Here is a 113,902-nt window from a genome sequence, read left to right as displayed (position 1 = left end):
CCAAGGGTGCAGACATGGTACGAACGAACGAAGGCGAAAACAAGGCGAAAAACAGGGTTGGTCAAAAAAACGCGACCGGGCAGGCGCCGGTCGCGCTCGTGGAAGCGGCGGGTCCGTTCAGTGCACCGGATGCGGCGCCACGTCGTCCTCGTCGGGAGGGGCCAGCGGGCCCACGGCGGCCTCCACGGCCTCGAGAATGGCGCACGAGCGGACCAGCTCACGCATCCTGGTATGGTCGGGGTAGAGAGGGCGGTCGATCTCCAGGAAGTCGACGTGCTTGCGGATGACCTCGCGCGCCGCCCGAGATCCCTTACCGGGCGTGAACTCGCGCAGGTCCAGCGCCTGGGCCGCGGCCATGAACTCGATGCCCAGCACGCCGAAGGCGTTCTCCAGGATCTGCTTGTTCTTGATGGCGGTGTTCATGCCCATGGAGACGAAATCCTCCTGGTCGGCGGCGGCGGGGATCGACAGGGTGGCCGCGGGCGCCGAGAGGATCCGTTGCTCGGTGATCATCATGTCGGCGGTGTACTGCGAGAGCATCAGCCCCGAGAACATGCCCGCGCCCCGGGTCAGGAAGGCCGGCAGGCCCACCGACAGTGCCGGGTGCAACAGGCGGTTCAGGCGACGCTCGCTCAGCACCGACACCATGGTGATGGCGCAGCCGGCGCCCTCCATGGGCAGTGAGACCGGCGTGCCCTGGAAATTGGCGCCGGTGAGGGTCTCGTTCTCCTCGGGGAAGAAGATGGGGTTGTCGCCCACGCCGTTGAGCTCGGTCTCCACCTGGCTGCGGGCCCAACGCACCGCGTCGTGGGCGGCGCCGATCACCTGGGGGCTCGAGCGCATGGAATAGGCGTCCTGCACCTTGACGTCGATCTTGCCGGTGGCCAGGTCGCTGCCGTCGATGCACTGGCGGATGGCGGCGGCGGAGCGCACGGCGCCGCGGAAGCCGCGCACCTGGTGCAGGCGCTCGTCGTAGGGCTTGAGGTTGGCGAGCAGCGCCTCCAGCGACATGGCGCAGGCGATCTCGGCCTGACGCAGCCAGCGGTCCATGTCGTGGAGGTGGATGGCGCTCATGGCGGTCAGCAGGTTGCTGCCGTTGATGGTGGCCAGACCATCGCGGGCCTGGAGACCGGGCACCGGGATGCTGGCCCGGTCCAGGGCCTCCTTGCCGGGCAGGAGCTCGTCCTGGTAGTAGGCCTGACCCTCGCCCATCATCAGCAGCGCGATCTGGGACATGGGGGCCAGGTCGCCGCACGCGCCCACCGATCCCTTCTGGCAGACGAATGGCGTGACGCCCTTGTTGAGCATCTCGATCAGGGTGAGCGTGATCTCGGGACGGCAGCCGCTGTGCCCATGGGCATGGACGTTCACCCGGCCGGCCATGGCGCCGCGGACGTATTCGACGGGCGCCGGTTCGCCGATGCCAGCGGCGTGGTTGTAGATCAGGTATTTCTGGAAGTCGCGAGTCTGGTCCTCGTCCAGGACCACGTTCACCAGCTCGCCGATCCCGGTGTTGACCCCGTACATGATCTCCTTCTGCTCGATCTTTCGCTCGAGCAGCGCGCGGCAGGCCTTGATGCGTTCGAGGGCCTGGGGGGCGAGCTGGACCTTCTCGCCGTGGCGGGCGATGCGCACCAGCTTCTCACAGGTCAGTCCGGATCCGTCGAGAACGATGGTCATGTTCGGGTCTCCCTTGCGCAGCATCGAGGCGGGCCGGACCTGGCGCCGGGCGTGAGGCGCTCGCCGCGGAGTCCGGGGACGATCCCCTCCAATATGGGGGACGCGGAGGGGACTTTCCAGCCGGCGATTCAGCGATTAAACTGGCTCCAGCCCTACCGGCCAACGCACGGACCTCTGCACGGGAACAGCATGACCATCGCCGCGAACATCACGAACGGCCCCGAGGCCGACCGCCTGGAGCCGCGGACCAGGTCGGCCGGACACGAAGTCTGGCGCTATCTGGGCCTCCTGTTCGTCGTCGTCATCCTCGCCTGGTTGGCGCGACAGCACTTCGGGGCGGTGCGCGCCTGGCTTGACGGGCTGGGCCCCCTGGCGCCTCTGGGTTTCCTTGCCGTGCATGCCCTGCTCATCCCCGTGGGCTTCCCTGTCTCGGTTTTGGGACTCCTGGCCGGAGCCAGCTTCGGCATCGTTCCGGCCACCGCGCTGCTGACCCTGGCGGGCCTGGTGTCGGGCACCATCATGTACTGGCTGGGGCGGGGAATCCTCTCCCGGAAGGTCCGCGCCCACGCCGCCCGTCGACCGCGCCTGCAGCGATTCCTGGCGCTGGCGGAGGCGGACAGCGTGCGCCTCATGATCCTGCTCCGGCTCAGCCCCCTGCACTTCGGGCTGCTCTGTTACTTGCTGGGCGCGGGCCGTGCGCGCTTCGTCCCCTATCTGCTGACCACGGCCTGCGTGGCCCCGAGCGCACTCCTGCAGGCCTATCTGGGCCACACGGCCAGGGTCGTGGGGGAGGTGGCGCTGCAGGGCGCCCCGACGTCACCTTGGCAACTGGCGCTCATGGGTGTGGGCCTGGTGGCCGTCATCGTGCTGAGCGTTCTGCTGGGCCGCATCACCCGGCGCGCCCTGGCCACCTCACCATCGCCATCTCCGGCGCGGGAAGGATCCGCATGACCGACCGCAGCGACAAGATCATTCCGTTCCCAGGCCAGCCGGCCACCGGTGCGCTGGTTCTGAAGGTCGAGCTGGTGCTGGCCCCCTACCCGATCTGGCGGCGTCTGCGCATCGGCGACCGCGCCACCTTCTGGGACCTGCACGTGGCCATCCAGGACGCCATGGGCTGGAGCCACCGCCACCGGCACCTGTTCAGCGCCGACCATCCCGTCAGCGGCGAGCGGCTCCGCCTGGGCATCCCCGAACAGGAGAGCTTCCATGGCCGGCAGGCGGTTTTGCCTGGCTGGGTCCTGCAGGTCGGTGACGTGGCGCGCCCCGACCACCCGCCCTTCCTCTACACCTACCACCTGGGCGAGGAATGGCAGCACGAGGTGAGCCTGGAGGCGGTGGAGGCGCCACCGGTGACCGGTGCCCTCCCGGAATGCCTCGATGGAGCCGGGCTCTGCCCTCCCGAGGGCCTGGGCGGGCCGGCGGCCTTCCGGCAGCTCTTCGAGTCCGGTAGCCTCCCCGACGAGTTCGATCCCGATGATTTCGCGGTGGCGGATGTGGTTTTTTGCGATCCGGGCCTGCTCTGGCGCGACCGTTTCAGCGAGGAATGACCAGCCGTGGCGCTCAGCGGCGGCGCCTCGGCGGCCGCCGGGGAGGTCGTCGCGCAGCCCGTCGCTGGCGTCCCCGCCGCGCATCCGTGGGCGCCGTATTGGCTTGAGGCGTTCCTGGGTCCAGTTCGGGCGGAGCGCCATGACCGATGGCCTGGACCAGCTCGGGGAGGCTGCCCAGGACCGGTTTCAGGTCCTCGCACCAGCGGACCAGGGTCTCGGCGGTGAGCGGCAGGTCGCCGACCAGGCCCAGGAGTTCGGCCGCCGGCGGCTCCAGATCCAGCTTGGGATAGGTCCAGATGCCCAGTCCCCAGTGGCGCACCAGCAGGTCGGAGAGGGCGATCAGGCGGGCGCCGGGATCGGCCGCCGGATCATGATGATGGACGATGGCCGCCACCAGATGTCCCGGCAGCGACCAGGTCAGGGCCACCGCGCCCGACACCAGCGCATGATCGCGTCCCGTGACCTGCCGTTCCTCGGCGAGGGTGACATGCCGCGGTCCCGTCGTCCGCGGCAACATTCGATCCATCAGCAGCTTGCCGACGTCGTGGAGCAGCCCGGCGACGAACGCGCTCTCCGCGTCCAGTGGGGAGCGGGGCCCCAGGAGGTTGGCGAGGCCACGGCAGGCCGAGCCGGTCGCCAGGCTGTGCAGCCAGAAACCGTGCCCCGGATAGCGGTAGCAGCTCAGGCGGTGCTGGAGCAGATCCCGGGTGGCCACCGCATAGACCAGCCGGGAGATGGCGGAGAGTCCCATGACCACGCAGGCCTCGGTCACCGACGCCACCGGCCGCGACAGCTTGAAGAAGCCGCTGTTGGCCTGGCGCAGAACCCAGCCCTGGAGCACGGGATCGCGCTGCAGGGCCCGGGCCAGATCTTCCGCGCGGGCGGTGTCGCGATCGGCGTCGCGCAGGAAGCCCTCGATGACCTGGGAGAGGCGCGGTAGGTCGGCGATCTCCGGCGCCAGTTCGCGCGCGAGCTCGGCGACCGACGTTGGCGGCGTGATGGTGTCTGGAGTCATGGTTAGCTCCCGGGAGGGGTTCGCCTTCAAGGTCGGCCGGATCTCCCTGGACTTGAGGCCGTCGCGACCAGCTCTTGTTTCTCGCCGCCCGAGCGGGGACAATGGCCGCGGGTGTCGCCCGGGCACCGGAAAGGAATGCGTGGTCCATGACAGGGCTGATGGTGATCGCCTTGCTGGTGGGCGGGATGCTGCTGGCGCTCCTCGGGTTCATGCTCCGCGGCTACTGGTGGCGACGCACCCAGCAACGGCGGATGGTGGGCGACCTCGCCGGCCTGCAGCTGCCGTTGATGATGGTGGAATTCCCCAGTCGCCGCATCCATTTCTCGCCGATCCTGCTGGCGGAACTCGGTCTCGATCCCGAGGCTAGCTACCAGGTCGAGGAGGTGATCGCGTCCCATGTGCTTGAGACCGACCACGCGCGCTTGCGCGACCTCGTGCACGCCATCCGGACCGGTCGCCATGTCTATCGCGAGGCGGAGTTCGCTGTGCGCTATGGCGACGGCCGCTGGCATCAGGTCGAGGTGCAGGCCTTCCGCCTGGGGACCTGTGGGCTACGGACCGGCGTGCTCGCCGCCACGCTCATCGACCGCACCCGCACCCACGAGATCGAGGAGGAGCGCGACCGCCTCTTCAACCTCTCCATCGACCTGCTCGCCGTGGGGGACCTGAGCGGCCGCCTGCTCCAGGTCAACCCGGCCTGGGTCCGGGTCCTGCGCTGGTCCCGGGACGACATCATGGACCGATCGTTCACCGACCTCGTCCATCCCGGCGATCGCGACCAGGCGCAGCAGGCGCTCCGCCAGCTGCGCGAGGGCTCACCGGTGCGCGAACTCGAGCTGCGCACGCTCTGCCGCGACGGCACCCATCGCTGGCTCTCCTGGAGCTCGTTCCCCTTCACGGCGCGGGGCAGCGTGTTCACCGTGGCCCGGGACATCACCGACCGGCGGGCCGCCGAGGAGCAGCTCCGCCGCTACCAGCACCGCCTGCAGCAGCTCGCCAGCCAGCTGGCCACCGTGGAGGAGCGCCAGAACCGGCGCCTCGCCGAGATCCTCCACGATACCCTGGCCCAGGACCTCTTCGCCGCCCGTGCCAAGGCCGACCTGCTCAAGTACCCGGACCGTCTGGAGGATCCCGAGGCGGTACGGCAGGAGGTTTCCGACATCATCGCCCACGCCACCGAGCTCACGCGCACTCTGACCTTCGAGCTTTTCCCGCCGGCGCTCTACGAGGTCGGACTCGACGCCGCCCTGGAATGGCTCTGCCGCAGCTTCCGCAAGACCCGCGGCCTGGCCTGCGACTTCGCCTGTCCCAACGAACCCCAGGACCTGGTCCTGGACCTGCGGACTCTGCTCTACCAGGGTACGCGCGAGCTGCTGGGCAACGTCTACAAGCACGCCGAGGCCAGCCGCGCCGAGGTCGTGCTTCGCTACGAGGACGGCCAGGTCGTACTCCAGGTTGACGACGATGGTTGTGGGTTCGATCTTGCCGACCTGGATGTCGAACAGATGGACAACCAGACCCCACGAGGGTTCGGGCTCTTCAATATCCGCGAGCGCCTGGGCCAGCTATCCGGACAGCTCAGCATCGAGACCTCGCCCCTGGGCGGCGGCCGGGTGACCATCACCTTGCCGCACGGCGCGGGCCAGGACTGACAGGCAGGCCATGGGCGAGTTCTTCGCGCTACTCACCGCGGCCTTCTGGGCCGGTGCGGTCATCCTCTTCAAGCGCTCGGGTGAAACCGCGCCGCCGCTGGCGCTCAACTTCTACCGGGTGGTGGTCTCCGGCTTCCTGCTGCTGATCACCATGCTGGTGCTGGGCATGCCGCCCTGGCGCGACGCCCCCGTCCGGGATTACGCCCTGCTCGCGTTGAGCGGGATCGTGGCCATCGCCCTGGCCGACACCCTCTTCCACGCCTCGCTGAACCGGGTGGGGGCGGGCATCACCGCCATCGTGGATTGCCTCTACTCGCCACTGGTGGCGCTGTTCGCCTACCTGATCCTGGGGGAGACCCTCACCCTCATCGATCAGGTGGGCATGATGCTGGTGGTGTCGGGGGTCCTGGTGACGGCCCAGGGCGCGCCGCCGCCTGGGTCCACGCGGCGAACCCTCGGCGTGGGGATCGTGCTGGGTGCGCTGGGCATGGTGGCCCTGACCTTCGGCATCGTCATCGCCATCCCGGTGCTCGAGCGCCAGCCAGTGGTCTGGGCCACGGGGATGCGCCAGTTCGCGGCGCTGGCCGTCCTCGCGCCCACGATCCTGCTTTCGGGCCGCTCCCGCGACCTCCTGTCGATCTTCAACCTCTCGCGACCCACGCTGCGCTACGCTCTGCCAGGCACCGTGCTGGGCAGCTACCTCGCCCTCATGTGCTGGATCGCCGGCATGAAGTTCACCGCGGCCGGCAGCGCGGCCATCCTCAACCAGACCTCCACCATCTACATCATCCTGCTGGCCCGGTTGTTCCTGCGGGAACCCCTGACTCGACGCCGGTTGCTGGCCTGCCTGCTGGCGCTGTCCGGGACCCTCTGCGTCGTCCTCGGCTAGATTCGGTCCGTGGGATGCCAGACCGAGCCCGGGCTGGGTCGTCCTGTCCGCGTTCATGTTAAAGATTTGCCAATGACTTGATTTTCTTGAAACATGCGTTATATAACGTTCGTTCTATTCGAGGCTCTGCCTGGAGGTTTGCGATTTCATGGCCCGAAAGACGACTTATACGCGGGATGACGTGGTCGCTGCGGCGCTGCTCGTCCTCGAACGGGACGGTGTCGGGGCCATCACCGCGCGGCGCGTGGCCGACGCCATGAATGCGTCCACGGCGCCGGTCTACAGCAACTATGCCAACATGGAGGAATTGATCGGGGCGGTGCTGGAGCAGGCGACGGACATGATCCTGGCCTACGGTCGTCGCCCCTGGACCGAGGATCTGTTCCTGAACATGGGGGTGGGTTTCCTTCACTTCGCCTTCGACCATCCGGAGCTTTTCCGGGCGCTGTTCCTGGGCTGCGGCCAGCCGCGGCAGCGGGAGCCCTACTTGGTCCGGGCCATGCTGAAGGATCTCGACCGCCACCCCGTACTCGGCGACCTGCCCGCGGATCACAAGCAAGAACTGCTCTTCCAGGCGAGCATCTACACCCTGGGCGTGGCCACCACCGTGGTCAACGGCACCTGGGACGACCCCGATCTGGATCTCGCCGTGTCCTGGCTCCGTTCGGTGGGGGGATTGCTGGTGCGGGCCGCTCTGCAATCGGCCGGCTTGCCCATGCCTCCGGAGATGGAACACCAGCTCGGCGAGTTCGTGGTGCCCTGGCGACAGTGCCCGGGCTATACCGATCAGGAGGATGGGCATGAGGACTGAGCGACACTGGACACCACGACACCCTGCGGCCTGCTGCCTGACGGTCCTGCTGCTGGCCGGCTTGCCAGGCAGCGCGCCGGCCCAGGTCACCGGGGACGAACCCATGCTGCCGGTCTTCACGCCGGTCGCTCCCCTGGGGCCGACGGTGACCGCGCGGCCCGGCGCCCTCGAGGTGCTCGACCTGACCACCTGCCTCGCGATGGCGCTCACGAGCAACGACAGCCTGCAGGCCGAGCGCGAACGGCGGCGCGAGCTGGACGGCCAGAAGTACCAGGCCGTGTCCACGGGGCTGCCATCGCTGGATCTGGTGGGCGACTGGACCCGCCGGCGGGACCCCAGCTTCGCGCTCGACCCCACCTTCGGCGGTGGCGGCGATAGCGGACTGGGCGCGCCCGCCGGTTCGCCCGACTGGTTCAACGACTGGCTCGCGGGCTTCGGTTCGTTCATCCCGGCGGCCGAGGACATCCCTGCCAGCACCTACTGGTCGACGCGGTTCAACCTGAACTGGGAGCTGAATCCGCTGAAGATCATGGGTGCCGTCGGCGCGGCCAACCTGGGGATCGAGCGGCAGGACCTCTTGATCTCGGCCGCCGAGCACGCCACGGCCGAGAGCGTGGTCGGCGCCTACTACGCCATCATCATGATGGCCGAGGCGGTCAACGCCGTGGAGGCCCAGTACGCCAACCAGCGCGAGTTGCTCTCCATCACCAAGATGCGTTACGAACTCGGCTTCGCCACCCGCCTCGACACGCTCCAGGCAGCCGTGGCGCTGGCCAACATCGAGCCCGATCTGAGGAACTATCGCCAGCGCGTGGCCAACGCCGGGGCGCGCCTCAACGCGATCATGGGCCGCAGTCCCGCCGACCCCTTGACCATCGCCAACAGCGAACTGATCGAGGACGATCCCCTGCAGCGCGACGTGGCGCTCCAGCTCGCCCTGAACCGGCCGGATCTCACGGCCATCGAGCGCTACGTGGGCATCCTCGATCGTCAGAAGCAGACCCAGGTGGCGGACCATCGCCCGTACCTCTCCATGTTCGGCAGCTACGGCTGGATCGGCACCGAGTTCGACAGCCAGTGGGACAAGGGACACGACACCTGGTCCGCCGCGGTGGCGCTCAACGTGCCCATCTTCAACGGCCTGCTGACCAAGGGGCTGGTGGACGAGACCAAGGCCAAGATCCGCCGGACCGAGACCGAATTGATCGGTTACCGCAAACAGGCCCAGGTCCAGGTGCTCGAGGTTCTCAACGGTCTGGAGACCGCCCGGGCGAACCTACGCGCCGCGCGCCTGAACCTGGAGCAGGCCGAGGAGGCGCTGGAGGAGAGCCTGCTGATGTACCAGTTCGGCAAGGCCAACTACCTGACCGTCCTGGATGCCGAGACAAACCACCTCAATGCTCGACGCAATCTCCTGGAGGCGCGCTATCAGGTCCTGACCCTGACCGCGAGTCTCAAGCGCGCCGTCGGCCATTCGCCCATCACGCCCCTGGCCGAGATTCCCGGCCTGGTGGCGGCCAATCGCTAGAGGGAGCAAGACCATGAACCGCAGTCCCAATCTCAGCAATCTCCTCTCCCTGGTGGTCGTGTCAGGTATCCTGGTCCTGACTGGTTGCCAGACCGGCGGCGAGGATGGGCCGGCCCAGGAAGTGGCCCGCAACGTGCGCGTCATGCCGCTCGAGACCGGGGCGGTGACCGAGTACCTCGAGATCGCCGGCCCGGTGTTGCCGGTCCGGGGCACCGACATCAGCGCCGAGGAATCGGGCACCGTCCAGGTGATCGATCGGGACAAGGGCGCCCAGGTCACGAGCGGCGCGCCGCTGGTGACCCTGGACCGGCGCCTGCTCGCCGCCGACCTGGCCTCGGCCGAGGCCAACCTCAAGCTTCAGGAATACAATCACGAGAAGACCCGGCAGCTCTTCGACGCGGCCAAGATCAGCCGTCTCGAGCTGCTGCAGGCCGAGGCGTCGTTCGCACAGGCGCGCAGTCTGCGCGACATCGCCCGGACCCGGCATGACCGCGCCCAGGTCCGGGCTCCCTTCGCCGGGATCGTGGCGGACCGGTTCGTGGAGCCGGGACAGCTCGTGGCCCCGGGCATGATCGTGGCCCGGGTGATCGACCCCTACGTGCTTGAGCTCGAGGGCTCGCTCACCGAGGGCGAGGTGACCTGGGTGCACGAAGGGCTGGCCGCCGAGGTCGTGCTCGAAGGCGTGGCCAAGCCGGTGGAAGGCGTGGTGGCCTGGGTCGGATTCGAGGCCAGCACGCTCAACGGCAAGTTCCCGGTGGAGATCCACATCCAGAACCCCGACCTGCAGCTCCGCAGCGGTGTCATCGGCCGGGCGCGCCTGGCCAAGCGGGTGACTGATTCGCTGGTGGTGATTCCCCGCGACGCCGTCATGCCGGGAGCGGGCGTGGATCAGGTCTTCGTGGTCGAGGGCGACCGTGCCCAGCGCCGCACGGTGGAACTGGGGCCGGCCCAGGGGCTCATGGTGGCGGTGCGCCGGGGCCTTGTGGCCGGCGACCTGCTCGTGGTACGCGGACAGCGTGACCTGCGCGACGGCAGCCTGGTGGCGGTCACCGAGCGCGTGGCCTATGGCGACGGCACGGACGACAGCGATCCCGACGTGATCCGCTCGCAGAGCGCCGACACCCGGGTCTCGGCGGAGGTGGCTCGATGAAGATCACCTCCGGCGCCATCCGGAAATATCCCATGATCTTCGCCTTCATGGCGGTGATCGCGGTCATGGGCTTCGATTCCTACATCGGTCTGCCGCGCGAGTCGGCGCCCGACGTGAAGATCCCCTTCGTGATGGTGATCGCGCCCTATGCCGGCACCGCGCCTGCGGACATGGAGAACCTGGTCACCCGCAAGCTCGAGCGCGAGCTCAAGGGCCTGCCCGACCTGAAGGAGATGACCAGCAACAGCTTCTACGGCATGTCCAGCGTGACGCTGGAGTTCACCAGCGATGTCGACATGAGCGATGCGCTGCAGAAAGTGCGCGACAACGTCGAGCTGGCCAAACCCGAGCTGCCCGCCGAAACCCGCGAGGACCTGCTGATCATGGAGCTCAGCTCGAGCGACTGGCCCATCATGCAGGTCAACCTCTCGGGTGATTACGGCCTGTTCCAGCTCAAGAAGACCGGGGAGGACCTGCAGGAGGTGCTCGAGCAGATCCAGGGCGTGCTGTCGGTGGATCTGCTGGGCGGCATCGAGAACGAGGTCCAGGTCCTGGTGGACCCCGAACGGCTCGACTTCTACGGACTGGGCCTGGTCGACGTCCAGGACGCCGTGGCGCTCCAGAACCTGACCATTCCCGGCGGCAAGCTCTCGCTCGGACAGTACGACTACCAGGTGCGGGTCCCCGGCGAGGTGGACGACCCCGCCAAGATCCTCGACTTCGTGGTCAATCCCGGAGAGCCGACGCCGGTCTACATCCGCGACGTGGCCACCGTGGAGTTCGGCATCAAGGATCGCGAGACCATCTCGCGGGTGGGCGGCCGCGACGCCGTGACGCTACAGATCAAGAAGCGCTCCGGCGAGAACATCATCGACATCGCCGACGAGGTGCGCGCCACCATCGAGCGCCTCCGGCCCACCTTTCCCGAGGGGACCGAGATCAGCATCGTGGGGGACCAGTCCGAAGAGATCCAGACCATGGTCCACGAGCTGGAGAACAACATCATCAGCGGCCTGATCCTCGTGGTCGCGGTGCTCTTCCTGTTCCTCGGCTTCACCAACTCGCTCTTCGTGGGCGTGGCCATCCCGTTCTCCATGCTGATCAGCTTCATCGTGCTGAGGGCGTTCGGCATCACCCTGAACATGGTGGTGCTCTTCAGCCTGATCCTGGCGCTGGGCATGCTCGTCGACAACGCCATCGTGATCGTCGAGAACATCTTCCGGCACCGCGGCAAGGACAAGTCCCAGGACGACGCGGCCCGCGACGGCGCGCACCAGGTCTCGGCCGCGGTGATCGCCTCGACCCTGACCACGATCTGCGCCTTCGGACCTCTGGTCCTGTGGCCCGGGATCATGGGCGAGTTCATGAAGTACCTGCCCATCACGCTGATCATCACCCTGGCCTCGTCACTGCTCGTGGCGCTGGTCTTCAATCCGGTGTTCTGCGCGCGGTTCATGAAGGAGCCCAAGCCCGGCGGCGGCAGCACCCGGCTGGGCGACTGGCTGATGAACGCCGGCCTGGAGAGCTACCGGCCCACCCTCGGCTGGGCGCTGCGGCACAAGGCCGTCACGCTGATCATGATGGTGGTGCTCTTCGTGGTGATGAACGTGCTTTACCTCCGTTTCAACAGCGGTGTCGAGCTCTTCCCCGACATCGACCCCAACGTGGCGCAGGTCGTCGTGGAAGGTCCGAGCGGCACCCGCATCGAGCTGACCGACGCCTACACCCGCGCCGTGGAGGAACAGGTGGCCGGGATCGGCGACCTGGTGGCCTACTCGGCGTCGGTGGGCGTGACCACCAGCGGCATGGGCACCGGCGAGAGCGCCCCCTCCAACAACGCCATCGTGATGATGGAATTCGTGGACAAGATCGAAAGGTCTCGTTCGTCGAACGCGGCGCTCGACGACCTGCGCGAACGGCTGGCGGATTTCACCGGTGCCACCATCACCGTGGAGAAGCGCGAGGAGGGGCCGCCCACCGGCAAGCCCGTGAACATCGAGATCGCTGGCGATGACTTCGACATGCTGGGCTCGCTTGCCGAGCAGATCCGCGAACGCATCCGCGGGCTGCCCGGCCTGATCAACATCAGCGACAACTACGACCACGACCTGCCCGAGATCGAGGTGCGGCCCGACGTGGAGAAGGCCGCGCGCTACGGCCTACGCACCTGGGACATCGCCGGCACCATCCGCACCGCGCTGCACGGCAGCGAGACCGCCAAGTACCGCGTCGGCGAGGACGAGTACGACATCACCGTGCGCTACAAGGAGCGCTTCCGGCGCAAGGTGGAGGATCTCGAGGACGCCACCATCTTCTACGAGGGTGAGGCGATCCCGGTGTCGGCGTTCGCCCAGCCAACCTTCAAGACCGCGCTGGCGGCGATCAGCCGCATCGACGGCCAGCGTGTGGTCACCGTGTCGGCCGATGTCGGCCCGGGCTACAACGGGAACGCCCTGCTGGCCAAGGTCCAGGACGAGCTGCGGGACTTCGCCGTCCCGCCCGGCTACACGCTGGCCTACACCGGCGAGAGCGAGGACCAGGAGGAGGCGCAGGTCTTCCTCAGCGACGCCTTCGCCGTGGCGCTCATGCTGATCCTGCTGGTCCTGATCTCGCAGTTCGCGTCGGTGACCCAGCCCCTGATCATCATCTTCAGCGTGGTGCTCTCGCTGATCGGCGTCTTCGCCGGACTGCTGATCACGCGCACGCCCTTCGGCATCATCATGACCGGCGTGGGGGTGATCTCGCTGGCGGGCATCGTGGTCAACAACGCCATCGTGCTGCTCGACTACATGAACCAGCTGCGCCAGCGGGGCATGGGCCTGGAGGAGGCCATTGTCCACGCGGGCACCACGCGGTTCCGTCCGGTGGTCCTCACCGCGGTGACCACCATCCTCGGTCTGATTCCCCTGACGACCGGCTTCTCGCTGGATTTCGGCAAGCTCTTCGACGGCCAGCTGGACCGCTTCGTGGTCATCGGCAGCGAATCGTCCCAGTGGTGGGGCCCCATGGGCGTGGCGGTGATCTGGGGCCTGGCGGTGGCCACCTTCCTGACGCTGATCGTGGTGCCGGTGATGTACGCGTCGCTGGAGAACACCAAGGCGGCGGTGTCGCGGAAGGTCGCGAGCATCAAGACCGGTTGAGGACTCGTGCCGCTGACGGAGAGAGGCCCCGGCCGGAGTGGTCGGGGCCTCTCTCCGTCGGTGGTGGTGCCTACTTCACCAGGGTCGCCGCCCGGGTGTACTGCAGGCCGGCCGCGCGCAGCCGGTAGAAGTAGGTGCCCGAGGCCACGCGCCGACCGTTGCGGTCGGTGCCGTCCCAGCGGACCTCGGTGGTGCCGGCGGGGCAGGTGCCGTCGACCAGCGTGCGGACCAGGTGGCCGCGGGCGTCGATGATCACGAGCTCGGCGTGGTCGGCATGGGCGAGGGCGAAGCTGAACGTGGTGCTCGGGTTGAAGGGGTTGGGATAGTTGGCGGCGAGGGTGGCCGCCGCCCCCGGCAAGCTGGCCACGCCGGTGGTGGGATCGCCGTGGCGGAACCGATGCACCGCCGCCGGCGCCACCCGGGGCGAGGTTTCGCTGCGGCCGCTCAGATCAGTGGCGAGGAGGTAGTACTCGCAGGTGTCGGCCGCCGCCGGCGCCGGGATGGCGGCCGTGAATTCATGGGGCGTGCCGGTGGCGGCCAGGGCGACGCTCTGCCAGGCGCCGAGTGAGCCGTGTCGGTAGAACAGCGTGGTCGCGTCCAGGGCCTCGCCGCTGTGCGCCCGGATATGGGCGGTGATGTCCACCGGCGCCAGGGGCTGGTCCTCGATCACGGGCACGTGCTGCACCCGGAGCATGCCGGCGTCCATGACGCCCTTGCTGCGGCAGTGCAGCGCGTCGTCGGAGAGGAAGCCGCTGTAGTAGTAGCCGCGCACGTCGTAGCCGGGCGCCGCCTCGCGGTAGACCTGCAGCGCTTCCTCGTCGTAGGCGCTGTTGCCGAAGTGCGGCACGTAGATGCAGTCGTTGAGGATCAGGCTGTTGGTGTAACTGGCCGGGCTGCTGCCGCCGATGTTGTAGCAGTAGACCCGGAAGACGCGGTAGTTGCGCCCGGTGGAGGCCTGGAGGCTGGCCAGCAGGGTGGCCCGCTGGTTCAGCGTCTCGTAGGTCCAGTGCGACGACCAGACATCCTTGACCAGCACCGTCTCCTCGTCGAGCCACTTGGCCCAGGTGTCGATGTGGTGGATCCCACCCGATTCGATGTAATCCAGGACCTGGTAGTTCGCGACCCCGTAATAGTCGAGCATCAGCTGGTCCACCGCGGCCTCGTTCATGCCGTTGTGGGCCTGGGCCTCGGCGTAGACCAGCCGGGTGGAGGCCGAGATGTGCGCGCCGTCGGTCATGTAGTTGCCGCCGGTGTGGTACATGTCGTGGCTGTGCACCGGCAGGCCGAGCTGCTGCGCCAGGTAGACCGGGATCAGGTTGTCGTTGGGGCGGTAGGGCCGGTTGTAGGTGTGGTCGATGATGGCGATGTCGCCCTGGCCGTCGAACACGAACCAGGGGCCGTAGTCGCGGGTCCAGATCGAGTCGTTGTTGCGCACCACGAACTCGACCTGATCCATGTCGACCCCGTTGGCCGAGAGATTGTTCTGGGCCGTGGACTGGTAGCCCGCCGAGACGACCACGTAGAGCGTGACGTCGTCGTCGAAATCGCGGAGCAGGTTGTAGGGCAGGCCCAGGGGGTAGCGGATCAGGACGCCCGTGCAGGGCTCCCACTCGGCGCAGTTGCGCACCGGTGCCAGCGGGGGCGGGTCGCTCCGCTCGAGGGGCGCCGGGACCAGCTCGGGGTGGGCGAGCAGGAACGCGCGCTCGCTGACGGTCTCGTGGCGGGGCAGGAGCAGTTCGAGGCCGTCCACATCCCATTCCTGCGACTCGGTCTCGAGTCCGGGCATGGGGTCGGCCAGGCCGATGCTGGCGACGAGGGCGAAGAGGCAGACGATGAGCACGGGCTGCGGGCGCATGGGATCTCCTCGTGAAGCCGCAGGGCGGCAGGGGTCCGGACAAGTTGCGAAAGATCATTATATCACGACCAGGGTGGCTTCTGGAATCCGCCGTATCATGAAATTCGGTTTTCGCTAAAGTCCCAGGCCGGCCGGCCGATGAAAAGAGGGGAGGTTCTGACCATGACCCTCGGTGTCCTCCACACGGCCCTCCGGGGCCTGCAGCAGAACCAGCGGCGTTTCGACCGGGCGGCGGACGACGTGGTGCGCAGCACCCTGGAGGCCCCCAGGGAGGGGGCGCCGGATCTTCTCGACGCCGGTGTCCGGCTCCTGAACGCCCGCAGGGGCCTGGAGGCCTGCCTCGTGGCCGCGCGCAGCGGCGACGATCTCCTTGGCACCATCATCGACGTCCTGGCCTGAATCCAGTTCGCTCCAGGCTTGGCCCCGACGCCGGCTCCGGTTACCATGCCGGAGATCCGGCCCCGCGGGGCCTCGACGCCAAGCCAGCAGGAGGATCGCCGTGACCACGGTGCCCGTGATCTTCGAGGACCACACCTTGACCGGATTCCGCCCCCTGGCCTGGAGCCTGCCGGTCTGCGAACTGCGCTGCGGCCTGCTCAATCTGCGCGAGCGACTGGCCCATGTCGCCGGCCAAGAACCGGTGCTGCTGGTCAGGAGCTTGCTGGCCGGACTGGCGGCGGACGGCGGCTATCGGGTCGGCGTGGTGGAAGTGCCGCCGGAGCAGCGGGTCCTGCTGATTTCCGGACGCCTGGGTGCGCGCTGGGATCTGCTCGTCGATCTCTGGCGTGCGGCCGCCGCCGGCGGCGACCTGGCCTGGCGGGACGATGAGGGCTGGCTGGCCCTGACGGTGCCGGCCGCGGGTGCTCCCGACACGCTGCAGTCATGGCAGCGATGGGAAGCCGCGGCTGCGGCCGCGGGCTGCTGGCAGCGTCCCGACCTTTCCGTGCCGGCCTGGAACCCGCCCGGCGCCGGGGAAGGGCAGCCCATCACCGGCGCCTGGCGACGCCTGTGGGAACTGGTGCCGGCCACCGCCACCGCCATCGCGCAGGACCTGGTCCGCCTGGAAGGCCGCCTGCCCGCACGGCGGATCTGGGGCGCCGTGGCCGCCGAGGCCGATCCGTCCTGGGCTCGCCCCGTGTCGCTGCAGCCCTGGACCGGGGGCGATCTGTCATTGCGCGGGGAACAGCCGCTGCTCGTGGGACCCGGCTGCGACCTGGCGCCCGGCGTGGCCGTGGACACCTCGGCCGGGCCCGTGGTGCTGGGCAGCGGGGTGCGGGTCCTGCCGCACAGCTACCTCGAAGGGCCGCTTTTCGTGGGCAGCGAGAGCCTGATCAAGGCCGGCGCCACCATCTACGGCGAGACCTCGCTGGGGGCGGTCAACAAGGTGGCCGGCGAGATCGGCGAGAGCACCTTCCTCGATTTCAGTAACAAGCAACACGCAGGCTTCGTGGGCCACGCCTACCTCGGTAGCTGGTGCAACCTCGGGGCTCTCACCACCAACAGCGATCTGAAGAACACCTACGGGACCATCCGGGTCGATCTGGGCGGCGGCGCCGAGGATTCCGGGCTGCGGTTCGTCGGGCTGATGATGGGGGAGCACTGCAAGACCGCCATCGGCACCCTCTTCAATACCGGGACAACCGTGGGCTTCGCCAGCAATGTGTTCGGCAGCGGTTTCCCGGCCAAGTGCATGCCGTGTTTCACCTGGGGAGACGGCCGCCAGTCCGAGCGCATGGATGAGGCGCGAGCCCTGGCCATCGCCGCCACGGTCATGCAGCGCCGCGGCTGCCGACTCACCCCGGGGCACGAGGCGCTCTTCCACCAACTCGGCGGCTGATCCGGGGCACCCTGCCCGTTCAACGGGCGGGGACCGTGCAACCTGCCCGAACCCGTGGCCACCACAGCCGGAATCATCCCGCGTCCCATCTCCGGGGCGGATCTCTCAATTAGCAATCATAGAACGAGTTACATCAGCCGTGATGTGGAATTGCCGGCCGTGGAGCCGTCTGGCCCGAAGGTTGATGTTGTATGCTCAAAATGTTTCCTCGGTCGCTCGGGATTGGCTGTTCGACCTTCTGCATGTCGGCTCCTGCAGGAGTTTCTCGGATGAGCCACGCGGCGATACCTGGGAAACATTTTTTTATGCAAACCCCTGTATCCATTGCAGTTGACACGGCCCGCAAGACATGCTAGCTTGAAACTAGCTCACGAGATACACCCATCGTGGGCGCTCAACCTGAGCCTGGGGAGCCGAGAGCCATGACCAAGGCGGAGCTGGTCGAGATGATCGCCGGCGAGACCGGTATCAGCAAGAAGGACACGGGGGTCATCGTGAACATGATCCTGGAGAACATCGGCCGGGCCCTGGTCAGCAGCGACAAGGTCGAGTTGCGAGGGTTCGGGAGCTTCAAGGTCAAGCAGCGGCGATCGCGGCAGGCCCGCAACCCGCGGACCGGCGACTCGGTGGAGGTGCCGGCCAAGCGGGTCCCGTACTTCAAGGCCTCCAACGAACTGAAGGCGCGCCTGAACGATGGGGATGACGCCTGATCGCGCGGGGGTTGTGTTTTCCGCTTCCCGGCACTAGATTTGGCCGTCGCACAAAAGAGGAATGACCTGGCCCTGCAGGATGCGGACGTGCCGCGATCCGTCCTGGGCCGAGACTTTGATGCTGGAAAGGTGGAGTGTCCCATGCCCAATGGACGCAAGCGCAAGCGCAAGAAGATCGCGACGCACAAGCGGAAGAAGCGTCTGCGCAAGAACCGGCACAAGAAGAAGTAGGTGATCCGGGGCCGGCCTGCAGCGCCGGCCCCGGTCCTATCCGGACCGCGAAGGAGCGTGCCCATGGTCGATCACGGAGAACGTCGTCGCTCGCAACGGGTGGACGCCAGGTTGCGCATGCAACTTTATCTCGACCAGGTCGATGGCCAGGAGTCGGCTGCCCGGCTCGAGACCATCAACATCTCCACGTCCGGTGTCTACTTCCGTTCCGACCACTACCTGGCGCCCATGACCAAGCTGGCCATGGGGCTCGAGCTCTCCGTGCCGGGAGCCGCCGGGCAGGATACCGACCTGGCCCTGGTGCAATGCCAGGGCCTGGTGGTGCGCACCCAGCCCGAGGAGGAACTCCCCGAAGGCGGGGAGTACGAGGTCGCGGTGTTCTTCACCTGGATCGAGCCCGATGGCCAGGGCATCCTGGAAGAGCACATCAACATGCTCGTGGCCGGATCCTGATTCTCCTACAGCGCGAGGCGCCGCGGCCGATGTGCGGAACGACGTCCCGGTGACAGCGTGTCTCCGGGAGATCGGAGCTGCATGCCGACCCATGACCTGGCCTTGACCGCACTGCCGTTGCCCATCGTGATCAGTGATCGCGAGGGTCGCCTCGTGTCCTGGTCGGACGAACTGGTGGCGTTGCTGGGGCCGGCGGTGACCGCGGTGTCCGCGCCGGGCCTGGCGGCGATCTTGACCACCATGGGCGTGGCGGACGCCGACCATCTCCTGGAGGAGTCGCTGGCCACGCGGCAAGACCTGGTCCTGCGCCTGGGCGGTGGCGAGCGCCGGGTCGGTCTGCGCAGCACCCGACTCGACGCGGGTCAGACCCTGCATCTCTTCCTCGAGGGACCCGATCCGGCCGCGGCCGACGCCGAGCGGGCCCAGTTCCAGTCGCTCATCGCCCACGACCTGCGCCAGCCCCTGGCCGTGATCCAGGGCTATGCCGGGCTCCTGGCCACCGGAACGCCGGGACCGCTGAACGACACCCAGCGCGAGTTCCTCGGGGGAATCGATGCCAAGATCGGTGAGGTCACTCGCCTGCTCGACGACTTTCTCGACCTGAGCCGCCTCGAGGCCGGGGCGCTGGTTCTGCATCCCCAGGAAACCCGCCTCGACGAACTCGTGGCCCGTGTGCTGGGGGACAACCAGTCGCCGGCCAGGGCCCGGCGGTTGCGGCTGGAGAGCGTGGTCGAGCCCCGGCAGCTCTCGGTGAGGGCCGATCCCCTGCGCCTGCGGCAGATCCTCGACAACCTGGTGAGCAACGCCGTGAAGTACAACCGGGACGGAGGGTGGGTCCGTGTGGAAGCCCGGGCGAGCGAGCGGACCGTGCGCCTGACCGTGGCCGATGGCGGGCCCGGCCTGGACCACGGCGACGCCGGAGACCTCTTCGCTCCCTTCGCCCGGGGGCACGCCACCTCGGGAGAGCCGGGGACAGGCCTTGGGCTGGTGGTGGTGAAGCGGCTGGTGGAACTGCATGGCGGGAAGATCGCGGTAGAGAGCAGCCCCGGGGTGGGGTCGCGCTTCGTGGTGGAACTGCCGCGAACGTCCACCGGGGACCGGGGCGGGCCCTGATCGAAGTGGCCTGCCTGGCCGTCAGATAATCACCCACCCTTGCGTGAGCTCTGGACAGCGGCCAGACGGCCGGCCTGGCAAGGCCGCGTCGCCCCGTGTTGTCATCGGTTTCCGCTAATCCCCAAAAACCCTACAAGACAGTCACTTGTGAGCGCAGATTCGTGTTCGACGTGAAGTGCGTCGTGGCCGCTATGCCGACGCCCCTCCGGCATGGGTATTGCGGTTAGACCGGAGCGAAGTGTCTCCGTGTCCCGTGTCCGGAGGAGGACCGGCATGCTGCGAACCCTGCAGACCGCCAAGCAGGCCATGCATCTCGATCAGGCCCGCATCGATACGCTGGCCAACAACCTGGCCAATGTCGCCACCACCGGTTTCCGCCAGGTGCTCAACCGGGTGACCGAGGTGGGCAGCGGCGAGGGCGACAAACCCGGCGCCGATGGTCTGCCGCAACTCGAGGCCAACCAGAAACCCGGACGCGACGGGAGCTGGCCGATCGCCCGTGCCCTGCAGATGGGGCAGGCGCTGGATGTGCGCGGCGGAGCCCTGCGGGACACCGGTCGCGATACCCACGCGGCGCTGGCCGGACGCGGCTTCTTCGTGGTCCGCGACCAGGAAGGCGGCGAGTTCTTCACCCGCGACGGGGCGTTCCGCCTGGACGACACGGGCCAGCTGGTCTCCTCGTCCGGCATGGCGGTGCAGGGCACCGGGGGCCCCATCAACGCCGGCGGCGGACGGATCGCCTTCGAGGATGACGGCACGGTGACGGTGGACGGTGCGGTGCGCGGACGGCTCCGCGTGGTGGATTTCGCCAGTCCGGAGAAGCTCCAGCACCGGGGCGACAGCTTGCTCGTGGCCACGGAGGACCTGGCGCCCACTGACGTGCCGAAGAACGAGGTCGAGTTGCGCCAGGGGTACCTGGAGGACAGCAACGTGGATCCGGTGCAGACGCTGGTGGACATGATCGCGGCCCAGCGCGCCTTCGAGATCGAATCGAAGGTGCTGCAGGCCAACGACGAGATGCTCGGCAAGAGCGTCAACACGCTGGGTCGCAATACCTAGTCGAAACGGGGTGATGACCGATGATGCGAGCCATGGGAACGGCGGCCTCGGGCATGAAGGCCATGCAGCTGCAGATCGACACGATCTCCAACAACCTGGCCAATGTGAACACCACCGGCTACAAGAAGAGCAGCATGGAGTTCCAGGACCTGCTTTACGAGCAGGTGGTGCCGGGCGGCCAGGTGCGGTCCGACGGCCTGGTGGCGCCGACCCGCGTCGAGGTGGGGCACGGCGTGAAGATGGTTTCGACCAGTCGCGACTTCGGCCAGGGCACCGTGGTCTCCACCAGCAATCCTCTCGATCTGATGATCGAGGGCGACGGCTTCTACCAGCTGCGCCTGCCCGACGGAAACCTCGCCTACACCCGCGACGGCAGCTTCAAGATGGATGGCGAGCGGAACATCGTCACCGCTCTGGGCTACCGGCTCGAGCCGGCGATCCAGGTGCCGGCCGACGCCACCGAGATCTCCGTGGCCCGCGACGGTACGGTGAGCGTGCGCCTGGCCGGCGACAGCGCCAACGTCCAGGAGATCGGACAGATCGAGCTGGTCCGCTTCCCCAACGCGGGCGGCCTGATCGCGCGCGGCAGCAACATGTTCCTCGAGTCTCCGGCCAGCGGCGCGCCGCTCAATGGCCAGCCGGGACTCGACGGGCTCGGCGAGGTGGCGAGCGGCTACCTCGAGATGAGCAACGTCGAGACGGTGGACGAACTGGTGCGCATGATCACCGCGCAGCGGGCCTACGAACTGAACTCCAAGACCATCACCATGGCCGACCAGATGCTGCAGACGGCCAACAACATCAAGCGCTAGGAGCGTCATGAGTCGTCCCAAGATCCTGCCGTTGATGGTCCTGCTGGCGGCCCTGGCGCTGCCGGCGGCGGCTGTCGGCTGGACTCTGGACCTGGCCGACTCGGTCCGGGTGACCACCGGCACCGCCCGGCTGGCCGACGTGGTGCGCGGCCCGGTCCCCGCCGCGGCCGGCGACCTGGTGGTGGCCGCCGCCGGTCGCCCCGGCACCGCGTGCACCGTGAGCCGCCGCGTGGTGTTGCGGCGCCTGGTCCTGGCCGGACTCGCCGACGGCGTGACGCTGGCCGGCTCGCCCCTGTGTCAGGTCAGTTTCGCGGGGCAGCCGGTGCCGACGAATGAACTGGTGGAGCGTGTGCGCGCCCTCCTGCTGCCCGCCATCCCGCCCCAGCCGGCGGAGGCGCCGCCGGCGTGGCTCGCGCTGGAGATCCCCGATCCCGAATTCTGCAGCACCGGTTCCTGGGACGTGAGCTGGCCGCGCTCGCGACCGCTGTCCCCGGGGCGCAACCTGCTCACCGTGGAACTGGCGGGCGACGGCTTCCGGCGACACCTGTCGGTGGTCGCCGTTCTGCACTGCTACGGCCGGACGGCCCGTCAGGTGCGCCAGGTGGCTCGCGGCCAGAGCCCCGATCCCGACCAGATGCAATGGGAGTGGACCGATCTGGCCACCGCGTCCAGCGACCTGGTGACCACGCCCGAGGCGCTGGAGGGCATGGTGACCACCCGCGATCTGGATCCGGGCGAGTATCTCTCCACGCGCGACCTCGAACCGCGCCCGCTGGTCCTGCGGGGCGAGACCGTGGATCTGCTGGTCCGCCGCGGCTCGGTGGCCGCGGTGGTCCGCGCCGAATGTCGTCAGGACGGCCTGCTCGGCGAGACGGTCAGTGTCCGCAACCAGCTCAATGGACGCCTGGTGGTGGCCCGCGTGGCCGGACCGGGCACCGTGACCATCGGAAGGTAGATCATGCCCAAGCTCTCGCAGATCACCGTCGTGCTGGCCTGTCTGCTGTCAGTGGGCGCGCTGGCCGGAGAACCGCTCATCGACCTGGAGTCGGGTTCGAGCCTGGTGACCAACTTCAAGGCCCGCGGTGTGGGCGACGTGGTGACCATCATCATCACCGAGCAGACCACCGCCGATGCGTCGACCGAGATGACCGCCAATAACAAGACCGAGATCTCCGGCGGTCCCGGGCTCGGGTTCCTGCAGCCGCTGAACATGTGGGGGCTGGACACCGAGAACAAGTACAAGGGCGACGGCTCCACCAGCCGTTCCGGCAAGCTCCAGGGCGAGATCTCGGTGCGCATCACCGAGGTCCTCGCCGACGGGAACTTCCGGCTGGTGGGCACGCGGTCGGTGGACATCAACGGCGACCGTCAGCTCATCGAGATCTCGGGGATCTGTCGTCCGCGCGACATCGCCTCGGACAACACCATCCTCTCGACCTTCATCTCCGACGCCCAGATCGCCTACAGCGGCACCGGCATGGCCCAGGACTCGGCCAACCCGGGCGTGCTGTCGCGCATCGTCAACTGGCTGTTCTAGAGCGGGAGCGAAGCATGACCATCCAGCGCAACATCCTGGTCCTGGCCCTGTTGACGATCCTGTTGCCCGTGGCCGCCGCCGCCGGCGTGGCCTCGCGCATCAAGGACCTGGCCATGGTCGAGGGCACCACGCCGGAGCCGCTGCTGGGCTACGGTCTGATCACCGGCCTGAACGGGACCGGCGACGGCCAGAGTTCCGACTTCACCGTCAACAGCCTCAGCTCCATGCTCGAGCGCCTCGGTGTCACGGTGGATCCCTCGCTGATCCGCCTGAAGAACGTGGCCGCCGTGGTGGTCACCGCCGAGGTCGACCCCACCGCCAGCGAGGGCTCGCGCCTCGACGTGACGGTGGCCAGCGTGGGGGATGCCAGCAGCCTCGAGGGCGGCACCCTGATCATGACGCCGCTGAAGGCGGCCGACGGCACGGTGTGCGTGGTCGCCCAGGGGGCCGTCTCCATCGGCGGTTTCAACATCAAGAGCGGCGCCAACAACAGCTTCCGGAAGAACCACGCCACCGTGGGCACCATCCCCAACGGCGGCACCATCCGCAATCCGCTGACGGGGCACTTCACCCGCGAGGGCGAGATGTCCTGGCTGCTCCACCACGCCGACTTCTCCACCGCCGCGGCGGTGGCCCGCTCGGTGAACGAGACGTTCGGCGAGGGGACCGCGCACGCCGTGGATGCGCACCGCATCGACGTGCGCATTCCCAGCCAGTTCCTCGGCGAGCCCGTTCCCTTCGTGGCCCGCATGGGCGAGCTCTCGGCGGTGAGCGACGCCGTGGCGCGGGTCGTGATCAACGAACGCACCGGCACCATCATCGTGGGCGCCAACGTGGTCCTCAAAGAGGCCGCGGTGGCGCACGGCAACCTCAAGGTCGAGATCAAGACCTACTACGACGTCTCCCAGCCCGCGCCCTTCACCACCGGCGGCAACGCCCAGACCGCCATCGTGCCCGACGTCAACACCCGGGTCTCGGACAACGAAGCGCGCGTGCTGCACGTGCCCGAGTCCAGCACCGTGGCCGACGTGGTGGGTGTGCTCAACGACATCGGGGCCAGCCCCCGCGACATCATCGCCATCCTCGAAGCCCTCAAACGGGCCGGCGCGCTCCAGGCCGAGCTCGTGGTCATGTAGGTGCGACCATGGATCTACCGGGCATCGACACCAGCCTCACGGCGCTGACCAGCGACCGGATCCGCAGCGAGCGGGCGGTGGCCGACCTGCAGGGCCAGGCCCGGCGCGAGGCTGTGGACGGTGAACCGGTGGCCAACGACCTGGAGGGACTGCGCCGCATCGCCGGCCAGTTCGAGGCCCTCTTCTACAACCAGCTCATCAGTTCCATGCGCAGCACCGTGCCCGAGAACCAGTTCTGGGGCCAGGGCAGCGGGACCAAGATCTACGAGCAGCTCCAGGACCAGGCCCTCGCTGACCGGCTCGCCGACAACGGCGGACTGGGTATCTCCGAACTGATCGTGCGCCAGTTCCAGAGCAGCATTCCCGGTGCCGACCAGGACGGCGCGCCGCTGCGCCGGCCGCCGGTGGATCGCGCCCGGGTGCTCGCGGCCTACGACGGACAGCGTTTCCGGCCCGGGGCAGACATTTCCCGAATGGTCCTTCTGCGCCGGAACGCCGAGTCGCTCGGCGGCGCCGCGGCCGACAGCCTCGACCGCTACCAGCACGAACTGATGCAGGCCTCGCGGTCGAGCGGGGTGGATCCGGCGCTGGTCCTGGCGGTGATGGTGCGCGAATCCGGTGGCGACCCCGGCGCCGAGTCGCCACGCGGCGCCCAGGGCCTCATGCAGCTCATGCCGGGAACCGCCGAGGAACTCGGCGTGGTCGATCCTCGTGATGCGGCGGAGAACCTGCGTGGCGGCGCCGAGTACCTGGCCCGCATGCTGAACCGCTATGACGGGGACGTGGACCTGGCGCTCGCAGCCTACAACGCCGGTCCCGGGACGGTCGACCGGGCGGGACGCAGCGTCCCCGATTATGCCGAGACCCGACAATATATCCAGGCTGTCAAGGAACTGGCCCGGCGGCTCGGGGCACAGTTTGGCACGGTTCTGGATACAGGTACCCCTGAATAAGTGGTCCGAGAACCCATGCAGAGGTGAACGCCCATGATCAAGTTCGGCCCGACCACCGCCCAGGACCCGGCAGCGGTGCAGGAACTGCAGAGCGCGCTGACCGAGGAACGCCGGCACTACGAGGAGCTCCTCGCCCTGGCGCATGACCAGGGGTGCCTGATGACCACCCACGACCTCGATGGCCTCGAGGAGAATGCCCGACGGATGACCGCTGGGCTCGCAGCCGCCGATGCGGTGCGGATCCGGCGTGAACGCCTGGCGAGCGACCTCATGAGCCGAGCGGGGGCCACGGTGCCCGGCAGTCTGAGCGCCTGGCTCGAGGGCCAGGATCCGGTGCTGAATGCAAAGCTGATGGGTCCGGTGCAGGCGGTGCGGCGGGCAGCCGGCGAGCTGGCCCGCGCCAACGAGATGAACCGGCGCCTGGCTAGTTTCTGCCTGGATCTGGTCGAGGAGGAGGCGGCGCTCCTGCGCCGATGCCTGCTCGAGGACCCGGCCGGCTGTTACGACAAGGGTGCTCATCCGACCAGCAACGAGCGCAGTGGCGTGCTCGTGCGACAGGCCTGAACAGGAACGGGAGCACGCGATGTCCAGTCTCAGCACCGTGATGGACAACAGCCTGTCGGCCATGTTCATGGCCCAGGCCGGCCTGTCGACCACGTCCCACAACATCGCCAACGCCGACACCCCCGGCTACACCCGCCAGATGAACATGCTGGCGGCCAGGCGTCCCCTGAGCTTCGCGTTCGGGGCCATCGGCCAGGGCGTGGATGTGGTGACCATCCGCCGCTCCCAGGACATGTTCCTTTTGAACACCCTGCGTTCGCAGATGGCCAAGCAGGCCTCGTACGAATCGGTGGACAGCGCGCTCTACGAGATCGAAAACATCCTCGGCTCCATCGACAACGACCACCTGGGCAACGCCCTCAACTCGTTCTTCTCCGCCTGGAGCGATCTGGCCACGCCGCCGGCGGACCCGTCGCTCAAGCAGGAGGTGGTGAGCAAGGCGGTCTCCCTGGTCACCGATTTCCACTCGATCAGCGCCGGTCTCGATGACCTCGCTGCCAACATCGATGCCCAGGTTGAGGAGGAGATCGTCCAGCTCAACGGTCTGCTCGAATCCATCGGCGAGTTGAACGGCCAGATCATGGCGTCCGAGATCAACGGCCAGCCCGCCAACGATCTGCGGGACCAGCGCGACCTGCTGGTGACCGAGCTGTCGGCCATCGCCGCGGTGACCACCGAGGAACGCGACGACGGCAGCCTCGACATCATCCTCAACGGGCGCACCATGGTGACCCGGGATGCGGTCCAGCAGTTCACGACCACCTACCGGGAGACCAGCCAGGGCTATCAGATGACGGTGGTCACCGAGGGCAACTACCACGAGGTCACGCTACCCGAAGGACGCCTCAGCGGGCTCCTCGAGAGCCGTGACACCTACGTCACCGACGTGCGCAACCAGCTCGACGACGTGGCCGGCATGCTCATCGACGCCGTCAACGCCCTGCATGTCCAGGGGCAGACCGGATCCAGCTCGGGACTGCTGTTCTTCAGCGGCGACAGCATGCACACCATCGAGGTGAGCCAGATGCTGATCGACAACCCCGAGATGGTGGCCACCTCGCGCAGCGGCGACGCCGGCGACGCCGACATCGCCCGGGAAATCGCTGACCTGGCCGACAACGCCGCGTTCGGCGAGGACGCCACCGTGAGCGACCGCTACCGCGGGGTGCTCATCGATGTGGCGAGCAAGCGCGCCAGTTTCGAGTTCCTGGTGGACAACCAGGCCAACGCCGTCTCGGCGGTGGAAGCCAAGATCGCCAGCGCCACCGGGGTGAGCCTCGACGAGGAGGCCGCCAACATGGTGCGCTACCAGAATACCTACGCGGCGGCCGCCAGGGTCATCTCCACCATCCAGGAGATGTTCGACACCCTGGTGAACATGGTGTAGCGAGGCGAGGGAGCGGAGCATGCCGATCCGGATCAGCGACAACTATCTGAGCCAGATCCTGGTGGGCGATCTGAACCGCAGCCTGGGCAACATGCTCGAGCTGCAACGCCAGGCGGGCACCATGCAGCGGGTCAACGACTTCGCCGACGACCCCCGCGCCGTCGGAGCGATCCAGCGCTACAACGCCCTGATTGCGAGCAACAACCAGTACCTGCGAAACGTCACCCGCAGCAGCGTCATCGTCGATTCCACCGACTCGGCGCTCCAGGACATGAGCGCGCTCCTCGCCGAGGTGCGCGAGCTGGCCCTGCGCGAATCCAACGCCGTGGCCACCACCGAGTCGCGCCTGACCGCGGTCACCCAGGTCGACAACCTGACCAACCGGCTGCTGGACATCCTCAACACCACGGTGGAGGGGAACTTCATCTTCGGCGGCACGCGCACCGACGCGCCACCCTTCGTCCGCAACGGCAGCACGGTGATCTACCAGGGGAACGACAACGACATCGTCACCCGCACCGGTCCCAACACCTCGCAGGTCCTCAACATCCCCGGCAGCGAGTTCATGGGCTCCATGTCGTCCACCCTGATCGGCGGCGTGGACCTGGCACCGCGACTCTCGCTCACCACACCGCTGAGCGACCTCAACCTGGGCGCTGGCTGGGACGCGGGCAGCATCACCATCCGCGACGGCAACAACGACAGCTGGAACGTGAACCTGGCCGCCGCCACCACCCTGGACGACGTGATCACCGCGATCAACGCCGCCACCGGCGGTGCGGTCACCGCCAGCTTGAGTCCCGACGGCACCGGGTTGCAGCTCACCGGCACGGGACCGGTGGTGGTCGACGAGATCGATGGGGGCCAGACGGCCTCGACCCTGGGGCTGCGCGGGTCCTCGGAAGCCGGCACGCTCATCGGCCGTGACATCCGGGCGGCCTTGGCCGCCGCCACCCTGCTCACCGACATCGCGGCGCTCGACGGCAACCTGCCGCTGGGCACCATCGAGGTCGAGGTCGGCGGCGTGGTGACCAGCATCGACTTCTCCGGCGCCACCACCCTGGGCGACCTGCAGGCCACCTTCAGCGCGGCCATGCCCGGCTATCAGCTCCGGCTCGACAGCTCGGGCCTCTCGGTGGTCGGCGGTTCGACCGAGACGTTCTACGTGCGCAACGCCGGCGCGCCGGACACGGCCTCGTTGCTCGGCATCGAGGGCACCGGCACGCCCGTGCGCATGTTCGGGATCCTCGAGGATCTGCGCACGGCGCTCCTGGCGGACGACCCCGATGCCGTGCGCAACTCGACCATCGAGATCGAGGCCCTCGAGCAGATGATCCAGGCACAGATGATCAAGATGGGCGGCAAGCAGCAGGATCTGGAATGGTCGAGCGCGCTGCTGATGCAGCGCGACGTCCAGCTCCAGGCCAAACTCTCCCTGGAGAAGGACGCCGACGTGGCCCAGGTCTCGTCCGACCTGGCCCAGGCGCAGATGAGTTACCAGAGCAGCCTGCTGGTCACCAGCAAGCTGTTCCAGCAGAACCTGATGATGTACCTGTAGCCGGGGCGCGGGCCCCATCACGAGGAGACGACCATGCCTAGCTTCGAGACCGTGAGGTTCGGGGTCCTGGACTATCAAGATGCGGACGTGATCGAGCTGCCCGAGGGGCTCATCGGCCTGCCGAAGCTGTGCCGCTGGATCCTGCTGGACATGGAACAGGACATGCCCATGCGTTTCCTGCAGTCGCTGGACCGAGCGGATTTCGGAGTGCCCGTCATGCCGCCGGTCTTCTTCTGCGAGGAGTACGAGGTCAAGACGACCACGACCCTGGAGCGCAAGCTCTCGACCGCGCCGGATCCCGAGCTGGTGACCTTGATCATCACCACCGTCCATGCGGGCGGGGAGATGGTCACGGGGAATCTCCGGGCGCCGCTGGTGCTCGACACCGCCACCCGCCGCGGGGCCCAGCTGGCCCTGGATGATGACGCGCTATCGACCCGGCAGGAGATCGATTACTTCAAATTCGGGCTTGCCGTGGCCGGGGAATCCGCAGAGAATGAGAATGGAGAGGTCGCTGCCGCCGCCGCTGCTGAGGAATCCATGCAGACGGTGGCGAACGGTCTCTGAGTAGCATAGCGGTGCTCCAGTGGGGGGCGCCGCCGGCGGACAGGGAGGTCCCGTGCTCATCCTCAGTCGCAAACGCAACGAGAAGATCATGATCGGGGACGACATCTCGATCCTGATCGTCGATATCCGAGGAGATCAGGTCCAGATCGGGATCGATGCGCCCCGATCCATCCCGGTCCACCGCCACGAGATCTACGAGGAGATCAAGAATACCACCCTCGACGCCGCCAATTCCGCGGCCATCGATCTCTCCGCCCTCCGCAAGAAGATGAAGGACAAGCTGCCCGAAGGCGGCGACCAGTCCTGAAGCCTGGGCCGACCAGCCGGTCGGCCTTCGTGTTCCCGCTGCAGACGTGAATGATGAGCACCGGCCGGGGCCGGGTCAGGCCTGACGGTCGAACACGCCCGTGACCACGGACTGGGACGACCGGCCCGACCGGGAGCCGTTGCCGCGCAGGCGGTGGTCGAGGGTGTCGCGGATCAGCCGACTGCGCTCCTGGAGGAGGTGGTCCTGGCGGGAGAGTTCGGCCAGATCGGCCTGGTGGGCGGTGCGCTGCGCCTTCGACATGGCCTTCAGGGCCCGTTCCAGGGCAGCGAGTTGCTGGCCGCGCTGGTCGAGAAGCGCCTGGAACTGATCCACGCGCTCACCATCCAGGGCCGCCATCAGATCCCGGTGGATATCATGCAAACTCTTCAGGATGTGCTGCAAAGTCTTGCCTCAGGCAGAGATAGAGACAAGCTGTGGCTTGTCGTGAGCCTCCGGCGCCTGCTTGTTTCCAGCCTGATTTGCAGGTTCGATGCCAGGTTGGTGCCGCCCTCGCAATTCGCGCTCAGCCGCGCCGGCCGGGATGTTGCTCCAGGCGTTCAGGAGCGGCTCGAGGACCTGCCGGCAGTTCGCGGCGTGGGCGGGATCCTGGTCGAGCTGCATCTGCAGGATCTCGTGGAAGACGTAGTCGTAGAGCGAGGCCAGGTTGGCGGCGATCTCGCCGCCGATGGCGTGGTCGAGCGCGCCACGCAGCTCGGTGACGATGCGCTGGGCCAGCCCCAGGCGGCGCGACATCTCGGGACGGTCCCGACCGGCAATCGCGGCCGCCGCGTCGAAATGCTCCAGCATCTTCTGGTACAACAGGACGATGAGCTTCTCCTTGCCCATGGTCTGCAGGTCGGTCTCGCGGTACGCCCGGATATTCCGGTAGTCGTTCATTGTCGATCCCTTCCGTGCCCGCGTGCCTAGCTGAGGCCGGCGAAGGAGCTGAGGTACTGGCCCTGGGCCTGGAGCAGCGAGACGGCGCTCTCCATGGCCAGGAACTTGCGTTCGAGCGTGGTGCGGTAGTTCTCGATGCTCCGCTCGTAGCGTTCGATGTTGTGGTCGATGTTGTCCATGCGGCGGTCGAGCGAGTCGGTTCCGATCTTGAAGAGTCCGTCGATGCTGTCGGTCAGCTCGTCCACCGCGGCGTCCACCAGGGCGGCCTTGCCGATGTTGCCCTCGCGCTCGATGAACAGATCGCGCACGGCGGCGTAGTTCTCCGCGAGCGCGTCGGCGAACTTGGTCTCGTCGAACTTCAGCGCCTTGGTGCCCTGCTGGCGTTCGATGCCGATCTGGGCCAGCATGGAATAGTCGCCGCCGCCGGACATCACCGCCGACATCAGGTTCTCCATGCGGTTGCCGACGCTGCGCGCGGTGGCGTTGCCCTCGAGCTTGCCGTCGGTGCCCATCTCGTCCTCGAGGTACGTGAACAGCTCGTTGTAGGCGTCGACGAACGCCTTGACCTGCTCCTGGACGCCCTCGACGTCGGTGGAGACCTCGATGTGCACGGTGGTGCCGGGAACCGAGACGGATTCCAGGTCCAGGGTCAGGCCGCTGATCACGCCATCGAGATGGTTGCCGCTGGCGGTGACCGCCATGCCGTCGATGATCAGGCTGGCGTCGGTGGCGGCCTGGGTCTGGGTGAAGGTAGGGGCGGTGCCGTCGGCGAGACCCGAGGCGTCCACGGTAAAGGCGCTGTCGGTGCCGGGCTCGCCGGTCAGCACCAGGTGGTAGCCGCCGGTCTCCGAGCCGTCGAACACGATGCTGGCGTTGACGCCGTCGATCTCGCTGTTGATCCGCTCGGCCAGGTTCTCGAGGCTGGTGTATTCGGTGAGCTCGAGGATCTGGTCCTCGCCGCCGACGTTGAACACCAGGTTGCCGTTACCGACATCAGTCAGCGTGTTGTCATAGCCTTGCGAGACCGATTTCTGGGCCTGGGCCAGGGCGGTGACCTCGATGTCGTAGGTGCCCGGAGCCGCGTCCGAACCGGCCGTCACGGCGATGATGTCCTCGTTGTTGCTAGTGGCCTGCAACGACGCGAACTCGTTGGCCGAATCCAGCGCCTGGGCGGCGGTCTGGAAGGCCTCGAGCCGGGTGCGCAGGTTGCCGAGCGCCGACACCTGGTTCTGGTAGCCCTGCTTCTGGTTCTGCAGGCGGTAGATGGGAATGCGGCGCAGCTCGACGAGCTGCTCCACCAGCGTGCCGGTGTCCATTCCGGTCGCCAACCCACTGAAAGACACGGTACTCATGTTTGCCTCCCCAGGCCCCGGCGCCGTGCGCCGGCTTGCGTGTCAACTGCGACGGTCGATGACCGTACCCAGTAGATCGGCCGGGCGAGGGCTCTGGTTGAGAAGTTTTTCGGGAGGGTACTGCTGGATGACCTTCCCGCTGTCCAGGTCGAGGATCTCGACCACGTAGGATTGATCCTGCTCCTCGAAGCGCAGTCGCGCCTCGCGGTTGCTGCCGGGCAACCGGGCCAGGGTCTGCTGCAGTTCGGCCACCGCGCTCTCCATGTCCTCGAGGGACGGGGAAGGCGAGGTGCTCACCGGGGCGATGTCATGGCTGCGCTGGGCGGGCTCCTCCGAAACCACCGGCACCTTCGGGGCGATCCCCGTCGGTTCAGCTCCGGCCGGCGGCTGAGGGGCGATTCCGCCAGGAATTCCGGTCAAGCTCTTCATGGTTCCGCCTGCACTTGTTGTGATGGGCCCCGCCCGGGGCGGGGCCCATCTGTCCGGTCAACCTACCCCAGGAGGGACAGGGCCAGGCCACTGGTCATGTTGGCCTGAGCCAGCACCGAGACGCCTGCCTGCTGCAGGATCTGGTAGCTGGTCATCTTGCTGGTCTCGCTGGCCACGTCCACGTCGCGGATGCGGCTGTTGGCGGCCGAGAGGTTCTCGGCGGTGTTGTTGATGTTGCGGATCGAGCTCTCCAGGCGGTTCTGGATCGCACCGAAGTCGGCACGGGCCGAGGACACCGACTCGATGGCGGTGTCGATCTGACCCATGGCCGTCCCGGCGTTGGCCGCGGTGTCGATGCCCGCCGCCAGGCCCAGGGCCGCCGCGTCGCGGTCGCTGCTGAGGTCGACGGAGATCGAATCCCAGGTCTGGGTGTCGATGCCCACCTGGATGCTCACCGACGCGCCACCGGTGCCGTCCAGCAGCTTGATGCCGTTGAACTCGGAGCTGTCGCTGATGCGGTCGATCTCCGAGCTCAGCTCGGTGTACTCGGCGTCGAGGTAGCCGCGCTCGGTGTCCGACAGGGTCCCGTTGAGGCTCTGCTCGGCCAGTTCCTTCATGCGCAGCAGGATGCTGCTGACCTCGTCCAGCGCGCCTTCCGCGGTCTGGACCATGGAGATGCCGTCGCTGGCGTTGCGGCTGGCCTGCTCCAGCGCGCGGATGTCGGCCTTCAAGCCCTCGGAGATGGCCAGACCGGCCGCGTCGTCGGCCGCGCGGTTGATGCGCAGGCCGCTGGACAGCTTCTCCATGCTCTTCTGGAACTTGGTGGTGGAGTTGTAGAGGTTCCGCCGGGTGTTGATGGCGGCGATGTTGGTGTTGATGCGGATGCCCATGCTCTTCCTCCTTGAAAGAGTGGTCCAGGCTGGACCTTCGAGAATCACTTCCTCCATGCGCCCGGAATCGGGCTTTCTGGATTCTGCTGGTTTTATCGGCATCATGCGCCACTGACTTGAGGTAAAGTTTTGGTAATTGAAATATAAATTCCTGCCTCGCCGCTCAGATTGGTCTTGATGGCTCAAAAATATACGTTTGGACATTACGCCTTGATGGCATGGGGGATCCCCGGTGTGGTGGCCGTGACGATCGGAAGCCCGGTCCTGGGGGAATGGAAACGGGGCGGATCATGGCATCCGCCCCGGCCAGCCTGGGGAAGGTGGCGTCAGCTCAGCAGGGTCATGGCCAGTCCAGAGGTCATGTTGGCCTGGGCCAGCATGGAGATGCCGGCCTGTTGCAGGATCTGGTAGCTGGTCATGGTGGAGGTCTCGTTCGCCACGTCCACATCGCGGATGCGGCTGTTGGCGGCCGAGAGGTTCTCGCCCTGGTTCTGGATGTTCCGGATCGAGGTCTCGAGCCGGTTCTGCACGGCACCGAAGTCCGAGCGGGCCGAACTCACGGTGTCGATGGCGGCCAGCACCGAGGCCATGGAGGCCGTGGCCGTGGCTTCGTCGACGATGCTGCCGGTCAGGCCCAGGGACGTGGCGTCACGATCGGTGGTGATGTCGATGGCGATGCTGTCCCAGGTCTCGGTCGCAATCCCCACCTGGATGCTCACCGAGGCCGCGGCCGAACCGTCGAGCAGCGCGATGCCGTTGAACTCGGTGCTGTTGGAGATCCGGTCGATCTCGCTGATCAGGGCCTGGTACTCGTTGTCGAGGTAGCCACGCTCCTGGTTGGTGACGGTGCCGTTGAGCGCCTGTTCGGTCAGCTCGCGCATGCGCAGCAGGATGTTGCTGACCTCGTCGAGGGCGCCTTCCGCGGTCTGGACCAGCGAGATGCCGTCACTGGCGTTCCGGCTCGCTTGCTCCAGGGCGCGGATGTCGCTCTTGAGTCCCTCGGAGATGGCAAGCCCCGCGGCGTCGTCGCCAGCGCGGTTGATGCGCAGACCGCTGGACAGCTTCTCCATGGATTTGTTGAAGGCGATGGTCGAATTGTAGAGGTGTCTTCGCGTGTTGATCGACGCGGTATTGGTGTTGATGCGGATGCCCATTGTCTTCCTCCTTGAATGCAAGGGGCCGGGGCTGCTGGGGGCGGGTCAACGGTCAGTCGACCCGCCCCGTCGGGTCAGCTACTGGAGCAGCGACATGGCCAGACCAGAGGTCATGTTGGCCTGGGCCAGCATGGAGACGCCGGCCTGCTGCAGGATCTGGTAGCTGGTCATGGTCGAGGTCTCCGAGGCCACGTCCACGTCGCGGATGCGGCTGTTGGCGGCCGAGAGGTTCTCGCCCTGGTTGTTGATGTTCCGGATCGAGGTCTCGAGCCGGTTCTGGATGGCACCGAAGTCGGAACGCGCCGAGCTCACGGTGTCGATGGCCGTCAGCACCTGCGCCATGGCCGTGGCGGCGTTGGCCGCGGAGTCGACGCTCCCGGTCAGGCCCAGCGCCGTGGCGTCACGGTCGGTGGTGATGTCCACGGCGATGCTGTCCCAGGTCTGGGTATCGATGCCGACCTGGATGCTCACCGCGGCCGTGGCCGACCCGTCCAGGAGGCTGATCCCGTTGAACTCCGTGGAGTTGCTGATCCTGGTGATCTCGTTGAGCAGGTCCTGGAACTCGCTGTCGAGGTAGCCCCGCTCGGTGTCGGTCAGGGTGCCGTTGAGGCTCTGCTCGGTCAGCTCGCGCAGGCGCAGCAGGATGTTGCTGACCTCGTCGAGGGCGCCTTCCGCGGTCTGGACCATGGAGATGCCGTCGCTGGCGTTGCGGCTGGCCTGCTCGAGCGCACGGATGTCGCTCTTCAAGCCTTCGGAGATGGCCAGGCCAGCGGCGTCGTCGCCGGCGCGGTTGATCCGCAGACCACTGGAGAGCTTCTCCATGGACTTGTTGAACGCGATGGTCGAGTTGTACAGGTGACGACGGGTGTTGATGGATGCAACGTTGGTGTTGATACGGATGCCCATGGCATTCCTCCTTGAGATGGGCTCTGGTTGATCCCGAGGACCCGGACGGGTTCCGTTCCGTCATAGGTCGCCGGGGGCGAGACGGCCTTCCTGCCACGGCAGTCGTGCCATCATCGGGGCCACGGCGCTCCCAGAGCTGGAGAGGGCCGCGGCGATCTACTCGCGGCCTAGCCCTGCATCAGGCTCATGGCCAGGCTGGTGGTCATGTTCGCCTGGGCGAGCATGGACACGCCGGCCTGCTGCAGGATCTGCCAGCTGGTCAGGTTGGAGGTCTCCCGGGCCACGTCCACGTCGCGGATGCGGCTGTTGGCGGCCGAGAGGTTCTCCGCCTGGTTGTTGATGTTGCGGATCGAGGTCTCGAGTCGGTTCTGGATGGCACCGAAGCTGGAGCGGGCGCTGCTGACGTTGTCCACCGCGGAAGTGACCTCGTCCATGGCGGTCGCCGCGTTGGCGGCCGTGGAGATGTCGGCGGTCAGGAGCAGGCCGGCGGCCGAATCCAGATCGGCGCTCAGGTCGACCGCGATCTGGTCGTAGGTCGCCGTCCCGATGCCCACCTGGATGGCCACCAGGCCACCCGAGCCGTCCAGCAGCTTCTGGCCGTTGAACTCGGCGGAGTCGGAGATGCGGTCGATCTCGTCCAGGAGGTCCTGGTACTCGTTGTTGAGATAGCCGCGCTCGACGTCGGTCAACGTGCCGTTGAGGCTCTGCTCGGCCAGTTCGCGCAGGCGCAGCAGGATGTTGCTGACCTCGTCGAGGCTGCCCTCGGCCACCTGCACCATGGAGATGCCGTCGCTGGCGTTGCGGCTGGCCTGCTCGAGCGCGCGGATGTCGCTCTTGAGGCCCTCGCTGATGGCCAGGCCGGCGGCGTCGTCGGCCGCGCGGTTGATGCGCAGGCCGCTGGAGAGCTTCTCCATGCTCTTGCCGTACGCGGTGGTGGCGTTGTAGAGGTGCCGGCGGGTGTTGATGGACGCAATATTGGTGTTGATGCGGATGCCCATGCGATTTCCTCCTTGAAAACGCGTTGGGTTCAGCCCCCGCGAGGGAGCTTCGACCGTTGTCGGTCCGGCGCTGGTCGCCATCCTTGGCGCGACGCCGTCGGGTTGTGCAGGGGGTATCGGTCGCTGGGGGGGAGGCCTTGAGCAGGAATTCGAGATCATGTGCGGAGCCCGTGTCGTCACCGCTGCCGGACGTGAGCAGGGGGCGCGCCTGGGCGGGCGCGCCCCCTCGGGCACGGGAATCGAACGTCGGCGCCGGCTAGCCCTGGAGGAGGCTCAGCGCGAGCTGCGAGGTCATGTTGGCCTGCGCGAGGACCGACACGCCGGCCTGCTGCAGGATCTGCAGGCTGGTCATGTTGGATGTCTCGGTGGCCACGTCCACGTCGCGGATGCGGCTGTTGGCGGCGGCCAGGTTCTCCGACGTCATGGAGATGTTGCGGATCGAGGTCTCCAGGCGGTTCTGGGCCGCACCGAAGCCGGCTCTCATCTGACTGATGTTGCCGGTGGCGCTCTCGATGATCCCGATCATCACGCGGGCCCGGTCACCACCCGTCTCGCCGCCGGCCGTGTCGGGCATCAGCGTGGTGAGCGGATCGGTGGGGTCGAGACCGAGGAAGGTCGCGTTCATGGCGTTGCTCAGGTCGATGGACACCGCGCTGGTGGTCACGTCGGTGCCGATGCCCACCTGCACGTCGAGAGTGCCGGCCGAGCCGTCGAGCAGCGCGATGCCGTTGAACTCGGCGGTGGCGCTGATGCGGTCGATCTCGGAGATGAGCTCCTGGAACTCCTGGTCGAGGTAGCTCCGCTCGGAATCGCCCAGGGTCTCCGTGGCGGCCTGCTCGGCGAGTTCCCGCATGCGCAGCAGGATGTTGCTGAGCTCGTCCATGGAGCCTTCCGCCACCTGCACCAGCGAGATTCCGTCGGCCGCGTTGCGTGCCGCCTGGTCCAGCGCCCGGATGTCGCTCTTGAGGCCCTCGCTGATGGCGAGGCCCGCGGCGTCGTCGCCCGAGCGGTTGATCCGCATGCCGCTGGAGAGTTTCTCCATGGACTTGTTGAAGTTGTTGGTGGTGTTGAACAGATGGCGCCTCGCGTTGAGCGATGCCACGTTCGTGTTGATACGCAGACCCATGTTCGATTCCTCCGTGTCTGCCGGTCGCTGCTGGCGACCGTCCAGGTTGCGGCTTGCCCGTGATCGCCGCTGTCCCTTAGTCTGAGGCCTCAGCCCCGCCGGCGTGCAAGATGCCCACCGGCCTCCTCGAGCTTATGCATTTTGCAAGCCAATCGAGGTCATCCATGTCGATTCGCACGGTTCGCCCCGACGAGTACGCTGAGTTCATTGCATTTATCAATGCAGGGATGAGGCCAGAGCCCACGGCGACCAGGGCCGAGGAGGATTTTCCCGTCATCCTCGGGCGTAACAATCTTGCCGGGCTCTGGGGACTGCCCGACGGCCAGGGCTGGGCGGCGGGATTAACCGTTCTCGTCAGGACGTTTACGACCACGGCGGGCCCGCTGCCCGTAGCGGGGATCGGCTCGGTGGTGACCCGTGCCGACCGCCGCGGGGAGGGCCTCAGCAGCCGGATCCAGAACACGGTCCTGGGACATCTCGCCGGCCGCGGTGTGCCGCTCGCGGTGCTCTGGAGCGACCAGCCGGAAATATATGCCGGTCGTGGATTCGGTTCTGCCGGCTGGGAATACCATCTCGATCTCACCGCTGCCGACCTGGACGTTCCGGTACCGCCGGGGGCCGATATCCGACCGTTTCGCGAATCCGACACCACGGCCGTGGCCATGCTCTACGGCGGTCATGCCCTGCGGACGATCCGCGACCCTGGGGACGATCGTCAGCTCTACGCCATGCCAGGAACCCGCGGCCTCATCCTGGCGGCGGGGGGCGACATCCTGGCTTATGCCTTCTGCGGCAAGGGGGAGGACTTTCCGGGCTACGTCACCGAGTGGGGCGGTTCGCCGGCGCACGTGCTGCCCGTGCTCGCCGCCGCCCGGCGTCAGGGCCTCGCCAGCCGGGTCCTGGTGCCGGCCGGCGCCGAGGCGCTGCTCGAGGCGGCTGGCCGTCGCGGCGCCAGCTTCGTTCTGTTACCTTGCGGGTTGTGGGCCGTGCTGCGCAGCGACCTGCTGGCCCGGGCCTGTGGGCCCGCGGCGGGGGATCCCCAGCAGGCGCAGTCCTGGCTCGGGCGGCCTGGTCCCGAGGGAGGGATGCCCGTGGCCGGCTGCTTCCAGGTCGCGGTCTGGGGTTTCGACAGCGTCTGAGCGGCATGATGATCCCTGGGGGGCAGGAATCGCAGTTTTCGCTCAAGGTCTGGCCATGAGCTGCCGATACCTGACCAGGAAGCGGTCGCCCTGGGGGGAATATTCGCCTCCCGGGACGTCCCGAACCTCCGTCTCTTGGATTCCGTCAACTGGTTGGCGGACAAGGCGAAGGTGTCGGTGGCGGACTGCAGCCGGCGGAAGGATCTTGCCGGCGGGTACCGCGATTGCTACGGCAGCGGCAAGGATGCCGCACCGAGCGGTGGTCACACCCGCAGAAGAGGGTCGATCATGACGATGAACAAGATTCCGTCCTCCGTCACCACTGGCTCGACCCAGGTCGAACAGTACCAGCGGCCCCGGGAACAGAAGGGTGATCGTTTCGCAGGTTCGAAGGACCTCGGCACGACGCGCTCAACTCCTGAGACCCAGGATCAGGCGGTTATCTCCGAGAACGCTCGCAAGCTGGCGGACCTGGGCAAGGCGGTCCATACGGGCCGCACCGCGCTGGTCCAGGAACCGGACGTCCGGGCGAACAAGCTGGCTCAGGTCAAGGAGCGGCTGGCGGCTGGTTTCTACCAGTCGGCCGAGGTCCGCGACCAGGTGGCCGGCAGCCTCACCAGCATGTTCCTGCAGAACGATCTCCTCTGATAGACTGAACTAGCAGGCCCATCAGGCGCGGGCGGTGCACGAAGCACCGCCCGCGGTCTTTGCTTGCGCAAGGTGGCAAAAAACTTTACAGTTGTTCCCTGGTCTTCCTTCCTGCTTCCAGGGATGGTGCTCCGAACATGCTCCGTGACGGATCGGTGCAGGCCTCGCCCGAGGTTCTCCTGATTGGCTCCCTGCCGCGGGCCGCTGCCTGGCTACCTGGCTGGCCCTGCCACGTGGGATCGGAGCTGCCTGCGCCGGAGACGTCGCTGCTACCCGGTAGGCTGGTGGTGCTGGACGCCGGTTGGTTGCGGGAACAGGGGCACTGGAACGATTTCGCGGAATGGGTGCAGGCCGTGGCCCGGCGTGGGACCCTGGTGATCCTGGTTCACGATCGGATCGCGGCCGGCGAGCTGGTGCCGCTCTTCCGCCAGGGCCTCTTCGACGCGGTGGCCATGGACGATCCCGACCCGGTCTGGACCCTGGTCCGCGAGCGCGCCATCCAGCGGCTGGCCGCCTGGCGCGAGGGCCAGGCGATCCAGGCCGACCGCGACCTGACCCAGCGACTCCTGCAGGACAACCGACGCCAGCTCCAGGACGAGGCCGCCGCCGAGGCCGTCGCGCTGCTGCAGGCCCAGGCCGAGCTGGAACTGGCCAACCAGCGGCTGAGCACCCACATGGCGCAGGTCTCCCTGCTCTACAAATTCGGGCGCGACCTCAGCCTGGCCAGCAACTGGGACGACACCCTGCGCAACATCCTCAGCAATCTGGCCGAATTCGTGGGCGCGGCCGGCGGCGCCCTGGTCCTGCGCGCCGCGCCGGGCGGCCCGTACGCCCCGCGGCAGACCTACCGCTGGCAGGAGAAGTCGTGGGACAAGGTGCTGCTGCGGATCACCCGTCAGATCGACACCGGCGTGGCCAGCAGCCTGCTCGCGCCGGGCATCTTCCAGGTGGGACGCGGGACCAGCGATGACGGCGGCCGGATCACCGCGCTGCCGCTGGAGCATCAGGGCGTGCGGCTGGGCATGCTGCTCCTCCTATTCGCCGATCCGGACGAGCGCCAGGAGCGGACCGAGGCCCATCTCTCGTTCCTGCAGATGGTGCAGGTGGTCCTGTCCGAGGAGGTGGCGGCGGCCCAGATGCTCGACCGGCTGCGCGACATCGGTGCGTTCAACACACGGGTGCTCGAGACCGTCAGCAGCGCCATCTGGGTCTGCGACGGCTCGGGCCGGTCGATCTTCGTCAACCGGGCGGCCCGCCGGCTCCTGGGACTCGATGCCGGACCGGTCCAGGACGATCCGTCCGCCGCGCTGGCCGTGGGCCGGGGCCGGTTGCTGGATCGACCGCTCACCGGAGGCGCCGAGCTGGATGACCTGCCCGAGGTCTTCCTCGACGGCAAGCTCGAGATCGCCGGCCGTCGCGACCCGCTCTTTCCGACCCTGCTGCGGCGACGCACTTCGTTCGTGGGCGAGGGGACGGTGCGCGATACCGGCGGTCAGGCCATCCCGGTCCGGGTGCAGACCGCACCCATGGCCGGACGCGGGCACGAGGACCGCTGGCTGCTGGTGATCCTCGAGGATCTGCGTGAGACCAAGCGGGCCGAGGCCGCGCGCCGGCACGCCGAGCAACTCGAGGGCCTGGTGGCCATGTCGGCCACCCTGGCGCACGAGATCCGTAATCCGCTCATGGGGCTCAGCGCGCAGGCCGAGCTGCTGGCCGACTCGCTGCCCGCCGACGATTCGCGCCGCGACCGCATCGATCTGATCACCGAGGAGGTCGAGCGGATCAACCGCACCATCACCGACATGCTGCAGTTCGTGCGGCCGTGCGAGCCGCGTCGCGAACCGCTGACGCCAGCGACCCTGGCGCGCGCCTGCCTCGAACTGGCGCGGCCGCGGGCCGAGGCCCGCGAGGTGGAGCTCCGCCTCACGGCACCGCCTGCGCTCGAGATCCTGGCCGATCCGGCGCAGCTCAAGCAGGTCCTGCTCAACCTGTTGCTGAACGCCTGTGACGCGGCGCGGCCCGGCGGCGTGGTCGAGCTGATCATCCGCCCCGATGCCATGCTGGACGTGGCCGATCCCCGGCGCGGCACCACCCGCAGCGTGCCCGGCGTCGAGCTGACCGTGCGGGATGACGGGCCGGGCTTCGGCGAGCTGTCGCCGGAAAAGCTCTTTCAACCTTTCTTCACCACCAAGACCACGGGCACCGGCCTGGGACTCGCCTACAGCCGCAAGGTTGTCGACGCCCACGGCGGTGAGATCCGGGCGGAGCGAGACGGCGGCGCTACCTGCATGCGCGTCCTGCTGCCCCGGGAAGACTTGGCCAGCCGTTCGCTGGCCGGGGAGGCGTCATGAACAAGCGAATCCTGGTCGTTGACGACGAGGCCACCATCCGCATGTCCCTGGTGGAGGCGCTGACGGCGGCCGGCTACGAAGTGGACGATGCCGAGACGGGGGAGGAGGCGCTGGCGCGCTGCCATGCCGACGACTTCGATCTCCTGGTCACCGACCTCAAGCTGCCGGGCATCAGCGGGCTCGAGATCCTGCAGGCGCTGCGCAACCAGAACCGCGCCATCCCGGTGATCCTGATGACGGCCTACGGCGACGTCGACACCGCGGTCTCGGCCATGCGCCTGGGCGCCTACGACTACATCACCAAGCCCTTCAAGCTCGCCGAGATCCGCCAGCAGGTGCGCGGCGCGTTGCGCGCCACGCAGCCCGTCCTGGTCCAGGCCGCGGGCGAGGTGGCCGAGACGCCGCCGCCGGCCGAGGGCCGCGACGGGCAGTACCTGCGCATGATCAAGGCGTGCCCGGGGCTGGCCGAGGTGGCCCGGATCCTCGAGAAGGTGGGTGCCAGCCGGAGCGGCGCCGACACGCCCATCCTGGTCCAGGGCGAATCGGGAAGCGGTAAGGAAATCGTGGCGCGGGCGGTGCATGAGGTCACCGGCGCGCGCGATCGGTTCATGGAGATCAACTGCGCCGCGGTGCCCGAGACCCTGCTCGAGAGCGAGCTGTTCGGGCACGAGAAAGGTGCGTTCACCGACGCCAAGGCCCGCAAGGAGGGGCTCTTCGAGCTGGCTGGCCGCGGCACCATCTTCCTCGACGAGATCGGGGAGATGGGCATCCTGCTGCAGACGCGGCTGTTGAGGGTGCTCGAGAACCGGCGTTTCCGCCGCGTGGGTGGCAAGGAGGATCTCGACATCCACGCACGCATCGTCGCCGCCACCAACCGGAAGCTGGCCGAGGCCATCGAGGAGGGCCTCTTCCGCAACGATCTCTACTACCGGCTCCAGGTGGTGGAGATCCACGTGCCGCCGCTGCGCGAGCGGCCCCAGGATCTCGAGGTCCTGATCAACCACTTCCTGCGCGAGCTCAACCAGAAGCTCGGCCTGAAGTGTGCGCCCATCGACGCCGGCCTGCTCGAACAGCTGCAGAAGTACCCCTGGCCGGGCAATGTCCGTGAGCTGCGCAACGTGCTCAAGCGCATCATGATCCTCGAGGAGCCCCAGCGGCTGTCCGCCGACCACTTCCCCGAGTTCATCCGCACCGGCCAGAATCCGCGTGGCGCCGGCAAGGTCGACGCGGGCTTGAGCCTCATGCCCCTGGCGGAGACCGAGAAGCGGCAGATCCTGTTCACCCTCGAGCAGACCACGAACAACAAGAGCAAGGCCGCGCGCATCCTCGGCATAAGCCGCCAGACCCTGCGCGAGAAGCTGCGGATCTACGAGACCGACGAGGGCCCGGAATCCGCGCTGAAGGCCGACGAGGCCGAGGGCTGATCGTCCGCTGGCCGGCGGCGCGCCCGCGCCGCCGGCCGTTCTGCCACCTGCTTGCCCACAATCTGACCACCGGTGACCGGCAAGTGGTCTTTGCCGGTCTTGGCGCCGCCATGCCGGTCGATCCTCGTGCTCCCCTTCCTGGACGTGCCGTTTCAGGCGTTTCTGCAATCACCTTCTGGAGAATGAGTTACTGAATCCGTGGTCGCTCTGGCCCACGGCCGGATCTGGTCCCTGCACAGGCACGTCCTTTGCGGTGCCTGGCGCCGAAGGACGTGTATTCCTCGGAGCAGGGAAGAAATGACCAACAGATTGCACACCCCGGTAAAGCGGCTCCTGGTCCTGGTCTCGCTGGCGCTCTGGGTCCTGTCGAGCGGCGCGGTCGCGGACGGTCTCGGCGATGTCCAGCGCGACGGCTACCTCGTCTGGCTGCACTCGCTGGAGGAGACCATCGCGCTGCGCCAGGCCGCGGGCCAGCCCGAGCCGGCACGTCTCTATCCGCTGGGGATCCTGGATAACACGGCTCCCGCCGATTCGAGCGCCGAGGCCGATCTGCGCACCGTGGCCAGCGTGCTCGACGAACTCGAGGCACGGCCCCGCCTGCTGCAGGAAGGGGCGGGCCGCACGGCCCTCAGCGCCCTGGTCCGCGCCCGCAACTACCGCCACATCGCCGAGTACGACAGTGCGCTGAGCTGGTACGGCAAGGCTGTCCAGCGCGATGTCGCCGGGGAATTCGCCGCCGAGATCGGCCTCGAGACCATGGCCACCGCGGTGGCGGCCGGGGACTCGCTCGCCGTGGCGCGGCATCTGCTCGATGTGTTCGGCAGCCGCGATCTGGCCGCGCATCAGGACGAACTGGTCCTGGGCTACCGCTTCCTGGTGGCCCGCACCGACTCCACCAACCTCGACCTGCTCGTCCGCGAGGTCGACACCCATCCGGACCTGATCCAGGGACGGATCGCCTTCTGGCAGGGCTTCGCCCAGAGCTGGCTACAGCGCTGGCCGGAGAGCCTGGCGACGCTCCAGGACCTGGTGGCCGGCGGCGGCCTCTCGCACGGCCTCGACGAATCCCAGCGGGCGTGGGTGATGGTGGCGATCCCCGACCTGATGGTCCTGACGGGCGACCAGCAGGCTGCGGCGGACCTCTACCGCGCCGTGGCCGAGAGCAACCTCGGGCCCACCGCCGACTACGCCAGCTGCCAGGCCGCGGTCCTCGACTTCCTCGCCGGTCGCTTCCTCATGGCCGGCACCACCTTCGAGAGACTCTGCAACCAGACCGCCGAACTGCCCTGGCGCGGCTACGCCTGCGACATGGCACTGCTCAGCGACGAGATGGAACGGCTGCGAAGCGAGGGAGAGGACCATGGCGCCGCTGCTGTCTACCAGCGCTGAGATCTCGGCGCGTGAACGGCGCCTGCTGGACCGGCTGCTCGGGCTGTATTCCGAACAGCAGCGGCTCTACGGCGAAGTCCTCGAGCTGTCGCGCCGTCAGCAGGAGATGGTCCGCCAGGGCGTGCCGCTGGGCGAGATCCGCGGCTTGCTGCAGGAGAAGAAGCGCCGTCTCGAGACCATCAACCGGCTGGCCATGACCGAGGACCTCAGCAAGGAACAGTGGCGCCAGGGCCGCCGGGCCTGGAGCGCCAGCGGCCGGGCCAGCCTCCACCGCGCCCTCGAAGCGGTGGGTCAGATCATCGAGGAGATCCTCGCTTGCGAGCAGGAGAATGACCGTGAACTGCTGCACCAGTGCCGATGACATCGTGGTAGCGCCCGCCGCCACGGGCGAGATCATCAGGCCGGCCGGCCTCGGCCGCGATCGCCGCGGCCGTCTGCTCCGCGGCTACCTGCACAAGAGCAGCAACAGCCTCTGCGGCATCAAGGGCTACGCCAGCCTCATCGCCGGCGGTCCCGGCAATTCTGGCCGCACCAGCGCCTGGGCGCGCAAGATCATCGCCGAGGTGGAACGCCTCGAGGACCTCTACCACTCGGTGCGCGACATGGCCTTCCCGGTGCCGGCGCCGGGTCTCGCCTCCGAGGCGCTGCAGACCGTGCTCAGCGATGCGGCCGACGTGGCGGCCGCCCGCCATGTGAATCTGCGTATCGGACCGCTGCCCGTGGCCACGGCGATCCTGCGCCTGCCCGCCGGCGACCTGATGCAGGTGCTCGGCGCGATCCTCGACAACAGCGCCGAGAGCCGTCCCGGCCCGGTGGAGGTCACCCTCTCGCTCGAATACGACCGGGACCGGTTCACGCTGGCGGTGGCCGACGATGGTCCGGGCATGCCGCCGGAACTCCTGTCCCAGGTCCTCGACCCCTTCGTCACCACCCGCGACGGCCACCTCGGCATCGGCCTGGCGCGCGTGGACACCATCATGGACATGCACGGATTGAGCTGGGGCCTGCGGAGCGTGCCGGACGGCGGCACCACCGTGACCCTGGAAGTGGCCGGACCCGCCTGAGGCGGATCCGCAGCAGCCTTTGAAAGGGAACCCGATGGCCAAGAAACCTCGCATCCTCGTGGTCGACGATGAACACACCATGCGCGATTTCCTCACCGCCTCCATGACGGAGAGCTACAAGGTGCGCACCGCCAGCGACGGCCAGGAGGCCATGAGCGAGCTCCGGCGCGAACCCGTGGACCTGGTGCTGTCGGATGTGCGCATGCCCGGGGGAGACGGCCTGACGCTGCTGGCCGAGATCCAGCAGGAGCTGCCCGACCCGCCCATCGTGGTGATGATGACCGCCTTCGGCACCATCAAGGAGGCGGTGGAGGCCACCAAGCGCGGCGCGGTGGACTACCTGACCAAGCCCTTCGGCCTCGATCAGCTCGAGCACACGCTCAAGCGCGCCTTCGAGCTCCGTGAACTGCGCAACGAGAACCAGACCCTGCGGACCACGCTCAAGGCCCAGCGCAAGCAGCATGGCCTGCTCGGGGGCAGCGTGGCCATGGTGCAGCTGCGCGAGAAGATCGAGATGATCGCCGATTCGCGCGGCACGGTCCTGCTGCAGGGGGAGAGCGGTACGGGCAAGGAGGTGGCGGCGCGGGCCATCCACAACGCCGGCTGCCGCCGCGACCATCCCTTCATCCGCCTCAACTGCGCCGCCATCCCCGAGTCGCTCATCGAGGGCGAGCTCTTCGGCCACGAGCGCGGCGCGTTCACCGGTGCGGTGCAGGCGCGCCCGGGCAAGTTCGAGCTGGCCGACGGCGGCACGCTGCTGCTCGACGAGATCAGCGAGATGCCCCTCAGCATGCAGGCCAAGCTGCTGCGGGTGATCCAGGAGCGCGAGTTCATGCGGCTCGGCGCCCGCGAGGCCACCCGCTGCGACGTGCGGATCATCGCCACCAGCAACCGGCATCTGAAGGAGGAGATCCGCGCCGGCAACTTCCGCGAGGACCTCTTCTTCCGGCTCAACGTGATCCCGCTGCGCCTGGTCCCGCTGCGCAACCGCAAGGACGACATCCCGCTGCTCGTGGGACACTTCGTCCGCACCTTCTGCGCCGAGAACAACAAGCCCGTGATGACCGTGAGCGAGAGCGCGCTGCGGAACCTGGTGGCCCACGACTGGCCCGGTAACGTACGCCAGCTGCAGAACGTCATCGAGCGCGCGGTGATCATGAACTCGGGCAGCGAGCTCGACGCGGCGCAGCTCGATCTCCACGACGAGATGAACCACGGCGAGGGACCGGTGGAGCTGAGCGAGGACCTCACCATCCGCGAGATGGAGCAGGAACTGATCTTGCGGAAACTCCAGAGAACGGGCGGAAACCGCACCCAGGCTGCCACGGAACTGGGCATCAGTGTCAGGACATTGCGCAACAAGCTGCATCTGTACAACGAGCAGGGCCTGAGCGTCCCGGGATAGGATCATGATCGCACGCGGCATCTTCGAAAAGGCTCATCTGGGCGATCTCAAGCAGGCGCTCGACGTCTACGCCCGGCGGCACAAGGTCGTGGCCGACAACATCGCCAACGTCGAGACCCAGGGCTACGCGGCCAAGGAGCTCCGTTTCGAGGAATACCTGGCCGACGCCGGGCTGCGGCTGCAGGGAGCCCGCACCAACGCGAACCACCTGCACCTGGGCCGCCGCGATCTGGACTCGGCCCGCAGCGACATCGGCGAGGTGGCCTCGGACTTCGACAACGGGATCAACAACGTGGATATCGACCAGGAAATGACCGATCTGGCCACCAACGACCTCTCGTACCGTCTGGCCACGCGACTGCTGAGCATGAAGTACGCGAACCTGCGTAGCGCCATCCGCGGCCGCAGCGCCTAGCGCGAGGAGGCAAGGGAATGAGCAAGGGACTCTTCGACTCGATCCGCATCAGCGGCAGCGGCCTGGCCGGCCAGCGCGTCAAGATGGACGTGGTGGCGCGCAACCTGGCCAACGCCGAGACCACCCGCACCGCCGACGGCACACCCTACCGGCGCCAGCGCGTGGTCTTCCGCGAGGTGCTCGAGCAGCGGGTCGCGCAGCAGCGTTCGCGCCTGTCCGCCGCCCCGAGCGAGGGCGGTCACGGCCCCGCCCGGACCCATCCCCAGCATCTGGCCGGCATCAACACCTTCACCAACCAGGACCGCGAGGGCGTGACCTCGGCGGTGGCCGCGGCGCCCGATGCCTCGGACTTCCGCGTGGTCTACGACCCCGGTCATCCCGACGCCGACGAGGAGGGCTACGTGCTCATGCCCAACGTCGACGTGATCACCGAGATGGTCGACATGATCACGGCCAGCCGCGCCTACGAGGCCAACGTCTCGGCGGTGCAGGCGGCCAAGGACATGTTCAACCAGGCCCTGAAGATCTAGGAGAGGCGTCACCATGGCCATCGGCGGCGTCCGCAATCTCGGCTCCATCGATCCTCGCCAGGCCTATGCCGGCCAGAGCAAGGCCTCGCCGCGCGCCAGCTTCGGCGAGCAGCTGCAGTCGGCGATCCACGAGGTCGATCAGCTCCAGGCCCAGCGCGACACCATGGTGGAGGACATGGTGCGCGGCGAGCAGATCGAGGTGCACGAGATCATGACCGCAGCCGAGGAAGCCCAGCTGGCCTTCGAGCTCATGCTCGAGGTCCGCAACAAACTCCTCGAATCGTACCAGGAAATCATGCGCATGCAGGTCTAGGCACCAGCCTGAAGGATCGGAGACCACGTGGACGGATTGCGGCAGGCATGGCAAGGCATCAGGGAGCGCTTCGGCGCCATGTCGGTCAACCAGCGACTGGTGCTGGGCATGGTGGCCACGGCCGTGGTGATCTCGGCGGGGGTGTTCAGCCTCATGCTGGGGCACGAGGAGCAGGTTGTCCTCTTCTCCAACCTCTCGCTCGAGGACGCCAACCGTGCCCTCGACGAGCTGAACAAGCGCGACGTGGCGGCCGAGCTGACCAACGGCGGCACCACCATCAAGGTGCCCGCGTCACAGGTGCACCGGCTGCGGGTGGAACTGGCCAGCGAGGGTATTCCCTCCAGCGGCGTGGTGGGCTTCGAGATCTTCGACCAGAACAAGTACGGCATGACCGAGCAGGACTTCGAGGTCCAGCACCTGCGCGCGCTGCAAGGGGAGCTGACCAAGACCATCGAGAACCTGCGGGGCGTTGAGTCGGCGCGCGTGCATCTGGTGATGCCCAAATCCTCGATCTTCCGGGCTCTGGCCAGCGAACCCACCGCCTCGGTGGTGCTCACGCTGAACCGCCAGCGCAGCCTGGGCCAGTCGCAGATCGCCGGGATCCAGAGCCTGGTCGCCGGCAGCGTGGAGAATCTGCACCCCGAAAACGTCACCGTGCTCGACCAGTACGGCCAGGCGCTCTCGGCGAACTATGGCGACGATGCGTACGGCACCAGCGATCGCCAGCTCGAGCTGAAGAAAGAGGTGGAGACCTACCTCTCGGAGAAGGCGCAGAGCCTGCTGAGCGGAGTGCTCGGCGCCGACCGCTCGCTGGTGCGCGTCGATGCGACCCTGAACTTCGAGAAGATCGAAAGCGAACGCACCGTCTTCGATCCCAAGGGATCGGTGGTCCGCTCCGAGGAGCGCAACGAGGCCAACGACCCGCAGAACGGCGGCACCACCGAATCCAGCATGACCAACTACGAGATCAACCAGACGGTGGAGCGCATCGTCGGGGAGACCGGCGGCATCAGCGGGCTCTCGGTGGCCGTGTTCGTCGACGGCACCTACACCACCCCCGAGGGTGGCGGCGATCCCGTCTACGCCCCGCTGCCCCAGGATCAGCTCGACAACATCCAGCGCGTGGTCCAGCGCGCGGTGGGGCTCTCGGCCGAGCGCGGCGATCAGATCGAGGTGGTCAACATCCAATTCCAGGACGGGCTGACGGGTGACGAGACCGGCGGCGGCCTGCCCGGCGGCTGGCTCGAGCTGGTGACCCAGCACGGTGGCCGGGTCCTGATGGCGATCATGCTGGTGTCGCTGGTGCTGACCTTCCGGCGCAGCCTCGCAGCGGCGCTGAGCGAGCTGGCCTCGCTGCGCGGCGGCCCGTCGGGTGCGCCGGGCGCTGCCGGTGGCGGGGGGCAGGGTCAGGCCGCACCGGGCGATGTCGAGCGCTTCGAGGGTTTGCCGGAGATGACCGACCAGATGGTCGAGGATGTGCGCGAGTATGCAGCGGAGAACCCCGAACGGGTGGCCGAGGTCATCCAGTCGTGGGTGTACGAACCTGAACCCAGCTCGGGGCGTTAGGTGGCGACGATGAAGGTCCAGCCCGATTCCAAGAACCTGCGCAAGGCCGCCATCTTCATCATGGCCCTGGGGCCCGAGGCTGGTGGCCATGTCATGGCCTGCCTGCCCGAGTCCATGGTCGAGCAGGTGACGCACGCCATCGCCAACGCCGGGCAGATCCCCCGCGAGGAGAAGCGCCTGGTCCTCGGCGAGTTCATCAACCTCTCGTGCCAGATCTCGGGCATCGGCTTCGGTGGCGAGGAGACGGCCAAGCAGATCCTCGAGGCGGGCTTCGGCACGCATCGGGCCTCCTCGTTGCTGAGCCGCGTCACCAGCTACAGCGAGATCAAGAGCTTCGAGCACCTGCGCACCCTCGACGCGCTGACCGTGGCGAACTACCTCAAGAACGAGCACCCGCAGACCGTGGCCGTGGTGCTCGCCCACATGGATCCGCGCGACAGCGGACCGATCCTCCAGCTCTTGCCGGCCGAACTGCAGGGCGAGGTGGCCTACCGCATGGCCGTGCTCGATTCGCCCAATGCCGAGTCGTTGAAGGTGGTCGAGGAGGTGCTGGCCAGCCAGCTGCAAGGCGAGATGAACGCCAGCCGGGGCAAATACGGCGGGCGCAAGCAGGTGGCCGAGATCCTCAACGAGACCGAGCGCGAGACGTGGCAGGAGATCCTCGACGAGATGCGCGAGATCGATGACGAGGTCGCCAACGAGGTCAACAACCTCATGTTCATCTTCGAGGACATCGTCCTGATGAACGACAAGTACATCCAGGAGATCCTCAAGGAGATCGACGGCAAGGAGCTGACCCTGGCGCTGAAGGGCGCCACGGAGGAGATCCAGGACAAGATCTTCAACAACATGTCCAAGCGTGCCGCCATGGGCATCAAGGAGGACATGGAGTACATGGGTCCGGTCCGCCTGAGCGAGGTGGAGGAGGCCCAGCAGCGCATCGTCGAGGTCGTGCGCAGTCTCGAGGAAGCCGGCACCATCGTCATCGGCAAGGGGGGCAAGGATGCAGAAATGGTGTCCTGAACCGCTCGAGATCGAGGCGAACGCCGGCACCTTCCAGCCGCTGGCCATGGCCACGGGTGTGGCGCCGCAGCATCCGGGCTTCCGCCCCGAGGCCGGATTCGCCGACCCGCGCGGCCTGATGCGTCAGCTCTCGCGCGACGAGCGCACCCTGATCATGGAGCTGCTCGAGCAGGACCTGCGCCGCGAGTACGAGGAGCGCTTCCAGCGCGAGAGCGAGGAGCGCCGGCGCCAGGAGGAGGAGCGGGTCCGGCAGGAAGCAGAGGTCCGGCAACGCTGGCAGGACGAACTCTCGGCCGGCCTGCGCCGCGAGGTCGAGGAGGCCCTGAGCGGGCTGGCTCGCCGCAACGTGGAGATGGCGCTGCTGATGGCCGCGAAGGTGGTCCGTCACGAGGTGGCCACCGACCCCCAGGTGCTGGTGCGCACCCTCGAGACGGTTCTCTACAAGGTGGAGGCCGGCGGCACGCTCTCGGTGACCGTGCAGCCGGACGACGCCGTCTGGTTGAGGGAATCGCCCGAACTCTGCGCCCGTCTGCGCATCGCCGAGATCAAGGAGGACCGGCGCCTGGACCGCGGCGGCTGCCTGGTCAAGGCCGACGATCTGGAATGGGATGCCACCGTGGAGCGCCAGCTCGCCGTGCTGGGCGAGGCCATGACCGAGGCGCTGGCCATCCCGGTCCAGTCGGACGGACCCGCCCCGGAGGAACCGCGTGCTTGAGCTCGCCTGGGATGCGTGCCAACACCAGCTCCAGCGCTGCGATCCCGTGCGCCAGGTCGGCCGGGTGACCGGCATGGTGGGCATGACCATCGAGGTCATGGGGCTCTCGACACCCATGGGCTCGCTCTGCCGCGTGGAGGGCGGCCGCCACCGCCCACCGGTCTTCTGCGAGGCCGTCGGGTTCCGCAACGGCCGGCTGCTGCTCATGCCCTACGGCAACATGCAGGGAACCGCCCCGGGCCAGGCCGTGGTGCCGGTGGCCAGCCAGCTGACCGCGCCCACCGGCGACCGCCTGCTCGGCCGCGTGCTCAACGGGCTGGGTGAACCCATCGACGGTGGCCCGCCCATCAGCCACCTGCCGCGCCGCCGGCTGGGCAATGCCGCCCCGGACGCCTTGAACCGCCAGCGCATCACCCGGCCCCTGGAGACGGGGATCCGGGCCATGGACTCGCTGGTCACGGTGGCCCGCGGCCAGCGCATGGGCATCTTCGCCGGCAGCGGGGTCGGCAAGTCGGTGCTGCTCGGCATGCTGGCGCGCGGTGCCAGCGTCGACGTCAACGTGCTGGCCCTGATCGGCGAACGCGGTCGCGAGGTGCGCGAGTTCCTCGAACGCGACCTCGGTCCCGAGGGGCTGGCGCGCAGCGTGGTGGTGGTGGTCACCAGCGACGAGAGCGCAGTCATGCGCGCCAAGGGTGCCGAGACCGCCATGACCATCGCCGAGAGTTTCCGCGACCAGGACCGCGAGGTCCTGCTGCTGATGGACTCGGTGACGCGCTACGCCATGGCGCTGCGCGAGATCGGCCTGGCCGCCGGCGAACCGCCCACGACCAAGGGCTACCCGCCGTCGGTCTTCGCCGCGTTGCCGCGGCTCTGCGAGCGGGCCGGGTGTAGCGCGATCAACACCATGACCGCGTTCTTCACCGTGCTCATCGAGGGCGACGACATCCACGACCCGGTGGGCGACGCCATGCGGTCGATCCTCGACGGGCACGTCATGCTGAGCCGAGACCTGGCACGCCAGGGCCACTATCCGGCCATCGACATCCTGGGGTCGGTGAGCCGGCTGCGCAACGAGGTCATGGCCGAGTCCGAGCGGCGGCCGGGCGATCGCCTCGTCCGCTGGCTCAAGGCGCTGGAGGACAACCAGGACCTGGTGAGCATCGGCGCCTATGCCCCCGGCTCCGATCCCATCCTCGACCAGGCGCTGGCGGCACGTGACCAGATCCGCAGCTTCCTGACCCAGGACCTGGACCACCGCGCGGACGCTCGTGAGGGCCTCGCGGCCCTGGCGGACCTGGCCGGCGAGGAGGACGCCTGATGTTCCACTTCCGGCTCGAACGGGTCCTGCAGCATCGCCAGCGGATCGTTGAGGCCTGCACCCGCGAACTGGCCGAGGCGCAGGAGCAGCTCGCGCAGGCGCTGTCCGCCGTCGCCGCGGCCGACGACGAGCTGGTGCGCAGTTACCGGGAAGCGGCCCGGGCGCGCGAGGGCGTGGTCACGCCGGAGCACCTGGCGCGACTGACCTCCTGGCACGACGTGCTGGTGCGGCGACGGGACGAACGCCGCGGCGAGGTGGAGGCGGCACGCGCGTTGCAAGAGCGTACCCAGGCCAAGCTCCAGTCGGCCTGGCGCGATCGTGAGGTGCTCGAGCGGCTCAAGGAGAAACAGCGCCAGGAGTGGCTCCTGGAAGAAAGTCGCCGCCAGCGACGGGCGCTCGACGAGATCGGCGCCATTCGGGCGGCCCAGCAGCGGCAGGAAGATTTTGCCGGGTAACCGCCCCTGGCGGGCCCTGGCGCGGCGAGTCCACCGAAAGAGGACGACATGAAGAGCGTGCTGATCATCTCCAGTGTCACCTTCCTGCTGATCTTCGGCGGGATCGCGGCGCTGTCGTTGCAGCTCAGCGGGCAGACGGGTGGGGGCGAGACCGCGCTCGATCCGGCCGACCAGGCTGCCGGCCAGCGCCTGCTGCGCGACGTGAACGCCGAACGGGACCGGCTCCAGCGCGAGCGCGAGTATCTCGCCGGGATGCGCCAATCGCAGGCCGCTCGCGAGGTGCTCATGGGGCAGGTCCACGACCAGCTCCTGCAGACCATCCAGAAGATCGACCAGCGCCAGGACGTCTTCATCGCCGAGCAGGACGCTGCGGCCGACCGCCTGGCGAAGATGTACGAGGCCATGAAGCCCCAGAAGGCGGCCGTGATCCTCTCGGCCCTGGATATGGACGTCACCATCGCCATCCTGGCCCGCATGAAGGAGCGCCAGGCGGCCCGGATCCTGGCGAGCATGGAGGCCGGCCTCGCCGCCCGGATCAGTACGCGACTCAGCCTCAAGGAAGGTGCCTAGATGCAGCTGGATCTGACGGCTCTGCTCGGTTTCGGCAATTCCGGCAATCCCCTGGCCGCCGCCTCGCCCGCGTCGGCCGAGGGATCGGTTCCGGAGACAGGATTGGAGGCGATCTTCGCCTCGTTGCTGGCGGGGGTGCAGCAGAAGACCCTGGTGGAGGCGGGGGATTCTCCACAGCAACCGACGGCCCCGACGGACTCGGGCGTCGAGTCGGCCAACGAACCCGCGACCGAGACGGCGACCGCGCCGGGCGCCATGTCTTCACCGACGGTGGGACCGGACGGCCTGATCCAGGGCCCGACCGGACACGCCGCCGTGGCGATCATGACCGCGGCCCTGCTGCCGATCCAGGTCGAGCGCAGCGGGGACGGTCAACCGCTGGTCGCCGCCACGCCGGACGGTTCCGCGGATCCGGCCATGGAACAGCCTGCGGTCGCGGCGCCCGGGGCCACGACCACGACGCTGGTCGGGATGGCTGCAGACACGACCGGAAAGATCGCCGAGACGGGCACGCACGAAGCAGGCAAGATTCCGCCTCGCCACGGCGGTCAGGACGCTGGGCTGAATCCTGCCAGCACTCGTCCCTTGTCGCCGTCGGCGCCCGGTGGGCGTCCGTCGATGCCGGTGCCAGAGCTGGGCACCACGGCGTCTCAGGCCGCGTCGCCCGATACTCCGACGCCCGAGAACGTAACCTTCGAACTGGGCACCACGGCGGCCCCGAGCACCGAAGCCGACGCCGACGGCAAGACGCCAGGATCCTCCGACGCGCCAGGCGAAGGTGGGGACCGCGACGACCGCAAACCCTCGTTGAGCACGGCGGCCCGGGCCGAGGTGTCCTCGCCCGCCACGGCCGTCGAGCGGCCGGCGGAGGTTCCCGTCAGCCCGTCCGCCGAGGCGGTTCCGGCCCAGGTCAGCGCCGCGACCGGTCCCGATCCGCTGGCGGTCATCGGCCGAGCGGACACGAAGCATCCTGTCGGCGAAGCGGCGACCCGGCCCGCCGACCCTGACCGCATCCAGGCCCAGGTCCTGCGCCAGATCCTCGCCGCCGAGACGCCCTCCGCCGGCGAACAGAAGGTGACGCTACAGCTGAATCCCGAGCACCTGGGCAAGGTGGAAGTGCGTTTGATCGCCAGCGGCGATCGGCTGGAGGTGGTGATCACCGCGGAGAACGCGGACGCGGAGCAGGCGTTGCGCGAGGGGTCGAAGGATCTGCTGCGCGCGTTGAGCGGTCAACAGGCGGCCCGCTGGCAGCATGTCGAGATCAAGGTCGCCGAGCCGGAGGGATCCGGCCCGGACCACGAGGATGTCGAGGACGATGAGGGCGGCCAGGAGGAGCGCCGCGGTCGTCAAGAGCAGCAGCGTCGGCGCCAGCAGGCCCAGCGCTGAGCGAAAGGTTGAACCATGGCAGTGAGCACCGTCACTGACAGCACGACACCCGTGGTCGGCGGCCCGGCCCGCAACTATTCCGAGATCAATCAGATCGATTTCATGAACCTGCTGGTGGCGCAGATCCAGAATCAGGATCCGCTCAGCCCCATGGACAACGCTGAGTTCACCAGCCAGATCACGCAGTTCACCATGCTCGACGAGATCGCCCAGATGGGCGCGAGCCTCGACGAGAGCCTCATCATGGCCCAGTCGCTGAACAACACCGCCATGCTGGCACTGGTGGGGCAGGACATCACCGTCGAGGGCGACGAGATCCACGTCTCGGGGGGCGACGTCACCGGTAGCAAGATCAACTGTTACGAGCCGGGAACCGCCACGGTGACCATCCGCGACGAGGACGGCAACGTGGTGCGCACGTATCACAAGACCGTGGACGTGGGCCTCAACGACGTCAGCTGGGACGGGCTGGGGCCGGACGAGGAGGCGCTCGCCGACGGCGAGTACACGTTCGAGGTCGCGGTGGAGAACGTCGATGGCGAATCCGTCGAGGCCACCGAACTGATGACCGGACCGGTCAGCGGCCTGCGTTACGAGAACGGCATCGCGGTGGTGGAGATCTTCGGCCAGGAATTCTACGTCTCCGATATCTATCAGGTCAGCTAGGAGCCCTTCCCGGCTCCCGGCGGGCCGGTCAAGAAAGACCAGGAGGAACCCCATGTTCAAGTCGCTGTACTCAGGCGTTTCCGGAATGTCCGCCAACATGGCGCAGCTCGACGTCATCGGCAACAACATCGCCAACAGCAACACCACCGGCTTCAAGGCGGGTCGCGTGACCTTCAACGAGATGCTGACCCAGACGATCCAGTCGGCGAGCCGTCCGGTCTCCGGCGGCCTCGGCGGCACCAACCCACAGCAGATCGGGCTGGGCACCCGCGTCGGCAGCATCGACACCAACTTCAACCAGGGGAACTTCCAGACCACTGGCATCAAGACCGACCTGGCCATCCAGGGACCGGGCTTCTTCATGCTCAGCGACGGTCAGAACATGTCGTACACCCGGGCGGGCGTCTTCGGACTCGATGCCGAGAATTACCTGGTCAACCCGAGCACCGGCCTCAAGCTGCAGGGCGTGATGGCCGACGCCGACGGCAACATCGGCACCGGTCCCATCGGCGACCTCTACATCGACCCCGGCGCGGTGGTCCCGGCGCAGGCCTCGAGCACGGTGGAACTCATCGGCAACCTCGACGCCAACAGCGATGCCCAGGGCAGCATCCTCGAGACCGGCGCGCTGCTGGTGGCCGCCCAGGGCACCGATCGCCTGGTCGACCTCAGCGGCGAACGCGACGGCAGCCTGGGCCTGTATGCCGGCGATGTCATCAGCATCAACGGCCTGGTGGGCGGCGCGGACATCGGCACCAGCACCTTCGAGGTGACCAGCGCATCCACGCTCGACGACCTGCTGGCCTGGATGGGTTCGCACGCACCCGGTCTCTCGTTCGCCATGAGCGCCGACCCCACGGTGCCGGGCGCCATCGAGGTCACCAACGGCACGGGCGCCGACGTGACCAACCTATCGCTGTCGGTGGGCGGCCGTACCAACTTCAACGAGAACTTCCTCTTCCCCTCCTCGGTGGCCGCGGGCGCCACGGCCACCACGGCCGATGTCAACGACGGTGCGGGTGAACTGCGCGGCTACGCCGACGCCAGCGACGCCCTCGTAGACATCTACACCGCCCAGGGCAGCCGGCTGGGGCTCGACCTCTCGGGCGGCACCACGAGTCTGTCCATCGGCGGCGACCGCGGCGGTTCCACCGTCACCGACACGATCATGACCGTCGACGCCACCACCACCATGGGCGACCTGCTGAACTCGATCCAGCAGACCTTCTCCATCAACTCCAACCCGGTGGAGATCAACGCCGAGGGCCAGATCGTGGTCCAGGGCGAGGTGGGGACCGCCAGCGCCATCGGTGTCATCAGCATCGAGGAGCTCAACACCGACAACAGCACGGTGCAGTCGGCCTTCAGCTTCAACACCACCCAGCAGGCGCGCGACCAGCGCGACTTCTCGGTCTCGACCATGGTCTACGATTCGCTGGGCGGAAAGCACACCGTGAACTTCAACTTCCAGAAGGTGCCCGGCCAGAACGAGTGGATCTGGGAAGCCGAGATGGAAGGCGGCGAGGAGATCATCGACGGCGGCAGCGGCCGCATGCGGTTCAACGAGAACGGCGCCATCAGCAACTTCTCTTACGACGACGGGGCCGATGGCCTGATCTTCCGGCCGCAGGACGGTAACGAGGAGGGGGCCAGCCTCGTCACCCTGAACATCGACTACGGCGAGATCGGCGGCCTCAACGGCTTGACCCAGTTCGAGGGCACGGGCCAGCTCAAGAGCATGGCCGACGGCTACACCGCGGGCAGCCTGGTCGATTTCGAGATCGACCAAAGCGGTCTGATCGTGGGCCGGTTCAGCAACGACACCATGCGTGATATCGGCCGCATCGGCCTGGTCCAGTTCAACAACCAGGCCGGCCTGGTACGCGAGGCCAACAACACCTACAGCACGAGCGGCAACTCGGGCGACGCCATGGTCATGTTCGCCGGCGACGGCACCGGCGTGACGCTGACCCCGGGCGCGCTCGAGACCAGCAACGTGGACCTGGCCCAGGAGTTCACGCGTCTGGTGGTCGCCCAGCGCTCCTTCCAGGCCAACAGCCGGGTGGTGACCACGGGCGACACGCTGATGCAGGAGCTGGTCAACCTGGTCCGGTAGCTGAGTTTGCAGGTCCGGGCGGCGCTCTGGCCCGCCCGGACCACTCCCGGAGCTAAAGTTTATGATCAAGGTCACGAAACTAAATGGCAGGGAACTGGTGGTGAACGCGGATCTCATCGAGTTCGTGGAGTCCACCCCCGACACCCTGATCAGCCTGACCACCGGCCGCAAGGTCATGGTGCTCGAGGAGCTGAACGAGGTGGTCCAGCGGGCGGTGAGCTACCGCAGCCGCGCCCGCATCTACCCGGTTCCCACCGGCGGGACCGGATCGGTTTTCGAGGGCTGATCAGCGCGGGCGCAAGCCTGACGAGAGGCACCGGACGTGGATATCGCAACAGTCATCGGCATCGTGGCAGCCTTCGGCCTGGTGGTCTGGGGCATCATGCTGGGTGGCAGCCTGAACCAGTTCTGGGATCCGCCATCGGTGGCCATCGTGCTCGGCGGCACCTTCGCGGCGCTGTTGATCAGCTACCCACTGGCCAAGGTCCTGGGCGTGGCCAAGGTCCTCAAGAAGACCCTCTTCGCGGTGCCCCAGGATCCCTCGGCGGTCATCGCCAAGATGGTCCGCTACGCCGAGCGCGCGCGTCGCGAGGGCATGCTGGCACTGGAGGAGGAGTCGGAGGAGGAGCCCGACGACTTCCTGCGCAAGGGCTTGCGGCTCGCCGTCGACGGCACCGATCCCCAGCTGCTCGAGAAGATCCTCGAGACCGACATCGGCCAGATCGAGTCGCGGCACAAGGAGGGCAAGAGCATCCTCGACACCGGCGGCACCTTCGCCCCGGCGTTCGGCATGATCGGCACGCTGATCGGTCTGGTGAACATGCTCGCCGCGCTCGAGGACCCCAGCTCCATCGGCGCGGGCATGGCCACCGCGCTGATCACCACGTTCTACGGCGCGCTCATGGCCAATGCGATCTTCCTGCCCCTGGCCTCCAAGCTCGAGGTCCGCTCGCAGGAGGAGATCCTCGTCAAGGAGATGATCATCGACGGGATCATGGCGATCCAGAGCGGCGACTCGCCCCGCATCGTCGAGGAGAAGCTCAAGAGTTTCCTGTCACCCGTGCAGCGCAAGCTGGTGGACGACAGCAAGCAGCAGGCGGCCTAGGACGCCGCCGGCCGCTGCGTCCCGGGAGCCCTCATGGCCAAGAACAAGCGTCCCGTCATCATCAAAATGGGCCTCGACGGCTGGGTCATGACCTACGGGGACATGATGTCCCTGCTGCTGACCTTCTTCGTGCTCATCGTGAGCTTCTCGTCGATGCAGGAGGCCAAGTTCAAGGACGCCGCCATGTCGCTGCGCAAGGCGCTGGGCGTCATGGTCCAGCCCGAATCGGTCATCGAGTTCAACGACCCCCTGATGCCCAAGTACGAGACCAAGGAGGCCCAGGACTTCCTCTTCGAGGTCCGGGCACTGGAGTCGGCGCTGCTGGACAAGGGGCTCAACGAGGCGGTGGAGATGTCCTTCACCCCCGACGGCGTGCTCTTCCGACTCGAGGCGCCGGTGCTCTTCGCGCCGGGACTGGCCGAGGTCCAGCCCGCGAGCCACGCCGCGTTGGACCTCCTGGCCGGCTTCCTGGTCAAGTTCCCCGGGGAGATCCGGATCGAGGGCCATTCCGACTCGATCCCCATCCGCAGTGGCCGCTTTCCCAGCAACTGGGAACTGTCGGCTGCCCGCTCCGGGGCGGTGGCACGCTTCTTTCAAGGGAGTGGTTTGCCGCCGGAGCGGATCGCGGCCACGGGATACGGCGAACACCGACCGCTGGCCACCAACGATACCGCCGAGGGACGGGCCAAGAACCGACGGGTGGAGATCTTCCTGAAGGTGGACCGGAACCAGCCGGCCGCCGGTGGGAAACCGCTCAGCGGGGCCCTGGACGGATCGCGGACCAGCGCGCCGCGACCGACCCCGGTCACCGACCGGCTCCGGACCCTGCGCAGTGAGCCCTAAGGAGCAGGCATGGCAGAAGAAACCAAGGATCAGGAAGGCGCCGGCGAGGTCAAGAAGCCGGGTCTGCTGGAAAACAAGGTGATCATCCTGGGTGGCGTGGTGGCGCTGCAGCTGCTGCTGGCCGTCGGCCTGACCACCATGGTGATCATGCCCCGGCTGGGTGCCGGACAGGCCGCTTCCGGGGTCGAGAATCCGACTCTCGACAGCCCGGAGCAGGAGATGGGAGTGCTGCTCAGCCTGGGGGAGATCATCGTGACCCTGAAGGGCGATTCGGCCAAGACGCGGTACCTGCGCATCACCGTGGACCTGGAGCTGCAGGATCAGGTGGCCAGCGAAACCGCCGCCGAGCGCCTGCCCGTGCTCCGGGACACCGTGATCATGACGCTCAGCGACCGTTCGGCCGAGGACCTGAACCGGCCCGAGGGTATGAAGGGGCTGCGCGACGAGCTGATGCGACGCCTCAGCGAACGTCTGCCGGGCGACATGTTGCGGCACCTCTACTTTTCCGATCTCGTGATCCAGTAGGCAACTTCTCAGCAACGGCGGGAACGAGACACCGTGACGATCGACACTCTCGACACCACTGCTGACAACGGCCAGGACATCCTGGACGATCTGGATCTGGACGCCGCCCTCGGTGGAGACGCGGGCCTGGATCTGGATCTCGACGCGGTCCTGAACGCCGATCCCGAGGAGGAGTCGCCCGACGGCGTTCGCGCCTACGACTTCAACCAGCCGCACGGGATCTCCAAACGCTTCGAGCAGAATCTCCACAACATCGCCGAGCTCTTCTCCCGCAGCGCCACGGTGAACCTCACCAGCCTGCTGCGCTCCAACGTGGTCATGGAATTCCAGGGCATCCAGCTGCGGTCGTTCGCCGAGTACCGCGAGGCGCTGCCCCGGCCTTCCTGCCTCGCCACCGTGGCCTTGCGACCCCTCAACGGCCTGTCGCTGCTGAACCTGGACATGAGCCTGTGCTTCGTGATTCTCAAGAAGCTCATGGGCGGGCGCGCCGAGAGCGAGGACCGGGTCCGGGCCTTCACCGAGATCGAGCGCGGGATCTTCAGCCATTTCACGAGCCGGTTGACCGATCTGCTGCGCATGGCCGCGACCAAGCTCATCGACTTCGAGCCCGAGGTGGTCGCGCTGGAGAACAACCCCGACTACATCGCCGGCGTCCCTTCGGGCGAGACCCTGGCCTGCCTGCGTTTCCGGCTGCGGCTGGAAGCCGTGGAGGGCCTGCTCGAGCTGGCGCTGCCCTTGACCGGTTTCACACCCGTGCGCGATATCTTCGATCCCGAGGAGAGCGTCGAGGTCCGCTCCAACGACGAGATGCAGCAGGACCGCCGGCAGATCCTGGACATGGTCCAGGCCACCGACAGCGAGCTCGTGGTGCGGATGGGCGAGGTGACCATGAATCTGGACCGGATCCTGGCGCTGAAGGAGGGCGATCTGCTGCACCTGCCCCAGGCGGTGGACAGTCCGCTCACCGTACTCATCGAGGGGCGCGAGGTCTTCCTGGCCGAAGCCGGCCGCATCAACCAGAACCGGGCCGTCAAGCTGGTCCGCAAGATCGACAAGGAGTGACCATGTCCGGCGAGGATCTGAAGGACCTGGAATCCGGAGCCGCTGCCACGACCACGATGGCGAGCGAACCGGCGGAGTCGCCGGTGGGCGCCGATCTGGCGCAGACCCTGGGAGAGACCGCCAACCTCGATCTGCTCATGGACGTGGACATGAAGCTGACCGTGGAGCTGGGCCGGGCTCGGCTCAAGTTCCGCGACGTCCTCAACCTGTCCTCGGGGTCGGTGGTGGAGCTGGCCAAGTTGACCAGCGAGCCCGTGGACATCATGGTCAACGGCGCGCTGCTGGCCACCGGCGAGGTGGTGGTGGTGGAAGACCACTTCGCCATCCGCATCACCAAGCTCCTGAACCGGGTCGAACGGCTCAAGCGGGTGCTCTGATGGACCCCGCACTCTCCGCCGGCGGACCCTCGTTCTGGCAGGCCGGCGCGGCGCTGCTGGCCGTGCTCTCGCTGCTGGTGCTCTGCCTCAAGCTGCTGCAACGGTGGCAGGGGCGGCGCCTGGGCGAGGCCGGGGCCAAGCTGCTCTCGCTGCACAAGCTGGGGCCGAAGCGGGAGCTCCAGGCGCTCCAGGTCGGTGACGAGGTCTACACGCTGTATCGCCAGGAGGGCGCCATGGTGGTGCTCAAGCGCGAGGACCACGCCCACTGGCAGGCGGAACAGCCCCAGCCCGCATCGGCACCGGCGGCCGCCGACCTGGGCCGGCGCCTGCTGGCCCTGGCCGCCAGCGCCGGAGGCCGGGACCGGACCGCATGATCCGAGCCTGACCACGGCTTGGCCGAAGATCGGCCGCTCGCTCCGACACGGAGACGGGCGGCTTTTCTCATGCCAGCATCATGGCCGCTCCGCGTGGGTGCGGGATGTCGTAACGTATTGTCAAACTTCTAATTAACGCTATCACCGTCATTGGTCTTGCCGGAGTCCTGTGGCACGTCCGTTGCGTCTGAGCCTGCCAGGACCCACCCGGTGACCGCCAGGAGGATGCATGCGACGGCTACGATTCCCAGGTTCCTTGTCGCCAGCGAGCACGGTGCTGCTGGTCGGGCTGTTGCTGGCGGGCACCGCCGCGGCCCAGACCGCTCCTGCCGACACCACGGCCGCGGGCAACGCCTTGACGCTCTCGGTGGCCTCGGTGGAGGGAACCCGCGGCCTCGATGCCGCGCTGCGGATCGTCCTCCTGATGACCGTGGTCTCGCTGGCCCCCGCCCTGCTCGTGACCCTCACCAGCTTCACCCGGATCACCATCGTCCTCGGCTTCCTGCGCCAGGCCCTGGGAACCGCCCAGGCCCCGGCCAACCAGGTGATCATCGGCCTGTCGCTCTTCTTGACCCTGGTGATCATGGGGCCGGTCCTGACCCAGATCAACGACACCGCCCTGCAGCCGCTGCTCGCGGGCGAGATCGACGAGAAGATGGCCCTGGCCGCCGCCGAGGCTCCCCTGAAGAGCTTCATGCTCGGACAGACCCGCGAGAAGGACATCGCGCTGTTCCTCGAGCTGACGCAGCAGGAGGCCCCCGACACGCCCGAGGAACTCTCCATGCTGGTGGTGGTGCCGAGCTTCGTGATCAGCGAGCTGAAGACCGCGTTCCAGATGGGCTTCGTGATCTTCATCCCCTTCCTGATCATCGACATGGTGGTGGCCTCGGTCCTGATGTCCATGGGCATGATGATGCTGCCGCCGGTCCTGATCAGCCTTCCCTTCAAGATCTTGCTCTTCGTCCTGGTGGACGGCTGGTGGCTGGTGATCCGGTCGCTGGTCTCGGCCTTCCAGTGAGAAGGAAAGGAATCTCATGACACCCGAAGCCGTGATCGAGATCGGGCAGCAGGCCCTGCGCACGACCCTGCTGGTGGCCGGGCCCATGCTCCTGGCCGGACTGGCCGTGGGCCTGGTGATCTCCATCATCCAGGCCGCCACCCAGGTCAACGAGATGACCATGACCTTCGTACCCAAGATCGTGGCGGTCTTCCTGGTCATGGTGCTCAGCCTGCCCTGGGCCATCGCCCAGCTCACGGGGTTCACCCGGGCCATGTTCGAACGCATCGGCGGGATGTAGCGCGTGGTCCTGGGACTGGACACCAGGCTGGTCCTGGCCACCGCGGTGGTCGCGCTGCGCATGGCCGTCATCCTGGCGCTGATGCCGTTGATGGACCGTCGCTCGGTCCCGCTGCTGTGGCGTCTGGGCGTGGCCTTGCCGCTGGCCTGGGCGGTGGCGCCGGCGGTGGCCGGTCACCTGGAGCTGCCGACAGCCATCGGCTGGCCGCTCCTGGCCATGGAGGCGCTCAACTCGCTGGTGGTCGGCGCGCTACTGACCTTCGCCATGAACCTCGTGTTGACCGCGGTGCGCTACGCCGGCGGCATCGCCGGCATGCAGATCGGCTTCGCCATCGTCAACGCCTACGATCCCCAGACCGACTCGCAGATCTCCATCATCGCCCAGCTGTACTACCTGCTGACCGTCCTGCTGTTCTTCACCCTCGACGTGCACCACCTGATCATCCAGGCGCTGGTGGCGTCGCTGGAGGCGGTGCCGCCGTTCGTCGTCCCCGACTTCACCACCGCCAGCGGAGTCCTGCTGCGCGAGTACAGCCAGGTGTTCCTGCTGGGCTTGCGGCTCTCCGCGCCGGTCGTGGTGGTGCTGATGCTGATCTCGGCGGCCATGGGCGTCATCGTCAAGACCGCGCCCCAGATCCACGTCCTGGTGGTGGGCTTCCCCGTGAAGATCGCCGTGGGCATGATGGTGCTGGGCGGCTCGCTGACCTATTTCCACGCGGTGGTGGCCCGAGCCTTCACCACCACCGGCGATCTGCTGGCCAGGATCCTGGCCGCCATGGCCTAGCTCCCCCGGAGCGCAGCCGAGAGGAGGTGAGACATGGCCGAGGAGACCGCCGGTGAACGCACCGAGAAAGCGACCCCTAGACGGCGCGAGAAAGCGCGCGAAAAGGGACAGGTGGCGCAATCGCAGGAGGTCAACAGCTTCTTCGTGCTGCTGGCCGGCTTCCTGGTGCTGCTGACCATGTCGGGCTATTTCCTCGACATCCTCGGCCGCAACACCACCTACCTGCTGGGTCAGGCGCATTTCCTGGGGCCGAGCAATCTGTTCGGGGTGCGCTACCTGCTGCGAGGCAACGTGGAGGCGTTCGCCTGGGCCCTGGCGCCCCTGGCCGGCCTGGTGCTCATCGCCGGTCTGGCGTCCAACGTCATGCAGGTCGGGCTCAAGCTCACGCCCAGTGCCATGAACTTCCAGTGGAGCCGCCTGAATCCCATCAGCGGCCTGAAGAAACTGGTCCAGAAGCGGACCTTCTTCGACCTCGGCAAGAACCTGCTCAAGATCGGCCTGATCAGCCTGCTCGCCGGTCTCGTGATCCGCAGCCTGTTGCCCAGGATCTACGAGTCCCTGGGCCTGCCGCTGCCCGGGATCCTCGACGTGGCTCGTGGCGGCTACCTCAAGCTCATGGTGGTCCTGCTGGGCTTCATGGCGCTGCTGGCGCTGCTGGACTGGGTCTTCCAGCGGTACCAGTACGAGCAGGAGATCAAGATGTCGCGCCAGGAGATCAAGGAAGAGATGAAGGAGTTCGAGGGCGATCCGCAGATCAAGGCCCGTATCCGCGCCCTGCAGATGGAAGCCTCGCGCCGGCGGATGCTTGCCGACGTGCCCCGCGCCGACGTCGTGATCACCAACCCGACCCACTTCGCGGTGGCGCTCAAGTACGAGGCCAACCGACCGGCGCCGGTGGTCGTGGCCAAGGGCGCCGACCACATCGCCAAGAAGATCCGCGAGGTGGCCCGCGAATCCCGCGTCCCGGTGATCGAGAACAAACCGGTGGCACGCGCCTTGTATGCAGAGGTGGAGGTGGGTCGGATGATCCCCGAGAGCCTGTTCCAGGCCGTGGCCGAAATCCTGGCCTACGTCTATCGACTGAACAAGTCTTAACTGTTGACAGGAGAGTGGGTTGGATCAGGACACGGTCATTAGCAGAGACCTGGTGTTGGCCAACAGCAACATCATGAGCGCCGTGGCCGTGCTGGTCATTCTCTCGCTCATGGTGATCCCTGTCTCACCAATCCTGCTCGACATCCTGATGACCTTCAGCATCGCCATGGGCGTGGTGGTGATGCTGGTCTCGCTCTATCTGAAGGAACCGCTCCAGTTCTCCACATTCCCCTCGCTGCTGCTGGTGCTGACCCTGTTCCGCCTGGCGCTGAACGTGGCCAGCACACGCCTGATCCTCAGCCGCGGCCAGGCGGGGCAGGTGGTCGAGAGCTTCGGCGACTTCGTGGTGGGCGGCAACTACGTCATCGGCGTGATCGTCTTCGTGATCCTGGTGATCGTGAACTTCCTGGTCATCACCAAGGGGTCGACCCGCATCGCCGAGGTGGCGGCCCGGTTCACCCTGGACGCCATGCCCGGCAAGCAGATGGCCATCGACGCCGACCTGAACGCCGGCCTCATCAGCGAGAGCCAGGCCCGGGCGCGGCGCGCCAAGATCTCCAACGAAGCCGAGTTCTTCGGGGCCATGGACGGTGCCAGCAAGTTCGTGCGCGGCGACGCCATCGCCGGCATCATCATCACCCTGATCAACATCGCCGGCGGCTTCCTCATCGGCATGGCCCAGATGGACATGGCGGCCAGCGAGGCTCTGGGGCGCTTCACCATCCTGACCGTCGGCGATGGCCTCGTGAGCCAGGTGCCGACCCTGCTGGTCTCCACCGCCGCGGGCCTGGTGGTCACGCGCAGCAGCGGCGATCTGAATCTGGGCGAAGCGCTCACCATGCAGATCTTCAGCCAGCGCAAGGCCCTCAATATCGCCGCGGCCGCGCTGACCGCCCTGGGACTGATCCCCGGCCTGCCCACTATGCCGTTCCTGCTGCTGGCGGTGGGGACCTTCGTCGGCGGTCGGCTGGTGGGCAAGCGCGTGGACGCGGCCCAGAAGGAGATGGACGAGGAGGAATTGCAGCAGCAGCTGGGTCCCGAGGAACCAGCCGCGCCCACGGGACCGCGCAGCGAAGACCTCTTCATCCTCGACCGGCTCGAGCTGGAGATCGGCTACGGCCTCATCGGCCTGGTGGACGAATCGCGGGGCGGCGACCTGCTGCAGCGGATCGGGAACATCCGGCGCCAGGTGTCGGCCGAGCTGGGCATCTTCATCCATCCGGTCCGGGTGCGCGACAACCTGCAGCTGCAGGCCAACGAGTACGTCATCAAGCTCAAGGGCGTGCCCATCGCGCGGGCGGATCTGCGACCGGGACAGCTCCTGGCCATGAGCACGCGGCCCGATGCCGGAGAGCTGGCGGGCACGGCCACAACCGAACCCGCCTTCAATCTGCCCGCGGTCTGGATCGACGGTGATCGCCGCGCCGAGGCCGAGCGCGAAGGGTACACGGTGGTAGAAGCCCCGGCGGTCCTGGCCACCCATCTCTCGGAGACCATCCGCAGCCACGCCGACGAACTGGTCAGCCGCCAGGACATCCGGGACATGTGCGAATCGGTCCGCGAGTTCGCCCCGGCCCTGATCGAGGAACTCATCCCCGACAAGGTGCCCGTCAACACGCTGCACAACGTGCTGCGGTCGCTGCTCCACGAGCGCGTGCCGGTGCGCGACATCGTGACCATCCTCGAGACCCTGGCCAACTACGCGGGCAGCGGTGCGGGCGCCGACTTCCTCACGACCAAGGTGCGCGAGGCCCTGCACCGCACCATCAGCCAGCTCTACACCGAGACCGATGGCGCCATCCACGTCATCAGCCTGCATCCGGAGGCCGAGCATGTGCTGCTGGATGCCTCGCGTCAGAGCGAGCAGTCGGGCCAGGTGATTCTCGATCCCCGCTTCACCCAGGAATTCATGGGCCGCCTGGATGGGGCCCTGCGCTCGGCTTACGGCACGGGAGCGCCGCCGGTGCTCCTGGTCCCGACGTCGGTGCGCTTCTTCGTCAAACGACTCATCGAACCCTCGTATCCAAACCTGGCCGTCATGGGTTACACGGAGGTCTCGCCCTCCACCCGGATCCAGTCGGCCGGAACGGTGGTGACCAATGGATTCGCGCAGCATGAACACCAGGCCGTCGGCTAAGCCGGCCGCCGTGGTCGAGGCACCGACCCTCAAGGAAGCCCTGCGGCTGGTACGCAGCCGCTACGGCGAGGACGCGCGGGTGATCCGGAGCCGGACCCTGACCAGGCGTCAGCCCGGTGCACTGGGCAAGGAACGGGTGGTGGAGGTCCTGGTCGAGCCGAGCGCGCAGACACGCGGCCGCCCCACCGCCCGGCCCCGGTCGGTCCCCAGCCAGGCCCTGGCCAACGAGATCGCCGCCGAGGTCGAACGGATCGAGGGGCTGGTGCGGCAGATCGCCGTGGACCAGGCCGGGCAGGACCGGGGGCGCCAGCGCCTGCAGGGCAATCCGGTGGCCGAAGCCCTACTCCAGGCCGGCGCCGACCCCGGGGTGGTGGTCCGCCTCTGTGACCGGTGCCTCGCCGAGACCGGGGCCGATACGCGCGACCGCACCGCCCTGGTGGAGTATCTCACGCGCAGCCTGCCCACGGGCCGGGGGGGATGGGCCGAGTTCGCGGGAACCCACGTGTTCCTGGGTTCTCCCGGCGCTGGCCGGACCGAGATGGTCCTGGCCGCAGCGGGCCATCTGGCGGCGTCCGGTCGCCAGGTCCTGGTGCTGAGCATCCTGCCGCGGCACACGGGAGAGGTGCGGCGACTCCAGGCGGAGGCCGCACGCCACGGCTACGACGCGGCGGTGATCCAGAAGCCGCGCCAGCTGGCCACCGCGGCCACCCACCTTGAGCGATACGACGTGGTGCTCATGGACGCCCCCGCCTTCGGCGCCGGCCAGTCCCGCAGCGCCGAGTCGCTCCGCCGCGAGATCACCCAGAATCCCGCGTTCCACCGTCATCTGGTGTTTCCCCTCGATCGCGATCTGCGCGACAGCAAGCGCATCATCGAGCAAGCACGGGCCTGGAATTGCGACTGGCTGGCGCTCAGCCGGGTCGATCAGACCGATCTGCGCGGCAAGATCCTGGATCTCCTGGACCGCCTGCCGCTGCCGGTCTCGCTGGTCGGCGACGCCGAGTGGCCCGAGGGGGCGCCAAGCGTGGCCAGTTCCGGTCTCCTGGCCGACCTGATCCTGGCCGCCGCCCGCACGGGCGCGCGGGCCTGGGCCTAGGGGGTCGGGCATGCAACGGCTGGTCCAGACCATCGCCCTCGGAGTAGCGCTCGTGGCGCTGGCCCTGGCCGTCTGGCGCGACTACACCCCCGAGCTGGCCCTGAAACGGACCATCGTGGCCTACCTCGCCGCCTATTTCCTGAGCGGGGTCATGGTCCTGGCCACACGCCTGGCGTTGCGGGCCAGCAAGGATCCCGAGCCGGAGCCCGAACCCGAGGTCAAGAAGGTGCGCTCGCGCCGGCGTTCGCCCCGGCGCAAGCCGGTCGTCGACGAACCGGTGGAGGCCACCGAACAGGAGACCGCTCAGGACAGCGAACAGCCCGAACCAGCGATTGCTCGCTGATGGCACGGAATCTGCAACTTGCGGGTAAGAAACCACCCGAAAGGCGGAGACAATGAGCGACAAGCCGCAGATCGCGCACGAGGACCTCTGGCAGAACCTGCGCACCGAGGATTGCCAGCGCGCTCGCCAGGAACTGGTCGAGAAGTATGCGCGGATCGTCAAGTACGTGGCCGGGCGCATGGCCATTGGCCTGCCGCACTATGTCGATTTCCACGATCTGGTTTCGGCGGGGTTGCTGGGCCTGATCCAGGCCATCGACAACTTCGACCACCATCGTGGCATCAAGTTCGAGACCTACGCGATTCCGCGCATCCGCGGCGCCATCCTCGACGAACTCCGCAGCCAGGACTGGTTCCCGCGCTCCCTGCGCCGCAAGGCCAAGCAGCTCGAGGAGACCTACGCCACGCTCGAAGCGCGGCTGGGCCGACCGGCCACCGACCAGGAAGTGGCGGACGCCCTGTGCATGGACGTCCGCGAACTCGATGGGATGCTGGGCGAGGTGGCCGTGGCCACGATCATGTCGCTGGATGCCGACGCCTCGGCCGAGGACAGCGAGCAGTCCACCAGCCTGGGCGAGTACTTGCCCGACCCCAAGGCCGAGGACATGGAGCGCACCATCGCCGCCATGGAGATGCGCGAGCTCATCTCCCAGCGCATGGCCGAGTTGCCCGAGAAGGAGCAGCTGGTGCTCGTGCTCTACTACTACGAGGAACTGACGCTCAAGGAGATCGGCGAGATCCTCGACGTGACCGAGAGCCGCGTCTGCCAGATCCACACCAAGGCCATCATGCGCCTCAAGGGCAAGATCCAGCGGCACGAGGGCAAGGAATCCATCGGACGTCTCACGGCGGAGATCCGCCGCCGCCGGCGTCCCGATGCCAGCGAGACCGGCCAGCCCGAGCCGGTGTCCGGCTCCTCCGAGGCGGCCACGGTGGAAACGGTGAACGTGACCGCTTGCCTGGCGCTGGCCCCGCTGGCCACGGCCCTGCTCGCCGCCGTGCTGGGCATGCCCGGGACCTAGGAAGGGACGCAGCTCATGGCCGGCGACGGCGTATCGCTACAGACCAACATCGCCCAGCTGGGCAACGTGGCCAAGTCGCAGGCCCGCAGCCAGCAAGCGGGCGTCACGGGACCCGGCCACGCGGAGAAGACACCGACCGACGACGTCCAGCCGCTGCAGAAGGTGCGCGAGACCGAGAAGGCCGAACAGCAGGGTGTCGATCCCGAACAGAAGCGCGACCAGGACAAGCGCCAGCGCCGGCGCCGTCAACGCCAGGCCGGCGCTGACGACGAGGCCGAAGCGCAGGGCAACGAGGAACAGGACGAGGTCGAGCCCGGACTGGGCGGCCTGGTCGACACCATGGCCTGAGCGCCAGGACGCAGCAGCGAGGAGCAAGCACATGGACACCCAGAACCTCCTGGAACTCGCGCGCGGACAGGGCCTGACCTTCTGGGCCGCCACCGGCGCCATCGCCCTGGGAGCGACGCTCCTGGTGGTCGCACTCACCCAGCATCTACGACACCGCCTTGGCCGCGGCTTGCGCGCGGTCGTGGACTCCACACCCGAAACGGCCGCAACTCCGGTGCCACCGGCGCCTGCGGAAGTCGCCAGGGCCGCCGCGGCCTACGATCAGCCGGCCCGTCCGCCCCTGGCTGCCTTGCCTCTGGCGGGCGAACAGGACGAGTCCTCGCTGGCGCTCCTTTTGCGCCGCTTGCAGACGGCGGGCGACCGCCTGGAAGAAATCGCCGGCGAGGTCCAGGCCGAGCGACGCCAGGGTGTCGAAACAACACTCAAGGACGACCTCCAAACCGTCGAATATGTGTTCAAGGCCTGCGGTCCGTGAGGGACCGTGGCGTGGTGAACCATCATGGTCTGGAGTCTTGAGGGATGGCGACAGCGGAGTTGACGTCGCAGCCGGACCAGGTCGAACGCCCCGAGGGTGACGACCCCCAGCTCAAAAACCTCATCATGACCATCCGGGATCTGCCGGCCATGCCGCATGTGGCCAGCAAGGTCCTCGAGCTGTCGTCCGACCCGGACACCTCGGCCTCGCTGCTGCAGCAGGTCATCGCCGACGATCAGGCCATGACCGCGCGCATCCTGAAGATCGCCAACTCGGCCATGTACGCCTGCAGCCGTCGCATCAAGACCCTCTCCGAGGCCATCGTGATGCTGGGCTTCAACAGCATCCGCTCGCTGGTTGTGACCAGCGCGGCCCGCAACCTCTACAGCAGCGGCGCGGCGCGCATGGGCCTGAAGGAACGGCTGCTCTGGGAGCACAGCATCGGCTGCGCCTTCGCCTGCCGACTCATGGTCCAGAGCCGCAAGCCGGCGCTCACGGAGGAAGCCTTCCTGGCGGGCCTCATGCACGACATCGGCAAGCTGGTCCTGAACCTGCAGCTGCCCGAACAGTTCGAGGAGATCGTCCAGATCGTCTACAACGAGAACCGCGACTTTCACGAGACCGAGCAGGAGATCCTGGGCTTCGACCACGCCCGCGTCGGTGCGCTGCTGGTCAACAAGTGGAAGCTCTCGCCCATGCTCGAGGAAGTGATCGGCCAGCACCACGTACCCGAGAGCCTCACGCTCGACCGACCCCTGTTGCTCTACCTGGATCTCGCCAACCAGATGTGCCAGAAGTACGGCATCGGTTTCCAGGAACAACCTGATCTAGATCTCTGCTCCACGCCGGCCAACGCCATCCTCGGGTTCACGGAATCCGAGTTCGCCGAGGTCGCCCGCAAGCTCCAGCAGACGCTGGAGGTGGAGATGGAGGTATTCATCTAGGAGGACGGCCATGGCCGCCGACGGGTTTTCCATCTCACTGGACCAGCTGTGCGAATCGGTCGACGATCTGCCCACCATCCCCGAGACCCTCAGCCGGATCCTGAGCCTGCTCGAGGACCCCAACAGCGGCGCCCGCGACCTGGCCGAGGTCATCCGTGGGGATGCGCCGCTGGCCAGCAAGATCCTGCGTCTGGCCAACTCGCCTCTCTACCAGAAGCAGCGTCGGATCGGCACCATCCAGGACTGCGTGGCGGTGCTGGGGTATCGCACGGTCCGCCAGGTGGCGCTGTGCGTCTCGGTGATCTCCAGCCTGGGCAAGGAATGCGATCAGCGGGGCAGTTCTCTCGACTACCGCGATCTCTGGCGACACTGCGTGGCCTCCGGCGCGGTGGCCCAGCAGCTGGCCCGCATCTGCGGACACCCGGAGCCCGATGTCATCTTCACCGGCGGCTTGCTGCATGACCTCGGCAAGTTCGTGCTGACCTTGAACCATCCCGTGGGCTATACCGAGCTTCTCCGCTCGAGGTGCCGCAACGAACGGCTGCTCGTGGTGGAGGAGCGCGCGGTCCTGGGTTATGATCACGCCCGAGCGGGCGCCGCCCTGGCCCAGGCCTGGAACTTCCCCGAGCATCTGGTCGATTGCATCGAGCACCATCACGACCCGGACCATGCCGACCGGGACATCGCCCTGGTGGCGCTGGGGAACTACCTCGCCAACCTCCTGGACCCGGTGCCCAGCGACCTGGGTTTCGATGCCATGCTCGTCGATCCATGCGGGCTCTATCGCAGCGCCCAGATCGAGCGCGAGATGGTGGAAGGGCGTCTGGACGAACTGCGTACGGCCATCCTGGCCGCATCCCCGCTGCAGAACCTGGATTAGGCCTGACCTGACAAGGTGGCAGAAAAATGTCTGGCCCGCAGGGTCAGACGTTGTATCATCCCGTGGCCGAGAAACCCGCGCCACGAGGAGCCCGGATGGCCGTCCACGACCTGATCATGTTGAGCCGGCAGGCTGCGCTCTACACTGCGGTCGCCCGCTGGAAACTCCCGGAAACCGAGGTCTATGCGTTCGAGGAGGCCGCGGCGGCGGTGTCCCGGGCCATGGCGGGGTCGGCGGCCGTGGTGGTCTTCGACACCCGTGGTTTTCCGGCCACGCGCGCCACGCTCAACCGCCTGCTCTCGCTCGGCGGAGACACGGATCTGGTGATCCTGGGCCACCGCGAGGAGCTGGCAGACGAGGCCGATGACCGGCCCGAGCGCGGATCGGTGCGCTTCCTGCCGCCGGATGTGCCCATGCCCGAGTTGCAGTCGGTGATCGAGCTGCTGCTGCGCATGCGCCGGGTACGCGAGGAGGGCGGGATCGTGGGCCGCTCGCGAGCGGTCAGCCAGATGATCGCGCTGATCGCCCAGGCGGCGCCCCTCGACGTCAACGTCCTGATCACGGGGGAGAGCGGGACGGGCAAGGAACTGGTGGCCCGCGCCATCCATCGCAACAGCGCGCGCCGCTGGAAGCCCTTCCTGGGACTGAATTGCGGCGCCATCAGCGAGGGGGTGCTCGAGAGCGAACTCTTCGGCCACGTGCGGGGGGCCTTCACCGGCGCCGTGGCCCAGCACGACGGCGTGTTCAAGCAGGCCGATGGCGGCACGCTCTTCCTCGACGAGGTGGGGGAGATGCCGCTGGGCATGCAGACCCGTTTCCTGCGCGCGCTGGAGACCGGCGAGTTCACGCCCGTGGGCGGCAAGGGCATCCTGCGCAGCGACATCCGCCTGGTGGCTGCCACCAATCGCGACCTCGCCCGCGACGTGGAGACCGGACGGTTCCGCCAGGACCTGTACTATCGCCTGCGCGTCATCGTCATCGAGGTGCCGCCGTTGCGGGAGCGAAAAGAGGACATCCTGGTGCTTGCTGAGTACTTCCTGAAGCAGGAGAACCAGGAGTACCGGCTGGCCGTGCGAGGATTCAGCCGCCATGCCAAGCAGCTCCTGCGGCAGCACGACTGGCCCGGCAACGTGCGCGAGCTGCGCAACGTGGTGCGGGCCGCAGCGGTCATGAAGCAGCGCGGTTTGATCGAGGTGGAGGATCTGCCGACGGACATGGGCCCTGGAGGACCAGGGACGTCGCGCTATCTGCCCATGGTCATCGACCAGGTCGGCACCGCCGAGGGACTCGATCCCGGCGTTCTGGCCTCGACCTTGCTGGAGCTGCGCCAGGACATCAAGGAGATCAAGGCGCTGCTCCTCGAGCGGCGGGAGGGCCGCGAGCCCGCTTTCGTGGGTCTCGGCGGCGCCATCCCGGCCGATGGGAGGGTGGTGGAGACCCTGCTGCACGAGGGGGCCTTCGACGCGCAGGATGGCGGCGGGGATCTGCAGAGCGCCGAACGGGCTCTCATCGCCGCATCGCTGCAGGCTACCGGTGGGAACCGACGCAAGGCGGCGGAGCGGCTCGGTATCAGCGAGCGGACCCTGTACCGGAAATTGAAGCGATACGACCTCGGTTGATCGATGGTCCAACCTTGGCTCTAGAGGGACCGTGTTGTATAATCAAAGAGACACCACGAGCTTGTCACCCATGACCTCACCCCTGGTTAGCGAGGCAGACATGCAGGAGAGTCGGATCTGGCGGACACGCCGGAACGCGGTCGTGTGCGTTCTGGCCGTCCTTTTTTGTTTGAGCGCCTTGCCGGCGACCGCGGCCAAGTTCGCTGGAGCGTTCATGGAGAACGGCGGCGGCGCGCGCGCTCTGGGCATGGGCGGCGCCTTCACCGCCGTGGCCAGCGACCCCTCGGCCACCTTCTGGAATCCGGCGGGTCTGGCGCGGATCCAGCACCGCGAGATCCTGATCATGCACTCGGAGCGGTTCGGCGATCTGGTGGACCGGGATTTCGGCGCCTTCGTCATGCCCACTAACTGGTCGCTCCTGGGCGGCGAGAGCGGCGGCTTCGGCATCTCGTTGATCCGCCTGGGCGTGGACAACATCCCGTTCACCGAGCACCTCTTCGACCAGCTCGACACCAACGGTGACGGCGAGGTTGACGACGTGGAGGCCGCCGGGATCCTCGACCCCGAACTGCAGAGCCAGATCAGGCTGAAGAGCGATCAGGAGTTCGCGCTGTTCTTCTCCTACGGCGAGCGCAAGGGCGACTGGCAGCTCGGCGGCAACCTCAAGTTCGTGCGGCAGAGCGTGGGCGATTACTCGAGCCTGGGCATCGGCGCCGACCTGGCCGCGTTGCGGCCTCGGCTCTGGGGCAATCTGGATTTCGGCCTCAAGCTGCAGGACATCACCACCACCTACCTGAGCTGGAGCACGGGCACCAACGAGGTCATCTATCCGGCCGTGGTGCCGGGGCTGGCCTACAACTGGTACCTGCCCGAGGCGAGCATCGACGTGATCCTCGCCACCAGCTTCGAATGCCGGTTCGAGAACCGTGGGGAAGCCGACCAGTGGAGCGGCGGCGCATTCAGCTGCAACAGCCACTGGGGGCTGGAAGTCGGATTCAGCCGCAAGGTCTTCGTGCGCGGCGGGTTCGACAGCGGCTTCGAGAGCAAGCACCTCACCGCCGGCGCCGGCCTCTACCTACATCCGCTGACCGTGGATTACGCCTATGCCGGCGATACTCTCGACATCGACGAGGTGACCCATCGCATCAGCCTCTCGGTGCGCTGGTAAGACCGGTTTCCATGGGCTGACAACGATGAGAGCGGCCGTTCCTCGACGGGAACGGCCGCTCTGTGCCTGGCAGATCCGCTGCGGGCTACGCCGGCGGGCGATAGGCGGCGATGGTCTTGCCCGCTCTCAGCTTCCGCGGATCCTTGATCCCATTGACCTTCTTCAGGTGGGCCACCGAGACGCCGAGCCGGCGCGCGATGGTGCCCAGGGTGTCCCCGGGCCGCACCTGGTAGGTGACCCGCTCGTATCCGGCGGGCGGCACGTAGCGGCCGGCCAGTTCGGCGCGGCGCCGCGCCTGGTCGGAGAGATCCTGTGGCATGGGGATCAGGAGCTGATCGCCGGGGTGCAGCAGCGTGGTCCGACCCATGGCGTTGGCCTCCTGGATCGACCGCACCGAGGTCCCCCAGCGCGCCGCGATATGGCTTAGGGTCTCGCCGCGCTGCACCTCGTGCTTGCGCCAGGTCAGGCGCTTGGCCGCCGGGATCTTGCGCAGCGAGGCGCTGGCCTGGTCGGCGGTGCCCACGGGCACCCGCACCGGAAAGCGCTTGACCCCGGGCGGCGTGGCGCGGCGCAGGAGCGCCGGATTCAGCGCGAGGACCTCGGCTTCGGGCGCACCGGCGCACTCGGCCACCAGGCCCAGGTCGGTGGCATCGTCCACCGAGAGCCATTCCCAGTTCAGGTCGGCGGGCTCGGCCACCGTGAAGCCATAGGCGCCTGGGTCGCTGCCGATCCGGGCGGCCGCGATGTACTTGGGCACGTATTCCACCGTCTGCCGCGGCAGACGGTAGTCCCAGTAATTGTCGTGGCCGTTGGTGCGCAGCTGGCGCCGGACACGTCCCTCGCCCGAGTTGTAAGCCGCCAGCACCAGGGCCCAATCCCCGAATTCCGAGTAGAGATCGCCGAGGTAGCGGGCCGCGGCGCGGGTGGACTTCTCGAGATCGCGCCGCTCATCGATCCACCAGTCGATCTTCAGACCGTAGGCCTTGGCGGTCCCGGGCATGAACTGCCACGGACCAACCGCGCCCACGCTGCTGCGCGCCCGTGTGCTCAGGCCGCTCTCGATCATGGCCAGGTAGATCATCTCCGCGGGCAGCCCCTCCTCGGCGAGGATGGGCGTGATCACCGAGGCCAGACTCGCGCGCCGATCGAGCCAGACCTGGAAGTGCTGGCGGCCGCGCCCGGTGAAGTAATCGACCCAGCGGTCGACCTTGCCGTGCTGGACCTTGAGCAGGTCGGCCTGCAGCGGGGGCAGCACGGTGCCGGTGGCGGGCACCAGGGAGTCGGGGAAGCCGGCGCCGCGCAACCCGAGGTACTCGGCGGTCAGGACCGAATCGGCGCTGGCGGCCTGTCCATGGTAGGCGGTCTGTTCGGCCAGCAATCCGCCCAGCAGTGTGATTCGCCGCTGGATGCTGCGTCGATGCTGGAGATACAGGCTGTCGGCCTCGGCGGGCTCGGGCCCGGTGGTGAGTTCCTGCAGGGTGAAGAGGAGGTCACGGGCCTCGGTGGCCGAGCCCGTGGCCGCCGTGGCCAGTGCCTCGGCGTAGAGCGCTTCCCAGGTTTCGGGAGTGCTCTCGCCGGCCGGAGCCTCCGGCCAGTCCGGAGGCAGGTCCGGCACGGTATCGACCGGGGCCGCGACGAGAACCTGGACCGTTTCCGGTTCCGCAGACGCCATCTGCGCGTCCGTATCGGGAGCAGGGGCCTGGCTGCAGGCCGCCAGGACGAGCATCGACAGCGCGAAAAGCAACAGAGACAGGAGCTTGGGCCAGCCCTGGGCTGGCGTCCGGCGTCGGATTCTGGGGGCGGGCAAGCGAGTCCTCCTTGACACACGTAGATTCTTTAGCCGAGTTTGGTGGCGGCATCCTAGCATGTGCAAACGGTGGACCGCAATTGCCAGCACCGAAGAATCGCTTGAAGTAAGCGAACATAAAGTGTAGCATTATATTAGTAAACGTCAAACAGGGGCCGGTCAGCCAGGACAGGAATGACCACGAACAACGGTATCCAGGAGCTGGTCCAGCAACTCCCGCTCGAGCGGCTGGATACGGCGACACGGCAGTTGGTGGACCGTAGCCTCGCCGCCAGCGATCCCGTTGCGCTGCGTGCCGCGGTGCGCCAGGCGGCCGGGGAGCTCCTGCAGAAGGGGGCGCTGATCAGGGTGGCCGTCGAGGGCGCCACGGGGCTGCGCGGACCGTTGTTCCTGGTCCGGGGTTCCAGCCAGCTGGTGGATCTCACGGCCCTGACCACGGGTCGTCCTGAGCCCGCCCAGGTTCCCGCGCCGAAGCCAGCGCCGCCCACGCCCACCACAATGCCGACGCCGGTCCGTCCATCCGATCAGCTCGCCGCCCTGCTCGAGGCCATGGAACGGGCCCAGGACCTGGCCGTCGGCGATCCGCGAGCCGACGAACCGGCCGTGATGGTCGACAGGATCCTGACCTTGCTGCGCGGCTATGCCGATGGCGTCGAACTCCACGCCCAGCTCGGCTCGGATCGGATCGACGGCGATGCCACCGACGCCCTGCTGCCGAGTCCGGAGCCCGAGAGCATGCCCTTCTGGCTGCGGCATCGGCGGCCCGGTCAGTCGCTCTGGGTGCCCGACATGGGCGAATTGCCTGCGAGCCTGCGGCTGCGTCTCGACGACCGGCCCGATGGCGATCTGGTGACCGCCGTGGTCCCCTTGATCGAACCTGGCGACGGCCACAGCGAGGCCGGTCTGCTCTATGTCTCGGCGCCGCCGGAATGGAACGCCGAGAACCTGCTCGCGGTGGCCCGGCGGCTCTCGGCTTTCGTCTCCCGCCGTTGGCGTTGCCAGCGAGACGTCAACCGCAAGGTTCTCACCGACAGCCTCACCGGGATCCACAACCGGGCCTTCTTCGATAGCCAGTTCCCGCTCGAACTCGAGCGGGCCCGTCGCGGCAGCTACCCGCTGACGCTGGTCATCGGTGATCTCGACAACTTCAAGGCGATCAACGATACCCATGGCCACCAGTGCGGCGACCTGGTGCTGCGCGCCGTGGCCCGCCAGTTGCAGAGCAAGCTGCGCCGCATCGACCAGGTCTGCCGGATCGGCGGCGAGGAGTTCGCGCTGATCCTGCCCTACACCTCGGTGGAGGAGGCGCGCGACGTGCTCGGCCGTGTGGTCGGTCGGCCCTTCCGGGTCGCACTGCCTCCGGAACTCGGCGTGGGCGTGCTGGCGGTGACCATGTCCTACGGCACGGTGACCTTCCCCGAGGCCGGCACCAGCGCCGGCGAGCTGCACCGCAAGGCCGATAGCATGCTCTACACGGCCAAGGAGCTGGGGCGGAACCGATGCTGCATGTGGATCGCCGAGGGACGCCACCAGCAGCTTTCCCCAGCCATGCTGCCGCCGGCCGACATCTGATCCCCCCGCTTTCGTGGCCCATCCTCTGGGCATTGATCGTCCTGCTGGTGTGCGGTGAGGCCGAGCGCCTCGACTGGCCGGCGACCGGACTGGACGCTGGCGGCTGGTCGCGGGTGGCGGCCGCGCTGCCGCCGCTCCTGGGTCGGGTGGCGAGGCGCTGGCGGCCGCTGATCTGGCTTGGTGTGGCGGTATTGGCGCTGCTGGCCGGACTCGACTTCGCGCAGGATCACCACCGGCGGCGGCCGGCCACCGCGGCGGCTCCGGAGGCTCCCAGCACGTGGTCCGTCGTGCCCGGTCGGGCGCTGGTTCGCGTGCTGGCCCGACCACGCTGTTCGCGAACCGGTCGCTGGTCCGCTCCTGCCGTGCTCCTGCACTGGGATGCGGCGGAGGTCGCCGACGGCACGGGACCGCGTCCTGGAGCGGGGCTGCTGTTGCGGGGAGAGGGGCAGCCGCCAGCCGCCGCGTCGTTGTTCGGCGCGTGGCTCGAGCTGGGACCACCGCGCCAGGCGAGCCAGACCGGCGGCTTCGACGAGTCGCGCTGGCTGCAAGGCCGTGGCATACGCTGGCAGGGGCGCGTGCTCGCTGCCGGCCCGCCGTGTGCGGACCCGCTCGGCCGATTAGGAGCGCTGCGGGACGCGCTGCAGCGACGCTTGCGCGCGCAACTGGCCCTGGGTCTCCCGCCGCGGGAATCATCGCTCGCTGCGGCCGTGCTGCTCGGCGGAGGCACCGAGGCCCGTCTCCGCGACCCGTTCACGCGCCTCGGCCTGGCTCACCTCTTCGCACTCAGCGGCCTGCACGTGGGAATCCTGGCGGGTCTGGCGCTGGGGCTGGTCCGGCCCCTGGTCGGGTCGCCCGCCCGCCGGTTCCTGGTGCTAGGGCCGCTGCTGATGGGGTATGCCGTCCTGGTGGATCTGCCGGGTTCGGTGGTGCGCGCCGCCGGTCTGGTGCTGCTGACCATGCTCGCCAGGTCGGTCGGTCGGCGTCCCGACGCGCTGCGCAACCTGGGACTGCTGTTCTGGCTCAACGTGCTCTGGCGTCCCGAGTGCGTCCTCGATACCGGTGTGCGCTTGAGCTACCTGGCTGCCGGCGGGATCGTGGCCGGCCAGCGTCTGCTGCGACGGGCGGCAGCGGAGCTGGAACCGCGGTCCAGGACCGTGGCCACCGCGTTGGCCGTGACGGTGTCGGCCCAGCTGGCCACCATGCCCGAGGTGGCCCGCTCGTTCGGCCAGCTACCCCTGGCTGGTCCGCTCGCGAATCTCCTGGTGGTGCCGCTCTTCGGCGTGGTGGTGCTGCTGCTCGCCCTGGGTTTGGTGCTGAGCCTGGCCTGGCCCTGGGCCGGTCAGGGTCTGCTGGCCGCCGCCTGGCTTCTCTTGCGCCCGCTGACCGCGGCGACCTGTGGGCTGGCCGGTCTCCTGGATGGCTGGAACCTGGGGTTGTCGGACTGGAGCAGCGGCCGCCTGCTGGGATTCCTGTTTTTGCTCTGGTTGCTGGGCGGCCTGGTGGCGCGCCGCTGGCGCTGGCGCTGGCCGGCGGCGGCATTCTGCTACCTCGCCTGCCTCGCCTTGGCCGTGGCGCCCGTCCCCCCGCGTGGTGCGGTGGTCCAGGCCTGGCAGTTCGCCGTGGGGCAGGGCGACTGCGCGCTGCTGCGCCTGGCCGATGGCTGGACCTGCCTCATCGACACCGGACCCGGCTGGCGCACCGGCTCGGGTCCCCTGCAGCGCGATGTGTTGCCATGCCTGAAGCGACTCGGTGTGCGGCGTCTGGATGCCGTGGTCCTGACCCATGGTCACGACGACCACACCGGCGGGGCGGCGGATCTGGCCGAAGCCCTGCCGGTGGAACGCTGGTTCACCGGCGGTCGGGCCAAGGCGCCCGGCGCTGCCGGGCTGCGGCCGCTGGCGGGGGACACGCTCCACGCCGCCGGGAACTGGTCGCTGGTCTGCCTCTACCCGCCGGTCGACCTGGCGCTGACCGACGAGAACGACCAGTCGGTGGTCCTCGGACTGTGCCGTGGCGATTCGTTGCGGGCGCTCTGGTCCGGCGATCTGGAGGGCCCCGGCGAGGCGGTGCTGCTGCCCGCCTTGCCGCCGGTGCCCGGGCGGGGCTGCGACCTCTGGAAGGCCGGCCACCACGGCAGCGGCACCTCGGGCACCACGGACTTCCTGAATCATCTCCGCCCGGCCGTCGTCATGATCAGCTGCGGGGTTGCGAACCGTCACGAACATCCGAGCCACGGTCCCTTCGTCGCTCGGGATGAACGCCTGGCCACCGTGCGCACCGACCTGCAGGGGACGATCCATGTCCAGTGGGACGCCGCCGGGTGCTGCCGTGTCGAGCCCCTGCGCACCGGGGTGCCTTGACACCCCTGGAACCCGGGCCTAACATGCGCGCTCTACCGCCAAGATGACCACCGCCAACCAGCGAGGACACGTCATGCAAGCCCTGCGCAGTACCGAGGACCTCGGTCTGAAGCCGGACTACGCCGGCAAGGTCCGCGATATCTTCGATCTCGGTGATTCCCTGCTCATCGTCGCCAGTGACCGGATCAGCGCCTTCGACGTCATCATGAACGACGTGGTCCCCGGCCGCGGCACGGTGCTGAACGTCATGACCCTGGCCTGGCTGAAGCACTTCGCCGACGTACCCAACCACCTGCTCACCGCCGACCCGCACGAGTTCCCGGCGCCGTTTCGCGACCACGCCGAGCGGCTGGGCGGTCGCAGCGTCCTGGTCAAGAAGGCTCAACGCTACGACGCCGAATGCGTGGTCCGCGGCTACATCGCCGGCAGCGGCTGGAAGAGCTACCGCCAGGACGGCACCATCTGCGGCCACACGCTGCCCGCCGGCCTGCAACTCGCCGGGCAGCTTCCCGAGCCCCTGTTCACGCCCTCGACCAAGGCCGCCGAAGGGCACGACGAGAACATCGACTTCGCCACCATGTGCGGCATCGTGGGCGAGGAGGCCGGCCAGCGACTGCGCGACCTCTCGCTGCGCCTGTACCGCGAGGGTGCGGCCTACGCCGAGCCGCGCGGGGTCATCCTGGCCGACACCAAGTTCGAGTTCGGGCTCGTCGACGGCGAGGTCACCCTCATCGACGAGGTGCTGACGCCCGACAGCAGCCGGTTCTGGCCTGCGGCCGAGCACCGGCCGGGAGAGGACCCCCCGAGCTTCGACAAGCAGATCCTGCGCAGCTGGCTCGAGACTCTGGACTGGGACCACGCACCGCCGCCGCCGCGGCTGCCTGCCGAGATCATCGAGCGGACCAGCCAGCGCTACCGTGAGGTCCTGGACATCCTCTTCCCCGAGGAGGCCGCCAAGTGGGCGCCGTACCTGTGACCCCGCGCCGGGCGCTGCTGAGCGTCACCGACAAGACCCGCCTCGAGGACGTGGCCACGGTCCTGGTCAGCTACGATTTCCAGCTGCTCGCCTCGGGAGGTACGGCGGGCTACCTGCGCGATCACGGCTTTCCGGTCACCGAGGTCAGCGAGCTGACCGGCTTCCCCGAGATCTTCGGCGGTCGGGTCAAGACGCTGCACCCGCTGATCCACGGCGGCATCCTGGGCCTCGAGATCACCGATTTCGCGGCGCCCGAGATCCGGGAGCTCGGCCTGGCGCCCATCGATGTGGTGGTGGTCAACCTCTACGCCTTCGCCGAATCCCTGGCCCAGGGCCTGAGCGAGCAGGAGCTGGTGGAGAAGATCGACATCGGCGGGCCGGCCATGCTGCGCGCCGCGGCGAAGAACTACCACCGCGTCACCGTGCTCACCTCGCCCGACCAGTACGAGGAGTTCCTCCACGAATGCCGCGCCGGCGGCGGCCAGACCTCGCTGGCGTTCCGTCGCCGCTGCGCCCATGCCGGCTTCGCCAAGGTCGCGGCCTACAACGACGCCATCAGCGGCTGGCTGGGCAGTATGACCGGCGCGGGAGCTGCGGGCGGTCCGACCAACCGCATCGCGCTGCGCTACGGTGAGAATCCGCACCAGGCCGCCACGCTCGAGGTTCCCGGTCATCCCGACGGCGATCTGGCGGGTGTGGGACTCGCGCAGCATGGCGGCAAGGAACTCAGCTACAACAACATCGTGGACCTGGTGGCCGCGGTGAAGCTGGTTCTGGATTTCGACGGCGCCTGCTGCGGCATCCTCAAGCACACCAATCCGTGCGGCTTCGGACTCGGCGAACCCGCCCGGGCCCTGGAACAGGCGCTGCTCTGCGACCCGGTCTCGGCCTTTGGCGGCATCTTCGCCTTCAACCGCGAGGTGGACCTGGTCTGCGCCGAGGCCCTGGCGGGCCGCTTCCTGGAAGTTGTGGTGGCGCCCGCCTTTACGCCCGATGCCTTGAAGCGACTGCTCAGGAAGAAGAACCTGCGCGTCCTGACCTGGGATCCCGCCGTGTTCCCGGACGCCACACGGGGTCGCCAGCGCGTCTGGGGACAGCTGCGACTGAGCCAGGACGAGGACGAGGGATTCCCCGAACTGGACGACTGGCGGGTGGTGGCCGGCGCCGAGCCCGACGGAGCCGTGCGTCGCGACCTGGAAATGGCCTGGAAGGTCTGCAAGCACGGCAAGAGCAACGCCATCGTACTGGCCCGCGGCGGCGCCACCCTGGGCTGCGGCTTCGGCCAGATGAGCCGGGTCGACTCGGTGAAGCTGGCGGTGCGCAAGGCCGGCGACCAGGATCTCGATCTGCAGGACTGCGTGGCGGCCAGCGACGGGTTCTTCCCCTTCCCCGACGGGGTGGAGGAACTGGCCAGGGCCGGCGTGACCGCCGTCATCGCCCCCGGCGGTTCGATCCGCGACGAGGAGGTGGCCAGGGTCGCCGGCGAGCTCGGTGTGACCCTGATCCTGACCTCCCGGCGACACTTCAACCACTAGCAGGAGCCCGCCATGACCGCGCCAGGCCACGACCATCCCAAGATCGTCGTCCTCGACTTCGGCTCGCAGGTGAGCCAGCTCATCGCCCGCCGCCTACGCGAGGTGAACGTGTACAGCGAGATGCGCCCGTTCACGGCGTGGCGCGAGGCGCTGGACGATCCGCTGGTGGCGGGAATCGTGCTCTCCGGCGGCCCCTCCAGTGTCACCGATCCGGGGGCTCCGGACGTGGACGCGGCGCTCTTCACCGCGGGCAAGCCGCTCCTCGGCATCTGCTACGGCATGCAGCTGATGTGCCACAAGCTCGGCGGCCGGCTCGCGCCCGCGCACAGCCGCGAGTACGGCCACGCCGAGATCGAGATCGTCGAGGAAGGCCTGCTCTTCGCGGGGTTGCCGCGGCGGCAGCCGGTGTGGATGAGCCACGGCGACCATGTCGAGGCGCTGCCGCCGGGCTTCGCGGTCCAGGCGCGCACCGACCAGATCCCCTTCGCGGCGGCGGCCGACCCTTCGCGGAACCTCTATGCCGTGCAGTTCCACCCCGAGGTGGCGCACACCGCGCACGGGCTCGCCATGATCGAGGCCTTCGCGCGGCGGGTCTGCCGGCTCGAGGACCAGTGGACCGCGGCCGCGTTCGTGACCGAGGCCGTGGCCGAGATCCGCGAACAGGTGGGCGAGCAGCGCGTGCTCTGCGCGGTTTCGGGCGGGGTCGACAGCACGGTCATGGCCAGCCTGGTCGACCGCGCCATCGGCGACCGGCTCCACGCGGTGTACGTGGACAACGGCGTGATGCGGCACGACGAGACCCGGCAGGTGGAACGCGACCTGAACGCGTTTTTGCACCAGCCGCTGCAGTGCGTCGATGCGCGCGAGATCTTCCTGAGCCGGCTGGCCGGCGTATCGGAGCCGGAGCGCAAGCGCAAGATCATCGGCAAGACCTTCATCGACGTCTTCGTCGAGGCCACGAAGGATCAGGGCCCGTTCGGCTTCCTCGCCCAGGGCACGCTCTATCCCGACCGGATCGAGAGCGTATCGGTGCACGGCCCCAGCGCCACCATCAAGTCGCACCACAACGTGGGCGGGTTGCCGGCCGAGCTGGGGTTCGAGCTGGTGGAGCCGCTGCGCAACCTCTTCAAGGACGAGGTGCGGCGCGTGGGCCGCGAACTCGGCATCCCCGCGCCGCTCTTGGCGCGGCACCCGTTCCCCGGCCCGGGGCTGGCGGTGCGCATCCTCGGCGAGGTGACCGCGGAAAGGGTCTCGCTCCTGCAGGCCGCCGACCGTATCTTCATCGATGAACTCAAGGCCTCCGGCCAGTACGACGCGATCTGGCAGGCCGGGGCCATCTTCCTGCCCGTCCGCTCGGTGGGCGTCATGGGTGACGAGCGCACCTACGAGAACGCCGTGGCGCTGCGCGCGGTCACCAGCCTCGATGGCATGACCGCTGACTGGGCGCGCATCCCCACCGAGATCCTCGCCCGGATCTCCAACCGGATCATCAACGAGGTGCCGGGGGTCAATCGTGTGGTCTACGACATCAGCAGCAAGCCGCCGAGCACGATCGAGTGGGAGTGAGCGCCACACGCTCCTGCTGATCGCCGGCCTGTTCCTGCTGGCCTCCCTGGCGTCGGCCAACGAGACGCTGCACGACCTGCGCCAGACCCGCCGCGCCGCGGTGCGGTCGGCGGCGCTGGCCAAGGCCGAGGGGGGCGCGCCGTTCGGACTGCTGGTGATTCCCGTGGACTTCGCCGACGCCCGCTTTCCCGCCGGCTACGACCCCGCCGCCGAACTGTCCTCGCAGCTGGCCGCCGAGATCCCGGGCGGCTTGGGCCATTACTTCGCCAGCGCCTCGCAGGGCCGCACCGTGCTCAGCGTACAGCTGGCGCCGCTGGTCTCGCTGAGCGGACCGCGCACCGATTATTCCGACATCGGCTGGCAGGGCAACGAGCGCACCCGCGCCCTGGCGACCGAGGCGCTCACCGGCGCCGCGTCGCGGGGCGTGGATTTCGCCGCCAGCGACCTGGACCAGGATGGCGAGGTCGACGGGGTCCTGGTGCTGCACGCGGCGCCGGGGCTGGAGAACGATCCCGACGGGCTCATCGTGCCGCTGCAGTTCTTCCTCGCCGAACCGGTGCTGCAGCGCGGAATCGTGGGCCGGTTCTACGCGGTGGCGTCGGCGCAGAGCACCGTGGGCATCTGGGCCCACGAGACCGCGCATCTCCTGGGGCTAGAGGATCGTTACGACCACGCCCTCTCCAGCGGTGGCGAGCGCGCGCCCCGCGGGGGGCTGGGTGCGTTCAGCCTGATGTCGGCCGGCTGGCTGGGCAGCGGCGAAGGCACCGACCCGGCGCTGCCCGACGCCTACTCGCGGCTCCAGCTCGGCTGGGTCGATCCGTCGCTGCAGCCCGGCCCGGGCGGCGTGGTCGCGCTGGCGGTGCAGGGGCGCCCGGGGCCGGAATACTTCCTGGCGGAACAGCGTGATCCCGTGGCCTCGCCGCCCTACGATGGCGCCTTGCCGGCGTCGCGCCTGCTGGTCTATCACGTGGACGAGACCCTGGCCGAAGGCGAGGCCTCGTCCAGCAGCTGGCCCGACCGGCACCTCCGGGTGCAGCTGCTCGAGGCCGACGGGGGCGACGAGGTGGCGCGCGGGGAGAGCCAGGGCGACAGGGTCGATCTCTTCCCGAGCGACGGGGTGCATCAGGATCTCGACGACCACACCGTGCCGGACAGCCGTACCTGGGATGGGCTGGCCGGCGGCGTGGCGTTCACGGTGGCGGTGGCGGGGGACACGCTGCAGTTCGTGAACCGCAGCCAGGTGCCTTGGGCGGATCTGCGCCTGATCTTCGGCTCGGTGGGCGGGGAGGTGGTGCCGCGGCTCTCGGCGCGGATCGACGCGCACCCGGACCTGCCGCCGAGCCTGTCGGTCACGCTGACCTGCACCGACACACGGTTCGGACAGTTCGCCCCCGGTGCGAGTCTCGAGACCACGCTGGAGCGTGTCGCGCAAGACGAAGCCTGGGCCAACTACACCGACGATGGGACCGCGCGCTGGCTGCCGGCGGGCGCACCCGGCGCCGGGGAGTTCACCACCTTCCAGTTCGCGGTGGCGGGCGGCGCCCTGGGCTCGGGGCAGCTGGTCTGGGTCTGGGACGAGTCCGCGGCGCCGCTGGATATCGCCGGCGACTGGCCCGGAGCCTGGACCATCCGCGAACCCGAGGGCGCCGGCGCCACTACCTGGCATCGGTGGCTGTCGGGTCCGGCGCGAGACAGGCCCGTCCTGGCCTGCACGGGCGCGACCCATCTCACCGGGGCCGACTGGCCGGAGGTCCAGTACGGCAATGACGATCACGTCCAGCTCTGGTCGCCGCCGCTGGGCGCCGCCGTCGCCTGGGTCGAGCTGACCCACGCCGTGGACCTGGAACTGCTGAGCGCGGGCACCGCGGTTGACGGGGTCGGGCTGGCCTGGGTGCACGAGGGCGGATACGAGACCCTGGCCACCCCGGTGGACGGCTGGCTGGGAGCGGTCGACCCGCGGGCGCAGCACGCCCTGGCCGGAACGCCCACCTTCGCCCTCGACGAGGCGTTGCTGGAACCCGGCGATTACCCGCTCTGGCGCCGGGAATATCTGCCGCTGCCCGATCCGGCGCTGCATGGGCCGGGCCCCTGGCGCTTGCGCCTGAGCCTGGCCAGCAACGCGCTCTGGCGCGCCCGGGGCTGGCTCGTGCGCGATCTGGCGGGCCATCCCGGCGCGGCGCCGGCGAGCGCATTCCCGGTGTCGATCAACGGCGATCGGCTCTGCTGGTCCTGGACCGCACCGGGCGACAGCGTCGCCTTCACCGTGGAACGCAGCAGCGATGGCGGCGCCACCTGGGTCCCCGCCGCCGCCCTGCGGCGGGACTCCACCGAGGGCCCGGATTTCTGCCTCCCACTGGCGGACCTCGGGCTGCCGGCCGGGGGGCGGTCCTGGTTCCGCGTGGGGGTGGGCGAGCGGTCAGAGCGCACGGTCAGCCGGGCCGTGGCGGTGCAGGTGACCGGCCAGCCCGGCCTGCGCTCGATCCAGCCCAACCCCGCCTTTGCACTGGCCCGGATCGTGCTTGATGGTGCGGGCGACCCGCACACCGAACTCGGTCTCTTCGACCTGCGCGGTCGTCTGATTCGTCGCTGGAGCCCCGGTGGCAGTCCGGTCACCATCGAATGGGACGGGACCGCTGCCGATGGACGGCGGGTCGCCGCCGGTGTGTATATCTTCCGGCTACGTGCACGAGATCGAACCGAAACCCGCAAGGTGACATGGCTACCCTGAAGATCCACCCCACAACGATCCTGCTGCTGGTGCTGCTCGTGGCGTTGCCCGCGAGGAGCGCCGTGGTCCATGATCCCTGGTTCGAACAATTCCGGGTGGGGGAGTACCGCGATCCCGAGACCATCGCGCTCGTTGACGGCTGGCCCCGCGGCCTGCTGACGCCGCTCCAGCTCGATCCCGGCTGGCAGGCCGGTGCCGACTCGCTCTTCGCCACCCCGGAGCTCCCGCGGTCGGCCGCGCTGGTCACCTGGCGTGTGGCCTTGCCGCTGCTGGGGTCGGCCGACGCCGCCCAGCTGGCCTACGACCAGGCCCGGCGGCAGTGGCGCGCGCTCGACGGCAGCGAGAGCTCGGCGCCCCGGCCCGGTCCCTGGACCGCCGAGATGCTCATGCTCCAGGCCAGCCGACTCTGGACTGCGGGCCGACATGCCGAGGCGGCCGTCCTCTGCCGCGAGCTGGCCGACGGCGCCCAGGCGCTCGGTCTCACCGATGCCCACGCCTTCACCTGGACGCTGCGGGCCGAGCGCCTGCGGGACCTGGCCGGAGAGCCATCGGCCCACCTGCAGATCTGGCGGCGCCTACTGTCGCTGGGGCTCTACGACACGCGCAGCGGCTGGGCCCTCTGGACGGCCATGGCCCGCGCCGAGGGCCAGACGCCCCTGGCTCGAGTCCCGGTCGACCGCCAGGCAGCCGTCATGATCGCCACCGCGGGTCAACTCCATCTCAGTCCGGAAGAGTTCCGGGCCGCCGGATTCGGCGCCGACGAGGAAGCCGGTCTGGGGGCTCTCCTGTTGCCCCGCGACCTCCTGGCCGACCACTTAGCCCGCTGGCCAGAACCGCCCGGCGATGGCCGCTTCCAGGGTTACTGGCTGCGTGGCCAGCGCCGGCTGAACGGCGATGCCGCCGCGGTGGAACGGCTCGCCGCGCTGCCGGGGCTCAAGGACGGGCATCGGCTGGATCTCTGGCGCCGGGCCAGCGAGAAGCGTGTGCTGCAGGGTGCCTGGCGCGAGGGTCTGCAGGACCTGGAGCAGGCGCTGGCGCTGATGTCGAGCCAGGCGTCGCAAGGGGTGCAGGACCGCCTGCGCGAGTGGGTCGTCCAGGTGCTGGCCCTGGCGCTCGATCAGGAGCGCCGTGGCGATGCGAACCGCATCCTGGCCCTGGCCGAGCAAAACCTCGAGGGGAGACATGCCCGGGCCTGGCAGGAGGACGCCAGCGCGCTCCTGGCCCGACTGGGACGAGACCCCGTGGCAGTCCCGGACGACTACCGCGGGGCCGCCGCCGCGGCGGTCCGCCGTGGCGAGGCGGCCGAGGTCGTCACCAGCAACCCCACCGTGCTGCCCGACGTGACCCGCTGGCGCCACCATCTCTTCGCCTCGTGGGCCCGGTGGGGCCACGCCCTCTTCGCCGACCGGGCTGGCTCCGCCTCGGGCCTGGCCGATTACGTGGCGGGCCTGGATGCGGTGATCGCCGCCGAGCAGCCTTATCAGCGTGAGATCACCGCTTGCGCCGTGGCCGGCGGCGCGCTGCGCGGGCAAGCAGCGGCTGGTGCGCTGGTCACATGGGCCCTCCAGCGTGACGTGGAGACCCTGGCCGGTGGCGACTGCCTGCCGCGTCCCTCGCCGGTGGACGAGCTGCGAGCTCCGGGGCCGTGGCAGGACCTCGCCCAGCAGCTGCGGGGCCATGCCCTGCTCGGTCTGGCGCTGGCCCTGGGCGACGACCACGGCATGATCTCCGTGGCGGTGCGCCTGCCTGCCACAGGGGTCGACGAGGGCATCCGCCGTGATTTCTGGTACCCGGTGCCCACCGATCCCGGGGTCCGGCGTACCCTGGCCGAACTCGACCTGCCTCCCGAGTTGCTGCTGGCCATCGCGCGCAACGAGTCGCTCTTCGAACCGGCGGTCCGCTCGCGCGCCGGCGCTCTGGGCTACATGCAGATCATGCCGTTCCATTACCGCGATCCGGGCGGTCCGCCGGGACCCGACCACTGGAGCCATCCCCGCGCGAGCCTGCGATCGGGTGCGCGGATCCTGGCCGGCGAGGCCCGACGCTACGCTGGCGACCCCTACCGCGCGGTGGCGGCCTATAATGCCGGGCGCGGAGCGGTGGACCGCTGGGATCGGCAGCTCGGTGGCAGCGCCGAGCGCGACCTCTTCCTGGCCTGGATCGGCTATCCCGAGACCCGCGGCTACACCCTGCGCGTGCTGCGCGATCGGGACATCTATCGCCAGATCCTGGAGACCGGCTCGTGAGCCTGCGCGGGCCCGACCTGCGCAACCTCATCCACTTCTCCACCGGCGTGGCGGCCCCCTGGGTCCTGCTCGTGCCCCATTGGTGGGCGACGGCCGGCCTCGCGGCCGTGCTGTCCCTGGCCCTGGGACTGGATCTGGCGCGCTGGCGCCCCGAGCGAGCGCGGCGGATCGAAGCCCGCCTGCCCGGAGTGTACCGGCCCGCCGAGGCGCATAGGATCTCGGGCGCCACTCTGCTGGCGGCCGGCTATCTCGCCGCGGTGGCGCTCCTTCCCGCCCCGGCTGCGGCGGCCGGGATCCTGGCCCTGGCCGTGGGGGATCCCGTGGCGGCCCAGATCGGACGTCGCTACGGTGGGCGTCCGGATCGCCACGGCAAGACCTGGACGGGGTCGCTGGCCTGCTTCGCGATATGTTGGCCGGCGATCTGGCTGGTGCCGGGCTTCGGCCCGCTGCCGGCGCTGGCCGGTGCCGCCATGGCGGCGCTGGTGGAACGCCGGGCCGGCGGCCTGGACAACCTGCTGATGCCGGTGAGCGTGGCCCTGTTGCTGAATCTCTGGGTTCCCTGAGGGGAACCGGCGGCGGGCTCCCCGGTTGACACCCCCGAGCGCCCCCTATAGTTTCCACCGCGGTCGCCGCCACGAGGCGGCCCAGCCCGGTCCTGCAAGGAGTTTGAATCATGGCCAGTGGCCTGCTCGGAATGCTGGAGCGCCTCTTCGGCAAGACCCATCGCGACATCGTCCGCATCCGTCCCACCCTCGAGAAGGTCAAGGCGGTGCGTGGCGATTACGAGAGCCTGAGCGACGAGGAGTTGCGGGCCAAGCGGGACGAATTCAAGGCGCGGCATGCGGACGGGGAGAGCCTCGACGACCTGTTGCCCGAGGCCTACGGCGTGGTCTGGGAGGCCTGCCGCCGCCTCACCGAGCGCCAGGCCAGCTGGCCGGTCTGGGGCCAGGAGCAGGTCTGGGCCATGGTGCCCTACGACGTGCAGATCATCGGCGCCATCGTGCTGCACCAGGGCAAGATCGCCGAGATGGCCACCGGCGAGGGCAAGACCCTGGTGGCGATCATGCCGCTCTACCTCAACAGCATCCCCGGCAAGGGCGCCCACCTGATCACGGTGAACGACTACCTCGCCCGGCGCGACGCCGAGTGGATGGGCGGCGTGCTCACCTTCCTCGGCTGCGACGTCCAGTTCATCCTCAACGACATGACGCCCGACCAGCGCCGCGAGGCCTACGGCGCCGAGATCACCTACGGCACCAACAACGAGTTCGGCTTCGACTACCTGCGCGACAACATGGCCATCACCACCGCGCACCTGGTCCAGCGGGGCTTCCATTACGCCATCGTGGACGAGGTGGACTCGGTGCTCATCGACGAGGCGCGCACGCCGCTGATCATCTCGGGCGCCGTGGCCAAATCCACCCACCGCTTCAACGAGCTCAAGCCGCGGGTCGACCGCCTGGTACGGCTGCAGCTCAAGGTCGTCAACCAGTGGATCGCCGACTGCGAGCGCGCGCTCCGCGGCGCCGAGGAGGGCGAGGTCGAGCTGGACGACGAGCTCAAGCTCAAGCTGCTGCGCATCAGCCGCGGCGCGCCCAAGAACAAACGCTTCCAGAAGCTGAAACTGATCCCCGGCGTGGCCGAGGCGATCCAGCGCACCGAGGAAGCCTACATGCGCGACAAGGCCATGTGGGAAGCCGACGCCGACCTCTACTACGTGGTGGAGGAGAAGAACCACTCGGTGGACCTGTCCGAGCAGGGCCGTGAGACGCTGGCCGAGGACGAGCAGGACTTCTTCGTGCTGCCCGACCTGGCCACGGCCGGGTCGGAGATCGAGGGCGACGACTCGCTGTCGGCCGAGGAGCGCGCCAAGCGGCTGGCCGCCATGGAGCAGGAGTACGCGGTCAAGAACGAGCAGATCTCCAACGTCGACCAGCTGCTGCGGGCGTACGCGCTCTACGAGAAGGACGACGAGTACGTGGTGCAGGACGGCAAGATCATGATCGTCGACGAGTTCACCGGCCGGCTCATGCCTGGTCGGCGCTTCTCCGAGGGACTGCACCAGGCGCTGGAGGCCAAGGAAGGGGTGAAGGTCGAGAAGGAGACCCAGACCCTGGCCACGGTGACCATCCAGAACTTCTTCCGCATGTACGACAAGCTCGCCGGCATGACCGGCACCGCCGAGACCGAGGAGGCCGAGTTCAACTCGATCTACGAACTGGACGTGGTGGTCATTCCCACCAACGTGCCGGTGGCGCGGGTCGAGTACGACGACGTCATCTACCTGACGAAGAAGGAGAAGTACCGGGCCATCGTGGAGGAGGTGAAGCGCGTGCACCGGCTGGGCCTGCCCGTGCTGGTGGGCACCACCACGGTGGAGGTCTCGGAGCTGCTCAGTCGCCTGCTGCGGCGCGAGGGCATCAACCACAGCGTGCTCAACGCCAAGCACCACAAGAACGAGGCCGAGATCGTGGCGGGAGCCGGCCGGGTGGGCGCGGTGACCATCGCCACCAACATGGCCGGCCGCGGCACCGACATCAAGCTGGACCCCGCCCTGGCCGAGCTGCCGGCGCGGTGGGCCGAGGATCCCGGGCTGTCGGACGAGGAGGTGGCGGACGAACCGGTCGGCCTGCACATCGTCGGCACCGAGCGGCACGAGTCACGGCGGATCGACCGCCAGCTGCGCGGTCGCGCGGGGCGCCAGGGCGATCCCGGGTCGGCGGTCTTCTTCCTGTCCATGGAGGACGACCTCATGCGGCTGTTCGGCAGCGATCGCATGAACCGACTCCTGGGCTCGCTGGGCGTGCAGGAGAACGAGGCCATCACCGCCGGCATGGTGACCAAGGCCATCGAGAAGGCGCAGGTCCGCGTCGAGAGTCACAACTTCGACATCCGCAAGCACCTGCTCGAGTACGACGACGTCGTGAACAAGCAGCGCGAGGTGATCTACAACCAGCGCCGCGAGATCCTCGAGGACGACGACGTCCACGCCGTGCTCGACGACTTCCTCGCCGGCGCCGTCGAGAGCCTCGTGGACGAACACTGTGATCCCGAGCAACCGGTCGATTTCTGGCAGATCGACGAGCTGGCGCGTCAGTACCAGGGCATGGTGCTGGCTCCGCTGCCGCTCGCCGAGGACGAGCAGTTCGAGCTGGGCCACGAGGCGTTGCGTCAGCGGCTGCTCGACCACGCCCTGGAGCACAGGCAGCGCAAGGAGGAGCGCCTCGGGGCCGAGGTCTGCCGCCAGCTCGAGCGCTACGTGCTGCTGAACGTCATCGACCAGAAGTGGCGCGATCACCTCAACGAGCTGATCATGCTGCGCAGCGGCATCGGCCTGCGCTCGTTCGGCCAGCGCAATCCGCTGATCGAGTACAAGAAGGAGAGCTTCGAGCTCTTCTCGCAGCTGCTCGACAGCATCCGCAAGGATACGGTCCAGCTCTTCTTCCGCGCCGAACTGGTGCAGGAGCCGCCGCGGCCGCGCCAGCCGGACCCGGCCGAACTGCGCACCCAGCACCAGGAAGTGAAGGCCTACGAACGCGCGCCGCAACCGGTGCCCGGGGGCGAGGGTGCGGTGGCACCCCCACCACCCGAGCCCGATCCAGCCGGCCGGCCGCAGCCGGTCAAGCACGAGCTGCCGAAGGTGGGCCGCAACGAGCCCTGCCCCTGCGGCAGCGGCAAGAAGTACAAGCAATGCTGTGGGCGGTGACCTGGCCGCGGTCGTGACGGCACCGGCTTGCCAGGGCGTCTGGCCCGTGATAGGTTGGGCTGCCGCAAGCTGGATCTCATCCCGAAAGGCGTCATGGAGCATCTGCGTGAACGACTGCGCAACCTGCTGCTGCTCCTTCTCGAGGCGCTAGACACGCGCCAGGAGGGCCACACGGTCGCGCCCGCGGACATGCGCGAGTTGATCGCCGCCGCCGGCTACGACGACGCGGACATGCAGGATCTGCTGGCCTGGTTCTCGGGCCGCTGGCAATCCGAGGCCGACGGCCAGGCCTGGCTCGCCACCCGGCGTCTGAGCCGGCCCAGCGAGGATGCCCTGCGTCAGATGGGCCCGCGCGAGGATGAGCTGCTGACCGTGCCGGCCTTCGGCTACCTGATCGGACTGGTCAACAGCGGTCAGATCACGGCCGAGCAGATGGAGTCGCTGATCCAGTTCGCCCAGCTGGTCCCCGATGGCCCGTTGACCCTGGGGGAACTGGGCCCCCTGCTCGAGAGGGTCGTCTTCACCGGCGGGATCGGGATCGATCCCTACCGGGATGGGCAGCCGCCACGTTCACACTGAATCCGGCCCGGTCCCGGCCGCGATAGGAGTCCGCGTCCTTGAAGCTGATCGTCGTCGAGTCGCCCGCCAAGGCCCGTACCATCGAGAAATTTCTCGGCCGGGACTACAAGGTCGTGGCCAGCTATGGCCACATCCGCGATCTGCCCGAGAAGGCCAGTCAGGTGCCGGCGAGGTTCAAGGACAAGAGCTGGAAACGGCTGGGCGTGGATGTCGACGGCGGCTTCGAGCCCATCTACGTGGTCTCGGCCGACAGCAAGGCGCGGGTCACCGAGCTGAAGAAGCTCGTGAGCAAGGCGGACGAACTGCTGCTCGCCACCGATGAGGACCGCGAGGGGGAGGCCATCAGCTGGCACCTGCTCGAGGTGCTCGAGCCCAAGATCCCGGTGCGCCGCATCACCTTCCACGAGATCACCCAGAGCGCCATCACCCATGCGCTGGAGAATCCCCGCGCCATCGACGATCAGCTGGTGCGCGCACAGGAGAGCCGCCGCATCCTCGATCGCCTCTACGGCTACGAGCTGTCGCCGGTGCTGTGGAAGAAGGTCCGCACCGGTCTGTCGGCCGGCCGCGTGCAGAGCGTGGCCGTGCGCCTGATCGTCGAACGCGAGGAGGAGCGGCTGCGCTTCGTGGTCGCGACCTACTACGACGTGGAGGCGCTGCTCTACGGCCCCGACGGCACCAACTTCACCGCGCGGCTGGTGGAGGTCGACGGCCAGCGGCTGGCCAGCGGCAAGGATTTCGACCCCGACACCGGCCGACTCAAGCAGCCCGGCAAGCGCCTGCTCCTGGACGACGCCAGCGCCGAGAAGATCCAGAACTGCGCGCGGAGCAGCGAGTCGGTGCCCTGGCGCGTGGCCGCGGTCGACCGCAAGGAATCGCGGCAGCGGCCGTCGCCGCCCTTCATCACCTCGACCCTGCAGCAGGCCGCGAGCAATCGCCTGAAGCTGTCGCCCTCGCGGACCATGCAGATCGCCCAGCGACTCTACGAGGGCGTCGAGCTCGGCGATGGCGAACGGGTCGGCCTGATCACTTACATGCGTACCGACTCGGTCACCCTGGCCGCCCAGGCTCGCGACGAGGCCGAGGCGGTGATCCGCGCGAACTTCGGGCCCGAGTACACCGAGGGCCATCGCTTCTACAAGACCAAGAGCAAGGGGGCCCAGGAGGCCCACGAGGCCATCCGACCGACGAGCCTCGCGCGCACGCCCGACAGCCTCGCCGGGCACCTCGACCCGCAGGATCTGGCGGTGTACCGCCTGATCTGGAACCGCACCCTCGCCAGCCAGATGACCGACGCCCGCCTCGACAAGACCGCCATCGACCTGGTCTGCAGCTGCGGCCAGGAGGAGCTGCTGTGGCGGGCCAACGGCTCGATCGTCACCTTCCCCGGCTACCTGCGCGTCTACGGCGATCGCGAGCGCGACAGCTTCCTGCCCGAGCTGCGCGAGGGCCAGCTGCTGCCCGACCCGGACGTTGCCGACGACGAGATCGAGCAGGGCGTGGCCGAGGTCCGGGCGCTCCGGCACGAGACCCAGCCCCCGGCGCGCTACACCGAGGCCTCGCTGGTGCGCAAGCTCGAGGAGGAAGGGATCGGCCGGCCGTCGACCTACGCCTCGATCATCACCACCATCCAGCAGCGCGGCTACGTCCAGAAGAAGAGCAGCGCGCTGCTGCCCACCTACGTCGGCATGGCGGTCACGCGCCTCCTGCGCGACCACTTCCCGCGCTACGTCGACGTCAACTTCACCGCCGGCATGGAGGAGGAGCTCGACGTCATCGCCCGCGGCGAGATCGACTGGCACCAGTTCCTGCGCCGCTTCTACCATGGCAGCGACGAGGACGCCGGCCTGGTGGGCCGCATCGCCGCCGAGATGGATCGCATCGAGTTCCCCGCCATCCCGCTGGGGAACGATCCCGAGTCCGGCGAGCCGCTGGTGGTGAAGATCGGCCGCAAGTCTGTCTACGTGCAGGAAGCGCGCGAGGGCGGCGGCAGCGTCACCCTGCCCGTGGACCTACTCATCGACGAGCTGACCGTGGAGAAGGCCCGCGAACTGCTGGAGGCGAAGCGCAAGAGCCTCGAACCCATCGGCCAGGATCCCGAGACGGGCAAGAACATCTATGCGCTGGTGGGGCCCTACGGCCCGTACATCCAGCTCGGCGAGAACGACGACGAGCCCAAGCCCAAGCGCGTGGGCCTGGGCCGCGGTACCGACCTGGCCAAGGTCGACCTGGACCTCGCGCTACGACTGCTCTCGCTGCCGCGCGAGGTGGGTACCGATCCGGAGACCGGCAAGCCGGTGCGCGCCGGGCTGGGCCGCTTCGGCCCCTACGTGGTGCGCGACAAGACCTTCGCCAGCGTCGACTCGGCCGATCAGCTCTTCACCATCTCGCTCGAGGACGCACTGCAGCGCATCCTGGACAAGGAATCGGGCAAGAAGCCGGCCCTCGCCGAGGTGGGGCCGCATCCCGAGACCGGGGAGATGCTGCAGATCTTCAAGGGCCGGTATGGACCCTACGTCACCGATGGCGTGGGCAACGCCTCGCTGCCCCGCGGGCGCGAACCCGAGTCGGTGCAGGTTGACGAGGCTCTGGAATGGATCGCGGCGGCCGTGGCGCGGAAGAAGGCCAAGAAGAAGGTGGCCAAGAAGACCGCCAAGAAGACGACCAAGAAGAAGGTGGCCAAGAAGAAGGCGACCAAGAAGACCGCCAAGAAGACCGCGGCCAAGAAGACCGCAGGGGAGGACTGATGGCCGCACCCGACATCAGGATCGTGGGCGGCGGCCTCGCGGGATGCGAGGCCGCCCTGCAACTGGCCCGGCGCGGCCACGCCGTCACCCTCTACGAGATGCGCCCGACGGTACCCACCCCGGCGCACCAGACTGGCCGGCTCGCCGAGATCGTCTGTTCCAACAGCTTCAAGAGCAACGACCCGGCCACCGGCAGCGGCATGCTCAAGGAGGAACTGGACCGGCTCCAGTGCGAGCTGCTCGACATCGCCCGGGCGCACCAGGTTCCCGCCGGCGCCGCGCTGGCCATCGATCGGGAACGCTTCGCCGCGGCGGTGGAGGCCCGGCTCGAGGCCGAACCGCTGATCACCATCCGTCGCGAGGAAGTCGGCCGGCTCGAGATCGCCGCCGACCGCTGGTGGCTCGTTGCCACGGGCCCCCTGACCAGCGCCGCGTTGCAGGACCAGCTCGCCGAACTCACCGGCCGCGGCGGCCTGCACTTCTTCGACGCCATCGCCCCCACCGTCACCCTCGAGTCGCTCGACCTCGCGGTGCTCTACCGCGCCAGCCGCTACGACAAGGGCGAGGCCGACTACCTCAACGCGGCCATGGACGAGGCGCAGTACCGGGCCTTTCATGCCGCCCTGGTCGCCGCCGAGCGTCTCGAGGTCAAGGATTTCGACCGCGCCGATCTCTTCGACGGCTGCCAGCCGGTGGAGGAGATCGCCGCCGGCGGGATCCAGTCGCTCTGCTTCGGTCCGCTGCGACCGGTGGGGCTCGCTGATCCGCGCACCGGCCGCCGACCCCACGCCGTGGTCCAGCTCCGGCAGGAGAACGCCGAGGGTACGCTCTACGGTCTGGTCGGCTTCCAGACCCGGCTCAAATGGGGCGAGCAGAAGCGCGTCTTCGGCATGATCCCCGGCCTCGAGAAGGCCGAGTTCGTGCGGCTGGGGCAGATGCACCGGAACTTCTACGTCGACACGCCGCGCGTCGTGCGGCCCGATTTCGCGCTGCGCGCCGAGCCCTCCATCCGCCTCGCGGGCCAGATCACCGGGGTCGAGGGTTACGTCGAGAGCATCGCCGGCGGCCTGGTGACCGCGCTCCATCTGGACGCCGAATTGCGCGGCGACCGCCTGCCGCCCTGGCCCTACACCACGATCCTGGGCGCGCTGCACCACGGCTTCCTCTTCGACGACACCAGCGAGCGGCTGACTCCCATGAACGCCAATTTCGGCATCCTGCCCGACCTCGACCGCAAGGTGAAGGGCAAGCGCGAACGCAAGCTGGCCAAGCGCGAGCGCGGCCTGGAGGATCTGGATCTCTGGTTGCGGATGGTGCAGGACGCCGACGGCGACTATCCTGGGACCGAAGACGAGTCCGAATCCGGCTGATCCGGAGTGGCCATGCCCTTGCAACCGTTCCTCGACCACCTCACCGCCGAGCGCGGTCTCAGTCCGCGCACACGCGAGCATTACGCCCGCGACCTGGCGGCTTTCCTCGACACCTGCAGCGAGCTTGGCGCCATCCCGTGCGATTGCGGCCCCGAGGACTGGCCCGATCTCGCCCGCCGCGGACTCGTGCGCACCCACCTGGCGCGGCTGCGCCGCCTCGAACGCAGTCGCGCCACCATCGACCGTCACCTCGCGAGCATCCGCGCGTTCTTCCGCTGGCTCGAGCTCACCGGACGCATCGCCGCGGCGCCCGACGACCTCACCGCCAGCCGTGGCGGCCGCGAACGAAAGCTGCCCACGGTGCTCAGCGAGCAGCTCCTCGCGCAGCTCTTGACCTTGCCGGACACCGCCCGCCCCATCGGCCGCCGCGACCGTGCCCTCCTCGAGATGATCTACGGCCTGGGCCTGCGCCTCGCCGAGGTGGTGGGCCTCGACCTGGGGCAGGTCGATCTGGTGGACGGCCGCGTGCGCGTGCTGGGCAAGGGGGGCAAGGAGCGCCTCTTGCCGCTCTGCGGCTACGCCGACGAGGCGCTCCGCGCCTACCTCGCCGGACGGCTCGAGCCGCTGGACATGCTCGCCCTGAGCGATGGACGTCTCACCCGGGAGCTCGCCCGCCGGCCGGTCTTCGAGGGCCGGCCGGGCCGGCGCATCGCCCGGCGCACCGTGCAGAGCCGCGTCGCCCACTACGCCGGGGAACTCGCCGGCCTCGCGGGCGTTTCGCCTCATACGCTCCGGCACAGCTTCGCCACCCACCTGCTCGACGGGGGGGCCGGCGTCCGGGTCGTGCAGGAGCTGCTGGGTCACGGCCATCTGGCCACCACCCAGATCTACACCCACCTCAGCCGGAGCCAAGTGCGCGAGGCCTTCCAGCAGGCGCACCCGCGGGCCCGCAAGAAGGATTGATCGCATGAGCATGCCCGAGATCCGTTCCACCACCGTGATCGCCGTGCTGCGCGACGGCCAGGGCGCCATCGGCAGCGACGGCCAGGTCACCCTGGGCCAGACCGTGGCCAAGCACGGTGCCATCAAGGTGCGCCAGCTCTACCACGGCAAGGTCCTGGTCGGCTTCGCCGGCGGCGCCGCCGACGCTTTCACGCTGTGGGAGAAGTTCGAGGCCCACCTCGAGCGTTACAACGGCCACCTGCGCCGCGCCACCGTGGAGCTGGCCCGCGAGTGGCGGAGCGACCGCATCCTGCGCCGCCTCGAGGCCATGATGATCGTCATGGACAAAAGCGACGCCTACATCGTCTCGGGCAACGGCGACATCATCGAGAGCGACGACAAGATCGCCGCCATCGGTTCGGGCGGTCCGTACGCCCTGTCGGCCGGCCGCGCCCTGATGCAGAACACCGATCTGGGCGCGGAGGATATCGTGCGCAAGTCGCTGGAGATCGCCGGCGACGTCTGCATCTACACCAACCGCCACATCACCGTCCTCACCCTGGACGAGGGAGCCAAATAGATGGAGATCCGCCAGATCACCACCGACGCTCAGCTCACCTGCCCCGAGATCGTCGACCTCCTCGACCGCAACATCATCGGCCAGAACGAAGCCAAGCGCGCCGTGGCCATCGCGCTGCGCAACCGCTGGCGACGCATGCGCCTGCCCGAGGCGGTGCGCAACGAGGTGGTCCCCAACAACATCGTCCTGATCGGACCCACCGGCGTGGGCAAGACCGAGATCGCGCGCCGCCTCGCCCAGATCGGCAACCTGCCCTTCCTCAAGGTCGAGGCCACCAAGTTCACCGAGAAGGGCTACGTGGGCCGCGACGTCGACTCCATGGTGCGCGACCTGGTGGAGAACGCCATCGGCCTGGTGCGCTCGCGCAAGGAAGCTGGCGTGCGCGAGGAGATCGACCGCGCGGTGGAGGACCGCCTCATCGACCTGCTCTTCCCGCCCCTGGCCTCTCACGGTGACGATCCCGAGCGCCGCGAGCGCTGGGAGCGCAGCCGCGACAAGGTACGCGAGCAGCTCCGCCAGGGCGTGCTCGAGGACCGCAACGTCACGCTGTCCACGCGCCAGAGCAAGGTCCAGGTCGCCAACATCTTCACCTCGGCGGGCATGGAGGTGGACCCCTCCTTCGAGGAATCGCTCAAGGGCATGTTTCCCCAGAAGACCGTGGAGAAGGAGCTGTCGGTGTCGCAGGCGCGCAAGCTGATCCGCGAGGAGGAGGCCAGCCGGCGTCTGGACTCGGCGCGCCTCGAGCAGGAGGCCCTCGACCTCGCCGAGCAGGGCGGCATCATCTTCATCGACGAGATCGACAAGATCGCCGGCAAGGGCGGCGGCGGTTCGGGCCCCGACGTGAGCCGCGAGGGCGTCCAGCGCGATCTGCTGCCCATCGTCGAGGGCACCACCGTCAGCACCAAGCACGGCCCGGTGAAGACCGACCACATCCTGTTCATCGCCGCCGGCGCCTTCCACATGGCCAAGCCCAGCGACCTGATCCCCGAGTTGCAGGGCCGTTTCCCGGTGCGCGTGGAGCTGGCGAGCCTCACCGAGGAGGATTTCGTCAAGATCCTGCGCGACACCGACAGTTCGCTCCTGAAGCAGTACCAGGCGATCCTCGACGTCGACCAGTGCCAGCTCCGGTTCACCGAGGACAGCATCCACGAGCTGGCGCGCATCGCCGCCGAGCTCAACAAGCGGCTCGAGAACATCGGCGCGCGCCGGCTGCAGACCATCCTGGCGCAGCTCCTGGACGAGCTGCTGTTCGAGGTGCCGAGGGCGCGGACCGGGCCGTTCGAGGTCACCGCCGCGTTCGTGCGCGAGGGGCTGGAGGACATCATCAAGGACGAGGATCTGAGCCGTTACATCCTGTGACGAGGCGGGTGGATTTCCGGCCTCCACGTGCTATCTTGAGGTCGCTTTCACCGCCGCGGACGCCCCGGCGGCCCTGTCTCGGAACCCGACCGGCTGCCTGGACCCCGCGAGGTCCTGCGACGGCCCGAGGAGCCTGGAATGACTCCCAGCAAGAAGGATTTCCTGCGCATCAACGACTTCTCCCTGGAGGAGCTCCGCCACATCCTGGCGCTGGCCCGCGAGCAGAAGCCGCTGGCCCGCGCCCATGAACTGCCCCACAGCCACCCCAACCGCCAGCTGGCCTGCGTGTTCGCCAAGCCGAGCCTGCGCACGCGGGTGAGTTTCGAGCTGGCCATCCGGCAGCTCGGCGGCGGCTCCCTGTTCATCACGGACAAGGAGATCGGCATGGGCACGCGCGAGTCGGTGAAGGACGTGGCCAAGGTGCTCAGCCGCTTCGTCGACGGCATCATGATCCGCTGGTTCGACCAGGGCGAGGTGGACGAGCTCGCGGAGCACGCCACCGTGCCGGTGATCAACGGGCTGACCGACCTGCTGCATCCCTGCCAGGTCATGGCCGACATCCTGACCGTCGAGGAGCACCTGGGCAGCATCGACGACAAGAACGTGGTCATGGTGGGCGACGGGAACAACCTGGCCAACAGCTGGCTCAACGCTGCCAGCGTGTTCCCCTTCAACTTCACCCTGGCCTGCCCCGCGGGCTACGAGCCCGACGAGGGCATCCTGGCCGCCGCCGAGCAGGCCGGCGCCAGCTTCTGCATCATGAACGATCCGGTCAAGGCGGTGGAGGGCGCGCACGTGATCTACAGCGACGCCTTCTACAGCATGGGGCAGGAGGAGGAGGCCAAGCAGCGTCGCGCCGACTTCGCCCCGTTCCGTTTGACCAACGAACTGCTGGCCGGCGCCGACGCGAAGCACATCGTGCTGCACTGCCTGCCCGCGCACCGCGGCGAGGAGATCACCGACGAGGTGATGGACGGCCCGCACAGCGTGGTCTACGATGAGGCCGAGAATCGCCTGCATGCCCAGCGCGCAATCCTGGCGCACTTCATAAAATAGGAGGACCGCCCTGCCTCCACGCGCACATCGCCTCAAGCGCCTGCTGAGCGGGGCCTGGCTCCTGAGCCTGGCCCTGCTCTTCGCCTGCGCCAACCCCATGCCCCCGCCCGGCGGGCCGATGGACGAGGTGGCGCCCTGGCTCGCCATCGCGCTGCCCGAGAGCGCGTCGGTGGGTGCGGGCCCCATCGTCGAACTGCGCTTCCTGTTCAGCGAGAAGATGGACCGGCAGGACGCCTTCCGGTGGCTCGAGGTCTTTCCGCGCCGCACCATCCGCTCCACCAGCTGGAAGGGTTCGCGCGAGGCCGTGGTGACCCTCGACGAGCCGCTGCCGGCCGACACCGTGGTGGTGGTGGAGATCAAGCCGGGCGTCAAGGACAACCACGGCGTGCCCCAGGCCCGGGGCCGGACGTTCGTGTTCGCCACCGGCGACTCCATTCCCGGCGGCCGGATCGCCGGGTCGCTGGTGCTCGAGGACAAACCCCTCGGCGGCGGTGTGGTCGAGCTGGTCCCCGACGCGCCCGATTCGGTCCCGCTGATCCAGCGGCCGGTCCTGCGCCGGGCGGTGGCCGACTCCGCCGGCCGGTTCGTGCTGCCCTGGCTGCCAACCGACCGCGAGGGCTGGCTGCTGCGCGGCTACGACGACGGCAACAGCGATCGCCGGGCCGGCGAGAACGAGGCCCAGCGCGTCTGGCTCGACACCCTGAGGCTGTCCGCCGACCAGCCCACCCTGGATCTGGGCGTGCTCACCATCTACCAGCCGACCACCCCGGGACGCCTCGAGGGCGAGCTCGACCAGCGTCCCGACGTGCCGGGTCCCGTGGTGGCCTTCGTGCTGGCCATCGTCGAGGCGGACACGGGCTACGCGCCCGAACCGCAGCGCGCCGGGTCGCGACCCGGGATCGTGGTCCCCGACACCGGTCTGGCCGTGATCCCGGACGCCGGGCCGGGCCTGGTCCGGGCCATCTTCTTCGTCGACCTCGACGGCGACAGCCTGCTGACCGCCGTGGGCGCCGAGCGCGACACCCTCTGGCATCTGGAGCCGTGGGCGCTGCTGGACAGCCTCGCGGTGGAACCCGGCCTGCCGCGCCCCTTCCCGGCTCCGGTCTGGCCCGACACGCTCACGCCGTGGATCGTGGCCTTGCCCGACAGCACGGTCGTGGACACCCTGCAGTCGGTGCTTCCCGATACCATGGCCACCGACCGCCCGGAACCGGCCATCCCCGATTCCCTCACCGTTCCGGAGGAGGACTGACATGCCGCGGGTCCGCTTCGTGAAGATGCACGGCGCCGGCAACGATTTCATCATGCTCGACACCCGCGATCTGCCCGCCGGTCGGCGACTCGACCGCGACCTCATCGCGGCGCTCTGCCACCGCCGCACCGGGATCGGAGCCGATGGTCTGATCTTGGTGGGCGAAGACGCCGAGGCGGAATTCCGCATGACCTATTACAACGCCGACGGCGGCGAGGCCGAGATGTGCGGCAACGGAGCGCGCTGCAGCGTGGCCTTCGCCCACCGGTCGGGTCTGGTGGGGACCGACTGCCGGTTCGCCACCTTCGCCGGCGTCCTGACGGGGGCCGTCCACGGCGCCGACGACATCGCGGTCTCGCTGCCGAGCTACCGCGGCCTCGCGCTGGACCTGGCGGTGGCCGGTTCGAGTTTCGCACGGCATCATGCCTGCAACACCGGGGTTCCCCACCTGGTGATTCCCGTGGACGACGTCGGCACGGTGGACGTGGCCGAGATCGGCCGCAGACTGCGCAATCACGAGCTGTTCGCGCCGGCGGGCACCAACGTCAACTGGGTCGATCACCGCGGACCTCGCGACTCGTGGCGACTGCGCACTTACGAGCGAGGGGTCGAGGCCGAGACCCTGGCCTGCGGTACGGGAGCCTCGGCCGCGGCGGTGGTCCTGACCAGCCTGGGCGAGGCGTCCTCGCCAGTGGCCATCCACACGCGGGGAGGCGATCTTTTGACCATCAGCGTGAACCACGACGACTGCAGCCTGCAGCTCCGCGGCCCCGCCGTGGTGGCTTTCGAGGGAGAGGTGGCCATCGATGAGTGATCCGAGATCCATGCGCGAAGGGGTCTACACCGCCCTGGTCACGCCGTTCACCGCCGACGGCACGGTCGACCGCCCGGCGTGGGATAGGCTCCTGAAGCGTCAGGTCGAAGCCGGGGTCGCCGGGGTCGTGCCGGCCGGCTGTACCGGCGAGGCGGCCGTGCTCACCCGTCCGGAACGTGAGTTCCTGGTGCGTCGCGCGGTGGAGATCTGCCACGGTCACTGCCTGGTCGTGGCCGGCAGCGGCACCAACTGCACCGCCACCACCATCGAGGCCACCCGCGATGTGAAGGAGTGGGGCGCCGACGTGGCCATGCTGATCACGCCCTACTACAACAAGCCGCAACAGCACGGCCTGGTGGCGCACTACCGCAAGGTGGCGCGCGCGGTGGACATCCCGATCATGCTGTACAACGTGCCCGGCCGCACGGCCTGCAACCTGCTGCCCGAGACCGCCACCGAGCTGGCGGCCGAGGACAACATCGTGGCCATCAAGGAAGCCAGCGGCAACCTGGCCCAGATCGAGCGCGCCATCGCCTGCGCGGGCATGCAGGTCTTCTCCGGAGACGACGGCCTCAACTTCCAGATCTACGGTCTCGGCGCCAGCGGCGCCGTCAGCGTGGTCTCCAACCTGTTGCCGGGCATGGCGGTGCGCATGTGGCGGGCCTGGCGCGAGGGCGACATCGCCACCGCCTGGAAGCTCAGCCGCCTGCTCGAGCCCACGGCCCGCGCCTGCTTCGTGGAGACGAGTCCGGCGCCGGTGAAGGAATTGCTCTCGCTGGCCGGCCTCTGCCGCCGCGAGCCGCGCCTGCCGCTGATGCCGGTGACCGAGGACAGCGTCAAGTACCTGGTCCAGTTCTACGAGTCGACCCTGGCCGACCTGCTCGCTCGCGACCTGGAGGTGCGCGGATGATCCCGGTCACTGTCCACGGCGCGGCGGGGCGCATGGGTCGACTGGTCACCGCGCTGGTGGACGCGGCGGAGGATTGCGAACTGGTCGCCCTGGTGGGCGAGGTCGGCGGTGAGCGGCCCGTGGGCGAGCTCCATGCCGGTCTGCCGCTGATCGGACAGGACCGGCTGGCCGGCACCGCGCCGCCAGGCGGCGTCATCGTGGATTTCAGCCTGGCGCCGGCGCTGGCGGGGCTGATCGATCAGGGCGCCCGGATCGCGGCGCCGCTGGTGGTCGGCACCACGGGATTCAGCGAGGAGCAGCAGGCCGCGTTGCGGGCCTATGCCGAGCGCTGCGCGGTGGTGCAGGCGGCCAACTTCTCGGTGGGCATCCCCGCGCTGCAGATGGTGCTCCGTCTCCTGGCGCGCACGCTGCCCACGGGATTCGATGCGGAGCAGGTGGAGACCCACCATCGCACCAAGGTCGACCGGCCCAGCGGCACCGCCCGCTGGCTGGCCCGCGCCTGGCAGCAGGAGCGGGGGGGCGAACTGCCGCCCAGCCACAGCCAGCGCATCGGCGGCGTGGTCGGCGAGCACACCTGGAGCCTGGGGGATCAGGAAGAGACCCTGGTGCTGACCCACCGCGCCCATTCGCGCCGCGCCTTCCTGCGGGGGGTCCTGCCGTCCGTGCGCTTCGTGCAACGGGCGCAGCCGGGGCTTTATGGGCTCCAGGACGTGTTGCAGGATCTGGCGTCCGGCTCCTGACCCCGCTTCCGAACAGCAAAAAGGGGGTGCGCTGGTGAACGCACCCCAAAGGACGGAGCGAGCCGGTGGGTCTGGGTCCCGGGCTACTTGGCGGCCAGGGCGGCCAGACGGCTCTTCAGGCGGCTGGCGCGCTTGCGGGGCATGATGCCCTTGCGGACCAGGACGTCCATGCGGCTGTACATGTCCGTCAGCTGCTCCTTGCGCTCCTCGGAGCCGTCGGGCAGACTGCGGTAGGTCTTCAGCGCGCTGCGCATGGTCGCCTTGTTGACGCGGTTGCGCTCACGCCGCTTGGCGCTGGTGATCAGCCGCTTCTTGCAACTCTTGTGATGGGGCAAGGCCTTAACCTCCAATTGGTTTTCTCGGACCAAGGAAACTAAACGGGCTATTCGACGATGTCAAGCCAGAACGACGACAAGACCGGACCCGCGAGCGCGCGCCTGACGGCCAAATTGCGCCTCCTGCCGGCCGCTCCGGGGGTCTATCTGCACAAGGATCGCCAGGGCAAGGTGATCTACGTGGGCAAGGCCAAGCGCCTCAATACCCGCGTGCGCAGCTATTTCCAGGAGAGCGAGGACCGCGATCCCAAGACCCGAGCCCTGGTCCGCCACATCCACGACATCGATTACATCGCCACCGACAGCGAGACCGCCGCGCTGGTCCTGGAGAACCAGCTGATCAAGGAGTACAAGCCGCGCTACAACGTACGCCTGAAGGACGACAAGCAATACCCCTACCTGCGGATCAGCCTCGGCGAATTATACCCGCGGCTCACCGTGGTGCGCCGGATCGCCCGCGATGGCGCCCGCTACTACGGCCCCTACACCGAGGTCCGGGCCATGCGCGAGACCCTCAAGTTCGCCGCCGGCTGCTTCCAGATCCGCACCTGCAGCCTGGACCTGCCCGACCGCACCGTCGACCGGCCGTGCCTCGACCACCAGATCGGCCGTTGCACAGCGCCGTGCGTCGACTACGTCGATGCCGACCAGTATGGCGACCAGGTCCGGCAGCTCCTGGCCTTCCTCGACGGTCGCGACCAGACTGTCGTGGCCGAACTCACCGAACGCATGCACCAGCTGTCGGGCAACCTCCGGTTCGAGGACGCGGCCGCGGTGCGCGACCGCATCCGCCAGATCGAGACCACCGTGGCCTACGGGCGCAACCTCGCGGGCCTGCAGGAGGCGGTGGACGTCTGCGGGCTGGTGCGCGACGGCGAGGAGGCCTGCGGCGTGGTCCTGCGCGTGCGCGGCGGCCGGATCCTCACCACGCACCACTTCCTGATGCGCGACCGCTGGGAGGAGGGGCTGGGCGCCTTCCAGGCTCAGCTCCTGCGCGAGTACTACAGCCGCGCCGGCGATGTCCCGCCGCTGGTCCTGCTGGGCCACCCGCTGGAGGACCAGGAGACCTGGGCCGCCTGGCTCTCCCAGCTGCGCGAGGGGCCGGTCAAGCTGCACGTGCCCCGGCGTGGCCGCAAGCGCGAGGCGGTGGAGCTGGCGCAGAAGAACGCCGCCTACAAGCTCGGCGAGCGGATCCTTCGTGACACCATGCATTCGAGCCGCCAGGTGGACCCGGGCGACGTCCAGCTCCAGGAGGCTCTCGGCCTGCACAAGATCCCCGAGACCATCGAGTGCTTCGACATCTCCAACTTCCAGGGCAAGGAGACCGTGGCCTCGCTGGTCTTCTTCAAGGGTGGGCAGCCGCTCAAGGCTCGCTACCGCCGGTTCCGGATCCGGACCGTGGAAGGGGTCGACGACTTCGCCAGCATGGAGGAGGTGCTCGATCGCTACTACGCCAAGCTCGCCGCCGCGGACCAGCGGCCCGCCGACCTGGTGGTGGTCGACGGCGGCATCGGCCAGCTGGGCCGCGCTCGCGCGGTCCTGGCCCGCCATGGTTTCGCCGACACCGACCTGATCGGCCTGGCCAAGCGCGAGGAGACCATCGTCCGCGAGGAGGGCGAACTCAAGCTCTCGCGCAAGAGCGAGGCGCTGAAGCTGCTCCAGCGGGTCCGTGACGAGGCGCACCGCTTCGCCATCACCTACCACCGCCTCCTGCGCGACCAGCGCACCACCGCCAGCGAGCTCGACCTCATCCCGGGTATCGGGCGGGTGAAGAAGCTCTCGCTCCTGCATCATTTCGGTTCGGTGCAGGCGATCCGCGCCGCCACGGGCGAACAGCTGGGCGAGGTGCGCGGCCTGGGGCGGCACGATGTGGCCAGCATCCTCAACTTCTTCGAGGATCGACGGAAGCATGACCGCCATGACTGAGCGCGCCTCGGCCTGGGATCTCGCCCTCGACGGGTTCCTCGGCCACCTGGCCGCCGAGCGCGGGCTGGCGAGCGCCACCCTCGAGGCCTACCAGCGCGACCTGAAGCGGCTGCGCGCGTGGGCCGAGGCCGCCGGACACGGCGATCCGGTGGCCCTGACCGCCGGCCAGCTGCGCGAATTCCTGGTCTCGAGCGCCGACCAGCTGGCCCCGCGGTCGCGCGCCCGGCTGGTCTCCACGCTCCGTTCCTTCGGGAGCTTCCTCGCCGCCGAGGGCCTGGCGGCGGGAGATCCCGCCCGCACGCTCCAGGGCCCGCGCACCGGCCGGCGCTTGCCCGACGTCCTCACGGTGGCGCAGGTCGAGCGGCTCCTGGCGGTGGTCCAGGGCCGCGAACCCAGGGCGTTGCGCGATCGCGCCATCCTGGAGCTCCTCTACGGCTGCGGCCTGCGGGTGAGCGAACTTTGCGGGCTCGACCTCCTGGACCTGGATCAGGGCGATCGGACCCTGCGGGTGCGCGGCAAGGGCAGCAAGACGCGGGTGGTGCCCCTGGGACAGCCGGCGCTGGCGTCGCTCCTGGAGTGGCTGGCAACCGGCCGCGGCTGCCTGGCGAAGCGACCGACGCCGGCCATCTTCCTCAACGCCCGCGGCGGTCGCCTGGGTCGGGTCTCGGTCTGGTCGCTATTGAAGCGCTGCGCCCGCGAGGCCGGCCTGGCCGAGCAGGTGTCGCCGCATACGTTGCGCCACAGCTACGCCACACACCTGCTGGAGGGCGGCTGCGACCTGCGCATCGTGCAGGAACTGCTGGGCCATGCCAACATCTCCACCACCGAGATCTACACTCACGTCGACCGCAGCTTCGTCTGGGAGGCGTACCGAGGGGCCCATCCCCGGGCGCGCGGCGGCGGCCGCCGGTGACTCGGACTGGCTTTGACAGACCCCGGTGCCGATGGTACCTTCGCTGGCGTAGGAGCGGCGGGGTTCCGCCGCTTTTCGCCGATCTGGCAGATGGATGAGGTAATCGCTTGGCCGAGAAGAAGATCATCCTCAGCGGCATGCGGCCCACCGGCCGTCTCCACTGGGGCAACTATACCGGCGCCCTGGAGAACTGGCTGAAGCTGCAGGACGAGTACCGCTGCTTCTTCATGGTGGCGGACTGGCACGTCCTGACCACGGCGCTGGACCGGGCCGACGAGATCCCGGTCAACACGCGCGAGATGATCCTCGACTGGCTCGGCGCGGGTCTCGATCCCGAGGGGTCGGTCCTCTTCATCCAGTCGCAGATCAAGGAACATGCCGAGCTGTTCCTCCTTATGTCCATGTGCATCAGCATGGGCCGGCTCGAGAGGAACCCCACCTTCAAGGAGCAGGTCAAGGACCTCGACCTGAAGGGGGAGATCAGCTACGGCCACCTCGGCTACCCGGTGCTGCAGGCCGCCGATATCCTCGTCTATCGCGCCCACGCCGTCCCCGTGGGCGAGGATCAGCTGCCGCACATCGAGCTGACCCGCGAGATGGTGCGCCGCTTCAACAACCACTTCGGCGAGGTCTTCCCCGAGCCCGACGGGCTGGTGACCAAGTTCGCCCGCTTCCCCGGCACCGACGGCCGGCGCATGAGCAAGTCGCTGGGCAACACCATCGAGATCTCGGCCTCGCCCGAGGAGATCAAGCAGAAGCTCATGCCCGCGTTCACCGACCCTGCCCGGCTGCGGCGCAGCGATCCCGGCAATCCCGAGATCTGCGCCATCCACACCTATTACCAGAAGTTCATGCCCGAGGCGGCCGACGAGACCGCGGCCGAGTGCCGCAGCGCCGCCCGCGGCTGCGTGGACTGCAAGAAGCAGCTGCTGGCCGGCGTGGTCGAGCACTTCGCGCCGTTGCGCGAACGGCGCACCAGGTACGAGAACGATCCCGCGCTGGTGGACGAGATCATCGCCGCCGGGTGCGCCCGGGCCCGCGCCTCGGCGCAGGAGACCATGCGGTCCGTCCACGAGGCCATGAACATCGGCTGAGCCCAGCCGGCGAGAGAAGGAACTCACGTGATCCGACCCCGCGATGACATGCCGCCCGGCGAGGAGAGCGCCGCCACCGTCAAGGATGACGCCGTGGCCGCCGACCCCCAGGGCTGGGACGTGGAGAGCCTGCCGGCGGAACTGGATTATTTCCGCAGCAGCGAGGCCTACCAGGTCGAACTCTCGGGTTTCCAGGGCCCCATGGATCTGCTGCTCTATCTCATCCAGAAGGATGAGATCGACATCTACGACATCCCCATCAGCCGCATCACGCAGCAGTTCATCCGCCACATCGAGATCATGCACATGATCTCGCTCGATCAGGCGGGCGAGTTCATGGCCATGGCCGCCACGCTCATGGTCATCAAGATGAAGATGCTCATGCCGCGGCACCTCGAGAGCGACGAGGAGGCGGAGGAGGAGGATCCGCGCGCCGAACTGGTCCGCCGCCTGCTCGAGTACAAGCGCTTCAAGGAAGCCGCGCGCGCGTTGCAGGAGTGCGAGGCGCAGCGCGCGCAGTACCACGTGCGCCAGAGCCGCTACCCGTTCACCGAGCACCTCGACCTCGAGCCCGAGCTGCGCATCGAGATGTTCGACCTGCTCTCGGCGCTGGCGGGCATCCTCGACCGGGTCCAGGCCGCGCCGGTGCATCAGATCTTGCGCGAGCCGTTCACCGTCAACGAGAAGATCGACCTGATCCTCCGCTCGGTGCAGTCCCGCGAGACCGTGCGTTTCGAGGAGTGCTTCCAGGACGATGCCATCAAGATGGAGGTGGTGGTCACCTTCATCGCCATCCTCGAACTGGTCAAGCGCGGCCGGCTGGCCGTGTTCCAGACCCAGTCCCACGGGCCGCTCTGGCTCAAGGCGCGCGAGCACGCACCCGACGACGACGACATCGACCTGACGCCCGAGCCCGGTCCCGCGTCCGCCGCCGCCGCCACCGTCGCTGCCGAAAGCGAGTCCGACCTTTGAAGCGCGAGCTCGAAGCCCTGCTCTTCGCCACCGACAGCCCGCTGACCGCCGGGCGGCTGAAGAAGATCTTCCCCGAAGTGTCCACCGGCGACCTCAAGCAGGTCCTCAACGAGCTGGAGGACGAGTACGCCGCGGCCGGCCACGCCTTCACCATCGTGGAATTCGCCGGCGGCTGGCAGATCGCCACGCGGCCCGAGTTCGCGCCCCTGGTGGAGAAGCTGCTCAAGACGCGCAAGTACACCCGCCTGTCCCGCGCCGGACTCGAGGTCCTGGCCATCATCGCCTACCGGCAGCCCATCACCCGCCTGGAGATCGACGAGATCCGCGGGGTCCAGTCCAGCGGCGCGCTGGCCACGCTCCAGGAACGCAACCTGGTGACCGTGGTCGGCCGCAGCGAAGCGGTGGGGCACCCGCTGCTCTACGGCACCACGCGCGAATTCCTGGGCCACCTGGGCCTGCAGGGACTGTCCCAGCTGCCCGACCTGCCCACGGTCGAGGACGTGGTGGAGAACCGGGACGACCTGCGTCAGTTCGCCAGCCAGTTCGGCGAGGAGCTCACCGACGAGGACCTGGAGCGCCTACGCCAGCCGGATCCGGAAATCGAGGAACTGACCGAGTTGCCGGACGGCGCTGAGGGTGACGTGGGCCCGGTCGATGACCCGGACGCGGCCATGGTCGCGGATCCGGACCAGGACGATGGCGACGACACGGTGCCGGCCGACCCCACCGAACCCAGCGCGGAGGTGCCGGACGATGACATCGAGCAAACCCCGCGACCCTGATGGTCCGATGCGCCTGAACCGCTTCCTCGCGCGGGCGGGCTTCGGCTCGCGACGCGGCGTGGAGGAACTGGTGCGCGCCGGACGGGTGGCCATCGCCGGCGAGACGGTTCACGATCTCGGCCGCCGCGTCGACCCCGACACCGACCAGGTCACCGTGGATGGGTTGCCCGTGCGGCTGCCCCGCGATACCCGCATCTACGCGTTCCACAAGCCGCTGGGGGTCGTCTGCTCGCTGCGCCCCCAGGGCGAGCAGGTCGGCCTGGCCGAGTTCCGACGCCGCGGCGACCTGGCCGAACGCTACCAGCCCGTGGGCCGTCTCGATCAGGACAGTAGCGGGCTGCTGCTCTGGACCGACGACGGCGATCTGGCCCAGGCGCTGCTGCACCCCGGCAGCGGGGTCTGGAAGACCTACGAGGTCCGGCTGGCCCAGCCCCTGGAGAAGGGGCAGGAGAAGGTGCTCGCCACCGGGGCCATCGAGCTCGATGGCCGACCGGTGCGACGGTGCCGTGTGGAGGCCGACCCCGGAGGCGACCGCCGGCGCTGGACCATCGCGCTGCACGAGGGCCGGAAGCGTCAGATCCGGCGCATGTTCGCCGCGGTGGGCGGCCGGGTAGCGTCGCTCGTGCGCGTCGCCGTCGGGCCCATCGAGCTGGGCCGGTTGCGGGAAGGCGACTTCCGGCGGCTCGGCCACGACGAGGAGCAGGCCCTGCGCCAGGCCGTGGGGCCCCGAGTAGAGTCCTGAGCGGCTGCCGTGGCGGCAGTCAGAAAGGTGGCGTGATGGACATCAAGAGCCTCATCCGTCCCGGCATCCTGGGCGTTCGCCCCTACGCACCAGGCAGGCCCGTGGCCGAGGTCCAGCGCGAACTGGGCCTGGACGACGTCATCAAGCTGGCCAGCAACGAGAACCCCGAAGGGCCCTTGCCCGAGGTGGTGGCCGCGGTGCAGCAGGCCGTCTTCGAGGTCAACCGCTATCCCGACGGCGCCGCCTACGCGCTCACCCACACCCTGGCCGACTTCCTGGGTGTGGAGACCGGCTCGATCCTGCTGGGCAACGGCAGCAACGAGGTCATCGACATGCTGGTGCGGGCGCTGGTCTCACCCGGCGAGAACTTCGTCTACTCGCAGCACAGCTTCATCGTCTACGGCCTGGCGGGGAAGATCCACTTCGAGACCGGCAGGGCCGCGCCCATGCAGGCCGGCTGGCGCCACGACCTCGACGCCATGGCCGATCTGGTGGACGACCGCACCAAGCTGGTGATCGTCTGCAATCCCAACAATCCCACCGGCACCTACGTCACGGCCCAGGAGTTCGGCGCTTTCCTCGCACGCCTCCCCGAGCAGGTGATCGTGGCGGTGGACGAGGCGTACTACGAGTACGTCGTGGCCGACGACTTCCCGCAGACGCTGCCGCTGCTCGCCGAGCGCGGCAACCTCTTCATCCTGCGCACCTTCAGCAAGATCCACAGCCTGGCCGGCCTGCGGGTTGGTTATGGGGTGGGCCACCCCGACCTGGTGGCCGAGCTGCAGAAGACCCGCGAACCGTTCAACGTCAACATGCTGAGCCAGGCCGGCGCCATCGCCTGCATCCAGCACTGGGAGGCGGTGGAAGGGCGTTCGCGACGCAACCGGACGCAGCTCGAGTGGCTGGCCGGTGAGCTGACGCGGCTCGGCCTCTCGGTGATTCCGAGCCAGACCAACTTCGTCTTCTGCACCCTGGAGGGGCAGAGCGGCGGCGCCCTGGCGCAGCGCCTGCTCCAGGAGGGGGTCATCGTGCGCCCCATGGACAATTTCGGCCTGCCCGAC

At 68.4% G+C, this 113,902-nt stretch carries 106 protein-coding genes (1 of these 106 cut by a window edge); 92 read left to right on the top strand and 14 right to left on the bottom strand.

Features of this window, described 5'->3' with window-relative positions:
* Positions 1-117 precede the first annotated feature (117 nt).
* Entirely contained in the window at positions 118-1,680 is a 1,563-nt protein-coding gene (locus tag IFSED24_RS05685) for an HAL/PAL/TAL family ammonia-lyase (RefSeq protein WP_491334249.1), read from the bottom strand.
* A gap of 189 nt (positions 1,681-1,869) precedes the next feature.
* On the opposite strand from IFSED24_RS05685, the gene IFSED24_RS05680 reads away from it, so the two are divergent.
* Together IFSED24_RS05680 and IFSED24_RS05675 are read left to right on the top strand one after the other, a co-directional pair.
* Complete coding sequence (locus IFSED24_RS05680; RefSeq protein ID WP_491334248.1) at positions 1,870-2,631, top strand: TVP38/TMEM64 family protein; 762 nt, start codon at positions 1,870-1,872, stop codon at positions 2,629-2,631.
* Positions 2,628-3,230, top strand: coding sequence for a plasmid pRiA4b ORF-3 family protein (locus tag IFSED24_RS05675; protein WP_491334247.1), 603 nt, complete (start codon positions 2,628-2,630; stop codon positions 3,228-3,230). The genes IFSED24_RS05680 and IFSED24_RS05675 overlap by 4 nt, the downstream gene beginning before the upstream one ends.
* Positions 3,231-3,243: 13 nt before the next feature.
* Here IFSED24_RS05675 and IFSED24_RS05670 read toward each other — a convergent pair whose 3' ends face one another.
* Entirely contained in the window at positions 3,244-4,245 is a 1,002-nt protein-coding gene (locus IFSED24_RS05670; RefSeq protein ID WP_491334246.1) for an HDOD domain-containing protein, read from the bottom strand.
* A gap of 146 nt (positions 4,246-4,391) precedes the next feature.
* On the opposite strand from IFSED24_RS05670, the gene IFSED24_RS05665 reads away from it, so the two are divergent.
* The 6 genes from IFSED24_RS05665 (at position 4,392) to IFSED24_RS05640 (ending at position 13,415) form a co-directional block, all read left to right on the top strand.
* The gene (locus IFSED24_RS05665; RefSeq protein ID WP_491334245.1) at positions 4,392-5,897 is read left to right on the top strand and encodes a PAS domain-containing sensor histidine kinase; all 1,506 of its coding nucleotides are present in this window, start codon (positions 4,392-4,394) and stop codon (positions 5,895-5,897) included.
* A gap of 10 nt (positions 5,898-5,907) precedes the next feature.
* Positions 5,908-6,786 carry a DMT family transporter gene (locus tag IFSED24_RS05660; RefSeq protein ID WP_491334244.1) on the top strand — a complete coding sequence of 293 codons (879 nt, stop codon included), beginning with the start codon at positions 5,908-5,910 and terminating at the stop codon, positions 6,784-6,786.
* Between the two features lie 148 nt (positions 6,787-6,934).
* The gene (locus IFSED24_RS05655) at positions 6,935-7,597 is read left to right on the top strand and encodes a TetR/AcrR family transcriptional regulator (RefSeq protein ID WP_491334243.1); all 663 of its coding nucleotides are present in this window, start codon (positions 6,935-6,937) and stop codon (positions 7,595-7,597) included.
* Complete coding sequence (locus IFSED24_RS05650; protein WP_491334242.1) at positions 7,587-9,125, top strand: TolC family protein; 1,539 nt, start codon at positions 7,587-7,589, stop codon at positions 9,123-9,125. Before IFSED24_RS05655 ends, IFSED24_RS05650 begins: the two co-directional genes overlap by 11 nt.
* A gap of 13 nt (positions 9,126-9,138) precedes the next feature.
* Positions 9,139-10,275 (top strand): efflux RND transporter periplasmic adaptor subunit, encoded by a 1,137-nt coding sequence (locus IFSED24_RS05645; protein ID WP_491334241.1) that lies wholly within the window; start codon positions 9,139-9,141, stop codon positions 10,273-10,275.
* Positions 10,272-13,415 carry an efflux RND transporter permease subunit gene (locus tag IFSED24_RS05640; RefSeq protein ID WP_491334240.1) on the top strand — a complete coding sequence of 1,048 codons (3,144 nt, stop codon included), beginning with the start codon at positions 10,272-10,274 and terminating at the stop codon, positions 13,413-13,415. The genes IFSED24_RS05645 and IFSED24_RS05640 overlap by 4 nt, the downstream gene beginning before the upstream one ends.
* A gap of 70 nt (positions 13,416-13,485) precedes the next feature.
* Here IFSED24_RS05640 and IFSED24_RS05635 read toward each other — a convergent pair whose 3' ends face one another.
* Positions 13,486-15,270 carry an agmatine deiminase family protein gene (locus tag IFSED24_RS05635; protein ID WP_491334239.1) on the bottom strand — a complete coding sequence of 595 codons (1,785 nt, stop codon included), beginning with the start codon at positions 15,268-15,270 and terminating at the stop codon, positions 13,486-13,488.
* A gap of 162 nt (positions 15,271-15,432) precedes the next feature.
* Between IFSED24_RS05635 and IFSED24_RS05630 the strand changes: the two genes are divergently transcribed.
* From IFSED24_RS05630 to csrA, 16 genes are all read left to right on the top strand, one after another.
* A complete protein-coding gene (locus IFSED24_RS05630; protein WP_491334238.1) occupies positions 15,433-15,669 on the top strand; it encodes a hypothetical protein in 237 nt (78 codons plus the stop codon).
* A 100-nt stretch (positions 15,670-15,769) separates the two neighbouring features.
* Entirely contained in the window at positions 15,770-17,107 is a 1,338-nt protein-coding gene (locus IFSED24_RS05625) for a putative sugar nucleotidyl transferase (RefSeq protein WP_491334237.1), read from the top strand.
* 422 nt (positions 17,108-17,529) lie between these two features.
* The gene (locus IFSED24_RS05620; RefSeq protein WP_491334236.1) at positions 17,530-17,817 is read left to right on the top strand and encodes an HU family DNA-binding protein; all 288 of its coding nucleotides are present in this window, start codon (positions 17,530-17,532) and stop codon (positions 17,815-17,817) included.
* Between the two features lie 294 nt (positions 17,818-18,111).
* The gene (locus tag IFSED24_RS05615) at positions 18,112-18,501 is read left to right on the top strand and encodes a PilZ domain-containing protein (protein WP_491334235.1); all 390 of its coding nucleotides are present in this window, start codon (positions 18,112-18,114) and stop codon (positions 18,499-18,501) included.
* 81 nt (positions 18,502-18,582) lie between these two features.
* Entirely contained in the window at positions 18,583-19,614 is a 1,032-nt protein-coding gene (locus IFSED24_RS05610) for a sensor histidine kinase (protein ID WP_491334234.1), read from the top strand.
* 273 nt (positions 19,615-19,887) lie between these two features.
* The gene (locus IFSED24_RS05605) at positions 19,888-20,673 is read left to right on the top strand and encodes a flagellar hook-basal body protein (RefSeq protein WP_491334233.1); all 786 of its coding nucleotides are present in this window, start codon (positions 19,888-19,890) and stop codon (positions 20,671-20,673) included.
* A 20-nt stretch (positions 20,674-20,693) separates the two neighbouring features.
* The gene (gene flgG, locus IFSED24_RS05600; RefSeq protein WP_491334232.1) at positions 20,694-21,485 is read left to right on the top strand and encodes a flagellar basal-body rod protein FlgG; all 792 of its coding nucleotides are present in this window, start codon (positions 20,694-20,696) and stop codon (positions 21,483-21,485) included.
* A 7-nt stretch (positions 21,486-21,492) separates the two neighbouring features.
* Positions 21,493-22,440: a flagellar basal body P-ring formation chaperone FlgA gene (gene flgA, locus IFSED24_RS05595; protein ID WP_491334231.1), complete on the top strand. Its 948-nt coding sequence runs from the start codon at positions 21,493-21,495 to the stop codon at positions 22,438-22,440.
* 3 nt (positions 22,441-22,443) lie between these two features.
* Complete coding sequence (locus tag IFSED24_RS05590; RefSeq protein ID WP_491334230.1) at positions 22,444-23,022, top strand: flagellar basal body L-ring protein FlgH; 579 nt, start codon at positions 22,444-22,446, stop codon at positions 23,020-23,022.
* A 14-nt stretch (positions 23,023-23,036) separates the two neighbouring features.
* Complete coding sequence (locus tag IFSED24_RS05585) at positions 23,037-24,158, top strand: flagellar basal body P-ring protein FlgI (RefSeq protein ID WP_491334229.1); 1,122 nt, start codon at positions 23,037-23,039, stop codon at positions 24,156-24,158.
* An 8-nt stretch (positions 24,159-24,166) separates the two neighbouring features.
* Complete coding sequence (locus IFSED24_RS05580; RefSeq protein ID WP_491334228.1) at positions 24,167-25,111, top strand: transglycosylase SLT domain-containing protein; 945 nt, start codon at positions 24,167-24,169, stop codon at positions 25,109-25,111.
* A gap of 33 nt (positions 25,112-25,144) precedes the next feature.
* Complete coding sequence (gene flgN, locus IFSED24_RS05575) at positions 25,145-25,675, top strand: flagellar export chaperone FlgN (RefSeq protein WP_491334227.1); 531 nt, start codon at positions 25,145-25,147, stop codon at positions 25,673-25,675.
* A gap of 19 nt (positions 25,676-25,694) precedes the next feature.
* Positions 25,695-27,062 (top strand): flagellar hook-associated protein FlgK, encoded by a 1,368-nt coding sequence (gene flgK / locus IFSED24_RS05570; protein WP_491334226.1) that lies wholly within the window; start codon positions 25,695-25,697, stop codon positions 27,060-27,062.
* 19 nt (positions 27,063-27,081) lie between these two features.
* Positions 27,082-28,620 carry a flagellar hook-associated protein FlgL gene (gene flgL / locus IFSED24_RS05565; protein WP_491334225.1) on the top strand — a complete coding sequence of 513 codons (1,539 nt, stop codon included), beginning with the start codon at positions 27,082-27,084 and terminating at the stop codon, positions 28,618-28,620.
* Positions 28,621-28,653: 33 nt separating this feature from the next.
* Positions 28,654-29,187, top strand: a complete 534-nt coding sequence (fliW, locus tag IFSED24_RS05560) for a flagellar assembly protein FliW (RefSeq protein WP_491334224.1) — start codon at positions 28,654-28,656, stop codon at positions 29,185-29,187.
* 52 nt (positions 29,188-29,239) lie between these two features.
* Positions 29,240-29,494: a carbon storage regulator CsrA gene (gene csrA / locus IFSED24_RS05555; RefSeq protein WP_491334223.1), complete on the top strand. Its 255-nt coding sequence runs from the start codon at positions 29,240-29,242 to the stop codon at positions 29,492-29,494.
* A gap of 75 nt (positions 29,495-29,569) precedes the next feature.
* Here csrA and IFSED24_RS05550 read toward each other — a convergent pair whose 3' ends face one another.
* The 9 genes from IFSED24_RS05550 to IFSED24_RS05510 all read right to left on the bottom strand — a co-directional run bounded on the left by IFSED24_RS05550 (position 29,570) and on the right by IFSED24_RS05510 (position 37,246).
* Positions 29,570-29,827 carry a hypothetical protein gene (locus tag IFSED24_RS05550; RefSeq protein ID WP_491334222.1) on the bottom strand — a complete coding sequence of 86 codons (258 nt, stop codon included), beginning with the start codon at positions 29,825-29,827 and terminating at the stop codon, positions 29,570-29,572.
* A gap of 78 nt (positions 29,828-29,905) precedes the next feature.
* On the bottom strand, positions 29,906-30,391 hold the full coding sequence (gene fliS, locus IFSED24_RS05545) for a flagellar export chaperone FliS (protein WP_491334221.1): 486 nt from the start codon (positions 30,389-30,391) through the stop codon (positions 29,906-29,908).
* 26 nt (positions 30,392-30,417) lie between these two features.
* Positions 30,418-31,743 carry a flagellar filament capping protein FliD gene (gene fliD / locus IFSED24_RS05540; protein WP_491334220.1) on the bottom strand — a complete coding sequence of 442 codons (1,326 nt, stop codon included), beginning with the start codon at positions 31,741-31,743 and terminating at the stop codon, positions 30,418-30,420.
* Positions 31,744-31,785: 42 nt separating this feature from the next.
* Positions 31,786-32,091, bottom strand: a complete 306-nt coding sequence (locus tag IFSED24_RS05535) for a flagellar protein FlaG (protein WP_491334219.1) — start codon at positions 32,089-32,091, stop codon at positions 31,786-31,788.
* Between the two features lie 143 nt (positions 32,092-32,234).
* Entirely contained in the window at positions 32,235-33,062 is an 828-nt protein-coding gene (locus tag IFSED24_RS05530; protein WP_491334218.1) for a flagellin N-terminal helical domain-containing protein, read from the bottom strand.
* Positions 33,063-33,388: 326 nt separating this feature from the next.
* Positions 33,389-34,216, bottom strand: coding sequence for a flagellin N-terminal helical domain-containing protein (locus IFSED24_RS05525; protein ID WP_491334217.1), 828 nt, complete (start codon positions 34,214-34,216; stop codon positions 33,389-33,391).
* A gap of 78 nt (positions 34,217-34,294) precedes the next feature.
* Positions 34,295-35,122 carry a flagellin N-terminal helical domain-containing protein gene (locus tag IFSED24_RS05520; protein ID WP_491334216.1) on the bottom strand — a complete coding sequence of 276 codons (828 nt, stop codon included), beginning with the start codon at positions 35,120-35,122 and terminating at the stop codon, positions 34,295-34,297.
* A 167-nt stretch (positions 35,123-35,289) separates the two neighbouring features.
* On the bottom strand, positions 35,290-36,120 hold the full coding sequence (locus tag IFSED24_RS05515) for a flagellin N-terminal helical domain-containing protein (protein ID WP_491334215.1): 831 nt from the start codon (positions 36,118-36,120) through the stop codon (positions 35,290-35,292).
* Between the two features lie 256 nt (positions 36,121-36,376).
* Entirely contained in the window at positions 36,377-37,246 is an 870-nt protein-coding gene (locus IFSED24_RS05510; RefSeq protein ID WP_491334214.1) for a flagellin N-terminal helical domain-containing protein, read from the bottom strand.
* 110 nt (positions 37,247-37,356) lie between these two features.
* Here IFSED24_RS05510 and IFSED24_RS05505 point away from each other — a divergent pair, with 110 nt between their 5' ends.
* The 41 genes from IFSED24_RS05505 (at position 37,357) to IFSED24_RS05305 (ending at position 75,232) form a co-directional block, all read left to right on the top strand.
* On the top strand, positions 37,357-38,385 hold the full coding sequence (locus IFSED24_RS05505) for a GNAT family N-acetyltransferase (protein WP_491334213.1): 1,029 nt from the start codon (positions 37,357-37,359) through the stop codon (positions 38,383-38,385).
* Positions 38,386-38,673: 288 nt separating this feature from the next.
* The gene (locus IFSED24_RS05500; protein WP_491334212.1) at positions 38,674-39,033 is read left to right on the top strand and encodes a flagellar biosynthesis anti-sigma factor FlgM; all 360 of its coding nucleotides are present in this window, start codon (positions 38,674-38,676) and stop codon (positions 39,031-39,033) included.
* A gap of 137 nt (positions 39,034-39,170) precedes the next feature.
* A complete protein-coding gene (locus IFSED24_RS05495; RefSeq protein ID WP_491334211.1) occupies positions 39,171-41,384 on the top strand; it encodes a two-component system sensor histidine kinase NtrB in 2,214 nt (737 codons plus the stop codon).
* Entirely contained in the window at positions 41,381-42,808 is a 1,428-nt protein-coding gene (locus tag IFSED24_RS05490; protein WP_491334210.1) for a sigma-54-dependent transcriptional regulator, read from the top strand. Before IFSED24_RS05495 ends, IFSED24_RS05490 begins: the two co-directional genes overlap by 4 nt.
* Before the next feature lie 297 nt (positions 42,809-43,105).
* Positions 43,106-44,197, top strand: a complete 1,092-nt coding sequence (locus IFSED24_RS05485; protein WP_491334209.1) for a hypothetical protein — start codon at positions 43,106-43,108, stop codon at positions 44,195-44,197.
* A complete protein-coding gene (locus IFSED24_RS05480) occupies positions 44,169-44,558 on the top strand; it encodes a hypothetical protein (protein WP_491334208.1) in 390 nt (129 codons plus the stop codon). Before IFSED24_RS05485 ends, IFSED24_RS05480 begins: the two co-directional genes overlap by 29 nt.
* Positions 44,533-45,261 carry a sensor histidine kinase gene (locus IFSED24_RS05475; protein ID WP_491334207.1) on the top strand — a complete coding sequence of 243 codons (729 nt, stop codon included), beginning with the start codon at positions 44,533-44,535 and terminating at the stop codon, positions 45,259-45,261. The genes IFSED24_RS05480 and IFSED24_RS05475 overlap by 26 nt, the downstream gene beginning before the upstream one ends.
* A 34-nt stretch (positions 45,262-45,295) precedes the next feature.
* On the top strand, positions 45,296-46,666 hold the full coding sequence (locus IFSED24_RS05470) for a sigma-54-dependent transcriptional regulator (protein WP_491334206.1): 1,371 nt from the start codon (positions 45,296-45,298) through the stop codon (positions 46,664-46,666).
* Between the two features lie 4 nt (positions 46,667-46,670).
* Complete coding sequence (gene flgB, locus IFSED24_RS05465; RefSeq protein WP_491334205.1) at positions 46,671-47,081, top strand: flagellar basal body rod protein FlgB; 411 nt, start codon at positions 46,671-46,673, stop codon at positions 47,079-47,081.
* Between the two features lie 17 nt (positions 47,082-47,098).
* Positions 47,099-47,611: a flagellar basal body rod protein FlgC gene (gene flgC, locus IFSED24_RS05460; protein ID WP_491334204.1), complete on the top strand. Its 513-nt coding sequence runs from the start codon at positions 47,099-47,101 to the stop codon at positions 47,609-47,611.
* Between the two features lie 13 nt (positions 47,612-47,624).
* Positions 47,625-47,924 carry a flagellar hook-basal body complex protein FliE gene (gene fliE / locus IFSED24_RS05455; protein WP_491334203.1) on the top strand — a complete coding sequence of 100 codons (300 nt, stop codon included), beginning with the start codon at positions 47,625-47,627 and terminating at the stop codon, positions 47,922-47,924.
* 27 nt (positions 47,925-47,951) lie between these two features.
* A complete protein-coding gene (fliF, locus tag IFSED24_RS05450) occupies positions 47,952-49,490 on the top strand; it encodes a flagellar basal-body MS-ring/collar protein FliF (protein ID WP_491334202.1) in 1,539 nt (512 codons plus the stop codon).
* Positions 49,491-49,499: 9 nt separating this feature from the next.
* Positions 49,500-50,513 carry a flagellar motor switch protein FliG gene (gene fliG / locus IFSED24_RS05445; protein WP_491334201.1) on the top strand — a complete coding sequence of 338 codons (1,014 nt, stop codon included), beginning with the start codon at positions 49,500-49,502 and terminating at the stop codon, positions 50,511-50,513.
* Positions 50,494-51,228, top strand: a complete 735-nt coding sequence (locus IFSED24_RS05440) for a FliH/SctL family protein (protein WP_491334200.1) — start codon at positions 50,494-50,496, stop codon at positions 51,226-51,228. The genes fliG and IFSED24_RS05440 overlap by 20 nt, the downstream gene beginning before the upstream one ends.
* Complete coding sequence (locus tag IFSED24_RS05435; protein WP_491334199.1) at positions 51,221-52,546, top strand: FliI/YscN family ATPase; 1,326 nt, start codon at positions 51,221-51,223, stop codon at positions 52,544-52,546. Before IFSED24_RS05440 ends, IFSED24_RS05435 begins: the two co-directional genes overlap by 8 nt.
* Entirely contained in the window at positions 52,546-53,001 is a 456-nt protein-coding gene (fliJ, locus tag IFSED24_RS05430; protein WP_491334198.1) for a flagellar export protein FliJ, read from the top strand. The genes IFSED24_RS05435 and fliJ overlap by 1 nt, the downstream gene beginning before the upstream one ends.
* A 48-nt stretch (positions 53,002-53,049) precedes the next feature.
* The gene (locus IFSED24_RS05425; protein WP_491334197.1) at positions 53,050-53,571 is read left to right on the top strand and encodes a MotE family protein; all 522 of its coding nucleotides are present in this window, start codon (positions 53,050-53,052) and stop codon (positions 53,569-53,571) included.
* Positions 53,572-54,957 (top strand): flagellar hook-length control protein FliK, encoded by a 1,386-nt coding sequence (locus IFSED24_RS05420; protein WP_491334196.1) that lies wholly within the window; start codon positions 53,572-53,574, stop codon positions 54,955-54,957.
* Between the two features lie 15 nt (positions 54,958-54,972).
* Positions 54,973-55,623, top strand: coding sequence for a flagellar hook assembly protein FlgD (locus IFSED24_RS05415; protein ID WP_491334195.1), 651 nt, complete (start codon positions 54,973-54,975; stop codon positions 55,621-55,623).
* 52 nt (positions 55,624-55,675) lie between these two features.
* Complete coding sequence (locus tag IFSED24_RS05410; RefSeq protein ID WP_491334194.1) at positions 55,676-57,739, top strand: flagellar hook-basal body complex protein; 2,064 nt, start codon at positions 55,676-55,678, stop codon at positions 57,737-57,739.
* A 61-nt stretch (positions 57,740-57,800) separates the two neighbouring features.
* Positions 57,801-58,025: a flagellar FlbD family protein gene (locus tag IFSED24_RS05405; RefSeq protein WP_491334193.1), complete on the top strand. Its 225-nt coding sequence runs from the start codon at positions 57,801-57,803 to the stop codon at positions 58,023-58,025.
* A 36-nt stretch (positions 58,026-58,061) separates the two neighbouring features.
* Positions 58,062-58,844 (top strand): motility protein A, encoded by a 783-nt coding sequence (locus IFSED24_RS05400; RefSeq protein WP_491334192.1) that lies wholly within the window; start codon positions 58,062-58,064, stop codon positions 58,842-58,844.
* A 33-nt stretch (positions 58,845-58,877) separates the two neighbouring features.
* On the top strand, positions 58,878-59,687 hold the full coding sequence (locus IFSED24_RS05395; RefSeq protein WP_491334191.1) for an OmpA/MotB family protein: 810 nt from the start codon (positions 58,878-58,880) through the stop codon (positions 59,685-59,687).
* Positions 59,688-59,696: 9 nt separating this feature from the next.
* Positions 59,697-60,212 (top strand): flagellar basal body-associated FliL family protein, encoded by a 516-nt coding sequence (locus IFSED24_RS05390; protein WP_491334190.1) that lies wholly within the window; start codon positions 59,697-59,699, stop codon positions 60,210-60,212.
* 33 nt (positions 60,213-60,245) lie between these two features.
* Positions 60,246-61,274: a flagellar motor switch protein FliM gene (locus IFSED24_RS05385; RefSeq protein WP_491334189.1), complete on the top strand. Its 1,029-nt coding sequence runs from the start codon at positions 60,246-60,248 to the stop codon at positions 61,272-61,274.
* A 2-nt stretch (positions 61,275-61,276) separates the two neighbouring features.
* The gene (gene fliN / locus IFSED24_RS05380) at positions 61,277-61,651 is read left to right on the top strand and encodes a flagellar motor switch protein FliN (protein WP_491334188.1); all 375 of its coding nucleotides are present in this window, start codon (positions 61,277-61,279) and stop codon (positions 61,649-61,651) included.
* Positions 61,651-62,025, top strand: a complete 375-nt coding sequence (locus IFSED24_RS05375) for a hypothetical protein (RefSeq protein WP_491334187.1) — start codon at positions 61,651-61,653, stop codon at positions 62,023-62,025. Before fliN ends, IFSED24_RS05375 begins: the two co-directional genes overlap by 1 nt.
* Positions 62,026-62,254: 229 nt before the next feature.
* Complete coding sequence (gene fliP / locus IFSED24_RS05370) at positions 62,255-63,043, top strand: flagellar type III secretion system pore protein FliP (protein ID WP_491334186.1); 789 nt, start codon at positions 62,255-62,257, stop codon at positions 63,041-63,043.
* 16 nt (positions 63,044-63,059) lie between these two features.
* Positions 63,060-63,323: a flagellar biosynthesis protein FliQ gene (gene fliQ, locus IFSED24_RS05365; protein WP_491334185.1), complete on the top strand. Its 264-nt coding sequence runs from the start codon at positions 63,060-63,062 to the stop codon at positions 63,321-63,323.
* Positions 63,324-63,326: 3 nt separating this feature from the next.
* On the top strand, positions 63,327-64,106 hold the full coding sequence (locus IFSED24_RS05360) for a flagellar biosynthetic protein FliR (protein WP_491334184.1): 780 nt from the start codon (positions 63,327-63,329) through the stop codon (positions 64,104-64,106).
* 33 nt (positions 64,107-64,139) lie between these two features.
* Positions 64,140-65,201, top strand: coding sequence for a flagellar biosynthesis protein FlhB (gene flhB, locus IFSED24_RS05355; protein WP_491334183.1), 1,062 nt, complete (start codon positions 64,140-64,142; stop codon positions 65,199-65,201).
* 55 nt (positions 65,202-65,256) lie between these two features.
* Positions 65,257-67,338 carry a flagellar biosynthesis protein FlhA gene (gene flhA, locus IFSED24_RS05350; protein WP_491334182.1) on the top strand — a complete coding sequence of 694 codons (2,082 nt, stop codon included), beginning with the start codon at positions 65,257-65,259 and terminating at the stop codon, positions 67,336-67,338.
* A complete protein-coding gene (locus IFSED24_RS05345; RefSeq protein WP_491334181.1) occupies positions 67,316-68,434 on the top strand; it encodes a hypothetical protein in 1,119 nt (372 codons plus the stop codon). Before flhA ends, IFSED24_RS05345 begins: the two co-directional genes overlap by 23 nt.
* Positions 68,435-68,444: 10 nt before the next feature.
* Entirely contained in the window at positions 68,445-68,777 is a 333-nt protein-coding gene (locus IFSED24_RS05340) for a hypothetical protein (protein ID WP_491334180.1), read from the top strand.
* 52 nt (positions 68,778-68,829) lie between these two features.
* Positions 68,830-69,798 carry a FliA/WhiG family RNA polymerase sigma factor gene (locus IFSED24_RS05335; protein WP_491334179.1) on the top strand — a complete coding sequence of 323 codons (969 nt, stop codon included), beginning with the start codon at positions 68,830-68,832 and terminating at the stop codon, positions 69,796-69,798.
* 15 nt (positions 69,799-69,813) lie between these two features.
* Positions 69,814-70,146 (top strand): hypothetical protein, encoded by a 333-nt coding sequence (locus IFSED24_RS05330; RefSeq protein WP_491334178.1) that lies wholly within the window; start codon positions 69,814-69,816, stop codon positions 70,144-70,146.
* A 31-nt stretch (positions 70,147-70,177) separates the two neighbouring features.
* On the top strand, positions 70,178-70,621 hold the full coding sequence (locus IFSED24_RS05325) for a hypothetical protein (RefSeq protein WP_491334177.1): 444 nt from the start codon (positions 70,178-70,180) through the stop codon (positions 70,619-70,621).
* Between the two features lie 44 nt (positions 70,622-70,665).
* On the top strand, positions 70,666-71,565 hold the full coding sequence (locus tag IFSED24_RS05320) for an HDOD domain-containing protein (RefSeq protein WP_491334176.1): 900 nt from the start codon (positions 70,666-70,668) through the stop codon (positions 71,563-71,565).
* A gap of 10 nt (positions 71,566-71,575) precedes the next feature.
* Positions 71,576-72,445, top strand: a complete 870-nt coding sequence (locus tag IFSED24_RS05315) for an HDOD domain-containing protein (RefSeq protein ID WP_491334175.1) — start codon at positions 71,576-71,578, stop codon at positions 72,443-72,445.
* A 95-nt stretch (positions 72,446-72,540) separates the two neighbouring features.
* Positions 72,541-74,064, top strand: a complete 1,524-nt coding sequence (locus IFSED24_RS05310; protein ID WP_491334174.1) for a sigma-54 interaction domain-containing protein — start codon at positions 72,541-72,543, stop codon at positions 74,062-74,064.
* A gap of 214 nt (positions 74,065-74,278) precedes the next feature.
* Positions 74,279-75,232, top strand: coding sequence for a PorV/PorQ family protein (locus IFSED24_RS05305; RefSeq protein WP_491334173.1), 954 nt, complete (start codon positions 74,279-74,281; stop codon positions 75,230-75,232).
* A gap of 85 nt (positions 75,233-75,317) precedes the next feature.
* Here IFSED24_RS05305 and IFSED24_RS05300 read toward each other — a convergent pair whose 3' ends face one another.
* On the bottom strand, positions 75,318-77,039 hold the full coding sequence (locus IFSED24_RS05300; RefSeq protein WP_491334172.1) for a lytic transglycosylase domain-containing protein: 1,722 nt from the start codon (positions 77,037-77,039) through the stop codon (positions 75,318-75,320).
* A gap of 174 nt (positions 77,040-77,213) precedes the next feature.
* On the opposite strand from IFSED24_RS05300, the gene IFSED24_RS05295 reads away from it, so the two are divergent.
* From IFSED24_RS05295 to IFSED24_RS05200, 20 genes are all read left to right on the top strand, one after another.
* Positions 77,214-78,611: a GGDEF domain-containing protein gene (locus IFSED24_RS05295; RefSeq protein WP_491334171.1), complete on the top strand. Its 1,398-nt coding sequence runs from the start codon at positions 77,214-77,216 to the stop codon at positions 78,609-78,611.
* Positions 78,612-78,643: 32 nt separating this feature from the next.
* On the top strand, positions 78,644-80,971 hold the full coding sequence (locus tag IFSED24_RS05290; protein WP_491334170.1) for a DNA internalization-related competence protein ComEC/Rec2: 2,328 nt from the start codon (positions 78,644-78,646) through the stop codon (positions 80,969-80,971).
* Positions 80,972-81,044: 73 nt separating this feature from the next.
* Complete coding sequence (locus tag IFSED24_RS05285; protein WP_491334169.1) at positions 81,045-81,947, top strand: phosphoribosylaminoimidazolesuccinocarboxamide synthase; 903 nt, start codon at positions 81,045-81,047, stop codon at positions 81,945-81,947.
* A complete protein-coding gene (gene purH / locus IFSED24_RS05280) occupies positions 81,929-83,482 on the top strand; it encodes a bifunctional phosphoribosylaminoimidazolecarboxamide formyltransferase/IMP cyclohydrolase (protein ID WP_491334168.1) in 1,554 nt (517 codons plus the stop codon). Before IFSED24_RS05285 ends, purH begins: the two co-directional genes overlap by 19 nt.
* 12 nt (positions 83,483-83,494) lie before the next feature.
* On the top strand, positions 83,495-85,048 hold the full coding sequence (gene guaA / locus IFSED24_RS05275) for a glutamine-hydrolyzing GMP synthase (RefSeq protein WP_491334167.1): 1,554 nt from the start codon (positions 83,495-83,497) through the stop codon (positions 85,046-85,048).
* Positions 84,996-87,776 carry an immune inhibitor A domain-containing protein gene (locus IFSED24_RS05270; RefSeq protein ID WP_491334166.1) on the top strand — a complete coding sequence of 927 codons (2,781 nt, stop codon included), beginning with the start codon at positions 84,996-84,998 and terminating at the stop codon, positions 87,774-87,776. The genes guaA and IFSED24_RS05270 overlap by 53 nt, the downstream gene beginning before the upstream one ends.
* The gene (locus IFSED24_RS05265) at positions 87,764-90,022 is read left to right on the top strand and encodes a transglycosylase SLT domain-containing protein (RefSeq protein ID WP_491334165.1); all 2,259 of its coding nucleotides are present in this window, start codon (positions 87,764-87,766) and stop codon (positions 90,020-90,022) included. Before IFSED24_RS05270 ends, IFSED24_RS05265 begins: the two co-directional genes overlap by 13 nt.
* Positions 90,019-90,585, top strand: coding sequence for a hypothetical protein (locus IFSED24_RS05260; RefSeq protein WP_491334164.1), 567 nt, complete (start codon positions 90,019-90,021; stop codon positions 90,583-90,585). Before IFSED24_RS05265 ends, IFSED24_RS05260 begins: the two co-directional genes overlap by 4 nt.
* A 110-nt stretch (positions 90,586-90,695) precedes the next feature.
* The gene (gene secA / locus IFSED24_RS05255; protein WP_491334163.1) at positions 90,696-93,728 is read left to right on the top strand and encodes a preprotein translocase subunit SecA; all 3,033 of its coding nucleotides are present in this window, start codon (positions 90,696-90,698) and stop codon (positions 93,726-93,728) included.
* Positions 93,729-93,821: 93 nt separating this feature from the next.
* Positions 93,822-94,307, top strand: a complete 486-nt coding sequence (locus IFSED24_RS05250) for a DUF494 family protein (protein ID WP_491334162.1) — start codon at positions 93,822-93,824, stop codon at positions 94,305-94,307.
* Positions 94,308-94,345: 38 nt separating this feature from the next.
* Positions 94,346-97,054 (top strand): type I DNA topoisomerase, encoded by a 2,709-nt coding sequence (topA, locus tag IFSED24_RS05245; RefSeq protein WP_491334161.1) that lies wholly within the window; start codon positions 94,346-94,348, stop codon positions 97,052-97,054.
* Positions 97,054-98,424 carry a methylenetetrahydrofolate--tRNA-(uracil(54)-C(5))-methyltransferase (FADH(2)-oxidizing) TrmFO gene (gene trmFO, locus IFSED24_RS05240; protein ID WP_491334160.1) on the top strand — a complete coding sequence of 457 codons (1,371 nt, stop codon included), beginning with the start codon at positions 97,054-97,056 and terminating at the stop codon, positions 98,422-98,424. The genes topA and trmFO overlap by 1 nt, the downstream gene beginning before the upstream one ends.
* Positions 98,425-98,436: 12 nt before the next feature.
* The gene (locus IFSED24_RS05235; protein WP_491334159.1) at positions 98,437-99,387 is read left to right on the top strand and encodes a tyrosine-type recombinase/integrase; all 951 of its coding nucleotides are present in this window, start codon (positions 98,437-98,439) and stop codon (positions 99,385-99,387) included.
* A 10-nt stretch (positions 99,388-99,397) separates the two neighbouring features.
* Positions 99,398-99,946: an ATP-dependent protease subunit HslV gene (gene hslV / locus IFSED24_RS05230; protein WP_491335031.1), complete on the top strand. Its 549-nt coding sequence runs from the start codon at positions 99,398-99,400 to the stop codon at positions 99,944-99,946.
* Complete coding sequence (gene hslU / locus IFSED24_RS05225) at positions 99,947-101,305, top strand: ATP-dependent protease ATPase subunit HslU (RefSeq protein ID WP_491334158.1); 1,359 nt, start codon at positions 99,947-99,949, stop codon at positions 101,303-101,305.
* Between the two features lie 138 nt (positions 101,306-101,443).
* Positions 101,444-102,361 carry an ornithine carbamoyltransferase gene (argF, locus tag IFSED24_RS05220; protein WP_491334157.1) on the top strand — a complete coding sequence of 306 codons (918 nt, stop codon included), beginning with the start codon at positions 101,444-101,446 and terminating at the stop codon, positions 102,359-102,361.
* 118 nt (positions 102,362-102,479) lie between these two features.
* Positions 102,480-103,613, top strand: a complete 1,134-nt coding sequence (locus tag IFSED24_RS05215; protein WP_491334156.1) for an Ig-like domain-containing domain — start codon at positions 102,480-102,482, stop codon at positions 103,611-103,613.
* A gap of 1 nt (position 103,614) precedes the next feature.
* Complete coding sequence (dapF, locus tag IFSED24_RS05210; RefSeq protein WP_491334155.1) at positions 103,615-104,427, top strand: diaminopimelate epimerase; 813 nt, start codon at positions 103,615-103,617, stop codon at positions 104,425-104,427.
* Complete coding sequence (gene dapA / locus IFSED24_RS05205) at positions 104,420-105,337, top strand: 4-hydroxy-tetrahydrodipicolinate synthase (RefSeq protein ID WP_491334154.1); 918 nt, start codon at positions 104,420-104,422, stop codon at positions 105,335-105,337. Before dapF ends, dapA begins: the two co-directional genes overlap by 8 nt.
* Positions 105,334-106,077 (top strand): 4-hydroxy-tetrahydrodipicolinate reductase, encoded by a 744-nt coding sequence (locus IFSED24_RS05200; protein WP_491334153.1) that lies wholly within the window; start codon positions 105,334-105,336, stop codon positions 106,075-106,077. The genes dapA and IFSED24_RS05200 overlap by 4 nt, the downstream gene beginning before the upstream one ends.
* Positions 106,078-106,160: 83 nt before the next feature.
* On the opposite strand, the gene rpsT is transcribed toward IFSED24_RS05200, so the two are convergent.
* Positions 106,161-106,412, bottom strand: a complete 252-nt coding sequence (gene rpsT / locus IFSED24_RS05195) for a 30S ribosomal protein S20 (protein WP_491334152.1) — start codon at positions 106,410-106,412, stop codon at positions 106,161-106,163.
* Positions 106,413-106,469: 57 nt separating this feature from the next.
* Here rpsT and uvrC point away from each other — a divergent pair, with 57 nt between their 5' ends.
* From uvrC to hisC, 7 genes are all read left to right on the top strand, one after another.
* Positions 106,470-108,338 carry an excinuclease ABC subunit UvrC gene (gene uvrC / locus IFSED24_RS05190; protein ID WP_491334151.1) on the top strand — a complete coding sequence of 623 codons (1,869 nt, stop codon included), beginning with the start codon at positions 106,470-106,472 and terminating at the stop codon, positions 108,336-108,338.
* Entirely contained in the window at positions 108,322-109,251 is a 930-nt protein-coding gene (locus IFSED24_RS05185) for a tyrosine recombinase (protein ID WP_491334150.1), read from the top strand. The genes uvrC and IFSED24_RS05185 overlap by 17 nt, the downstream gene beginning before the upstream one ends.
* Positions 109,252-109,358: 107 nt before the next feature.
* Positions 109,359-110,345, top strand: a complete 987-nt coding sequence (gene trpS / locus IFSED24_RS05180) for a tryptophan--tRNA ligase (RefSeq protein ID WP_491334149.1) — start codon at positions 109,359-109,361, stop codon at positions 110,343-110,345.
* A 27-nt stretch (positions 110,346-110,372) separates the two neighbouring features.
* Positions 110,373-111,317 carry a segregation and condensation protein A gene (locus IFSED24_RS05175; RefSeq protein WP_491334148.1) on the top strand — a complete coding sequence of 315 codons (945 nt, stop codon included), beginning with the start codon at positions 110,373-110,375 and terminating at the stop codon, positions 111,315-111,317.
* Positions 111,314-112,099, top strand: coding sequence for an SMC-Scp complex subunit ScpB (scpB, locus tag IFSED24_RS05170; protein ID WP_491334147.1), 786 nt, complete (start codon positions 111,314-111,316; stop codon positions 112,097-112,099). Before IFSED24_RS05175 ends, scpB begins: the two co-directional genes overlap by 4 nt.
* A 7-nt stretch (positions 112,100-112,106) precedes the next feature.
* Positions 112,107-112,841, top strand: a complete 735-nt coding sequence (locus tag IFSED24_RS05165) for a pseudouridine synthase (protein ID WP_491334146.1) — start codon at positions 112,107-112,109, stop codon at positions 112,839-112,841.
* 35 nt (positions 112,842-112,876) lie between these two features.
* A protein-coding gene (gene hisC / locus IFSED24_RS05160) for a histidinol-phosphate transaminase (RefSeq protein ID WP_491334145.1) crosses the window boundary here: on the top strand, positions 112,877-113,902 show its 5' portion. It continues 84 nt past the right edge of the window; the window shows 1,026 of its 1,110 coding nt (coding positions 1-1,026); the start codon lies at positions 112,877-112,879; its stop codon lies beyond the right edge, outside the window.

It is taken from the genome of Candidatus Latescibacter sp. IFSED24 (assembly GCF_058273205.1).
This window is presented reverse-complemented; position numbering and strand designations above follow the sequence as displayed.

What these genes read in the sequence shown, in the direction of transcription:
- IFSED24_RS05410 (WP_491334194.1), top strand. Translation starts at nt 55,676, where the DNA reads ATGTTCAAGTCGCTGTACTCAGGCGTTTCCGGAATGTCCGCCAACATG.
- uvrC (WP_491334151.1), top strand. Translation starts at nt 106,470, where the DNA reads ATGTCAAGCCAGAACGACGACAAGACCGGACCCGCGAGCGCGCGCCTG.
- fliE (WP_491334203.1), top strand. Translation starts at nt 47,625, where the DNA reads ATGGCCATCGGCGGCGTCCGCAATCTCGGCTCCATCGATCCTCGCCAG.
- IFSED24_RS05605 (WP_491334233.1), top strand. Translation starts at nt 19,888, where the DNA reads ATGCTGCGAACCCTGCAGACCGCCAAGCAGGCCATGCATCTCGATCAG.
- IFSED24_RS05405 (WP_491334193.1), top strand. Translation starts at nt 57,801, where the DNA reads ATGATCAAGGTCACGAAACTAAATGGCAGGGAACTGGTGGTGAACGCG.
- IFSED24_RS05325 (WP_491334177.1), top strand. Translation starts at nt 70,178, where the DNA reads ATGGACACCCAGAACCTCCTGGAACTCGCGCGCGGACAGGGCCTGACC.
- IFSED24_RS05650 (WP_491334242.1), top strand. Translation starts at nt 7,587, where the DNA reads ATGAGGACTGAGCGACACTGGACACCACGACACCCTGCGGCCTGCTGC.
- IFSED24_RS05305 (WP_491334173.1), top strand. Translation starts at nt 74,279, where the DNA reads ATGGAGAACGGCGGCGGCGCGCGCGCTCTGGGCATGGGCGGCGCCTTC.
- IFSED24_RS05510 (WP_491334214.1), bottom strand. Translation starts at nt 37,246, where the DNA reads ATGGGTCTGCGTATCAACACGAACGTGGCATCGCTCAACGCGAGGCGC.
- dapF (WP_491334155.1), top strand. Translation starts at nt 103,615, where the DNA reads ATGCCGCGGGTCCGCTTCGTGAAGATGCACGGCGCCGGCAACGATTTC.
- IFSED24_RS05640 (WP_491334240.1), top strand. Translation starts at nt 10,272, where the DNA reads ATGAAGATCACCTCCGGCGCCATCCGGAAATATCCCATGATCTTCGCC.
- fliD (WP_491334220.1), bottom strand. Translation starts at nt 31,743, where the DNA reads ATGAGTACCGTGTCTTTCAGTGGGTTGGCGACCGGAATGGACACCGGC.
- IFSED24_RS05320 (WP_491334176.1), top strand. Translation starts at nt 70,666, where the DNA reads ATGGCGACAGCGGAGTTGACGTCGCAGCCGGACCAGGTCGAACGCCCC.
- trmFO (WP_491334160.1), top strand. Translation starts at nt 97,054, where the DNA reads ATGGCCGCACCCGACATCAGGATCGTGGGCGGCGGCCTCGCGGGATGC.
- IFSED24_RS05295 (WP_491334171.1), top strand. Translation starts at nt 77,214, where the DNA reads ATGACCACGAACAACGGTATCCAGGAGCTGGTCCAGCAACTCCCGCTC.
- IFSED24_RS05585 (WP_491334229.1), top strand. Translation starts at nt 23,037, where the DNA reads ATGACCATCCAGCGCAACATCCTGGTCCTGGCCCTGTTGACGATCCTG.
- IFSED24_RS05200 (WP_491334153.1), top strand. Translation starts at nt 105,334, where the DNA reads ATGATCCCGGTCACTGTCCACGGCGCGGCGGGGCGCATGGGTCGACTG.
- IFSED24_RS05215 (WP_491334156.1), top strand. Translation starts at nt 102,480, where the DNA reads ATGGACGAGGTGGCGCCCTGGCTCGCCATCGCGCTGCCCGAGAGCGCG.
- IFSED24_RS05315 (WP_491334175.1), top strand. Translation starts at nt 71,576, where the DNA reads ATGGCCGCCGACGGGTTTTCCATCTCACTGGACCAGCTGTGCGAATCG.
- IFSED24_RS05620 (WP_491334236.1), top strand. Translation starts at nt 17,530, where the DNA reads ATGACCAAGGCGGAGCTGGTCGAGATGATCGCCGGCGAGACCGGTATC.
- flgC (WP_491334204.1), top strand. Translation starts at nt 47,099, where the DNA reads ATGAGCAAGGGACTCTTCGACTCGATCCGCATCAGCGGCAGCGGCCTG.
- IFSED24_RS05630 (WP_491334238.1), top strand. Translation starts at nt 15,433, where the DNA reads ATGACCCTCGGTGTCCTCCACACGGCCCTCCGGGGCCTGCAGCAGAAC.
- IFSED24_RS05610 (WP_491334234.1), top strand. Translation starts at nt 18,583, where the DNA reads ATGCCGACCCATGACCTGGCCTTGACCGCACTGCCGTTGCCCATCGTG.
- IFSED24_RS05285 (WP_491334169.1), top strand. Translation starts at nt 81,045, where the DNA reads ATGCAAGCCCTGCGCAGTACCGAGGACCTCGGTCTGAAGCCGGACTAC.
- IFSED24_RS05480 (WP_491334208.1), top strand. Translation starts at nt 44,169, where the DNA reads ATGGCGCCGCTGCTGTCTACCAGCGCTGAGATCTCGGCGCGTGAACGG.
- IFSED24_RS05470 (WP_491334206.1), top strand. Translation starts at nt 45,296, where the DNA reads ATGGCCAAGAAACCTCGCATCCTCGTGGTCGACGATGAACACACCATG.
- IFSED24_RS05495 (WP_491334211.1), top strand. Translation starts at nt 39,171, where the DNA reads ATGCTCCGTGACGGATCGGTGCAGGCCTCGCCCGAGGTTCTCCTGATT.
- IFSED24_RS05235 (WP_491334159.1), top strand. Translation starts at nt 98,437, where the DNA reads ATGCCCTTGCAACCGTTCCTCGACCACCTCACCGCCGAGCGCGGTCTC.
- flgA (WP_491334231.1), top strand. Translation starts at nt 21,493, where the DNA reads ATGAGTCGTCCCAAGATCCTGCCGTTGATGGTCCTGCTGGCGGCCCTG.
- IFSED24_RS05680 (WP_491334248.1), top strand. Translation starts at nt 1,870, where the DNA reads ATGACCATCGCCGCGAACATCACGAACGGCCCCGAGGCCGACCGCCTG.
- IFSED24_RS05340 (WP_491334180.1), top strand. Translation starts at nt 68,445, where the DNA reads ATGCAACGGCTGGTCCAGACCATCGCCCTCGGAGTAGCGCTCGTGGCG.
- IFSED24_RS05660 (WP_491334244.1), top strand. Translation starts at nt 5,908, where the DNA reads ATGGGCGAGTTCTTCGCGCTACTCACCGCGGCCTTCTGGGCCGGTGCG.
- IFSED24_RS05375 (WP_491334187.1), top strand. Translation starts at nt 61,651, where the DNA reads ATGGACCCCGCACTCTCCGCCGGCGGACCCTCGTTCTGGCAGGCCGGC.
- IFSED24_RS05530 (WP_491334218.1), bottom strand. Translation starts at nt 33,062, where the DNA reads ATGGGCATCCGCATCAACACCAACATCGCCGCCATCAACACCCGGCGG.
- IFSED24_RS05670 (WP_491334246.1), bottom strand. Translation starts at nt 4,245, where the DNA reads ATGACTCCAGACACCATCACGCCGCCAACGTCGGTCGCCGAGCTCGCG.
- IFSED24_RS05165 (WP_491334146.1), top strand. Translation starts at nt 112,107, where the DNA reads ATGCGCCTGAACCGCTTCCTCGCGCGGGCGGGCTTCGGCTCGCGACGC.
- IFSED24_RS05505 (WP_491334213.1), top strand. Translation starts at nt 37,357, where the DNA reads ATGCCCACCGGCCTCCTCGAGCTTATGCATTTTGCAAGCCAATCGAGG.
- IFSED24_RS05330 (WP_491334178.1), top strand. Translation starts at nt 69,814, where the DNA reads ATGGCCGGCGACGGCGTATCGCTACAGACCAACATCGCCCAGCTGGGC.
- IFSED24_RS05415 (WP_491334195.1), top strand. Translation starts at nt 54,973, where the DNA reads ATGGCAGTGAGCACCGTCACTGACAGCACGACACCCGTGGTCGGCGGC.
- fliN (WP_491334188.1), top strand. Translation starts at nt 61,277, where the DNA reads ATGTCCGGCGAGGATCTGAAGGACCTGGAATCCGGAGCCGCTGCCACG.
- IFSED24_RS05395 (WP_491334191.1), top strand. Translation starts at nt 58,878, where the DNA reads ATGGCCAAGAACAAGCGTCCCGTCATCATCAAAATGGGCCTCGACGGC.
- hslV (WP_491335031.1), top strand. Translation starts at nt 99,398, where the DNA reads ATGCCCGAGATCCGTTCCACCACCGTGATCGCCGTGCTGCGCGACGGC.
- fliQ (WP_491334185.1), top strand. Translation starts at nt 63,060, where the DNA reads ATGACACCCGAAGCCGTGATCGAGATCGGGCAGCAGGCCCTGCGCACG.
- IFSED24_RS05580 (WP_491334228.1), top strand. Translation starts at nt 24,167, where the DNA reads ATGGATCTACCGGGCATCGACACCAGCCTCACGGCGCTGACCAGCGAC.
- guaA (WP_491334167.1), top strand. Translation starts at nt 83,495, where the DNA reads ATGACCGCGCCAGGCCACGACCATCCCAAGATCGTCGTCCTCGACTTC.
- IFSED24_RS05685 (WP_491334249.1), bottom strand. Translation starts at nt 1,680, where the DNA reads ATGACCATCGTTCTCGACGGATCCGGACTGACCTGTGAGAAGCTGGTG.
- flgL (WP_491334225.1), top strand. Translation starts at nt 27,082, where the DNA reads ATGCCGATCCGGATCAGCGACAACTATCTGAGCCAGATCCTGGTGGGC.
- fliW (WP_491334224.1), top strand. Translation starts at nt 28,654, where the DNA reads ATGCCTAGCTTCGAGACCGTGAGGTTCGGGGTCCTGGACTATCAAGAT.
- flgN (WP_491334227.1), top strand. Translation starts at nt 25,145, where the DNA reads ATGATCAAGTTCGGCCCGACCACCGCCCAGGACCCGGCAGCGGTGCAG.
- IFSED24_RS05525 (WP_491334217.1), bottom strand. Translation starts at nt 34,216, where the DNA reads ATGGGCATCCGCATCAACACCAATACCGCGTCGATCAACACGCGAAGA.
- IFSED24_RS05420 (WP_491334196.1), top strand. Translation starts at nt 53,572, where the DNA reads ATGCAGCTGGATCTGACGGCTCTGCTCGGTTTCGGCAATTCCGGCAAT.
- fliP (WP_491334186.1), top strand. Translation starts at nt 62,255, where the DNA reads ATGCGACGGCTACGATTCCCAGGTTCCTTGTCGCCAGCGAGCACGGTG.
- IFSED24_RS05390 (WP_491334190.1), top strand. Translation starts at nt 59,697, where the DNA reads ATGGCAGAAGAAACCAAGGATCAGGAAGGCGCCGGCGAGGTCAAGAAG.
- IFSED24_RS05250 (WP_491334162.1), top strand. Translation starts at nt 93,822, where the DNA reads ATGGAGCATCTGCGTGAACGACTGCGCAACCTGCTGCTGCTCCTTCTC.
- IFSED24_RS05335 (WP_491334179.1), top strand. Translation starts at nt 68,830, where the DNA reads ATGAGCGACAAGCCGCAGATCGCGCACGAGGACCTCTGGCAGAACCTG.
- hslU (WP_491334158.1), top strand. Translation starts at nt 99,947, where the DNA reads ATGGAGATCCGCCAGATCACCACCGACGCTCAGCTCACCTGCCCCGAG.
- flgG (WP_491334232.1), top strand. Translation starts at nt 20,694, where the DNA reads ATGATGCGAGCCATGGGAACGGCGGCCTCGGGCATGAAGGCCATGCAG.
- flgB (WP_491334205.1), top strand. Translation starts at nt 46,671, where the DNA reads ATGATCGCACGCGGCATCTTCGAAAAGGCTCATCTGGGCGATCTCAAG.
- dapA (WP_491334154.1), top strand. Translation starts at nt 104,420, where the DNA reads ATGAGTGATCCGAGATCCATGCGCGAAGGGGTCTACACCGCCCTGGTC.
- IFSED24_RS05490 (WP_491334210.1), top strand. Translation starts at nt 41,381, where the DNA reads ATGAACAAGCGAATCCTGGTCGTTGACGACGAGGCCACCATCCGCATG.
- IFSED24_RS05185 (WP_491334150.1), top strand. Translation starts at nt 108,322, where the DNA reads ATGACCGCCATGACTGAGCGCGCCTCGGCCTGGGATCTCGCCCTCGAC.
- IFSED24_RS05645 (WP_491334241.1), top strand. Translation starts at nt 9,139, where the DNA reads ATGAACCGCAGTCCCAATCTCAGCAATCTCCTCTCCCTGGTGGTCGTG.
- IFSED24_RS05635 (WP_491334239.1), bottom strand. Translation starts at nt 15,270, where the DNA reads ATGCGCCCGCAGCCCGTGCTCATCGTCTGCCTCTTCGCCCTCGTCGCC.
- IFSED24_RS05615 (WP_491334235.1), top strand. Translation starts at nt 18,112, where the DNA reads ATGGTCGATCACGGAGAACGTCGTCGCTCGCAACGGGTGGACGCCAGG.
- IFSED24_RS05655 (WP_491334243.1), top strand. Translation starts at nt 6,935, where the DNA reads ATGGCCCGAAAGACGACTTATACGCGGGATGACGTGGTCGCTGCGGCG.
- secA (WP_491334163.1), top strand. Translation starts at nt 90,696, where the DNA reads ATGGCCAGTGGCCTGCTCGGAATGCTGGAGCGCCTCTTCGGCAAGACC.
- IFSED24_RS05500 (WP_491334212.1), top strand. Translation starts at nt 38,674, where the DNA reads ATGACGATGAACAAGATTCCGTCCTCCGTCACCACTGGCTCGACCCAG.
- IFSED24_RS05440 (WP_491334200.1), top strand. Translation starts at nt 50,494, where the DNA reads ATGCAGAAATGGTGTCCTGAACCGCTCGAGATCGAGGCGAACGCCGGC.
- flhB (WP_491334183.1), top strand. Translation starts at nt 64,140, where the DNA reads ATGGCCGAGGAGACCGCCGGTGAACGCACCGAGAAAGCGACCCCTAGA.
- IFSED24_RS05665 (WP_491334245.1), top strand. Translation starts at nt 4,392, where the DNA reads ATGACAGGGCTGATGGTGATCGCCTTGCTGGTGGGCGGGATGCTGCTG.
- fliS (WP_491334221.1), bottom strand. Translation starts at nt 30,391, where the DNA reads ATGAACGACTACCGGAATATCCGGGCGTACCGCGAGACCGACCTGCAG.
- IFSED24_RS05675 (WP_491334247.1), top strand. Translation starts at nt 2,628, where the DNA reads ATGACCGACCGCAGCGACAAGATCATTCCGTTCCCAGGCCAGCCGGCC.
- IFSED24_RS05345 (WP_491334181.1), top strand. Translation starts at nt 67,316, where the DNA reads ATGAACACCAGGCCGTCGGCTAAGCCGGCCGCCGTGGTCGAGGCACCG.
- IFSED24_RS05310 (WP_491334174.1), top strand. Translation starts at nt 72,541, where the DNA reads ATGGCCGTCCACGACCTGATCATGTTGAGCCGGCAGGCTGCGCTCTAC.
- fliJ (WP_491334198.1), top strand. Translation starts at nt 52,546, where the DNA reads ATGTTCCACTTCCGGCTCGAACGGGTCCTGCAGCATCGCCAGCGGATC.
- IFSED24_RS05485 (WP_491334209.1), top strand. Translation starts at nt 43,106, where the DNA reads ATGACCAACAGATTGCACACCCCGGTAAAGCGGCTCCTGGTCCTGGTC.
- fliG (WP_491334201.1), top strand. Translation starts at nt 49,500, where the DNA reads ATGAAGGTCCAGCCCGATTCCAAGAACCTGCGCAAGGCCGCCATCTTC.
- IFSED24_RS05515 (WP_491334215.1), bottom strand. Translation starts at nt 36,120, where the DNA reads ATGGGCATCCGCATCAACACCAATATTGCGTCCATCAACACCCGCCGG.
- argF (WP_491334157.1), top strand. Translation starts at nt 101,444, where the DNA reads ATGACTCCCAGCAAGAAGGATTTCCTGCGCATCAACGACTTCTCCCTG.
- IFSED24_RS05520 (WP_491334216.1), bottom strand. Translation starts at nt 35,122, where the DNA reads ATGGGCATCCGTATCAACACCAACGTTGCATCCATCAACACCCGTCGT.
- flgK (WP_491334226.1), top strand. Translation starts at nt 25,695, where the DNA reads ATGTCCAGTCTCAGCACCGTGATGGACAACAGCCTGTCGGCCATGTTC.
- IFSED24_RS05265 (WP_491334165.1), top strand. Translation starts at nt 87,764, where the DNA reads ATGGCTACCCTGAAGATCCACCCCACAACGATCCTGCTGCTGGTGCTG.
- IFSED24_RS05425 (WP_491334197.1), top strand. Translation starts at nt 53,050, where the DNA reads ATGAAGAGCGTGCTGATCATCTCCAGTGTCACCTTCCTGCTGATCTTC.
- IFSED24_RS05590 (WP_491334230.1), top strand. Translation starts at nt 22,444, where the DNA reads ATGCCCAAGCTCTCGCAGATCACCGTCGTGCTGGCCTGTCTGCTGTCA.